The following is a 115343-nucleotide window of genomic DNA, read 5'->3' on the forward strand; positions in this document are numbered from 1 at the left end:
GATCCTAAATCAGTTCTTAACTATATTTGATAAAAGGGTGAGAATATAATTATCAATTTGATTCCCCGGTTTTAAAGTTTACACACTTTGTGAGACAGTCCCTTAAAGATAATTTCTGATCAGATTTTATTCACTAAAAGTATTTTTCACTTTCCCAAATCTCACTTGTTTATGTACTTTACATAGCAGTTCCTACTCTAAAGTAAGGTAGGAACTTGTCTATTCTCTTTAAACTTATTGTAATGGCTTAAAAAATTTATAGCCTGTGTCCAGACGATCTGCGTTTCATAATACGTGGATTTCAGATAAAAAAGAGACTATTTGTGCCAAACAACTCCCATCTGGGGTACTTAAAACCGTCGCAACTATTTGAAAGACAGTAGATTAGCGACGGTTTTTTTATGCCCGGATTTTTGGGTTTTCTCTCCTGATTTACGCGCTGTTTTTTTTAGTTACGCGTTTAACTCCTGTCTGTTTTAAAGATGCTGTCAGCCTTAACTAACCCGGGCAGCAATTTATTTTTTTCAGCATGATTCGATATGAAAGTAGCGGGCAATAGCCTTATATCCGCGATGCAGGATATATGCCGCAACTCTACCATTGATTTTGTACCTTGTTCGCAAACCCTGTGAGTATAAAGCATGCGGCTACCACCCTGTAGCAGGATGCGCGCGAAAGTAACCGTCGATGGTTTAAGAGACAGTTAACACCACGGTACCCGTGTACCGTAATTTTTATATCACCCGTAATAAATGATCATGCAGAAGTACCTCTTACATTTTTCTATCCTCCTGATGCTGTTACCCGCATTGCGTGGAAACGGGCAGGACACCCTGTTAATGAGTGTGGATACCCGCAAAAGTAAAGGGCCGTTAAAACCAATATGGGCCTGGTTTGGCTACGATGAGCCGAACTATACCTATATGAAGGACGGAAAGAAATTACTCACAGAAATTGCCGCTTTAAGCAAAGTGCCGGTATATGTGCGCGTACATAGTTTACTGGTAACCGGTGATGGCACAGCCGCATTGAAATGGGGCTCTACCAACGCCTATACGGAAGATGCCAATGGCAACCCGGTGTATAACTGGACCATCATCGATAAGATATTCGACACGTTTATAGAGCGGGGCATGAAACCCATTGCGCAAATAGGTTTTATGCCGGAAGCATTGTCTGTAAAACCATCGCCTTACCGGCATCATTGGCAGCCGGACAAGTTTAATGATATGTTTACCGGCTGGGCTTATCCGCCGAAGGATTATAAAAAATTTGCCGCGCTGGTATATGAATGGGTGAAGCATTCCGTGGCGCGTTACGGCAAGGCAGAAGTGGAAAACTGGTATTGGGAATTATGGAACGAGCCGAATATCGATTACTGGAAAGGCACTACAGAAGAGTACATTAAGTTGTATGATTACACTGCCGACGCAGTAAAACGGGCATTGCCCACTGCCAGGATCGGCGGACCGGAAGTGACAGGCCCCAACTGGGATGTATCGGCGAAGTTCCTCAAAGCCTTCCTGGATCACGTTGTAAGCGGAAAGAATTACGCCACGGGAAAAACAGGGGCGCCGCTGGATGTGATCACTTTTCACGCCAAAGGCTCGCCCAAGGTGGTTGATGGCCATGTCCAGATGAATATCGCTGCGCAGCTGCGGGATATTGACAAAGGCTTTGAAATAATAGCCGGGTATCCATCGCTGAAAAAGCTGCCCGTGATTATCGGCGAATCGGATCCTGAAGGATGCGCTGCCTGCTCCGAAGCGACTCACCCCTCCAATGCTTACCGCAATGGCACTATGTATTCCAGCTATACAGCAGCTTCTTTTGCGCGGAAGTACGACCTGGCGGCCGCCCGCGGTATCAACCTGGCAGGCGCGGTAACCTGGGCTTTTGAGTTTGAGAACCAGCCCTGGTTTGCGGGCTTCCGTGACCTTGCCACCAATGGCGTGGATAAACCGGTGCTGAATGTGTTCCGCATGTTTGGCCTGATGCAGGGCGAGCGACTGGAAGTAAGCGGGCAAACGAACTACAATTACCGGCAGATACTCGACAGCAGCGTACGGGGAGCCAAACGGGATGTGAATGCATTGGCTTCCGGCGATGCGCATAGCGCCAGCGTAATGGTGTGGAATTATCACGACGACAATATCATTCCTGCACAGGCATCTCCCGTAAAAATAAAAGTAAAAGGGTTGCCTGCCACCCGTGTATTACTGAAACATTACCGGATCGACGCCTCCCATAGCAACGCTTATGAGGTATGGAAAAAGATGGGATCGCCACAGCAACCCGATGCTCAGCAAATTGCCCGGTTGGAACGCGCCGGGCAACTGGAGGCCATCACTTCACCGGAATGGGTGCTTCCCCGTAACGGCGAAATTGTTTTAAATACAGACCTTCCCGGACAGGGAGTATCGTTGCTGCAATTAACGTGGTAATGTATAAATTTACTACCCTGCAGCTATTGCTGCAGGTTTTTTTCTTCAGGTGTTATTCCGGCATCCAACGGGCTGTCAATATTTTCTAATGCGGTTAAGCCCCAGGCCCACCAACTGTAATAGCATGGCCAGGAAAGTTAGTCCCAGCAGCAATCCTTTAAGATTCGTGCAAACAGCAGTTAGTTTCCAAACACCCGTTGAAATTAATTCCTTATTTACAAGCATACCGATAATTCCAATATCTTCAATAAGATCAAAAATGCCGGCGAACACAGGCAACAATAAGCTGTAGCTAAGGACGCTGTTCCATTGATCATTTTTTAGCAGCAACCTGATAATTATCGTTGTAAAAGTGAGGACATATAAGCATATAAAAGGGATGTCGGCAAATAACTCCATTGACAGATAGGCTTTCCTCCCATTGTTTCCTAGTTTATCGAACAACTGATGCACATACGCTGCATCATAGCCGCCAAAACTTGTGTCTAACAGTTGCATGTTTCCAATTAATTTCTGCAAATTTGGAATGAGCACAAATGTTAGTATTGTAAATAAAATGACCATGGGTATGGCGGAAACCCAAACGGGTACTCTTGTTGAAATGTTCCTGATCTTTTGCTTTATAATCATATCCGCAATTTTATATGGATCGCTTTGATTCCGTGGTGGTTGTTTTTATGGAGAAACTGAATTATCAATTACCTTCGCAAAGATATCCTGTACCCGTGCGAACAGAAATAGTAATAAATGACCATTTTTATGAAGAAAGCCACTCCTTCTCTTAATGAAGTTTTCAACCAGGCTTTTGACAGTGAGCTTGACCCTAAGATGTCCCTGGAAAAGTACAAACATGTAGCTTTCATTTTTTCTGTCTTACAAAATTCAACTGCTGTGCTGACAGATTTAAAGACCAGAAAGAGCTATATATATCATGGGGCATTGTCTGCCTACCTTGGCATTGGAGAAAAAATGACCACCGAACTCCAGGATGCTGTATGGGAAGAAAGCATTCTTACCTTCATCCATCCGGATGACCTCAGGGCGAAGCAGGCTATGGAACTGAAGCTCTTTCATTATATTAAAAGTAAGCCTCCGGAGGACCGACTAAATTATTACCTCGTCATGAAAATAAAAGCGAGGGCGAAAAATCAATCCTATATCCCGCTGGAACTGAAAGTTTATTATGCATCATCATCGGATAGCATCCAACTTGCGTTAAACATTTACAGCTTCACTTCATCCAATTACGGCGATGCTGTAATGCCTGGTGTAATTATCAACTCCAGCAACGGTGAAGTGTTGTCCGGTGCGGACCTCCGTTTTAAAAACATACTGACAAAACGGGAAGCTGAAATCCTGAAGGAGATTGCCAAAGGCAGTGCCAGCAAGGAGATTTCTGAAAAGCTGTGCATCAGTAAAAACACGGTGGATCGACACAGGCAGAATATCATTGAGAAGTTGTGTGTCAAGAACTCCGCTGAGGCCTGCCACGCTGCAATGCTAATGGGAATCATTTAAAGAGGGCCGCAATTTTGTTAAACCCGGCCAGCCGGCAACTGAGCTAACCAACAAACCAATTTGAGCCAATCAGCAAACCTGTTGCATCAGTTTATGTACTACTTTTGGGTTGTCAATAAACGCAGCGATGCAATAAATTATGGACAAGCTGACCATCCAACGTTCCCGGATTGCTTATTACTCCTACAGTACTATCAACAAGGAAGGCGAACATTTTATAGCAGAACACGCACTGAGCTATTTACTGGCCGGCTCCCAGGAATTTTATGAAGACGACAACAAGCATTTATTTAAAGCAGGCGATATCAGGCTGTTTGCAAAGGATCAATTAGGCAGGTTCATTAAGATTCCGCCGCCAGGCGGGGAGTTTATTGTAGTCACAGTACGGCTGGACCGCGATACGTTACTGGATATGAGCGCAGCGTTGCAACTGACTGCAAGGGGAATTTATAAGGGATCCCGTGTGCTAAAACTGCCGCGTGTGCCTTTATTACTGAATTATTTTCACTCGCTGCAACCATATTACAATATTGAGCAGCGGCCAAGCGACGCAGTGATTGAAAACATCACCAGCGACCTTGCTTCCTTGACGAAACACCAGGATGAATCCTGGGAATTGTACAAGGCAAAGTCAATCTCCTATGGTCCTTCAAAAACGGCATTAAATGCTTACACGGTTGCATTAGCTTACCAGTATAAAGACAAAGGGTTTAAGATTAATTGCGTTACACCAGGCTGGACCTCTACAGATTTCAATGGTCATAGCGGAGGCAAATCCGCCGCAGAGAATTGCATTAACCTGGCCAAATATGCTATGCTGGATGCAAACGGCCCTACCGGCCAGTATTTTGGCGAAGAGGGACCTATGCCGTGGTAATCCGCTGTATCCGGGCGTTCTGGCAAATGGATAAATATAGGAAAGCGCCTGGCAACCTTCCGGCTGCTTTTCTACAATATCTACCGGTTTGGTACCGCGCATGCATACAGGGCAGAATAGCAACCAGCTATTTATTTGTACTGTTCACACTAAATTGAAACTTGCCGACGCCAAGGTTCCCTACTTCATTCACCCCTTCTACTATCCCCTGAAATACGCCACGTATATCCGAACAATGGAAACTTACCGTTGCTTCTCCGCTTTGATCTGTTACAATTACAGGTTTCCACAGCAGCACGTTACGAATATCCGTTCCGGCATAGTCTACGCTGTCAAATTCAGGCTCATAGAATTTCCTGCTTTGATAGTACCCTTTTGTTACGGTTAACCGGAATTTCTTAAGCAGTTCTTCTTCGGAATATTTCGGGTAGCTGTAAACGACTTTTTGCACATCATTCGGACCGAAGCGGAATGGATGCGGCGGTATTTGCCCCTTTCTTTCCGGCTTTAGCTCTGAGTAGGTTTTACCTTCTACCGGCTTGGTACCGTGCATGCATACAGGGCAGTTAAGCATACCGCAAGCGCCTACGTAATCCGCCACGCCTTCGTACTTTGCAATACTATCTAGCACACCGAGGTATTTGTCACTAAAGCCGGTACCTTTTCCGCTCACAGTTACTTCCCGGAGGCGCTGCCCGTATTGCAGAAAACCGGTATCCATGGCGGGATGCTGCGGGGGAGCGCTTCTTTCCGCTGTCAGATATACAGGATGGTGCGCCAGTTCCGCTTCATTTATAGTTTTGAATGGATTGAAGACCTGAATTTTATGATCTTTCTCTGAAAAGTATTGGATAAAAAAACGGGGGGCTGTTGCCAGGTTTTCCGGGCTTAGGTAATACAAGCCGTTACTGTCGGGCATTACAACAGACATAACCTGGCGGTTGTAATTGAACACCATGAGTGAGGCCGTGTACTTTTCTTTTCCGCTTTTTTTCACGGCGGTTATCTGCAATGGAAGGCTATCACTCAACAGATAAGTTCGGCTGTTCTCCTTTAGCAGGGTTTCATTCCAGGTATATTGCCGCCACCCCTGGGATAATAACAGCAGGTCCAGCGCTTCCAGCCTGTTTGTATGCGTATCATCGAAATAATAGGAAGGATCGTATATCCTGCCCCGTAACTGGGTGGATAAGAGGTAGTAGTTCAGGATATCGCGGCCGTTACGGGGATTGCCGAACAGGCGGTCATGTACCGTCAGGCTCAGTACAGCGGGTACCGGCTTGCCTTCCGCATTGGTAGTTTTTATTTTTAATGTTACTTTTTCCCGGGGGTGGTATTGTTGCTTCATTTCCTGCATGCTGACGTTTAAGCGCTGTTCCGGGCGCAGGAATACCAGGCGTTCCGCCAGCGGGCGCAGTTGATCATCAAAGAGCGTGGCTTCTGCTATACCGGAAGGAACATCCGCCAGGGGTATTTTTACAGTGACGCTATCGGCCAGTATAGCGCTGGCTACTGCCTGGGTCATACCGCGTACCTGCAACCTCAGGTAAACTGTTGTTTTGCCGGGTTGGTTAGACAGTAGTTTAAAAGCGATGCTATCTTTTTCCTGTTTTTCCAGTTGCAGTAATATGCCATTCTCCTGTGCAGGCGGCACGGGGAATGTACTGTCCGGATATTCATCCAGCCGGATATGATAAACGGCCTGCTTCTCCGGCGTAAACAGGAAGCGGCCCATGCCGGCATGGGTAGTTTTAAACCGGCAGATTGGCTTATCAGCTTTGACGAGGGTACCCTTTACCTCCACCGGATCACCGTCAGGGCCTACTGCCTTAAAGGCTACGAGGTTTTGCAGGCCGGCTATTAGCTCTCCGCCTTCGGGGAAAACGCCGAATTGCAGCGGTGCCCCGGACGGCGTTGGTTCGGGTGATTTACGGCGGCGGATGGACTGATATTCCTTTACCACCTGTAGCCCGGCTACTGCATACATCCTGGATTGCCCGCTGAAGAAGGAATGCGCTGAATATGCTTTCAGCAAGTACTCTCCTTCCGCCAATGTTTCCGGCAAGTACACGTGGCCGGAAGCCAGGCCATTGCTGATGGGGTACATTTCATTCCAGACAATACTGTCATTATTCTTTTGCTGCAGTTCTACATACAGGGTTTTATCTGCTTGCGATAAGGTAAAAAATTGCCCGTCCAACGCGAATGCGCTGAACCACAGATCCTCCCCGCTGGCATAAATATCCTTGTCAGTTTTGAGGTATATGGTAGTAATACCTTGCTTTGGCACGCAGGCGTGCAGCTGTGCGGCCAGTTGATCTAAAGTGGCTTTCCCTGCCTGGGCAAGCCCGTTAATGACTGCAGCGCATAAGAAAATAAGGATACCTGCCGCTTTCATAGTGGTAATCAGTTTACCGTATGTGGATGATGTAATTTTTATTTTAGCTCATTACGGAGAAGTTCGAAGTATTCAGGCGGCTGGCCGTCAAAAATATCTTCTCCATCCAGCATGTACGCCCGCATAAAATGTTCTTTGGCCCGGTCTAACTGTTTCCAGGCATAGTACACCTGCCCGATACAGAACCAGATATAAGGATTTCCAATGCCGTCAGGCGCTTTAAGGGCTTGCTGGTAGGCGTCCATGGCAGCGTGGAGATCTTCCAGGTTGAAATGCGCATCGCCTATTGCGGTATAAAGCCAGGTGGCTGCGGACCAATCCAGTTTAGGATTAGGCAACAGGTCCAGTGCCTGCTGGTATTGATCCAGCGCTGCGTTATATTCCCCATTCTCCGCGAAAGTATCCCCTTCGACAGAGAGGGCTACAATACGGTCATAAATATCGTCAGCCAGTTCCATATTATTTACTACCGGTGTATTTGGCCGGATTTTTAAAGAAGGTGATATATTTTTTATCCTGTTCCTCGAAGCAGCTTCCCTTAGTTTTGTCGTGGGCAACCCGGAAGTTTTCCAGGGCTTTTTCCGGGTCACCGGCTTCGTAGTACACCTTACCTTTCAGGAACTCCCAGTCTCCCAGGATATCTTTATTCTTCAGGTAATTTCCCAGGTCTTCCACCCATTTTATTGCATTGGGGTAGTCCCCGATTTTAAGGTAGTTTTCCACCATCCATTCGATCACATTGGAGGCATCGCCGTAATCCTTCTTCGGTTCAGGGATCATGGCCAGGCAGCGTTCATACTTTTCGAAGGAGGATTGATATTTTTTGTTTACAAAGTCTTCGTAGGCTTCATCGCTTAACGCATCAAATTTATCATAAATCTCATCGGGTAAATCAAGGTATTTTTCAATTGCCATATGGATAATGTTTTCGGGTTAATATATGGTTATGTCAAGATTAAAAAGGTACAAACGCGGCCATTCCCTGATACTCAATATTCGCCGGACGCTCCTCCCCCGCCGCCGGTACCGCCGCCAAACTCAATTCCCTCCCGGGGAGCGCCGCCTCTGTTAAACGTCTGCGCTATGATCAGCGATTCCAATTGCAGTGCAGCTTCCTGATCTTCTTCCTGCTCCTCCGATGTAAACCCATTCCGGGGTGTTTTCAGGTAACGGATTAGTCCGTACGCAATGGCAATCATGGCCAGCCCTCCCAGGGTCATCACCACCTCCAGCGGGGCCACGCTGTTGTAATGCCGTATGGTAAATACGGCAGCAGCGACGAGTGCCAGCCCAACGCGAAGCAGCACCCTGTCCTTTTTATAAACGCCCAGGAAAATATAAACCAAAGGCAGAAGCGCCGTAGTAATCCAATATATAGGTTGTACTATCTCCAGATGTTCCCGCACCACATAATAATTGCCTGCAGCATACAGCCCCAGTAAGGACGCAGCCTGCAAGACGAGGGAATTATTTTCGTAGTATTTATTTTTGATGCGGAGGGCCAGCAGGTAACAGCCCAGGGACGCCGCCATCCCCACCCAGGGGCTGTGGGTTACGTTAAGAAGGAAGTACATCAGGGCCAGGTATGCAGCCGCGGTAGCCAGCATACCGGCAAAGCGCAGACTCACATAAATGCCCAATACCAGCGCCACTAAAGACAGGCCACGCTCGTTGTAAGGCTGGTCATAGAATATTACAGCAGCGGAATAAATGCAGATAGCGCTGAAGTAAATCAGCGCATCATCAGCGCCCGACTTATAGTGATGTTTCCCTTTGATTAACAATTCTCCGGCAATATAGCCCGCCACGCCAAAGAAGACCAGCAGCGCTCCGAAAGCTTTTTCCTTATCATTGCTGTCGAGCGTCATCAGCACCAACAGCCCAAGGGAAAATAAACAAATGATACCTGTAAGAATGAAGATACCAATACGCAGGAAGATATTCGGTGTGTATAGTTCCACCGGGTACGCGGCCAGGATGCTATCCTTTTCCTCCACTGTGATGTATTGATGTTTATATGCTTTTTCAGCAGCTGCTACCACCTCCTGGTTATCGAGCTGCGATTTATTATAAGCCAGCATGTTTAATCTTTTTATTGGCCTTTACAAGGAAAGCGATCAGCGCAATGGCGGAAGCGATGAAATACAGTATGCCTGCATAAAAAGCGCCTATATCATCTACCCAAATTAATAAATGTAAAACCGCATAACTTACGCCCAGATAACTGTAGAGGGAAACGATGAGCAGGAAATAAAAGCTGTTGTGCTTAAAAGCATCCTTTAAAAACCACCAGGCGCCCACTACCAGTATGGTAAACCACAAAAAGTACTGGTTGCCTTCCGAGATGGACAATCCGATACCACTACTAAACATACCGGCCAGGCAGGAAATGAAAATTATATGCGTTCCGAAGTTGCGGTAGGTAAATCCGAAGTGCGCTTTTTTATTGAAATGGTGGCTGAGGTAATCGGCCACGCACAGGGCTATTCCCAGGAATGCACCGGTATTGATCAGTCGCCCGTCTTTCAGGAAAATATCCTCCGTAATGCCGTAGGGCGAAACATTCACACCCAGCCATGCCGCCAGGTTAGTAATGGCTAAGCTCAGTATTCCGATATGGTCAAAATAATATGCGCTGAACCAAAGTACTACCAGTGGAATGAAAGCCACTGTGCCATAATGATTGGCGAATACGGCATATGCCCCTTGCAGATAGGTAATAAATGTAATGAAGAGCAGGCAACCCAGCAGCAAAATGTAATCAAAAAAAGGGGTGGGGGCAGCCACTTTTTGCCAGCTGAAAGGATTACGGTGCTTGTAACAATAGTAAAAACATCCTGCACAGCCGGCAGCAATGGCAGCCAGGATTACCTGGTGACCGATGGTGTCAATATTCTTGTACACTAGTATGCCGAGTCCGCCGCTTAGCAGCAATACGCCCAGGTACAGTATGGTCTTCAGTTCCCAATGGAGGCTAAACAACTTAGTTGCAGCGGCATTACGGAGCTTTTCGGCCGATGCCTGGGACAGATGCCCGTCCTGCTGCATTTTTTCGAACAAATGGATATTCATGGCCGGAAAAATAGGATTTTCTGATCAGGATTCCATCATTTCAGGTTTATTAAAATAAGGGTACCTTTTTACTCGATAAGTTTTCCGTCTCCCCCCAACCCATATTTAAATTATTTACCTAACCCGGTAGCAATCAGTAAATTTTGTAAATTAGATCCATCACCTCAACCAAGAATGACCATGTCCAAAACAACCAAACAAAAACTCCAGGAACTGGAACTGGAGGTAAGATTATTAAAGCAACAAAGAGAGCAAATAACGGATCAGAAAGAGAAAAAAGCGGCCATACTCGATATGATGATTGCCATTGCGGAAGAAGAATATAATACGGAGCTGCAGAAAAAAGCCTCCGCTCAAAAGCCGGCTGCGCCGGGCAAGAAGAGAGAAGGCAATAAAAATTCAACAGCTGCTGAAGAATAGACGGGGACTTGATACCTGCCTGCCTGTCATTCCACCATAGTGGATGATCCCATAATCCGGCTATCCGCATACTTCCAAGCTATTTCAAACTCCCCCATCGCTTTTTTAGCAGCGGCCGCCCTACCCTGCTGAGCCAGCGCATGGTGCAGGCCAATCAGCGCCCAGCCATTGCGGCGCCAGACCTTCAGGTCCTGCCGATATACTTCCTCCGCTTCCTTGTACTTACCGGCTTTGAGCAGCACCGCTCCCAGGTGATGGCGTACTGAAAAGAACCAATCCGGCGGTTCGTTATAGTTCAGCTGATCTTCCATAGCCACCGCTGCTTTCAAGGCAACAATTGCGGAATCTAACCGGCTGGCCTGTACGAAAATGCCGGCGGAAAGTACTTTTGAGGCTATTTGTACCAGATCGGCCGTGGTATTGATATTCCATATACTGAGGTGTTGCAGGATGGTATCGGCACTCAGGCGGGTAAGACTATCCATCTCTTTGCGGGCATTGGGGAGGTCCCCCTTTCCAAGACAGGCCATACCCCTGGCGTAATGCCAAATAGCGCGGGGATATACCAGATCCTTTTCCGGCGCAGGGATAGCCATAACGGTATCCCACATGGATAGTTTGGCAGCTATATAATACGGAATGGTGTAATAATGTTGCAGCGTACCCCATCCGGGCATGCGCATTATTTCCGGGGAAATATGCCGTTGCAGCTGCGTAGCCGCCTTCCAGGCCAGCGCAGTATTCCCTTCCAGGGTAGCCGTGGCCGCGAGGAAATGATAATTATGGGGATAGTAGGACAATGGATAAGCGCCCTGCGCGTGGCATGCGGCCGTATATATGCTATCTACTTCCAGGGCATGTACATTTGACAGCGAACCTTCATGGTAATCACCCGTATTGATATAGATATGCGAAGGCATATGGAGCAGGTGGCCGGAGCCTGGCACCAATTTTTCCAGCAGCCTGGCGCTTGTCAGCGCCTTTTCAGGGGTAGAGGAGGCTTCCTGCGCATGTATATAAAAGTGATGCGCTCCCGGGTGAGTGGGATGTTGCTGTATCAAATGTTCCAGGATCTTTATCAATGACGGCGTCCAGGCCCTGGGCGCTTTTGTTTTTTTATCATAGAGATCCCATGGATGCATGTCCATCAGGGCTTCGGCATATAACGCGCCTACGTCGGGATCATCCGGGTATTGTGCATACACTCCTTTCATGGCAGCGGCATAGGCACTGTCCAGCGGAGCGCGGTTATCCGGCGGGTCCTGCACATAGCGGGCGGCCAATGCCCGGATCAACGCCACTTCCTTAGGGGTTGCCTGTGTGGATAATGATTGGGCTTTTAGCACTGCCTCATAAGCGCGCTGGAAATTATCCTCTTCCATACCTGCGTTATAATTGGGGCCCAGTACATAGGCAAAGCCCCAGTAAGCCATGGCGGACGTAGAATCCAACCGGGTAGCTTCAAAAAATGACCTGGCAGCTTCGGCATGGTTAAAGCCATAGGCGAGCATCATGCCCTGGTTAAAATACGTTTGCGCTTCCGGCACACTGGTAGTGATGCGGAAGTCTATACCTTGCAACCCCTGGAACAATGGCGCTTTACGGCCGCTGGTAAACCAGTCTTTATCCGTGGTGCGGGGCACATTGCATTTGATGAAAGAAGCGACCGTGTCAGCTACCTCCTGCTGTTTCACTTCGCGGGAATTATTGCAGGCAATGAGGAATAGAATGAAAATAGCTGAAAAACAAACCTTTTTCATGATGGAGATTTTGGAGTTGACGGAAACAATATCTACTCTCGCAGATCCGTGGTATCGGGGATTGGGGTACTTCCTTGCTGGTATGCCTAAATTAAACAAATTTTGCCATAACCGGAAGAGCTGATTACTCTCTCACCGGAATATAAATATCAAACCGGGCGCCCTTACCCAGTTCGCTCGTTGCTGTTACCACGCCATCATGGTTTTCCACTATCTTTTTTACAATGGCCAGTCCGATTCCGGTACCCTGGTAGGCGGCTTTATCATGCAATCGCTGGAATACCTCAAAGATACGGGCGCTGAACTTTTGCTCGAAGCCTACGCCGTTATCCTGCACTGCAATATGGCATACGGGGGTATGCAGGGGAAATGCCGGCAATAGTTTATCCCTGTTATCCATGGTTTCACAATTCACCTCTATCACCGGCGGCACATCGGGGTGTGAGAACTTGAGCGCATTGCTGAAGAGGTTCTGCATCAGCTGGCGGAATTTAACGGGGATAACGCGGGGACTACAATCCTTTTTTAGAATAATACTGGCTTTCTTTTCTGTTATTACTTCACTCAGGTCCGACTTCACCACTTCTATAATCGCCCCCAGGCTGGTGACTTCGAACTGATTGTCTGCATTTCCACGCAAACGGGTAAACGAAAGCAGGTCGGCAATGAGTTGCTGCATGCGCGCTGCCGCACTGTTCAGGCGGTAGAGGAAATCTTTTCCGCGGTCGCTCAACCGCGTTTCTTCCATATCGATAATGCGGCTGGCAAAGGTTTGGATTTTACGCAAAGGCTCCTGGAGATCATGACTGGCGATGTAGTTAAACGATGCCAGCTCCTGGTTTTGGCGATACAGCTCAATATTTTTAGATTCCAGTTCTTCATTGGCCAGGCGCAGCGCCTCGGTACGTTCGTTTACTTTCTTTTCCAGTTCTGCGGCAAATGACTTCTGCCCGTGAATATTCGTGGTGGTACCGTACCAGCTCACAATATCGCCGGCTTCGCTGAGCTGCGGATAAGCGCGTGTCAGGCACCAGCGGTAAGCGCCATTTTTCAGCAGCACCCGGTGTTCACTTTCGAAAATCGTTTTATCCACCGCTGCAGCAGCCCATTCATGCATGGTAAAAGGAAGATCGTCCGGATGGATGAGCGCAGTGATATCATAACTACCATCTTCCCGCTTTTCCCATCCTGCAAATTCGTTGATCCGGTCATTGAAGTACACCGGTTGTTTTTCTTTATCGGCAATCCATACCAGTTGTGGCACTGCATTGGCGAGCTGGCTAAACTTCTTTTCACTTTCCAGTATTTTTTTGTTGGCCAGCACCTGCTTAGTTACATCCACTGCCAGCACCAGCAGGGCATACATTTCCCCCGTAGGTTTGCGCAGGGGTTCCACAGCGAAATTAAAATAGTGCATTTGCCTTTTTCCTTCCTCCGGAAGGTTAAGGCGCAACGGGAATTCGTTCATGGCCAGCGGCAGTTCGGACTCGTACACCTGCCTTAAGATTTCCAGTACGCCCTGGCCGCCCACCTCCGGGAACACTTCTTCCACGGTATGCCCGATCAGCTCTACCTCTGTACGGTTGACCATTTTCTGATAAGCAGCATTGCCGAGTATAAACCTGAATTCAGGGCCCTCTATTACTGCAATGGCCGCGGGGGCTACTTTAAAAATATTGTGTAGCTGCGATTGCGCGGCCGCCCGGATCTTATGCGTTTTAATCTGACCGGCCACCCGCGAGCGCAGTTCTTTGGCGGAGAAAGGTTTTATGAGGTAATCATCCGCGCCCATGTCGTACCCTTCCATACGGCATTCCTCCCCGGCGCGGGCGGAGAGGATGATTACCGGCAGCGAAGCGGTAGCCGGGCTGCTGCGAATTTCATTGAGCAGCTGGGCGCCATCCATGATAGGCATCATCACATCTGTTAATACCAACGCCGGCTGTTTGCGCCGGATTTTAATCAGGGCTTCCAACCCGTTGGCAGCGCTGATCACATTGTAATCGCTTTCCAGCAGCACTTTTAAATACTGGCGCATGTCTGCATTGTCGTCCACTATCAGAATCGTATCCCTGGTGGTATCCGGGCGCCCGGCAGACGGCAAAACGCGGTCTGTCAGCAGCATGCTGCGCAACATATCCGTCGCCTCCTCCACATACATATCCGTAATGGTATCCGGGAACGCCAGCACGGTGTTCACCTGGGATTGACTGAGATGTTCCTTATCTACGGGGATGGTTACACGAAAAACCGACCCTATTCCTTCTTTACTTTCCACGGTTATCTCCCCTTTATGAAAGAGTACGAGTTCGCGGGTGAGCGATAACCCGATACCGCTTCCTTCATAGCTGCGGCCGGTACTGCCCTGCACGCGGTGAAAGCGGTCAAATATCCGCGGAAGATCTGCTGCCGGGATGCCCACGCCGGTATCCGCTACTTCCAACACCAGGTTAGTGCCTTGTACAGATAGTACTACGGTAACGCCTCCCTTCCAGGTATATTTAAACGCATTAGAGAGGAGATTGAACAATATTTTTTCCCACATGCTAATATCCACACTCACCGCCTGGCCGATATTATTTATGTGAATATGGTATTGCAGGCCAGCCGTTTCCATTAATGTAGTGAAGTTACTGGCCAGCTTTTGGGTGAGTATGCCTATATCCACCTTTGTGAAATTAGCCTGCATTTTTCCACTTTCAATCCGGCTAAAATCCAATAGCGTATTTACCAGCTTTAGCATGCGCAGGGCATTCCGGTGGGAGGCGTCTATGTTTCCCTGTTGCTGGATTGTAAGCGTATTCCCTTTTTCCAGCAATGCTTCCAGGGATCCCAGCATAAGCGTGAGCGGCGTCCGGAACTCGTGGCTGATATTGGAAAAGAATACCGTTTTAGCCCGGTCAATTTCCTCCAGCGCTTCCGCGCGTTTGGTTTCCTGATCCAGTATATGCATTTTATTAAGCTCCAGGGACAAGCGTTCCGCAATTGATACGCAGAACTGGTTGTAAACGTCGTCATACAACCGGTATGGGTTCAATGCTGCGACTATGATCGCATAAGGATAATCATTGCCTCCTATACCGATGGGGATAAACGCGAGCTGCCTGGGCGGAATTTTCCAAAACCCTGTTGGGAGGTCCGGCAGATCCGGCATTAAAGGTGAAACCACGATCCTGTTTTCCCGGATAGCCGTCAGCATATGCGGCCAGACGATATCTGAACCAGCGATGTTGAAATCCGGTGGTAAGACCTGGGCGCCGGCATTAATGCCTACCGCCGCTTTAAGCCGCACGCTGGTATCCGATTGTCTGATCTCATAAATTCCGGCGAAAGGAAAATCCTTGTTGTTGGTCCCGATGGAATTGATAATTTCCTGGTACAGGGTATCCGTCATGCGGCTTTCGTAGTGCACGGCGCCCATCTCTTTCAGGGTAGCCAGCTGCCTGGTGCTGATCACTTTGTCTGACTCATCTTCACAGACACAGAACAACCCTTTTATCACTCCATCTTCTCCCGCAATGGGACTATAGGAAAATTTAATGTAAGTCTCTTCTGCATAGCCTTTGCGATGCATGATAAACATGGCGCCATCATCGTAAGTTCCCTCATTGGCGAAGACTTTATCCACTTTGGGTTGTAATTCTTCCCAGACCTCCGACCATACAGTTTTTCCACTCCTGCCCAATGCTTCCGGGTGTTTGGAGTTGAGAAATACGGCATAGGCATCATTGTATAAATTGATAAGGGCTTCTTTGTCCCACCAGATGAACATAGGTTGAGGGGATGTCAGCATAATCCGCACACATGTTTTCAATGGCAGTTCCCACGATAGCGGCGACCCCAGGATCGTATGCTCCCAGTCAAACCTGCGCATCATCTCTCCCATATTACCCCCACCGGATAAAAAATTACCCGCGCCTGCTGACGCCGGTAATCCTTTGCTTTCCCGTCTATTCACGGACATAGATTGCCCCATATTCAGATGATTGATTTATCAACGTCACCACTTAATACAAATTCCTCCCGCAAAGGGCGTTCCCGTTCGTGTTCCCTGATATAGTTTAATGACCGGTATAATACTTCTTTTATCTGTGTAAAATCTGTAGGTTTTTTGATGTAGAAGCAAGCGCCCAGCTTATAAACCAGGTCGGCGATTTCTTCTTCCAGGGAGGTGGAACAAATCACTACCTGGATTACTTTCAACCTGTCGTCTGACTTTATTTCATGCAGACATTCCACCCCACTTTTACGGGGCATATTGAGGTCCAAATACAGCACATCGGGTAATTCATGATCATGTAACCAATTGATTAAACTTTCTCCATCATGTACTATCAGCAATTGAAAATCCAGGGGCAATTCTGTAAGTGCATCCTCTATCAGCAAACAATCATCCTGGTCATCATCTGCAAGAATTAGTTGGATTTTTGGACTTTGCATAATTAAATATAAGCATAAGGATATACAAAGTGTACAAAGACAACATATTAATTATTGGTATATAGGTATTTACAAATAAGGAAACAAGTTAAATTGATGAGCCTGTTATTATTGGGAAAATGGGGTTGAAGGGCGTAAAAAAAGTGCGGCAGGTAAAAACCTGCCGGCCCTGTTTGCTTATGAGAGTTTAGAAATAATTATTGTTTCAAACCATTCTCGTATGACCTGCCATGCCGCAGGATCGAAATCTCCTTGCAATTGCGGTAATTCCTGGTTGGTGCAGGAATTACATTTCAGGAACAGGTGGTTTAACCCCGGCAAAACTTTCGTTTGTACGTGATAGTTACCTGCTGCATGTAAGGTGTTTTTGATATTGGACAGGTTAGGGCCTGCGGGCACCATGATGTCTTTATCGCCATTTAAAGCCAGTACAGGGACTTTTATTTGCTGCAGGTACTTCTCCGGAGCGTACCTGATATGCCACTGATACCAGCGGCCAGTTGCGTGGGTAATGTAGGACTCCAGAAAGAAGCGCATATGATCCTCCTGCCCTGCTTTATCCGCTGCATAAGCGCTGTCATCCGCATGTTTCCATGCAGCATAGGTACTGCGGAGCCTGGCTTCCAGCTTTTCCGTACAGGCGTAGGCGTAAACGGTATCAAACATCCGGGTGGTAATTGTGCGGTGCCTGTTTTTATCATAGGGAGAGATAGGAGCGGCTTCAATCAACGCGTTATTCTGATATTTCAACGCATCTACCCCGCTTACTGCCAGTCCGGCCAAAGTGACGAGAAAAGCTACGTCCTTTGAGGACGCTGCTGCGATGATGGCAGCAGCGCCGCCTTCGCTGTGCCCCAGGAGCCCGACATTATCAATACGGGGCTGCGCTTTTAAAAACCGTACCGCCGCGAGCGCATCCATTGCAAAATCCTCCGTAGTAGCCGTTTCATAGACCCCGTTGGTTTTGCCAGTCCCCCGGTCGTCCGTTCTCAGCACTGCTACTCCCAGCGCGACGAGTGAATCCGCGAGGGCTTTGAACATCTTATGGCCAGCCATGGTACCATCACGGTCCTGTTTGCCGGTGCCGCTCAGTAAGATCACCGCCGGCACCTTTGCCTTTCCCGCCGGCATAGTTAAGGTACCGGCAAAACGGATACTGTCTTCATTGTTAAAATACACTTCCCGGCTTGCCTGTGCGTTTGCCTTGTTCATACAAAGCCAGGCAAGCAATGCACATACGATCCCTTTTTTCATCCTTCTTTCTTCAGGAGTTCAATAATGAATGCGATTTCGTCCGCCAGGGCGCTGGGACTGCCATTGTAGCCACTTCCCAGCCAGCGGATCATACCATGCCGGTCAATGATAAACTTTGCAGGAATGCCGGAAAAGCCCATTCCTCCTACATAGTTTTTGTAGGTATCATCCAGCTGTTCCGATCCTTTGCTCCTGGCGTCAATCAGGACATTCATGTTGAAATGCTTTTCCTGCAGGAACTTTTTGATCTCTTCCCTGAACCCTGGCTTGGTTTCCTGGGTGGCAATAAAATAAAAGGCAACACTATCATCATTTTTATAATGGTCCACCACCATCTGCATGCCTGGCATTGCCGCTTTACAAGGCGCGCACCAGGTAGCCCAGAAGTCGAGTACGACAATCTTTCCTTTCAGCTTTGCCAGGTCCACCGTACCTCCGCCGAGCTGCTCCAGTTTGAAGGGCGGCGCGGTTTTGCGGATCATGTGCGCCAGGATGGCTTCCCGCTCTTTGTTCAGCACCTCCGTGCTTTTAAGTCCCTGGAACCAGGCGTCAAAACCTTTATCATTTTTATGTTTGGCCACATAATCCTTCTTCAGCAGCGCAATGATCTCCGGGCTGGCGCCGTTGTTGTGCGTCGCATTTTCCGCTATTTGCAAAGCTTCATTTGTGCGGCCGGCGGCATCCAGCAGTACGGCATATTGACTCAGAAAGTCAGGGCGCTGAGCCAGTGGCTGGTCCTTTACCTTCTCCATCCATTGCAATGCTTCCTTAACCTGGCCTTTCTGCTGCAGGAGGCTGGCGTGGCCCATGTACGCAGGTACAGCCAGCGATAATACATACTGCTTCCATTGCAGCGGGCTATAAGCCTGGCTGTATTCCCCGCGTTTGTGATACGCATAGTTTTCGATATAATTCACCAATTGGGTGGAATAAGGAAAAGCTTCTTCCGGCTTCAGCTGGTTGTGGGACAAAGCGCCCATTATCAGCAGCCGGTGAAACTCCGTCAGGCAGACCAGCGGCGCATGGGCCATCATATCATCCAGCGCTTTCAGCGAAGGGTTGAGGCGCATGCGTTCGTACACCACGCTCCTGTAAACCTTTGAATAGTACAGGTCCGTTATATCAGTTTGCAGGTCTTCAAATTTTTCCAGCGGAAATTTCTTCACGAATGCATCCCAGCGTTCCAGCCGGCGTTTACTATCATGGAACATTTCTTTAATGGCTTCATCCCTTGCGGTAATGCCATCCGGATATTTTCCGATAATGAGCCGGTTGACGGAATCCGCTGCGCGCTTGTCGCCCAGCAAGTTCAGGTAAGCTTTGCTGATATTTCGCATATCCGTTTCCGTTATATCCTTTACTCCGCTCAGGGCGGCAATTTCCCGGCGGATTATGGGGGCTGCGCTATCCCCCCGATAGGCTTTCACCAGTTCCATAGCGCCGTAGAAAATATTGCGGCGGCTTTGCGGGAAATACTTTAACTCCGTATTCATCCAGAAAACGCCCACTTCGCTGCTGATCCGGGCGGAATCTTCCACGGCCACACGGGCCACGGGATGCGTGTCCGCCGCGCGCAAGGTAGCCCAGGCGTAATACGAAGCAGGCATTTGGCGGCCGGCACTATCAAACAACATCGTGGAGTAGGTTAGTTTTCCACCTTTATCCGTTTGGCCGTTGGCGGTGAAATCCACTACCATAAACGCAGCTCTTTCAGGCAGGCGGTATTTGCCTATCCAGCCGCTATCTGTCATTTTCATCCGTACATCGTCCGCCATCCACTGATTGCCGGCGTACACCCATACGACGCCATTTACCGGCGCCAGGCCTTTCAGCGCGGTATGCTCCGGGTTATAGTATATCTGTACGGTATCGCCGCCAACGGGCTTTTCGGGCAGAAATTTAACATTGGATTGCGCGAGGCTGCGCCCTGTTGTCAGGACCAGGGGGAGCAGCAGCGCTTTAAAGTACTTGTTCATAATAGCATGGTTTCCGTTTGCCGGGGCCACTACCTTGGATTCTGTTCCAAAGCGGGGTTCAGCTGAATATTGTAAGCAGGAATTGGAAATACGTAGCGGTTGCTGCCCGGCGTCAGCGTGGTGGACTGGCCGGTGGCCAAGTCCGTACGGGTGAGCGATTGGGCAAAAGCTGCTTCGCTTGAAAGGCGTTTCATATCAAACCACCGCAGGCATTTGAAGCAAAGCTCCCGCCTTCTTTCCGCGATCACCTTCCGCAATGCGTCGTCCTTATCTGTAGCAGTTAACGCTATATAGTCCGCAGCGGCAAAGCGCTTCTGGCGCAAGGTATTGATGGTAGCTATTGCAGCCGCCGCATCGCCGGCACGGGCCTGCGTCTCCGCCTTGATCAGCAGCATTTCAGGCACACCGGGGCCGATGTTGCGGGTTTCATAATTGATGCTTTCCACTTTATTGGTGCGGTAAGTAACGCCACCATTTACATAATCCGTTGTAAAGAGGGTATAGCGCAGGTCCTTTTTGTCGTACAGCGCCAGCAGGCTGCTGCTCAGGACCTGCATGGCGCCGTAAGTATGGCTGGCGCCTGCCTTTTTGGAAAGGATAATTTCAGGGTTATCCAGCCGTAACGGCACGGCCGTAATCTTCGCCAGGTCGATCAGCTGATGCTGTAAAGCCAGGGCGCTGTCCGCATACAATCCTGCTTCCGTATATTTCCCCATTTGCAGGTACACGCGTGCAAACAAAGCATAGGCGCCGGCTTTGGAAGGGTAGATATTATGAGTGTTCAACGGTGGCAGGTCCGGGATAGCAGCTTGCAGATCGCTGATAACGAGGTCATACACTGCTTTTACGTTGGTGCGTACCGGTGTGATGCTAACGTCCGCCGCGGTAATTAGCGGTACGCCGGGGTCGGTAGCGCTGGTAGCTTCATTATACTGTTTACCATATTCGTTTACCAGTGTGAAATAGCTATATGCGCGGTGTACGCGGGCTTCCGCTACCAATTGTTTTTTCTGGGAGATGGTACCGCCGCTGCTCTTCATCACATCCTGGATGACCAGGTTAGCGGGGTATAAAGCCGCATAGGACAAACGCCAATCGGGATCCGCTGTATTTACATCAAAGAATTGCTCCGACCACGTGTAGGCGCGCAGGTTAGCTGCGCCCAGGGACTGTTGCAGCTGCAAGGTATTATATTCCGCATCGTCCGAAGTAAAGTCCGGTATGTCTACGGAGCGCTCCAATAGCTCCATGTTGTTCATCAGGTAGCGGTAATTCACATAATCCCCCGGGGTGAGCGCGCCTTCCGTTTTTATATTGGTATAGTTACTACAGCTTTGCAGCAGGGCAGCGGCCAGGAGTAAGCATATTTGAATCTTTTTCATTAATCTGGTTGTTTGCTGGTTAGAAACGAACATTCAGGGAAAAGCTGTAAGAGGCTGATGGCGGCACTTTCAGGTTACGGATGGAAGGTGGAAAATCCGGATCGTACCCAAGGTCATTCTTTGCCCATATCATCGCCAGGTTGCGGCCGGCGGCTGATACGGAAAGCCCTTTCACCGGCAGCCGGCGGAAGGCGCTTACCGGCACATCGTAGGTAAGCGATACTTCCCGGAGGCGGATATGATCACCGGGCAGCACATTGATATCGGCATTGGCGAAGCGGACCAATCCTGTACCGCTGTTGCCGGTTATTCCAGGCACATTGGTGCTGGCTTCGTCGCCGGGCTTGCGCCAGCGGTCCGCCGTAATGTCAATGTAATCCAGCACTGTGAGTCCATACCTGCCGGGATAGTCCGTAGGTACGGGGCGCTGGAACACGTAACCCATTTTGTAAGTAGCCATGATGTAGAGGGACAGCCCTTTGTATTTCAGCGTGGTGGCGAGGCTTCCGTAATATTCAGGCGTGATGCGCCCTGCCAGTTTCAGCGCATCGATGGATGTGACGGACTGGTAGATACTCAGCGTATCCCCTTTCGCACCCAGGATCAGCGGGCTGCCGTTCTTATCCAATCCCGCATAACGGAATACAAACAGGTAATCCGTTGGATATCCTTTGATAGGCCCGCCGCTCATACCGGCAGACTGCAGCAGGCTATTGGTCACATTATAACGGGCATCCGTTACCTTATTGGTATTATAGGAGAAATTGAAGCGCGCGGACCATTCAAAATCTTTCCTGCGCATCATCACGCCGCCAATACCAATGTCAATCCCCTTGCCGCTCAGCGAGGAAGTGTTGCGGGTCAGGTTGTCGAAACCGAGGGTATTATCAATTGGGAAGAGGGCAAAGAGGTCCGTTCCTTTCTTGTAATAATATTCCAGCGTGCCGTTTAAGCGGTTATTAAACAGGGCAAAGTCGATGCCTGCATTGTAAACGCCCGTCTGTTCCCAACGCAGGGTAGGATTAGCCGGCGCCAGGAAACCTGCATACGGATCATACGGCGGCGCATAGGCGCTTGTGATCAGGTATATCTGGTCGTAAGGCAGGGCGGAAGAACTGATATTCCCGTTGATGCCATAGGTTGCCCGCACGGTGAGGCTGCTCAGCCAGGAAACAGATTGCAGGAAATCTTCGCGGGAAGCGGCCCAGGATATACCGGTGGACCAGAAGGGACGCGCCCTGAATTCTTTTGCCAGCCCAAAGTTGTTATAATCATCATATCGCGCACTCCCGGAGAGGGTGTATTTCCCAAGGTAGGTATAGGAGAAATTACCGAGGTACGAGAGGAATCTCTTTCTTTTATTGGAATAGGTAAATGGGTTGTACAGCGTCTGATAAGCGCCATCCACGGTGATGTACGGCGTTACGAAGTCCACCGGTTTACTCATTTGCGTAGCAGGATTAAAACCATAAACGGTATTCCCGTACAAGCCATCGATGGTTTGCCGCGCTTCCATACCTGCCAGCGCATTGACCTGGTGCCGGTTGTTGAAGTTACGGTCGTAATTCAGCTGTCCGCGCAGGCTGTAATTATTCTTTGAATAATCGTTGGTGCGCATGACGCCGCCTAACGGTATCCCATATACGAGTTTTCCGTTTGCGCCAACGGAGGTAGCGCTGTTGATCAGGTTGCGGGTATAATAGGTGCTATCATTGTAATAGATCTTATTATTACTGGAAGCCCGTTCCACCATGTACTGGGCGTTAAAGGAAAGCCCTTTATACAAGGGGATGTTTACACCCAGCGTAGCAGCATAGTTTGCTTCGTTGGTTGTATTATCATTATTGGCGAGCTCGTTGAGGTAGTTGTACCGCCAGGGCAGGTAGCCTTTTGCTTCCAGTTGATCGAGGCGGCCGGAGTAGTAGTTGCGGGAGTAATCCACACTCTTACCGTTGTCATCAACCAGCTGGTCATAAGGCATCAGGGGCGAATAGCCGCGGGCATAAGCGCCGTAGCCTACATTGCCAGTGCTGAAGCGAAACCAGCTTCCCCGGAGGTTGGCGGAAAGGGTAATGTTTTTGAAGAACTTAAAGTCCTGGTTAACGGAAAGGGTCATACGCTCTCCGAAGTTGCCTTTGGTGCTGGTATTTTCCCGGTCGTATGCGCCGGAGATAAAGTAGGTGTGCCGGTCGGTACCGCCTTGTATATTTACATCGTAGTGTTGCGTGGAGGCAGGCTGCAACAGGTAGTCCATCACCTGGCGGCGGGAGTCCCGCCCTTTGAGCACGCTGAAAGCGCTATCCAGCTGGGCCTGTGTCACCTCTCCCCGCTTGAGCCGGAACATCCAGTCTACCGCCTGGCTCATAGGTACCTGGGAACTTCCGGTCAAACTTTTCGAATCCCGGATAAATCCTTTATTAACCAGTTCCTGCTCATAGTCGATCATTTGCGCGGCGTTCATGAGCGGCAGCGCATAGAGCCGTGGTTTCCCATTTGTGCTGGCCCCTGCGGTGAAGGATATTTGCGGCGTTCCGTTTTGGGATTTACCTTTTTTAGTGGTGATTACGATTACCCCGGAGGAGGCCCTTGCGCCCCAGATAGAGGCAGCCGCGGCATCTTTCAGGAATGTGATCTGTTCTACATCGGCGGGGTTGATAGTACGGATATCCATTTCAGAAGGGAAGCCATCTATCACTACCAGCGGCTTGTTGTTAACGCCGTTATTGCTGAGGGTAGATGTCCCCCTGATGTTGATGGAATAGCTATTGTTTCCCTGCACGTCGCCGGCGAGGTTGGAATATACGAAGCTGTTATCTGATTCCGTGAGGTTCAGCTGTACCCCGGGCACCTGCCCTTCCAGGCGATGCAGTACGTTGGGCACGGGTATTTTTTCCAGGTCTTTAGCGGTCACTACGCCGAAGGAGCCGGTAGCGCGTTCTTTAGGCAGGTTGACGTAACCGGTGGAAACTACTTCCACCTGTTTGAGGTTACCTACCCGCTCTTTCAGCTCTACGTCCACCTGGCGGGAGCCGCCCAGCATGACGTTCCTGTTTTCGAAGCCCAGGCTGGAAAAGGACAGCATGGTTTCTGTTTCCGGCAGCTGGATGAAGTATTCGCCATTATCGTTGGTGAAGGCCATCTTTTTAGAATCGATGCCATAGATGGAAGCGCCGGGAATGCCCTGTTTTTCGCGGTTGGTAACCCGCCCGCTGATAGTGCGGACGGCGTTACCGGTTACGATGGTCACTTCTATGCGCTTGTCTGCCGGCTTGGCATCCGTGCGTTTTTTGATCAGGACGTTGTTGCCTTTGATCGTGTATTGCAGCCCGGTATTTTCCAACAGTTTAGAGAGTGCATTGCCGAGCGTTTCATTATCGCAATCGAACTGAATTGCTGGCAATCCTTCCAGCTCTTTGGACTGGTACCCAAAGTATTTGCCTGTTTGCAGCTGCATTTGCCGCAGCACCTCTTTTACGGTGGTTTTGTTCAGGTGCAGCGTCACCCTTGCATCGTTGGTCTGGGCAGGCAAGGCATAGTTCAGGCATAGCAATGCCAGTAGCACTACAACAATTTTTCTTGTCATTTCGTACTTTAGTTGGTTGATGTAAAAGAGTAGTCTAATAAACTACGAAACCATTATTGGTTCTGGCGTACTTAGCATTTGCCAGGTCACATAAAATCTCAAGGGCACTCTCAATAGATGTGTTCTTCTGAAATCCTGTAGTTAAGAGCAGGTTGGCCAACCCGGGATTATTAAGTTTTATTTCAGTTCCATAAAAGACCTGAAGATCTTTCAGGATATCCTGCAATGATTCATCATTAAAGCCGATATCGCCCGACTGCCATGCGGCGATGGTTACTTCAGAGGCGGGGCGGCGGGTAACTACGCCGGTTTCCAGCTGCAGGCGCATTTCCTGGCCTTTTTCCAGGGTGGAGAGTTCCTGCTGCGCCCGGGTCACTTTTACCTTTCCGGATACCACTGATACGATGGCCTGGGAGCGGCCTGGGTATGCCTTGATGTTGAAGGAAGTGCCCAGTACGGTAGTTTTCATGCCGCCGGCGGAGTGGATCACAAAAGGCCATTCCGCGGCATTGGCCACTTCGAAGAAGGCTTCCCCTTCCAGGTACACCTCGCGCTGGCGTTGATCAAAAGTATCCGGGTAACGGATCTCTGTGGCGGCATTGAGGGTGATGCGGGTACTGTCGGACAGGACGATCACCTTTTTTTCGTTGTTGGCGGTATGAATGGTAGTGGTGGCCGCGATGACAGATACTTTGCCGGTATCGGCGTTCAGCGCCAGGGATGGCGCGGACTGCCGGTGTTGCGTCAGCAGCCATGCGGCGGCGGCAACGCCTATGATGGCGGCGGCAGCGGCCGTACGGATCAGGAGCTTACGGACCGGCGTTATTTTTCGTGTACGCGTACCCGGTATTTCCGGAAGGCTGATATCTCCCCTAAAATTAACAAAAGCCCCGGCAGGGGTTTCCGCCTTCACCTGCCGGTACAGCTCATCCAGCAAGGATTGCAGCGCTTCGTCATCCTTATGCTGCGCATAAAGATCAAAAAACTCGTTCCTTTCCTCCTCCGTACATTTGCCGGAGGTATAGCGTTCGAATAGCTGTTTAAATCGTTCCTGGTTCAAGTTGTCCATTTGTTTTTTCTGGGAGATGCAATGGCCGCATCCGGTAGTAAGACGATTGTAAAAAGGGGAAGTCCTATCGGGGGAGAAAAAAAATCAGAAAAATTTTATCTGGCCCGCTACCACCTTCCGGAGATAGCTGAGGGCAGCCGTTAACTGATTTTTTACAGTAGACGGGGATATGTGCAGCTCTTCCGCTATTTCGTTGCGGGAACGGCCTTCCACCTGGCTAAGTTGGTAGATCAGGCGGCGCTGGGGCGGCAATTGGTTAATAGCTTCTGCCAGGGCAATTTCGTACTCTTTGGCAGCAATGGTGTCAAATGCATTGGCATCTTCCCATTCCCTTCCATTGAAATAATCCGCGCGCAGCTTACGGTCGTTCGCCAGCTGCCGCAGTACGTCCAGCACTTTATTGCGCACCATCCGATAGAGGTAATCCTCCATGTTTTTTATTTCATGGAATTGGCCGCGGATGGACCATAGTTTTATAAACACTTCCTGGATAATATCCCGGGCGAGGAGTTCTGACTGAACGGTTTTGAGCGCGAAGTAGTACAGGGAATTTTCGTACAGCCGGAAGTAGCCGGTAAACTGCTGAAGCAGTTCCTTCTCATCCGCTGTATGTATTATTTTTCCCAAAGTCAGCACTTATTAGTCGGATCAAAACTAATTAAAAAATCAGGATTTTTTGAAAAACCTGCAAAAAAGAAGGGATTTAATACTGATTGATATAATATAAATAGGATACAGTAGATTTTCGTTAACGGGGCCGGGAATGTTACCTGTCCCACCCTGCGGGCGGGACAAGTAAGCGCTTACCATTATTGCCTGGATAATTCCACCATTGCTTTCACTTCTGCAACAGCCGCATCGTCCCCACCGGAGAATCCCGTGAAACGGAAACGGATATTACCGTTTTTATCGATCACAAATTTAGTTGGGATTCCTCTTACACCGTAACTATCCACTACTTTGTTGATGCCGGTAGAGGGGTCCTTCAGGTCCATGAGGACCCGGAAGGGGTATTTGTTATCATGAATGAATTTCCCTGCCGCCTCGGTAGGATGGGCTTCTCCGCGCTCCCAGGTATGTACGAACAGGAACACTACATCCGGATCGTTCCTATAAAGACTTTGCGCTTTCGCCATAGCGGGGAAGGATGCCTTGCAGGGGCCGCACCAGGTGGCCCAGAAGTCGAGCACCACTGTTTTTCCCCTGAGTGCGGAGAGCGTAACCTTTTTCCCTTCGAGGTCAGTAAGGGTGAAGTCCGCCGCTTTCTCATTGATCATCTGCGCGGCAAGCTCCTTGCGGGTTTCCGCATCCAACCCGTTTTTCAGGCTATCGATGTATTGTTCAAAACCCTGGTTGCCCCGAACTTTCGTATAGGCGTCCTCCAGCATTTTTTTACTGGCGTTGTTCAGCATACCTTTCGCCGCCACTTCGCTCAGGCCTTTAAAAGCCGACTGGTAGTCGCCTTTGGCCAGCTGCACTTTTGCGAGCGTTTCGAGTGTTGCAGGAGTTGGTTTTCCTTTCTCCTCTTCTATTACACGCCGGAGGTACACCAGCGCGGTGTCATACTCCTGATTTTCGTACAGGGTTTGTACATACATGCGCAGATAGCCGGGGTATCCTGTGCCTGCGAACCTCGCGCCTTCTTCCTCTTTGCGGGTGGTTCTGAATTCCCAGGAGAGGTCAATGGCTTTTTTCAGCAGGGTTTGCGCCTCTTTGTAATGGCCATGTTTGATAAGGTAGCGTGCGGTGCCTGCCCAACCTTCTCCTTTCCAAAAAGGGGACTGAATTTTATCCGCGTATTCCAGCGCTTTAGGCACATTATCTGCATCGGCATAAGCTGTACCTACCGCGTTGGCCGCATAGTCGTAGCCGACCAGCTCCTTCTCCCCTTTTGCCGGCGGGTACTTCTTCAGCCACGCCTTGTACAGCTGCTCTTTTTTAACCGGGTCTTTTTCGTCATAGACTACCTGTACGGCTTTATTACGCGCTATGATTCCTTTGGGAAAGCGTTTTGCGGCGGCCTCCTGGATGGAGTCGGATACATTATTTTTTTTCAGCTGGTAGAAATAGTTGCTGGCGGTGATCCAGTCTTTTTCGTTTTTGCTTTTCAGGAGCGCGTACATTTTAGTAGCCAGCAGGTCCTGCTGTTGCTGGCTGCCTTTCAGCAGCGCATCATATTGCTGGCGGAGGGTATCGGGTTTTTGCTGGGCATGTGTATTACCTGCTGCCAGCACAAAACTGCCGCTGATAAGGAGGAGGAATATTTTTTTCATGGCGATGATTGATGATTTTTAGGAAGCAGGACAGGGCGGGCCTGTCCTGCCTTATTATTACTGATTGTAACCAGGGTTTTGGGTGAGCGCCTTATTGAGCTGGCGTTGCGCATCCGGGATAGGATACAGCACGTCCGTGCTTTGCCATACGGCAGGACGCATGCCTCCAATCACTTCATCCGCGCGGGATTTGGAAGGATCGGTCCGGCCGGGGAGGCGCTTCAGGTCGAACCAGCGGGCGCCCCATTCTCCAAAGAGTTCTGCCTTTCTTTCATTTTCGATGGCGAGGAGCAGGTTGCTCTGGCTGATGGCATTGTTCAGCACCGGCAGGCCGGCACGGACGCGGATGGTATCCACATCCGCAATGGCCCCGCTGAGGTTGCCCAGCTGGGCCCGCGCTTCCGCACGAATGAGGTATTGTTCTGCCAGGCGCAGCACTACATTGTACTCGCTGCCGGTAGACGCGCCGGCAGGCAGTGCGCGTTGCTTGTATTTGCTGACGATCTTATAATTGGTACCGGCGATGACAGTTGGTGTAAACCAGTTGGCTTTACGAAGGTCGCCGGCTTCCAGGCTATTATAGAGTGTATCCGTTGCCGTTATAGCCGGAATTACGCCCGGCGTAGCTGCAAAGCTACCCCCTTTCGAATCCGGGTTGGTGGTGAAAGTGGATAGGCCGTTGAGCGTGGCCAGTTGCCAGATGATCTCGTTGCTGGTATTGGAGAAGGTGGTATTCAGGTCCTTGTTCAGGCTGTATATGCCGGACTTGATTACTGCATCCGCAGTTGTTTCTGCCAGCTGCCACTGTTTGGTAAAGAGGTACACTCTTGCCAGCAGGGCATTTACAGTCTGCCTGTTAACGCGTGCACGCTGGCTTGCCGGATAGACATCAGACAAAAGCGTTTGAGCCTGGGTTAAATCATTTTCGATTTGTTTCCAAACTTCGGCAGCAGGCGTACGTGCAAGTGTAGCGTTGCCGATGGGGTTATCCGTCAGCGGCATTGGAATATCCCCCCAAATATTTACCTGAAAAAAGAGCATAAATGCACGCCAGAATTTCACTTCGCCCAGGAGTTGATTCTTCAGCGCTGCGGATAAGGTATTGCTTTTTGTGATACCATCCAGCATGGCGTTTGCCTGGGCCAGCGTGCTGTAACTATAGCCCCAGAGGTTGGTGTTAAGGGTGCCATTGGTAACGGTGATGCTGTTGTTTTTGAACTCATCCAGGAAAACGTTTGGCACGTTATTCTGCAACTCATTGGCGGACAAGCCAGGGATAGAGGTTATCGGGAACAGGAAATCGCGGGTAAAGGAGGCGTTGTAAATGCCCAGCACTGCGCTGGTTGCAGTGGCGTCAGAAGCAAACGCCTGATCCAACCCCACCTGCGTGGTGGGCGGACCGATTTCTACCAGTTTTTTACAGGAAGAGAACAGGCCGCCTGCCAGCAATAATGCCACCAGTACTTTTTTATTTATAATACGATTATACATGTGACTTCAGATTTTAGAATGAGCAATTGATTCCAAACACAATTGTGCGCAGCGGCGGCATAGCTACCGCGCCGGTTCCGAGGCCTGGCGCTCCGCCAGCCATGCTGGTTTCAGGATCAAAGATGTATTTGTTCTTAGACCAGGTAAACAGGTTCTGACCTTCTACATACAAACGCATATTGCTGATCTTCGTTTTTGACAGCCATTCTTTCGGGAAGGTGTAAGCCAGTGAAGCGTTCCGGAGTTTCGCGAAGCTGGCATCTCCCCAAAGTGCGGTAGAACTTGAGTAGAAGGAATAGCCTGTATAGATAGGCGTACCGGATGTAGAGGTGGCAGCCGGGAACTGCGCGATATCGCCGGGCGCTCTCCACCTGTCCAGCAGGGAGATATTCTGATTGCTGCGACTGCTGCCAATTGGCGTCGTCAGGTTGTTGGTAGACCCTTTGCGGTGGTGGAACTGGATGAAGAAGCTCAGGTCCCAGTTCTTGTAGGTGAAGTTGTTACTCAGGCCTCCGAAGTAAGGCGTTCCTGGTTTAATGACCTGGCGATCGTTATTGTAATCAATGGAGCCGTCCTTGTTTTGATCCTCGTACTTTGGAATACCGGTATTCGGATCATATCCCAGGTAAACATATCTCCTGACTACGTCAATCGGCTGCCCAACGAGGTAACTGCCGGCATAGAAAGAATTTTCAATACCCGGGAAGGAGATCAGTTTGTTTTTATAGAAGGTAATATTCAGCGAAGACGTCCAGCTGAAGTTGCGGTGCTGAATGTTCTTAGTATTGAGTTCCAGCTCCACGCCGTTGTTCTGCACGAGGGCCGGCAGGTTTACCGTATAACTGTTATAACCGGATTGGGAAGCCAGGGCTGCAGACAGCAGCTGGTCATTGGAACGGTTCTGGTAATAGTTGCCGGTAAACATAATCCTGTCTTTCAGGAAGCCCAGTTCCAGCGCAAATTCCAGCTTGCGGGTCGTTTCCCACTTGACGCCAGGGTTAGGCAGCACCGGGCGATACAAGGCGTTTGCGCCCTGGTAGGTACCTGTAGCGTTGAGCAGAGGCAGGTAGGTATAGTTTGTGATCTGGTCGTTACCGGTTGTTCCATAGCTGGCGCGAAGTTTACCGAAGCTAAGCCATGGCAGCGCGTCCGCGGCAAAATCCTCCTGGGTGAACAGCCAGGCGGCGCCCACTGCGCCAAAATCGGCGTATATATTTTCCGGACCAAAACGGGAAGAGGCATCCCGGCGGAAAGTCAGGTTCAGCAGGTATTTCTGTTTGTAGTCGTAATTAACGCGGGCAAACAGGGAAGCGAATTTGTAATCAATATAAGTGGCCGAGCCGGTGATCAAACCCGCGCCGGTAATAGATCCCATTAGGGCTTCGCTGCTGTAGTTATTAGCGCTGATATAATTTCCCTGGCTGAGGCTACGCTGATAGGTGCCGCCCAGCAGGAAGTTAAACTGGTTATCCTTCGCCTGCAGGCTATAGTCGAGCGTAGGCTCTACGATATAGTTCTGGATTTTTGTATTGGAGAAATACGCGTACGACTGCGGATTATTTGCCGGGTTCTGGGTAGAGGCCGGCGTTGGATTCACCTGGTCGAGCGTGGTATTCGTATAGCCGAGGTTCACCTTAAAGTTCAGGTTTTTGATAATGCTGTAACGCAGGTTGGCATTGGCAATCATGTTGCCGGTGTTGTTAGTATATCTGCGTTGCAGGAGCGCTACGGGGTTGCTGAAGCCATTGGACCAGACCAGCTTGCCGGCGTTATCATAGAGCGGCATATTAGGGGGCAGGTTATAGAGCTGCGTTAGATCGCTGCCCGGCAAAACTGTTTTATCGCTGGAATAGTTGGCACTGATAGCCGCGTAAAATTTATTATCTGCGGAAGTGTGGTCTGCTGACAATCGGCCGGTATAGCGGGTGCTGTTGAAATCCCCCGGGAATACGGTGGTTTCTTTATGATAACCGCCGCTGAACATGAAATGCGTTTTGGCATCGCCGCCGGAAATCTGGAATTGACCGTCCGTATTATGCGCCGTGCCTCCGAGGAGGAAATCCTGCCAGTCGGTATAAGCGTTCTGGTCCCACACGGTTAGCTCCGGCGCATTGGCGGCGGTAGGCGTCAGGCCGTCGTTCTTGAACGCTTCCCTTCTGAGGTCCAGGTAATCCTGGGTATTCATCAGGGGGATAAAGTGATTGATCTGCCCAAATCCCGTATATACGTTGGCGTTAAACTTCGTTTTACCTGCTTTTCCTTTTTTGGTGGTGATGAGGATAACGCCGTTAGCGCCGCGGGCGCCGTAGATGGCAGTTGCGTCCGCATCCTTGAGGATATCCATGCGTTCAATATCATCGGGGTTGATCATGCTGAAGGGGCTGATACCACCGTTTGCGCCGCTGACGCCCCAGGAGTTGAGGTTATCGGACGGCGGGTAGGAACCGCTGTAGTTAGTGAAAGGCACTCCATCGATGATATAGAGCGGCACATAGCCGGCATTCATGGAGCCTTGTCCGCGGATTTGTATAATAGCGGAGCTACCCGGCAGGCCGTTGGACTGTGTGATTTGCAGGCCCGGTACGCGGCCAGGCAGGGCGGCCAGCGGGTTGGAGATGGGTTGTTTTTCGATATCTTTAGCGGTAAGGCTGCTGACAGAACCTGTGTTCATGCGTTTGGTAGTAGTACCATAACCGATTACCACTGCTTCATCGAGGGATTTTACATCTTCTTCCAGGGTGACGTTAATAATGGCGCGGCCCCTGATAGCTACCCGTTGCGGCAGAAAAGAGATGTAAGAGAGCACCAATTCCGCATTGGGCGGGGCGTTATTGATCAGGTACTCCCCCTGTTCGTTGGTCATGGCGCCCAGCGGCGTGCCGGGGATCACTACGGATACGGAGGGCAAAGGATTGCCTTTGGTATCGGTTACTTTTCCTTTTACGATAATACCGCTTTGCGCTTGTTGCTGCGGTGTGGCTGGCGCTGTCTTCAGGCGGATGGCAATGAATTTGCCGGAAATGGAATAGGCAAACGGCTGGCTGCTGAAGAGCGTACTGAGGACTTCGTTCAGCTCCTGGTTTTTGACAGAGATGTTTACAGGAGCGGCCAGGCTCAGCTGATTTTTGCCATAAATAAAACTGTACCCTGTTTGTTTTTCGATTTCCTGGAAGGCTTTTTCCAGGGAACCTGATTTCATGGTCATCGTTACCTTCTGCGCAAAAGACTGGGTGGCCAATAGCAGCAATCCCATCATCAGGCAAATGCGGGCATAGCTTCTTTTAGCAGGCGGCAGGCATAGTAGACTTCTTAGCTTTCTTCCTAGCATAGCTTCTGGTTGATTTTTAATTTAGTAATTCCGCCGATGCGGTTAATCAGGACATATCTTTCCTTACCGACAGGCTTGGTGGGACCTGCAGTGTAAATATTGTGCTGGTGTATAATTATTTCATGACTGTTACTTTCCGTCCATCAATGCTGAAATGCACGAGATTGGTCATCTCCAGCAGGTTAAGCAGTTGAGAAACGGGGACATCCCTCGGGATTTTTGCAACAAATGAATCTCTGACATGGGCCTGGTACACTACATCAAGATTGTAGTAGCGTTGTAGCTCCGACATAATGGTATTGATATCGCTGCCATTAAAATAGAATAGTCCGTCTTTCCAGGCGGTGGCCGCTGTCAGGTCGGCGTTCGTTGTAAGCTGTATGTTACCGTTGTCTGTTGCGACGGCCTGCTCTCCAGGCTTCATCAGTTTGGATGCGGTGTTGGTATTGAATTTAACTGCACCGTCTACGAGGGTGAGTTTCATATTGGCCTCGTCCGCATAGACGCGGATGTTAAACGAGGTGCCCAGCACTTGTACCGTATAGCCTTTGTTGGCGGTGCTAACGGTAAAGGGCATATTGCTGTTTTTAGCGACTTCAAAATAGGCCTGCCCGGAGATGTTTACCTGCCGTGCATTACCGGTAAAGGCGGTGGGATAGGAAAAGCTGGAACCAGCATCTATCCATACTCTGGTGCCATCTGCCAGTACGATTTTCAGCGGGCGGCTGCCGGCGGGCAGGGTGATGGTATTGGTGGTAACCGTTGCGGCGTGGCCGGTATAGGCGATTTGCCCATCATCGGTTTTGGCGAGGCTAATTCCTCCCTGGATAGCGATGGTACCGTTGCCTGCGCTGTCGAGCAGGATTTGCCGGCCGTTGCCGAGTGTAAGCACAGCGTGGTTACCTGTAGGCGCGGGAATATCGTTGCGAAAGCGCTCTGCCTGCGGCGCGAGGCGTACTTCGCGCGGGCGGAGTAAAACTACCGATACGCTGATGAGGATCAGCAGCGCTGCCGCGGCGGCGGCCCATTTGTACCAGCGTATTACCGGCCGTGGGGCGGCCTTACGGAGGGCTCCTTCCAGTCGTTGCCGGATGGCGGCTTCGATTTCCTGTTTGTTGCCCATGGCAGGTTCGTCCCAGTGGTCCTGCCCGTTGGCAAAGGCGTTAAACACCTGGTTATATTGCATCAGCTCCGCATCTGTGGCGGCGCCGGACGCAATTTTATCAATTAAAGCTATCAGTTCTTCTCTGGTCATACGCAGGTGTTCCTATAGTATGGCAGTTATAAAAATAAAGACCCCTAAAAGGTTCAAAAAAAAATTTTCAGTTGGGTAGGATATTAACTGTAATGGGTAACAACGGGAAGTAGTAACAATGCCAGCAGATGAGGGTCTACGGTGGATCGGATGCGTTTCAGCGCGATTGTTTTTTGTGCCTCTACTGTTTTGATAGATATATTCAGCAAATCTGCAATTTGTTGATTTGTCAGCTGCCCATCTCTGCTAAGCAAAAAAATTTCCCTGCATTTTTCCGGCAGGTCAGCGATTGCCTGCTGGATGATCATCTTCAGGTCGTTGAGCTCCAGGAAGTCCTGCGGCCCAGGGGTTGCAGGTATGGTGATGCCTGCCAGCTCCTGGTAGAAGTTATCTCTTATTTTACCGGAACGGATATAGTTGATGACTTTAAAGCGGACGGCGCTGCGCAGGTAGGCGGGCACTGTTTGTATGTCCAGCTCGGCACGCTTTTCCCATAACCAGGCGAAAATATCCTGTACAATATCCATACAGGCGTTTTGGTCTCTCAGCAGGTAAAAGGCGGACTGGTACATGGTAGCCCAGTGACGGGAGTATAACAGGTCGAACGCCTGTACATCGCCTCGTTTCAACATGCTTACCAGTTCAAGGTCACTATAAGCGTTATCCCTAGTCAAATTTGCGCGTTTTCTGGCACTAAAATAAACAAAGGAGGGAAGAATGCGGGGATTTTTTCTCGCGGAGGAGCGGGGATTTTTTCTCGCAAAGGGGCGTAAGGGGGAGAGAACGCAAAGGGGGGGAGTTTTTTCTAGCGGAGGGGCGGGGATTTTTTCTCGCAGAGGGGCGTAAGGGGGGAGAGAACGCAAAGGGGCGGATTTTTTTTCTCGCGGAGGGGCGGGGAGTTTTTTCTCGCAAAGGGGCGTAAGGGGGAGAGCGCAAAGGGGGGTGTTTTGGTGTTGGCATTTTTTGAAATAGAACGGCTCCTGTTGGGAGCCGTTTAGAGAATGGTATTGCTGCATGAATATATTAATCACGAGAAGAATTAATATAGCCTGTAGAACAGGGCTTTACCGTTGCCGGTGCCGGTGCTGCCGGTAATGGTGATATGGCCGGTATTGCCGTTGCCATCATAGCCGGCGGCTTTATTGTAACTGGAAACGCAGTTGGTTACGGTATGCGCTACGCTTTGACCGGAACTGCCCAGTTTGAAACCGTTACCGTCGCCATTCCCGCCGTAGCCGTTGTTGGTGGCGGTACAGTTGGTGATGGTTACTGTAGAGGGCTGACCGTAGAGGTCCCAGCCATCATCTGAATTGTGGTTGGCAGTACAGTGGTCAAACTTATTGCCAGCGCCGGCAGAAAGCTTGCAGGCAAAACCATCTGCGTTTTCGCCACCGTTCTGCGTATCATAGTTGTCGTTGGAATTACAGTAGCTGATGTTGTTGTGATGCGCCTGGTTATAAATCTGCAAACCGGAATCATGATTGCCGGAAGTGGTAACATTATACACGTAGTTGTAACCACCGTATTGGAATACCAGTCCGCAATCGGGCGCATTCTTAATGGTCATGTTGGTGATATTCCAGTAACTGCCGTTACATTTTACCCCCCAGCCGGACGCAATACCTGAGCAATCCAGTACGCCGCCGGTGAAGTTTATTTTGGCGCTGGAAGTGCCGCTGTTGAGCAGTTGTAAAGTACTGGTGAGTTTAATAGTACCGCTGACGGTAATGATATCGCCTGGCTTGGCCGCGCTGATGGCGGACTTCAGGGCTGATTCCGTAGTGACGGTAATGCTGCTTTCCACGGCTGCCTTGGGTGCGGACTGTTCGCCTTCGCCGGGGCTGGGTGCAAGGTCATTTTTTTGACAACTGGCTAATGCAATGCATAGCATCATGATCATAGGGGATTTTTTCATAACTGTGAATTTTTATGTGTGGAATTTATAGACCAGGGTTATACTGAAATTCGTAAAATAAATGATCGGATGATGGGCGCGGGATTAATTTATTTACGCAATCGTTATCGGCAACGATTGCGTGAAAAGGCGGGCATGCCTCACTGCGTTTAAACCGCAGGGAAAGCATAAGCGTAGCACTTTTGCCCTGGCATATTGCATTGCCATTCCTATTAAAAGGCCGCCGGGTGGATACCTGGCGGCTCTTCATTTATCAACCTATAATCTGTGTTATATAAATTAGAATTGCTTACGTGTTAATGCATGGTTTCCGTTCACGAAAAGCATATAATTGACTGTACAACAGGCAAAAAGTTTAACCCGCTGAGGGGGATTATTTTCCGATTTTTACTGCCGGCACGGTCACATCGTCCCGCACCTCCTCAGTAGCGTTGGTGATGAGGGTGTCCCCATCGTTCAGCTCACCGAAGATCTCTGTTTTACCATCTTCGCTGCGGCCGGTAGTGACAGGCACCCATTTGGTTTTATGGTCAGCAATCTTAATCACAAATACGCCTTTGGTGGAATTCAACACCGCGGTCGATGGTACCACAAAGTTGGTGGTAGCGCTGTTGAGCGGGATATTCACTTCTGCGACCATACCAGGCAAGAGCGCTTTGTCCTCGTTTGCCACGTCGAGTTCTATATGCTGAGAGCGCAGCCGTTTGTCGAGCGCGCCTGCCATACGCACAATCTTACCGGTGAATTTGCGGTTGTTGAGCGAGCGTACAGTAAAGCTCACTTCATCCTTATCGTTCAGGTAACCGCTGTATGCTTCCGGCACGCTTACGACTAAACGAAGTTTACGTTGCTGTTGCAGGGTAAACATTGGCAGCTCAGAACCTTTGCCGGCAGGGCCTACATAGGCGCCGGTGCTGACGTTACGGGCTGTGATCACGCCGGAGAACGGCGCGCGGATGGTGAGGTAGTTTTTGTTATCTCCAATTTCGCGGAGCGCCGCCCTGGCAGCTTCGAGCTGCGCGAGGTCCGACTTCTGACGCGCAAAGGCGATGTCCAGGTCGTTCTGCGAAACGGTACCAGGCGTTTTACTGGTTTCCAGCAGACGGTCGTAATTGGCTTTACTGGACAGGTAAATAGCCTCCTGTGACTTCAGGCGGGAATCAGCGCCGGAGAGCTGGGAGTTGATTTCAGGCGCTTCCATGGTAGCGAGGAGTTGCCCTTCCTGTACCTGCGTACCCACATCAGCGTACAGCTTTTTTACAAAGCTGCTCACTTTTGCGTACAGGTCCACCTGTTGGAAGGCGATTAATTCCCCCGGGATTTTGATGTTGGAAGACAGGTTGCTTCTTTCCAGTGCGAAAGCCTGGAGGGCAGGCGCCGCTTCCGCAGCAGCAGATTTTTCATCTTTAGCATCGGAGGTACCGCAGCTCTGCAGGCCCGCAGTAAGGGCTATCGCCGATAATAAAGGAAAAAATAAACGCAGACCGCTATTCATATGATATTATTTATTGAATGATTTGTAATGTTATTTGTTAAACTTCCGGAATATAGTGAATGCTTTCTTCATCTCTCGGGTGCAGGGATACGCTCTGTGTGGAAGCGCGTTTTTGTCCCCAGGCAAACGCTAACGGTAGTATGAAAAGCGCCGCGAAGGTAGAGGCGATCAGGCCGCCCACTACTGCCCTACCCAAAGGAGATGATTGGTCGCCCGCTTCTCCGAGGCCGCTGGCCATAGGAATCATACCTACCACCATGGCAAGCGCCGTCATCAGGATCGGCCGCAAACGCAGTGCCGCTGCTTCCCTGGCCGACAGGATAGCATCCCCGTTGGATTTGCGGAGTTGCTCCGCGTTGGTGATGAGGAGTACCGCATTGGAAATAGACACCCCTACGGACATAATCATACCCATGTAAGATTGCAGGTTGAGTGTGGAGCCGCACATGATCAGCAACAGCAGGGAACCCAGCAATACCGCCGGCACGGTGGCCAGTACGATGGCTGATACTTTGAACGACTGGAAGTTGGCCGCCAGCATCAGGAATATTACTACGATTGCCACCAGGAGGCCGCTCTGTAAGCTGTCCAGCGTTTCGGTGAGGGTACTGCTCATACCTATCAGGTCCACGCTTAAACCGCGGGGGAGCTCGCCGAGGTTGGCAATGGCTTTCTTCACTTCCTTACCCGCATAACCCAGGTCTTTCTTATTGACGTTGGCTGTAACGGTAAGCATGGGCATGGCGCCGAGGTTATCGATTTCCCCGTAGGTGGTACCGTCCGTGAGGGTAGCCACATCGCCCAGCACTGGTCTGGCGCTGTTTTTCATCAGCGGGATTTCGCTGATATCCTCTTTGCTGGCCATCTTACTCTCAGGTATCAGCACCTGTACGTTATAGCTGTTGGATATCTTTTCATCCACCCAGATATTCTTTTCCGTGAAACGGGAAGAGGAAGTGGACGCCGTAAGCGAGCGGGAAACATCCGTCATATCCAGGCCCAGCTGGGCAGCGCGGATACGGTCGATGTTTACGTTTACAGCAGGATATTTAATAGATTGGCCGATCTGTACATCGCGGAGGAACCGTATCTTTTTCAGTTCATCCACCATTTTTTGCGCATACAGCTCATTTACTTTTTTATCACGGCCGGAGAACCTTACCTCTATGGGGGTTGGGGATCCCTGGCTGAGAATTTTATCCGTCAGCTCAATTGGTTCAAATGATAATTTCATCTGCGGGTTGAGCTTTGCCATCTTATGGCGGATCTTATCTTTCAGTTCATCGAGGTTGACGTGGTAGTCCTCCTTCAAGGCCACCTGCAGGGCCGATTCATGCGGGCCCGCCATCCAGAGGAAGATCGGGCTGGTGGAGAACTGTTGCGGGTGGGTACCTACGTAGGCGGAGGTGATGGAAACATTCTCCTTACCTACGATGTCGCTGATGGCGTTGGTAAGTTGTATGGTGGCCGCCTCTGTATTTTCGATACGGGTACCGTCCGGCAGGCGCATACGGATCTGGAACTGGCCGGAGTTTACTTTCGGCAACACGTCCCGGCCGATGCCGGAGAACAGCAGCACTACGATAGCGCCGGTGATGAGGAGGTAGGCGGTCACCACTACTTTGCGGTAAGGCATGAGCCGGTCCAGGAAGCGGAGGTACCGGAAACGGAGTTTTTCGAAGCGGGAAACCTTTCCGTCCCGGTTACTGTCTTCCTGCTTCAGCAGTATTTCCTTCTGATCCCAGGTATTCTTTTCGCTACCTGCCGGCAGCCCGGCGGCTGCATATTCTTCCGCATCTGTCATGATATGGCCGTCTTTCGCTTTGTGATGTTTTATTTTCATCACCCAGTTAGCCATTACCGGTACGAAGGTTTGTGCGAGGAAGTAGGATATGATCATACTGAAACCGATAGCCAGCGCCAGCGGCAGGAACAGCGATCCTGGGATGCCGCCCATGGTGAATGCCGGCGCGAATACGGCGAGGATACAGAAGAGGATCAGCAGTTTCGGGAAAGCGATTTCCTGACAGGCATCCCAGATGGCGAGGGCCTTGGGTTTGCCCATATCGAAGTGCTGGTGTATGTTTTCTATGGTTACCGTACTCTCATCCACGAGGATACCGATTGCCAGGGCCAGACCGCTCAGGGTCATGATGTTGATGGTTTGGCCGGTAAGGCTGAGGAACAGTACCGCTGCGATGATGGAAGTGGGGATGGTTAAGATTACGATCATGGCTCCGCGGGCATCGCCGAGGAACAGCAGTACCATCAATCCTGTGAGGATGGCGCCGATCGCGCCTTCGGACAGGAGGCTTTTCACGGAGTTGATCACATAGGTGGACTGGTCAAATTCATAAGTCAGTTTCACATCTTCCGGCAGCTGGGCCTGGATTTTCGGCATGGCCTTTTTCAGGTTCTGCACTACTTCCCAGGTGGAAGCATCTGCCCCTTTGGCCACACTTAAGTACACGGAGCGACGGCCGTTTACCAGCGCATAGCCGGAAGTTACGTCCGCGCCATCCTCTACGGTGGCTACATCTCTCAGATATAAATTTTGTACATCCCCCTTGAACAGTGGAATATCTTCAAAGTCCTTTACGGTTTTGATAGTGGTGTTAGCAGGGGTAATAACGTTTTTATCCCCGATGCGTACGTTACCGGACGGAGAGGTCTGGTTGTTGAGTCGCATAGCTTCTACCAGTTGGTCCGGCGTCAGGTTGTGTTGGCGCAGGAGTTCAGGATCGGCCTTGATCACCACGGTGCGCACGTTTCCACCGAAAGGCGGAGAAGCCACGAGGCCGGGTATGGAGGTAAAAGAGGAACGTACATAGACGTTCGCCAGGTCGAGCAATTCGTTGTTACTGCGCTTGTCGCTGCTCAATACCAGCTGTCCAACCGGCAGCGTGGATGCGTCGAAGCGGATGATGAACGGCGGGTTGGAGCCGGGCGGGAAGATGGCCTGGATCCTGTTGGAAAAGGCGCTTACTTCCGCGGCTGCCTGGGCCATGTTGGTACCCGGGTAGAAGTTAATCTTCATGAGGGTGAGGCCCTGGATATTTTTGGTTTCAATACTTTTTACCCCGTTTACGAACAGGAAGATATTGATGTATTGTTTTGCGAAATAGGTTTCCATCTGGGAGGGGTTATAACCTCCGAAGGGATGGGAAACGTAGATCACCGGGAGATCCAGCTTGGGGAAGATATCTACTTTGATACTCGTCACCGCTTTGATCCCGAAGAAGAACAAACCGGCTACCAGTACCAGTATGGTAATAGGTTTTTTAAGTGCAAAGCTAATCAGGTTCATAATAGTCGTTTCTTAGAAATAATCAGCATGGTTTCCGTTTATCCGTCAGCGTTATTAGTAGCTAAATATGTTGAAGTCGCCGGCGGCTGCTGCTTTCAGCAGCAGGGCCTGCCATACGTTTACATAAGCGATATCCCGGTCTGTTTGTGCGCGGATGAGCGCATAGGCTGCCTGTGTGAGGTCCACCAGGTTGGTCAGCCCGTTTTTATATAGTACGGTCTTTTGCAGGTAAGCGTCCGATGCAGCTTTCACCTGTACCGGTACTTCCCTGAAATTGGACAGTGCGTTCTGCAGCTTGGTTTCGGAGAGTGCGTATTGCGCTTTAATCTGTTGATCGGCGAGTTCGTATTCATACTGCAGGCCTTTGCTGGTTTGTTCCTGGGCCTTCACCTGCCTGGATATACGAAAAGGCTGTGAGAGGTTCCAGGTAACGCCGAGTCCTATGAGGTAGTTGCTGCGTGTGGGTTTGACGCCATCCCAGTAGCCGTGGCTGAAATCTGTCTGGTCTGAAGCGTAGCCGTTGCCGAAGCCGGAGCCGCGGGTTTGCAATACGCCTACCAGTGAAAACGCCGGGTAGTAGAAGGTCTTGGCATATTTCGCCTGTTCGTTGGAGTAGGCGATACGGCTTTTATACCATTGCAGTACCGGGTGTTTGGATTCATCGAGGCTGTCGCCAGGCAGGTTAGGTATCCGTTTTACGAATTCGGTGTCTACCACGAAGTCCTGCGCCGGTATCCCCAGCAGCTGGGCGAGTTGGTTAGCCTGCTCCTGCTCTGCATCCCTGGCTTTGGTGTAGGTGATGCGGGCGCTGGAGTACTCTGCGTTTGCCTGGGATGAGTCCACCCCGGCGATGAGGTGATTGAGTACACGGATACGCACCACTTTGCGGATGGTATCGGCACGGTCCATATTATCCTTATAGGACCGTGTGAGTTGTTTTGCTGCTACGAGGTTTAAATAAGCAGCCGCCACTTTAATCTTGTGCTTAAATATCTCTTGTTGCCAGTCTTTATCGTTCTGAGTAGCGGCTGCGACTGCGGTTTTAATTTTTTCCTTTGCGCGTCCGAAGGCGAAAAAATCCCAGTTTATATTAGTAAGGTATAATGCGCCGAATGCTGCGTTCCAGTTCTGATGGTCGAGCGGGAGGCCTGAGGAGGCGGCTGCGAGGCCACCGAAGCCATAGAGCGGGCCGTTTTGTCCGTTAATGGTTCCATAGTCCTGTTGGGCAGAGATGTTGAAGTTTGGCAGGTAATCACGGCGTGCCTGTCTTACCTGTTCGTTGGAGGCGGCAGTATAGGATTGCTTGGCCTTAATGGTTCCGTAGTTGGCGACAGCAGTGTCGATGGCTTGTTGCAGGGTAAGTACCTGCTGGGCATAGATATTACTACCCGTTATGAAAGAACAGAGCGCCAACAACAATAATTTCTTACTCCACATGATGAGTTTGGTTTTACTAGCGGTGGAAGTTCATCTGAATTTCCAGTTGCAAAGTGACCATCATATTTTGAAGTAATTTTGAAGAATCTTCAGAATTGGAAAAATTGTCCGTTTGGATTAGCTGACTGCCAACTTCGTTTCCGGGGTGGGGCAGATTTTTTCCGCAAGGGGCTTGGGTTCCGGCTGTGCGAACAGGACGCTTACCTGGTGCCAGCCGTTCATGTAATTGTAGGTCACTGAAAAGTCATTTACCGTACAAATTTGTTTGACGATGGCCAGACCGAGGCCGGTGCTTTCGCCGGACTGGTTACCTTTTTTAAAGCGGCGGAACAGCTCAGCAGTGGGCAGTTCGGGCGGATTGCCGGTATTGCTGATGGTGAAATTGTATTTGCTGAGTTCTACCCTGATCTTGCCTCCTTCCACGTTATAGCGGATAGCGTTGCTAAACAGGTTGTTGAGCAGGATTTCGGCGAGTGCCGGGTGGATGTTGAGCACAATATTTTTATCCAGTTGGGAGGAGATGGTGATGTCTTTCATTTTGACCCAGTCCTCGTAGGTGGCCATTACGCGCTTGGTGATAGCACAGAACTTAATGTTCTCTGAAGTGGCATACTCGTGGTTTTCCAGTTTGGTAAGGAGTACCAGGGATCGGTTGATATGGGAGAGGCGTTCGATGGCGGACTGCATATCTCCAATAAGCCGGGCCTGGTTATCGTCGATGGCGGTTTGGCTGAGCAGGTCGAGTTTACTGCGCACTACTGCCAGGGGCGTTTGGAGTTCATGGGAGGCGTTTTCGCTGAATTCCTTGATGGCGGCGTAGTCAGCGCGGGCTTTCCGGGCCATGGACTCGATAAAGGCGTTGAGTTCTTTGAATTCGGTAGTGGTGGTATGAGCGAGTTGTAATTTCTGGTCGCTTTTTTTAACGTCGAAATGTTTGATGATTTTGAGTCCGCGGTAAAAGGGCTCGAGGATGATCCGGGACAGGAGCCGCGCGGTGAGGCCTACACAGAGGATGATCAGCAGCATTTTCCAGACGACGGTGCTGAGCATGCCGGCAAAAATTTCTTCGGAGTTCAGTACATAATTATAGGAGGATACTTTATATATCTGTTTACCTACCTGGTAAAAGGAGGTAACGGTGATGCGGCATTCGTTTTTGGTGTGGTCTTCGTTGGGGGCTACTTCTTTCAGCGTCTGCACGCGTTCTGCCGGCATAGGGCCCTGGTAGAGACTCACTTCGATGGGGCGGCCGTGGGTGTAGTGGTCCAGTTGCACACCGGTGAGGAGTTGCTGGTACACGTGGTCGTTGACGGCGCGCATGCGGGCAATTTCTGCTTTATCGAGGTGCTTTTTGATATTGGTCCGGGATATCACCATGGTGATGGGGGTTACCAGGAAGATAACGCCGATGAACCAGATTGTTATTTTGTTAAGTAACTTCATTGTTTGGACGTATTAAACTTATAACCCAGACCATATACAGTTTCGATATAGTCTGTTCCTTCTGCCACGCTGATCTTTTTCCGCAGGTTTTTTACGTGTTGATATACGAAGTCGAAGTTGGAGAGGTTATCGGTATAATCTCCCCAGAGGTGTGCTGCGATGGCTTGTTTGGACAGCACGCGGTTTTTATTGACGATAAAATACAGCAGGAGGTCAAATTCCTTGCGGGTGACGTCGAGCGGTTGTTTATTGACGGAGGCCTCGATGGTGTCGGTATTGAGTTCAATTTCGTTGAACACTACCTGGCTGCTGGGGCCTTCCAGTTGTTTGCGGCGGTATATGGCGCGGAGGCGTGCGTGCAGTTCTGACATGTGGAAGGGTTTGATGACGTAGTCGTCAGCGCCTTCGTCGAGTCCTTTCACTTTATCGTCCAGGGCATCTTTAGCGGAGATGATGAGGATACCGCTGCGGATATTTTCCCGGCGGATTTGTTTAAGGAGTTCGAGGCCGTTGCCGTCCGGCAGCATGATATCAACGAGGATGCAATCATAGGAGAAGAGGGAGAGCTTTTCGGTGGCGGTTTCAAAGTCGTATGCGGGTTCGCATATATACTTTTCTCCTGTGAGATAGTCGGCTATACCACTGGAGAGTTCCTTATTATCTTCTACGATCAAAACTTTCATATGTACATACTTGCGCGCAAGGTCAGGTGCAAATTTATATCAATTTTGAAGTTTGAGCAATTAGTGCTTAGTATCTTGATATCAAATGAGTTATACTTTATATTTAAAACTATCCCAAAAGTCATATCACAACGACGGATGATGTACCGGCTACCTGTAGCCAGGACGATTACGGGCACAGCAGTTCGGATACCGTTGATAGTGGTATGCATGTTCCGCCTCGTATGCGGTATCTATCGTTGGGAAATGACTTTTGGGAGTAGTCTTTGGGAGTTAACGCAATCTAAAGTTAGGGGAGGCTATTTTGCCAGGTGCGATTCTTTTTTCATCAATACACTTCTCTTAAATTAATAATGGGTTAACACCTTAACGTTGGCCATGCCTTTTGAACGAGTCGCTTTTCAGGACATTCAGATTTACCTTGAATTTACTTTCAATGGAAGCTTCCAATAATTCAAAGTGGCTTATTAATGAATTTTGGGTTTCCATCATTTGATTCAGGTACTTCGAACAATCCTCCATTACTTTCCCTTGATAAGTGATGGTTTGATCCATTTTGTCGACCTTTTTGTTGAGGTCTGTAAATTGTTTGTCGACTCCTTTGAATTTTTGATCGATGCCTTTGAGTTGTTTGTCAACGTCTTTGAGTTGCTTGTCGATGTTGGTGAATTTGTGGTCGATGGTGGTGAATTTTTCGTCAACGAGGTTGAACCTTTCGTCGATTCTGGTGAATTTCTCGTCAACGAGGTTGAATCTTTCGTCGATTTTGGTGAATTTCTCGTCAACAAGGTTGAATCTTTCGTCGATTCTGGTGAATTTTTCGTCAACGAGGTTGAATCTTTCGTCGATTTTGGTGAATTTTTCGTCAACGAGGTTGAATCTTTCATCGATTTTGGTGAATTTTTCGTCAACGAGGTTGAATCTTTCGTCGATTCTGGTGAATTTTTCGTCAACGAGGTTGAATCTCTCATCAACCCCTTTAAATTTTTCATGGACTTCATTAAACTGCTGGTTCATAGTCCCTTCCAGCTTCCTCAACTTCCCGTCCATTGAATCTTCCAGCTTCCTCAACTTCCCATCCATTGAATCTTCCAACTTCCTCAACTTCCCGTCCATCTTCCCTTCGAAAGCCTCAAACTTCTTATCCATTGCATCATTTACAGCGGAGTTAACTACCTCGGTTAACATGACCTTTAATTCAACTTGGTTTCCAAACATATGTCTTGGTTTTTGATTGTGAAATTTATACTGCGAAACTAGGTATTTACAGCAATAAAAAAATCAATCCGGGAGGAAAAATTTTCCTCTCATCAGATTGATTTTCAGTTTCTTATAATGATAATTAGCGTATCACAAATCAGGGCTTCCGCTTCCCTTTAGGGATCAGCTTGGGCTGCCCGTTTTCCCCGAATGGCTCACTCAAAAATACCTTATTTACTTTTAAATCCGTCTTCTCCGTAAGCGCCGCATCATAGGAAATTTTACCCTTTTTGATCTCGTAAAACCGGGAGGCTACGTAATAGGCAGAATCGGTACCATTGTACACGGGCGTTATATCCGCGCCGCCAAATTCCAGGTTGCCATCTCCATCCCAATCCTTCACATCGGAAGCAATCGCATTCACCACCGTATCTGCCAGGGAGTGATCAATGTTGAAAACCTGGAACCGGTTTTTATTGGGAGCATTGTTTATCTCCAGGAAAAGAAAAACAGACTTTCCATCTTCCACCAGTTTATTCCGCTTGCTGGCATAATTGATATTGTCTTGCGGGAATATAAATGCCTTATTGCCATTTACGAAAATAGTGCCTTTATATACCGTAATCATCTGGGCCTGGCTGCTTTTGAAATGCAGCTCATTTTTTTCTTTCTGGGCCTGCGCAGCAAAGCAGCTGCCGAGGCCAAGGCATAGTGTAAGCAGGAGTTTTTTCATAGTATTACTAAGTAAAAGAAAAATGATGGAAGATGGAAATATTAATTACCGCTATTTTTTTTCAGCCATTCCACACGCCGCTGATCAGGCAGATGTTTTACCTTAAAGTATTCAAAGGTAGCTTCAAAGCCATTTCCATCCGGGCTCGCTGCCATCAGTCCTACCATCACGGGCTTGTTATCCTGTAACGGCGCATTGCGGGTCATAATATAATTCTTGTCGTCGAGAGAATAGAAAATCTCCACCGCATCAAGGCGGCGTACCACTTTAATCCAGATAAAAGGTGGCGCCTTGTCGAGCGTAGTCACGCTCCAATCGCTCTTCGTATGCGTCACCACCGTACTCACATTAAACTTCCCGTCTACAAACTCCACCCCTGTTTTGATATAGTTTTCATGATCAGTGCGCAGCATAAGCCCCATCTGGTCAAAACGGGCCTTGTAAGCCCCCGTCAGCTTCACCTTCGCTTCAAATTCACCACCATAGGTCGTATATAAGAACGGCGCATCATCCACGGTGAACCCGTAATGTGAAATCCGCCAGTAGTCTGACTGCGGCGTCACCTGCATTTTCAGGGTGTTATTCTTAATTTCCCATTTCTCGGGTTCATTGAACCACTGCATTTTTTCTAACGTCTGCGCTGATACGAACTTTGCTACCAGTACCAATGCCATTGCGGCAAGGAAGCCATTTATTCTCTTCATATAATATAATTGTGCAGACAAATATATAAAAACAAACCGCATAGCCCCGTTGAACGATGCTATGCGGTAAAAAATACCCCGGTGTCGATTATACGATCACCGGGGCAACAGAAATAAGTGTATCATCTTATCGAAGATTGGCGGCAGGATGGGCAACCAGTGCTGTGCCCGTGCTGGATGCTTCGTCTTTCTTCACGCCATCTACCCAAACCTCTACTTTCAAAGAGGAAGCGGCAGATGTACCGGTGGCTGTTACAACAGCCTGCGCCATCAGAGCGCCGGCAGGCACATTTACTTCAGGACTGGTCCAGGTAGTACCGGATAAGGAGGAAACACTGGTGAGTTCAGTATCATAACCATACACCGCACTGCTTATCTGAACGTCGCTGGAACCAAACGCTTTGAACACCACTTTATGACTGGTACTGGAGGGGCCGTCATTGTCTTTCTTGGAACATGCAGTAAACACCATCATCACTGCCAACAATGGAAACAGGAGCTTCTTAAATAATTTCATAAAAAAAGATATTAGTCGGTACAAAATTATTTACCTCCCCCCGGGGCAACAATCCCCGGTAAACAGTATTTCCATCTACCTGCTTTCAGGTAGATGGGAAACACCGGAAATTGGCCCGCTGCGTATTTGTTATTAATTTCCCGGTATGAAAAAGTTAGCCATCCTTGTTTTCCTATATTCGCTGCCGTTATTCGTGAATGCCCAGGCGCCAGCCAATGAAAACTCTGCGGAAAGCCTTCTACTGCGACTCAATACCGCCGGCACGGACAGTGCCAGGGCCATGCTCTCCTTTGAGCTGGCAGACCTCTGGAAGGAAAAAGACAGCCTGAAGGCCGACCGCTACCTGAAAAACGGCCTGCAGTACAGCAAGCATACCGGGATACCGGCAGCAGTATATTATTACTACGCCGGCAGGATCGCTGAACCTACCGACCTGGATAAAGCCATGTCCTCCTACCTCAAAACCGACACCCTGCTGCAACCCTATACCAGCCAACTAGCCCTCTCCTTCCGGGCAAAAGCCTGGTACCTCTATGGCGCCGGTTTGCAAAAGAAAGATGATCCTAAAGGCTTTGCCAATATCCTCCTGAACAAAGCCATTCCCCTGGCACAACAGGCGGGCGACAATACCATGGCCGGGAAAAACCTCCTGGCCGTAGCCCTGGTATTTAAAAACGCCGGCGAATTTGATAAAGCAGATACCTACTTACAATCAGCTTATACCTCCCTCAAAAAACCCGGCGTACCTACGCATGAACTGATCACCGCCTATACCACCGTCGCAGAAAATTATTCCCTCAGCGGTAAAGCCGCGGAGGCCAGGCAGGCGCTGGACAGCGCCGCAAAACTGCTGCCCGCCTATCCTGAGTCCGACTTCTACCTCGACTACTACGCGGCTGAAGGCCTGAACTATACCGTCATGGGGAAAATCAACGAAGCCCTTGCCAGTCTGGAAAAAGGCATCAAAATGGCCACCAAAATGGGAAAAGCCTACGACACCCAGCGCATGCAGCTGCAACAGTTCTACGCCTATTACAACTCGCGCCAGTTTACAAAAGCGAAAAACGTATTGCTGCCACTCTCCGAAAAACCGGAAATGATGATGCTGGCCACCAACCGGCTGCAGGTGTACTATGGTCTGGCGCTTACCTTCGAAGAACTAAAAGACTTCCAGCCGGGATATGCCTGGATGAAAAAATATGCAGAGCTGAACGACAGCCTCAGTAAAAGTCAACTCGCCAACGATGTACATGCCCTGGAAATCCGCTACCGCAACGCAGAAAAGCAAAAGGAAATCGAAGCCCTCAAAGCCAAAAACATCCAGGAAAGCCTGTCCGCCAGTAATTCGCGGCTGGTGAGCGGACTCTTTGCGTCTATCAGCCTGTTTCTGGTACTGCTCCTTGCCGCCGGGTATATTATCTTCCGTAACCGGCGTAAACTGCACGCGCAAAAAGAGCTCAGCTACCGCCAACATCTCCACGAAATAGAACAGGAACAACAACTCCGCTATAGCCAGGCTATCCTGCAGGGAGAAGAGCAGGAAAGGCGCCGCCTCGCACGCGACCTCCACGATGGCCTCGGAGGCATGATCGCCGGCGCGCGTATTAATTTATCCGCACATATAAAGAGCGGACAAACACCAGAAACAGCCCCACTTGAAAAAATCACTCAGCAACTGGATAAATCTGTGACCGAATTACGCCGCATCGCCCATAACATGATGCCTGCCACCCTGCTGGAACAAAGCCTGGAAGCGGCCATCAATGACCTGTGCGAAAGTATGATGAATGATCATACCCGCATCACTTTCCAGGCCATCCACCTATCCGACCACCCATTACCGGAGGATATCCAACTGCACATCTACCGGATCATCCAGGAACTGCTCACCAACGCCGTGCGCCACGGTAAGGCAAAAAACATTATGTTGCAGTGCAGTATCCATGATGGCAAATGTTTCATCACCGCCGAGGATGACGGCCAGGGATTCGATATTACCAACAACAGCAAAGGCATAGGGCTTAACAACATCCACAACCGCGTAGGCTTTATGAAAGGAAATATTGACATAGATTCGCGTATCAATCAGGGAACCACCGTAAACATCGAACTAAATGTCCAGTAAAGAAATCACCATATCCATCGTAGACGATCATCCGGTTGTGCTGGAAGGTCTGCATAAGCTATTATCCGCCTCCCCAGGCCTGACCGTAACCGCCTGCTATACCACCGCCAGCGAGTGCCTGGAAGCGATGGAACTGCAACCAACAGATATCCTCCTGCTGGATATCAACCTCCCTGATATGAAAGGCGCAGCGCTTTGCAAAGCCATCAAGACTATTGCACCTGCCACCCATATCCTGGCTTTCAGCAATCATTCCGAACGCAGCCTCATCCTGCAACTGCTGCAAAATGGCGCTTCCGGCTACCTGCTCAAAAACGCCAGCGCCGAAGAGTTGATCCATTGCATCCAGGAAGCCCATAACGGACTGATCACCTTCAGCAAAGCAGTGCGGGAAATCATGGCACGCCCTTCCGCGCTCGACCTGCAAGGCACGCCACAACTCACCACCAGGGAAAAAGAAATCCTGCAACTCATCTCCGACGGTAAAACCACTCCCCAAATTGCATCGCAATTGAATTTAAGTCCCATGACGGTAGAAACCCACCGCAAAAATCTTATGCATAAGTTCCAGTCCAAAAATGTGGCGGCACTTATAAAAGCAGCAATTACGCAAGGGTTTATTTAATCGTAAACGGATAAAATATTAAGCGCTTGGTTAGTTCAAGCAATTACGTATATCCGTTTACGTAATTATACAGGTTGCCCACACCTGCGTACATCTATGTAGTACTCTTCACCCGCACCTGCAAACATCCATTACTCTGATAGCGCCCTTCTTCCGACGGAAGTAACCCACATCTGCATACACCCATATAGTAATCTTCACGCCAGTAGGTCCACGCCACACCCCCATACATTCATTACCTGACACTCCCCTTCTTCCCAGCGAAAGCCCCCCACCTGCATACATCCCCCCTCCTTCCCCCCCAAAAACTCCCCATTTACGTAATAAGGAAAATTTCCACCTCCAATCTTTTCCGGATTTCGAAAATAACTTCGCAAACCCCATCCTACATTTGCACCGGAAACAGAACTTATATTCTATACTGCATGCGCACCCGCACACTGCTGCGGGATTTTTTTGCCCATACACGAACGAACTGATCTACAAAAGAATAAATGATGTACCTGAAGAAACTATTGCTATTAAGCCTGCTATTATCCCTGACGTTTACCATATTTGCGCAGTCAGGCAAAGACGCTACCATTAAAGGATTGCTGACAAATGACCAGGGCGAAAGCCTTGCCGGCGCATCGATTTCCCTGCCGGATCATACCGCCAAAACCATCTCGGATACCCGCGGCCAGTTTACCTTGCAAGGCATACGCCCCGGCAAACGCATACTGATCATCTCTTTAATGGGATATAAAAGATTACAGGCAGAGGTCAATGCCGTCGCCGGCGAAACGGCTACAGTAAATCTCCGTTTGCAAGCCGATATGAAACACATCGAAACCGTGTCCGTCATAGGCCGCACACCCTTAAAGGATGTGCAGCGGCAAGCCTACAACCTCACCGCCATCGACGCAAAGAAACTGCATAATACTACGCTCGACCTCGCACACGCACTGGACCGCGTTTCGGGTATCCGTGTCCGTGAGGACGGCGGCCTCGGCTCCCGCATGAACTTCTCCCTCAACGGCTTCTCCGGCCGCCAGGTGAAAATGTTCATCGATGGTATCCCCATGGAAAACTTCGGCTCCTCTTTCCAACTCAATAACATTCCCATTAACCTGGCGGAAAGAGTGGAAGTATATAAAGGCGTAGTCCCCGTATGGCTGGGTGCAGATGCCCTGGGCGGCGCCGTAAACATCGTTACCAGCAACGTTAAACAAAGCTATCTCGATGCATCTTACAGCTATGGCTCCTTTAACACCCACCGCTCCGCCATCAACGCTGCTTACGTGGCCCAGTCAGGATTCACGGCACAGCTCAACGCATTTCAAAACTATTCCGACAACGATTATAAAGTACGCGTACAGGCCACCAACCTGGAAACGAAACAATATTACCCGGCTACCTGGGTGCGAAGATTCAATGACACCTATCATAACGAAACCCTAATCGCCAACGTAGGCGTCGTAGGAAAAAAATATGCGGACAAACTCCTCGTCGGTATCACCCTCGGGCAAAACTATGCGGAGCTGCAAACCGGCGCACGCATGAAAACCGTGTATGGTCAGCTGCACCGCCGCGGCAACATCGTGATGCCCACCTTGAAATACCAGGTGAAAGACCTGTTTGTTAAAGGCCTTAACCTCACCGTAAACGGAAACTACAACCTGGGTACCGAACAGGTAATCGATACCGTAAGCCGCTTATACAACTGGTTTGGCCAATGGGAAGAGAATACGAAAGGCGCAGAACGCGAGCGCTCTATGTATAAATTCAAAAACAATAACGGCATTGGTACAGCTAACCTCAACTACCGTATCAACGAACACCATCTCTTCTCTATCAACAACGTATATACGACGTTCAACCGCAAAGGCAGTGACGAACTGTTCCCGGATAACGCCAGGTACGAGCAGCCGCAAAAGTCCTTTAAAAATGTACTGGGCCTGAGCTACCAATACGATTACAACGAAAAATGGACCACCTCCGTTTTCGCCAAAAACTACAACCAGGTAAATAAATTCTCCGAAAGCTACAACCCCACCGGCGGTTGGGGCGATGTGGCCTACCGGGAGCTTTCCAATAAAATGAATAACTGGGGCTATGGCGCCGCTACCGCCTACTTCATCCTGCCTACCCTCCAGGTAAAAGCTTCCTACGAAAAAAGCTATCGCCTGCCGGAAGGCGAAGAGCTGTTTGGCGACATGCAACTGCTGGAAGGCAATGTTAATCTCCGCCCGGAAAGCAGCAACAACTATAACGTTGGCGCCAGCTGGCAAACGAAGCTCAACGATGATCACCGTTTCAGCGTTGATGCAAACTTCCTTTATCGCAATGCGACCGACTTCATCCGCCCCACTCTCAACCGCAACCAGATCAAGCAGAGCAACGAAAACCTCGGCGGCATCACCAACGTAGGCGTGGACGGCGAAATCCGCTATAGCTTCAAACGCATATTCACCGCCGGGGTCAACATGACTTACCAAAACCTGCGTAACAATACCAAATTCGAATCCGGGGAAAAAACCGTGAGTCCAACCTATCGCGACCGCATCCCCAACATCCCTTATATGTTCGGGAATGCAGATGCCTCCCTCTTCTTCAGAAACGTCCTAAAGAAAGGCAATCACCTCACCGTAGGCTACAACTTCCAATACGTTCACGCTTTCTACCTCAGCTGGCCCGGACAGGGAACCGCCGGCGAAAAGCTGACCATCCCGCGCCAGTTCTGCCAGGATGTGAACCTCGTGTACAGCCTTGCCGACGGCCGCTACAACATAGCCTTCGAATGCAAAAACCTGGTGAATAACCGCAATTACGACAACTTCAGTTTACAGAAGCCCGGGCGCGCTTTCAACGTAAAACTCCGGTACTTCATCAGCAAAAAATAATTCTTAAAATATTTAATACACCGAAATGAAACATTTGAACAGGATATTGATACTCGCATGCGGCATGGCCATGTTGGGTACAGGATGCGATAAAGATGATATGGATGCGATTTACGACTTCGGCGACCGGGAAACTTCCGGTAAATACAAATACGTGATCACCGCCACCCCGGCCGGCACCACCGGCATTGCGGATTACCTCCTGAGTACGGACCAGCTGGATCAGGGCGCCATCACCACTGCCGGCAATGGTATTGAGCAGGATGGTTCCTACCGGTACTATATGACCCATAAAGGCCGGTTCTTTAGTTTGCTCTACGGCCAGGGCAACCCCGGCGCCGTAACTACCTACCGCTTTGATTCCGCAGGCGCCAAACTCCTGAAAACCTCCGAGTTTCAGACAGAAACCGTACAGGCGTTCACGAAAGTTAATGACGAGTTACTACTGATCAAGATACCGCGCAGCGGCGTGGAAACAGCGTCCTTCTACCGCATTGATGCGCTGAAATCCCAACAGATAGGCAGCGCCGCTATCAACATCGTACAACTGGCCGCCAATGGCGAGCGCGCCCACTTTACCTGGGCTACGCAAGTGGGCGATAAGGTATATGCTCCTTACATGAGTATCAAAGGCTGCTGCAATGACGCTTTTGGCACCGTGTACCCGGACAGTACCTGGATTGCCGTACTCTCCTACCCCGATCTGAAAGTGGAAAAAGTAATCCGCGACAACCGCACCAGCTACATCGGCAACTACTTCAACGATGGCTTGGGCGTAACGGAAAATGGCGACATCTACGGTTTTTCCTCCGCCGTAGCCACCAATACCAACAAGGTGATTTCTACAAAACCATCTGCTGTGGTACGCATCCTCAAAGGCACGACGGAGTTTGATAAAAGCTACTTCTTCGACGTAGAGGAAGCTTCCGGCGGTTATAAAATCGCTACGCAAACTTACCTCGGCAACAATAAGTTCCTCCTGATGATGTATGGCGACAAACACGCCAATACCGGCAACCGCAAAATGGCGCTGGTAGACGTAGTGGAAAAATCCTTCGGATGGATCAAAGGCGGCCCTGAAGATATTCAAAGCTCCTCGGCTCCTTATAACAACAATACCGGCACCGGCGACGGAGAGCTGGGATACATCGGGATTAACACCGCTTCCGGCAGCTGGGTATATAAAATCGATGTTAAAACGGCAACGGCTATACGTGGTTTGGAAGTGCAGGGCGGAAAAATTACTGCCATCACTAAAGTGGAATACTAAAAAGCATGCGCATGCAACAAAACAAAAAAGCAAAGCCCGGTTCCCGGTCGCTCTTCTATAGAATCTCCGCCTGGCTACACCTTTGGCTGGGCCTCGTTTCCGGCATTGTAGTGATCATCGTATGCCTCACCGGCTGCATCTGGGTGTTCAACGAAGAGATTACAAGCTTCCTGGAACCGGAAACCAATATCGCCCACCAGGATAAACCGGTGCTGAAACCATCGGCACTCTTAGCCATTGCGGCCAGGGAGTATCCGGGGCAATCTGTCGGGTATATGTTCTATAAAGACGGGAAAGCCGCAGAACTGAATGTAGGCGCACGCCGCGGCGGTTCCACCATCAGGGTAAACCCATATAACGGCGAAGTGGTAAGCAAAATAACCCGTAAACCCGGTGAGGCAAGTTTCTTCAGGTGGGTACTGAACGGGCACCGCTTCCTCTGGATGCCGTATAAGATAGGCCGCCCGATTGTGAATTACAGCACGCTGATTTGCGTGATCACCCTGTTAACCGGCCTCGTACTCTGGTGGCCTAAAAAGTGGAATAGAAGCACCCGTCAGCAAAGCTTCACGATTAAATGGGGCGCCAGTGTTAAACGGGTTAATTATGACCTCCACAATGTATTGGGCTTTTACGCGCTGTTATTACTCTTTGCCATCGGCTGCACCGGCATGGTGTACGGACTGGAATGGTGGAGCAAAGGCACTTATTGGTTAACGACCGGCGGCCGCAGCATCCCTTCCTACAAGGAAGCCGTATCCGATTCATTACAGGCTGGCAAACTGCAGCTTACCATAGGGCAGCGCGTTGACGCAGCCTGGGAAGCCACAGCGGCAAAACACCCCACAGCCAAAGGATTCTACATCGGCATGCCGGATAGCAACAAGGCTGGCTCCAGTATAATGGTGATCGCCTATCCCAGCAAAGGCAAGTTTTACGACCTGCAACGCTATGCGTACGACCAACATACGCTGGCGGAAATTAAAGGGGACCCTGAAACGGCTACTCCTTATGCAGCGGCTGATTTTGGCGGCAAACTACGGCGGATGAACTACGACATACATGTGGGCAGCATCCTTGGCTTGCCGGGGAAAGTACTGGCCTTCTTCGCCAGTTTGATCGGCGCCACTTTACCGGTTACCGGGTTTATCATCTGGTGGGGCAAAGGAAAGAAAAAGAAAAAAACGCCGGTTAAAACAGGCGCGAAGTCAGCAGTTCCGGCTGTGTGATAAATTCTAATCAGCGGCAATAAAGTGCGGCTGATTAGAATTCTTATCGAAATCAGCAGTTCCATCTGTATAATAAATTCTAACCAGCGGCATTAAACTGCGGCTGATCAGAACTCTTATCGAAATCAGCAATTCCATCTCTATAATAAATTCTAATCAGCGGCATTAAACTGCCGCTGATTAAAATTTTAATTATAAACTACCTCAACAACCCCTCCACCACCGGCCCCAGCGCAGCCGCCCACATCCTGTACCCCTTCCCCGTCAAATGAATCCCATCCTTCGCATACGCCTCACTTATCAAATTCCCTTCCCTATCCGTAAAAATATCCGTCAACGGTAAATACGTATATCCGTTATGGTTAGCCGCCGCCAGCACGCGCTGTATCCCATGATACTTCATCCTCCGTGGATCTTCCTTCGTAAAACCCGTTGGCAGCAAGCCGGAAAGTACCAGTTTGGTCGATGGCATATGCCGCTTCACCCAGGCCGCCAGGTCTAAAATCCCCGCTGCAATTTCCTCCGCGCTGTCGTTATCCCCGAAGTTATTCACCCCAATCGTAACCACCATTACTTTAGGCTTCGCCGCTACATATGCGCCGTTTTGAAAGCGCCACAGCAAGTGCTGTACCCGGTCCCCGGAGATGCCGGCGCATTCCCAGTTCCATTTACCGAAGGTAGAATCGAACGCCGCAAAGCCGGCTTTGTTCGTCGTCTTCGTCCGGTGCCCGCCTGTTCCCTGCGTAATGGAATTCCCGGCAAACAGGATGTCCAGCTTACCTTGCCGCGCCAGGAGCAGACTATCAATATCCGCATGCTGCTCCCACCAGCCGCAGTCTTTCTTCCAGCCGGCAGCGGAGCGGTATTCCGCAGCCGGTACAGGCTTGCGGGCGAAGTTGATTTTGTGCCCCGTTGCCGCCAGCATAAATTCCACAATAGGCCGCGGGTTGGCCAGGCTATGCGGATGATGACCCACGCCGGGTTTGTGGATAACGGTGATGGCAGCGCCGGCGGCTTTTAACTGCTGCTCAAATGGCGCCGTATTTTCATTGACCGGTACCACGCTGTCCGCATCGCCCACCACATGCAGCATCGGGAAACCCAGCCTCGCTACTTTACCGGCATTATCTAGCGGCGACTGATGATACTGCACCGCTTCTTCCTCCGTGAGCTGATACTGCTGTTTGAAAATTTCCCAATTTTCCCTGCTGCCAGGGCCGCTGCCGCTGTGCCCCGGCCAGCTGTTAAAATCCAGCACCGGCGCGTCCGCATAAATGGCGGCCACTTTCTCCGGGTTGGCGAGCGCCCAGTTGTACACATAAATACCACCGCGACTCATCCCTTCCAGTATAGCCTTTCTCGCCAGGCCGCTGCGGCGCAGCAACGCGTAAAAATTATTCCAGATAGCCACGCATCGCGGGTTGCCAAACATCTCCGCCACATCGCAATACACCACATGATAGCCCCGTTCCAGCATGGCGATGTCCGTCTGCGATTCATGCCCCCAAAAGCGCGCGCGCCATACCCATGGCCTGTCTTTAGCTGCCAGCCTGGGTTTTACAACCTTACAGGCGCGGCCGTTAAACGTAAAATCAGCGCAGGCATAACCATAAAAAGAACTGGTTTTAACCGGCATATCCAGTCTTTTAAAAATATCAAAACTTTTATCAGGCAGGAAACTAACGGCCTCGTATAAACGCCGCGCAATCAACGCAGCGCCAATGGACGACGGATGAACCAGATCAGGCAGCAAATCCTTCTGCCCGGTGAATGCCGGGTACAGATCAATGATTTCCACACCCGTTTCATAAGCCGCCTGGCGCAGCATAGGCTGTATATCCCTCCTGAGGATACTGTCGTTAACGCCCATACTATCCTCCAAATAAACAGGCGGCGGCATTAGTATTATTATACGGGGGAAATTAAAGCCCTGCGCGGCACGCACTTTCGTTATCAGCTCCCTGAAATCACCGAGAAACTCCGTTGAAAAAGGCCGGTTAATGCCTTTTGTGTCATTAGTACCAAATTCCAAAATGACGATGTCACTCTTCGTTTGCAGCGCTTTTGTAAACATGGACTGCTGCATATAGGGCAGGTTCCCCCGCTGCAGTAAAGTAGCGCCGCTGACGCCGTAATTATGCACCTCGTAATGCGCGCCCAACAGGTATTGCAGCTGCCGCGGGAAATTATTCTTCTCCCGGTTATACATACCTTCCCCATAGGTAATATCCGTACCCAGGCAGGAGACCACTATTTTACCGGCAAACGAAAAAAGAGGCGACAACAGCATACAGGCGATCAGCGCCGCATAAACGAACTTGTTTTTACAATACATGGAATGTACAATTGTGGATAATCAAAAATAGGTATCCCGCGCCCATGTCGTTTAAACAATAATGCTATATAGTAACACTATCTTAGCAAATTTTATATCTTCATTAAAAACCTGAACATGAAAAAAGGGATGCTGCTGGCAGCCATATTATTTTGCGGTATCATTGCCCGGGCACAATCAGTGCTGGTAAAATTCACTACCAACCACGGCAATTTCACCGTCATGCTCTACGACGATACGCCCAAACACCGGGATATGTTCCTGGCCGAAATCAAAAAGGGAACCTACACCAATGCCCTCTTTAACCGCGTTATCAAAGAGTTCGTGATACAGGGAGGCGTATTGGACGATACCACCCTGCTCTATGAAAAACAACATCCGGAACTGGGCGCCCCCCGCTTCCCGGCAGAAATAAAGCCCAACCGCTTTCACAAACGCGGCGCCCTGGGCGCAGGCCGGGATAATAACCCTGAAAAGGCCTCTTTCTTCAACCAGATATACTTCGTAGTAGGAAAAAAATATACCGGTACCCAACTGGCGGAACTGGAACAGAAAAAAGGCATCACCATCCCGGCAGATCATAAGCAGGCGTATAAAACCATCGGCGGCATACCGCGACTGGACGGCGACTACACCGTATTCGGGGAAATCACCCACGGCTATGACGTAGTGGAAAAGATCAGCCAGCTGCGAACGGACAAAAACGATTTGCCCTTGTCCCCGGTTACTTTTACCGCCAGGGTGCTGAAAAAGAAGTAACGCTCCCCACGCACCTGATAAAAAAGGGATTGGCATTGCTGCCACTTCACAAACAATGCACCGCCAGGGTACTGAAAATTCAGTACCCCAATGAATAAGAGCGATCGGCCCCCGCAGCCACTCCTCACCACTCATCCAATAAAATTGCGCATCGGGATGGATTTTCTTACTTTAATCCAAACATCCCGTTATGAAAAAGAAGCGAGAAGCATTCCAGGGGCAGCGGGCCATTGTGCTGCCCCGGCAGCTTTTATCCACACAGTGCTCATTGAATCCGGCCCTGGCGCCGCTGTATATTACCGACATCGGCTTTTACGACAAAGCTAAATTCCATTACAAAAAACGCGCACAAGGCGCCGACCAGCATATACTCATCTACTGCAAGGACGGCGCGGGGCAAATCACGCTCGACGGCCATTCCCACCTGATGAAAGCAGGCAACTGCTTCCTGCTTCCCAGGAACATCCCGCATGAGTACCATGCGGATAATAAAGACCCATGGACCATCTACTGGGCCCATTTTACCGGCGCCAGCAGCGATAGCCTGCTCGATGCTGCAGTGAAGGAATGGCAGGGCCACAAAACCTTCCTCCGCTGGTCCGACCAGCGCATAGAACTGTTCGACAAAAGCTTCCGCCAGCTGGAAAAAGGCTACAGGACGGAAAACCTGTTATATGCCAACATGCACTTCTGGTCCTTCCTGGCCCACTGCATCTACCCGGAAGCCGAGCTGGCAGTGGCTCCCAGCCACAGCGCCACGGACCTTGCCATTGCATTCATGCGCAAAAACCTCCATAAAATGCTCACGCTCCAACAAATGGCCAATGCCGCCAACCTTTCGCAGTCGCACTTCAGCGCCCTCTTCAAGGCCAACACCGGCTTCTCACCCATCGAATATTTCAATCAGCTGAAAGTCCAGGATGCCTGCCAGTACCTGCTTTTCACCACTTTAAGGATTAAGGAGATAGCCGCCCGGCTAGGCATGGACGACCCGTATTATTTCTCCCGCCTATTCACCAAAGTGATGGGCATGTCGCCCAACCAGTACAGGGAAAGGAACCCCTGAACCATAAAATAATCCATCATTTCCAACAGATCATCTAGGAATCATCAGCGCGCGTCTTAGTAATTTTAGGACATGTCAATCTTAATCTAATGCGTTATTCCACTAGGCGTCGGAAACTATCAGTGAACCTCTGCATTGCCCTGGTTGCGGGTAATATCATTGCTGCATGTAATTCCACGCGAAAACCGGACTTCAGCACAGAAGTCAAACCCATATTAAATAAACATTGCATCAGCTGCCACGGCGGCGTTAAGCAAAGCGGCGGCTTCAGTGTGCTGTTCAGGGAAGAAGCCCTCGGTGTCACCAAATCCGGCAAACCCGCTATCATCCCGGGCCACCCGGAGCGGAGCGAATTTATCCGCCGCCTCACCTGTAAGGACCCTAAGGAAAGGATGCCGCAAAAAGGCGAACCCCTTACCCAACAGGAAATACAAATACTTACCGACTGGGTGAAATCCGGCGCTGAATGGGGCGAACACTGGGCATACGTGCCTCCCAAAGCAGCCCCCGTACCGGATCAGGACCATGCGATCGATTATTTCATCAACGAAAAACTCGAAGCCGAAGGCCTCAAAGCCGCTGCCCCGGCAGATAAAATGACCTTGCTGCGCCGCGTCAGCCTCGACCTCACCGGCCTGCCTCCAACGCCCGAAATGGCAAAACAATTTGCAGCGGATAACAGCCCGAAAGCTTACGAACAAATCGTGGATAAACTCCTGCAATCCCCGCAGTTTGGCGAACGCTGGGCCAGCATGTGGCTGGACCTCGCCCGCTATTCCGATTCAAAAGGATACGAACGCGATAACGGCCGCCAGATATGGCGGTATCGCGACTGGGTCATAGACGCCTTTAACCGCGACCTCCCGTACGACAGCTTCGCCATCGAGCAACTCGCCGGCGACCTCCTGCCCAATCCCACCCAGGCGCAACTCATTGCCACCGCGTTTAACCGCAATACCATGAGTAACGACGAAGGCGGTACACAGGACGAAGAGTTTCGCACCGCAGCCGTCATGGACCGGGTAAGCACCACCATGGACGTGTTCCAGGGCGTCACCATCGCATGCGTGCAATGCCATAGCCACCCCTATGATCCGTTCCGCTTTGAGGATTATTATAAACTGCTGGCATTCCTCAATAATACCCGCGATGAGGATACCCACATGGAACATCCGAAATTACGTTTATACGACAGCGTTAGTAACGAACAGGTAAAACACATAACCAATTGGGTGAGTGCCAACGGCAATGCCACACAACAGCAGGACGTAAAGGAATTCCTCACCGTCCTCGAACCCAAACGCCATGCGCACGACTGCGACCAATACATCAACGGCGCCCTCGCCGATACCAAATACCTCGGCATCAGGAGCGGCGGCAGCTGCCGGCTGCCCAAACAGGAACTCACCGGCAAAACCCGCTTCCTGATGAACTACTGGTCCGGCAAGCCCGGCGGAGTTATGGAAATCCGGCTGGACAGCCTTAGCGGCAAAACCCTGGTAACCCACCAGCTCGCCGTCACCAAAGGCCGCCTCGCCATCAACATCCCCATCCCCGCCACCACCGGCGTGCACGACCTGTACTTCATCTTCCGCAATCCCGCCCTGCCAAAAGAAGCTTCCGTTTGCGGCGTGGAATGGTTCGCCTTCCGCGAAGAGCTGCCGGGGAAAGGCGCTCCGGGCTACGACAACATAGCCGCCAAATTTATGGAAGTAGTCAACATGCAGCCGGAAGAAGTCCCGGTAATGGTAGAAAACCCGCCGTCCATGTACCGCCCCACGCATATTTTTGAAAGAGGCAACTGGATGGTAACAGGCGCGGAAGTAAAACCGGACGTACCGCACTCCCTCAATCCATTCCCTGCCAACGCGCCGCGCAACCGCCTCGGACTGGCCCTCTGGCTCACCTCCGATCAAAACCCGCTTACCGCAAGGGTAATGGTCAACCGCCTCTGGGAACAACTCTTCGGCATTGGTATCGTGGAAACGCTGGAAGATTTCGGCACCCAGGGCTTCACGCCATCGCATCCAAAACTGCTGGACTACCTCGCATACAATTTCATGCATCGCTATAAATGGCACATCAAACCATTACTCAGGGAGATGGTATTGTCCGCCGCCTATCAGCGCTCCTCCGTTAACACGCCGGAGCTGCAGGAAAAAGACCCGGCCAACCGCCTCCTCGCCAGGGGCCCGCATTTCAGGCTCACCGCGGAAACCGTGCGCGACCAGGCCCTCAGCGTAAGCGGACTACTGAACGCCAATATGCACGGCCCCAGCATCATGCCTTACCAGCCTGAAAACATCTGGCAGTCCGTATGGAGCGGGGAATACTGGAAAAAAGCCGAAGACGGCAACCAGTACCGCCGCGCCGTGTACGTGTACCAGAAACGCACCAGCCCTTATCCTTCCATGGTCACCTTCGACGGCAGCAGCCGCGAAGTATGCCTCCAGCGCAGGATACGCACCAACACACCGCTACAGGCACTGGTCACGCTCAACGATCCCGTTTATGTGGAAACCGCCGTTGCCCTGGCCAAACAAATGCATACCCAATCCAAAGATCCGGCTGCGTGTATCCGTTGGGGTTACGAACGCGCCATGTTCAAACCAATTCCTGAAACAAAACTGAAAGTATTATTGACCTTATACAACAAGGCCTTGAACACTTACCGGGATAACCCGGCAGCCGCATGCAAGCTGCTGCAATGCAGCGCCGATACACCGGAAGCGCCATCGGCCGCAGCGCTGGCCACCGTGGCCAATGCGCTCATGAACCTGGATGAATTCCTGACCAAATCTTAAACTCATTCGTATGTCCAGATACAAAAAACTGATAGACGAAGCCAATAAAGAACACCTGCGCTCCATCACCCGCCGCCATTTTTTAATGGACTGCGTCACCGGCCTCGGTGCGGCAGCCCTGGGCTCCTTCCTCGCAGGATGCGGCAGTAGCGGCGCCGGCAGCGCTATTCCCAACGCGGTAGCGGCTGACCCCATGGCGCCCAAAGCGCCGCACTTCCCCGGCAAGGCGAAGAGCGTAATATACCTGCATATGGCCGGCGCCCCTTCGCAATTGGAATTATTCGATTATAAGCCCGCCCTCCAGCGGCTCCATAACCAATTATGCCCCCCATCCCTGCTGGAAGGCAAGAAGTTTGCCTTCATCCGCGGCGTCCCCAAAATGCTGGGGCCCCAGGCCGTGTTTAAACAACACGGCGCATCCGGCGCATGGATATCCGACCACCTGCCGCATTTCACTGCCATGGCGGATGAAGTGAGCTTCCTGAAAGCTGTGCAAACGGACCAGTTTAACCACGGCCCGGCGCAACTCCTCATGCAAACGGGCAGCGCGCGGCTCGGCAGGCCAAGCATCGGCTCCTGGGTCACCTACGGCCTCGGCACGGAAAACAGTAACCTCCCCGGCTTCGTAGTGCTGACCTCCGGCGGCAAAACCCCGGATGCAGGTAAAAGCATCTGGGGCAGCGGCTTCCTGCCTTCCGTCTACCAGGGCGTGCAATGCCGCACCAAAGGCGATCCCGTGCTGTTCCTCTCCGATCCGGAAGGGATGGACCGCGACCTCCGCAAAGCTTCCATCGATGCTATCAACCGTATTAACGAGGAAGAATATACGGCCTATGGCGACCCTGAAACACTCGCGCGCATATCTCAGTACGAACTGGCGTATAAAATGCAGATTGCCGTGCCCGAAGTCATGAACATCCAGAACGAACCGGATTATATACACGAAATGTACGGCACCCAGCCCGGTAAGGAATCCTTTGCCAACAACTGCCTCCTGGCCCGCAAGCTGGTGGAAAAAGGCGTGCGCTTTGTGCAGTTGTACGACTGGGGCTGGGATAGCCATGGTACAGACGAAAACCTCGCTATCGACTACGGCTTCCGTAACAAATGCCGGGAAATTGACCGTCCCATCACAGCCCTCCTGCAGGACCTGAAGCAGCGCGGCCTCCTGGACGAAACCCTCGTAGTATGGGGCGGCGAGTTTGGCCGCACTCCCATGCAGGAAAACCGCGACGGCAAGGAAATGCCTTTCCTCGGCCGCGACCACCACGTGGAAGCATTTACCATCTGGATGGCCGGCGCCGGCATCAAAAAAGGATTTACCTGGGGCGAAACGGATGAAATAGGCTACGCCGCGGTAAAAGGCAAAGTAGCCATCAACGATATACACGCCACTATTCTCCAACAGCTGGGCTTTGATCATGAAAAACTCACCTACCAGTTCCAGGGCAGGCCATTCCGCCTGACGGATACAGGAGGCAAGGTTATCACGCCAATACTGGCTTAAACATTCCACGAACGCATGAACAACGATAGAAGAAATTTTCTCAAACAATCCTCGATACTCGGCGGCGCTATAATACTGCCATCCCTGCCCGGATTGTCCGCCCAACCCAAACCCGCCATCAAAGCGGGCTACAAGCTCACCATTATGGCTACGGACTGGGGCTACACCGGCGGCATCCGCGCTTTCTGCGCAGCGGCAAAGCAGGCAGGCTACGACGGTATAGAAGTATGGTGGTCCCCTAACCCTAACGTACAAACGGAGTTATTCAAAGCCCTGCAGGATAACGGCCTCGCCGTAGGCTACCTGGCCGCCGGCAGCAGCAGTAACTTCGACAAACATTATACTGAATTTGAAACCAGCCTGAAAGGCGCTACCGCCAAAGCCGCCATCAGGCCACTGTATGTGAATTGCCATAGCGGCAGGGATTATTTCACCTTCGAACAAAATGCCCGCCTCATTGATATGACCACGCGCATATCCAAAGAAAGCGGCATCCCCGTATATCACGAAACGCACCGCAGCCGCATGCTCTTCGCCGCGCATATCGCCAAACAGTTTATTGACGCCAAACCTGATTTACGCTTAACGCTGGACATCTCGCACTGGTGCAATGTGCACGAATCCTTATTGCAGGATCAGCCGGAAGCCGTAGCAGCAGCGCTTTCCCGCGCGTCGCATTTCCATGCGCGGGTAGGCCACCAGGAAGGCCCACAGGTAAACGATCCCCGAGCGCCGGAGTGGGAAACCGCCGTGAAGCAGCACTTCAGCTGGTGGGATCAGGTTGTGCAACGCCACCAGTCGGAAGGCAAACCGCTAACCGTACTCACCGAGTTCGGACCGCCCAACTACCTGCCCACCCTGCCTTACACCCGGCAGCCACTGGCCAACCAATGGGATATCAACGTGTACATGATGCAGCAACTCCGCGCGCGCTATGGCGTTGTAAAATGATCTGAACGACTCAACTATTTACCGCATGATTTTTTTAGAAAGTACCGGTAGCTGGGGAAGCCTCACAGGGCGCATGCATCCGCTGCTGGTACACCTGCCGATAGGCATACTGATACTCGCATTGCTGTTTGTGTTAATCAGCAGGCTCCCGCGCTGGCAACCCCTCCGGGCAGCCATTCCATTCACTTTATTTTTATCCTTTGCCGCTGCGGCAGCCAGCTGCCTTACCGGCTACCTGCTATCGCAGGATGGCGGCTATGACGAAAAAACGCTGAACACGCACTTCTATCTCGGTATAGGCGTTGCCGTTATCAGCGGCTTGTGGTGGGTCACCTACCGCATGCTGAAAAAAAGTCCGCGCCTGGAACTGCTGCTCGCATTGGGAATGCTCTTACTAATCAGCATTACGGGCCATTACGGCGGCACGCTCACCCATGGCGACAACTACCTGGAAGCAGCCATGCCGGCGGCGCTCAGCTCCTTTTCAAAAAAGGCAGTAGCCGCGGAAACCGGTAAATACAAGGACATTGGGGATGCGTTACTATACGAGGACCTGGTCCAACCCGTGCTCAATAATCGCTGCGGCAGCTGCCACAGTCAGCAAAAGCTGAAAGGCGGCCTGCAGCTGGAAACGCTGGCCCTCCTGCGCAAAGGCGGGGAAAACGGTCCTGTGCTGAAAGATAGCCTGCCCGAAGAAAGCGAATTGTATAAACGCATTATACTCCCAGAAAGCGATGAACATCGTATGCCCCCCAAAGGCAAGCCTTCCCTCACGCCGGCCGAAACGGAACTCCTGCACTGGTGGATCAGCTGTGGCGGCCCCGCCGGCAAAAAAGTAAAGGACCTCCCAAAGAATCCCCGCATCAGCGCCGTGCTGGCGGCTATGCAGCCTTCCAAACCGGTGGACCGGCTGGCTACCGTGCCGGAAAAAACAGTGCCCCCCGCTCCGGCAGACGCTATCGCAGCATTGACGGCCAAAGGGCTCAAAGTATTGCCGGTAGCGGAAAACAGTAACTACCTCTCCGTCAGCGCATTTACCGCGCAAGGCTTCAGCGATGCGGATGCCGCGCTGCTGCTGCCTTTGAAAGAGCAGCTGATATGGCTCGACTTATCCGGCGCCCCTGTCACCGACCAGGTTTTCAGCACCCTCAGCCAGCTGAAAAACCTCACGAAGCTGACGTTGAAAGGCACAGCCATCAAAGGCATTGCGCTGCAATCCTTAAATCAGTGCACGGGCCTTATGTACCTTAACCTGGTCCAAACGGCTACCCAAACGGCCAATATCATCTCCCTAAAAAATAATAAACAACTGGAACAGTTGTATGTAGCGCAAACGGGAATACCTGCAAATGCGCTACAGGAGCTGCACCAGCAGCTGGAACAGCTAAAGATTGACACAGGCGGCTACCGGCTGGCCCGATTGCCGACGGATACCTTGGAATATCATAAAGCTGCACAGCAATAAAAAAAGGGTGTATCAAAAAGTTTGATACACCCTTTTTACATATCAATTATAAAGGTCACTGCCGGCCCGCGGTCAACAACGGGAACACCGGTGATTCCACATGCTCGCGCTGAATTATATCATTCATCTGCGCAGCAATTTTCGGATACTTAGCCGCTAGGTTATTTTTCTCCTGCGGGTCCTTCGCCAGGTCATACAACTCCACTGCTGCGTTCGGATCCTTTTGTACATTGTATTTCACGGCCTTCCAGTTGCCCATGCGCACCGCCTGGCGACCATTATTCTCATGGAACTCCCAGTACAGGAAAGGATGCTGCTGCTGCTTGCCTTTGCCTGTCAGCTCCGGCACGATGGAAATACCGTCAATATTGGCCGGGGCCTGTTGCCCTGCCAGCGCAGCAAAAGTGGGCATCATATCCCAGAAGGCGCCGGCAAAATTGGAAGTCGTGTTAGGCTTTATCCTACCGCTCCACCTGGCAATGAAAGGCACGCGGATACCGCCTTCATAGAGGTCCCGCTTAATGCCGCGGAAGCCCCCGCTGCTGTTGAAAAACACAGGATCTGCCCCACCTTCGGCATGCGGGCCGTTATCGCTCGTGAAAATGACGAGGGTATTATCATCCAGTCCCAATTCCTTCAGCTTCGCCATCACCTGCCCAACGTACATATCCAGCCGTGTAACCATAGCGGCAAAAGAAGCGTGCGGGTACTGCTGGGATACATATCCGTGCTTACCCCCGCCCGTATTATATTCGATGCCCTTGTAAGGCTTCTCCGGGTACATCCCTTTAAAACGCTGGAAAATACTGTCGTCCGGCGTCAGCAGCTCCGCGTGTGGCAGGTTATACGTCAGCCAGAGGAAGAAAGGTTGATTTTTATTCGCTTCCATAAAGCGGAGCGCATGCTGCTGTATGCTGTCCGGCGCATATTGCACCGTGCGTTCCAGGTCGCCGTTCTGCGTAAGTTCCACCCGCGTGCCATTGTTCCACAGGTGCGACGGATAGTAGCGGTGCGCCTCGCTCTGGCAATTGTAGCCATAGAACTGATCGATCCCCTGGTTGTTCGGGTCCCCTTCCGACTGCACAGGGCCCAGGCCCCATTTACCGAAAGTCCCGGTTTTATAACCGCCCTTTTTCAGCACCTCCGCAAGGGTAACCACCGTATCGGCAATAGGCTGCTGGCCTTCCGGCTTCATTTCCTTATTGCCCCTGATATAAGTATGGCCGGTATGTTTCCCGGAAATAAAAGAGCAACGGGAGGGCGCGCACACAGCCGTGCCGGCATAAAACTGGGTAAAGCGCTTGCCTTCCGCAGCCAGCCGGTCTATGTTAGGGGTGCTGAATTTTTGTTGCCCGTAGGCACTGAGGTCGCCATAGCCAAGATCATCAGCCAGGATAAAAATGATGTTGGGCTTTTGCTGCTGCGCCGAAGCAGGCGACAGGGAGAATAGCCCCGCCCCGAGCAGGGCAGTCAATCCGATGTTTTTCATTGTTATCATGCACGCGGTTTTTTCGATCAGCTAAATTAACGTTCAAAATACACTTATCATAACCATTGATGTAGAAAGCGGCGGACTTATACTATTTTTTTTGAGCAGATTATAGTAAAAATGCTCATATTGCAGCCTACCTATAGCAATCAACTTAAAATTTACATGGCTAAATCAGAAGAGCAGCACCTTAAAAGAGGGCTGCAAAACAGGCATATACAGCTTATTGCCCTGGGAGGCGCCATAGGAACGGGTTTGTTCCTCGGCATTGGTCCCGCGGCGGTGCTGGCCGGTCCCTCCGTTATTTTAGGCTATGCCCTGGCAGGCGTCATAGCATTTTTCATTATGCGACAATTAGGCGAAATGGTGGTCGAAGAGCCGGTTTCCGGCAGTTTCAGCCACTTTGCCTATAAATATTGGGGCTCCTTTGCAGGTTTTGCTTCCGGCTGGAACTATTGGATACTGTACATCCTCGTGAGCATGTCGGAGCTGACCGCCATAGGCGTGTACGTTCACTTCTGGTGGCCGGAAATACCGCTATGGGCATCCAGCTGCTTCTTCTTCATAGCGATCAATGCCCTGAACCTCACCTCTGTAAAGGTGTACGGCGAGGCCGAATTCTGGTTTTCCATCGTAAAGGTAGTGGCCATCATTGCCATGATCGTTTTTGGGATATACCTGCTCGTTAGTGGTAGCGGCGGGCCTCAGGCCACCGTTGCCAACCTCTGGAACGATGGCGGCTTTTTCCCCAAAGGCCTCATGCAACCCGATGGCAAAGGCGGTTACCAGGGTTTACTGGCAGCCATATCGCTGATCATGTTCTCCTTCGGAGGACTGGAACTGATAGGCATCACCGCCGCAGAAGCGGATAAGCCGGAGAAAACCATTCCTAAGGCGACTAACCAGGTCATCTACCGCATCCTGATTTTCTACGTGGGCGCGCTCATTATACTCTTCTCCCTTTCCCCGTGGAAAGGCATTACCACCAACAGCAGCCCGTTTGTAATGGTATTCGAAAGCCTGAAAGGATTCCAGTTCACCCTCTTCGGCAAAACCATTTACTTCACCAGCCTCATTGCCAATGTGCTGAACCTCATCGTACTTACTGCCGCTTTGTCGGTATATAACAGTTGCGTGTACAGCAACAGCCGCATGTTGTATGGCCTGGCAAAACAAGGCAACGCGCCAAAATTTCTCTCCCAACTCAATAAAAACAGTGTACCGGTAATGGCAACGATCGTATCAGGTTTGTTTGCCGCCATCTGTATCGTCGTAAATAAACTGATACCGGAAAAAGCCCTGGAAGTGCTGATGTCGCTGGTGGTAAGCACCCTCATCATCAACTGGATCATGATCAGCGTAGTGCACCTGAAGTTTAAAAAACACAAAACAAACACGAAATTCCCGTCATTTATCTACCCGGTATCCAATTACATTTGCCTGGTATTTTTGACCGGAATCCTGGTGCTGATGTGGATTACAGGCATGAAGCTGCCGGTAGCCCTCATGCCGGTATGGGTCGTGTTTTTATATATTTGTTTTTTGGGGGTGAAAAGAAATAAGGCCGCCGCATAAAAATTGTACGCGTTTACCTGCCGGACTATCGGCAGGTAAATGCCATTATTGACAGTGCGTCGGTTTTCACCCCACCCTCCGTTACCCCCGGAAATACAATCTTCCCGTACTAACCCCAAAGGATATACGCTTTTGCCCGCCTCAACTTTCCGGGTTAATTTTTGCAGTGAGATATGGATTATCAACAAAACCCATCCTCCGGCTGTAATACATAAAAAAACAACCCAATGAGCATCAAACTCTTCCTCATCCGCCACGGCCAATCCCTCTGGAACCTGGAAAACCGCTTCACAGGCTGGAAAGATATAGACCTCTCCGAACAAGGCGTCCGGGAAGCTATCGAAGCCGGTAAACAATTACGGGGCGAGCCTATCGACATTGCCTTTACCTCCACCCTCATACGGGCGCAACATACGCTGGACCTCGTGCTGCAAAATTGCGGCGAAGCCGGCATTCCCATTATCATTGATAAAGCATTGAACGAACGCTCCTATGGCGACCTCGAAGGGCTCAACAAAGGCGACACTGCCGCCAGGTACGGGGAAGCGCAGGTGCATATCTGGCGCCGTTCCTTCAGCGTGCGGCCTCCCGGCGGGGAAAGCCTGGAAGATACCTACAACCGCGTTATCCCTTACTTCATGCATACCATCCTGCCCCATATGGAAGCGGCGGAAAATGTACTGATCGTAGCGCACGGCAACAGCCTGCGCGCACTCGTCATGTTCATCGATAACCTTTCGCAGGATGAAATACTGCAACGGGAAATCGCAACGGGCTTCCCGCTGACTTATACTTTTAATCGCCCGATGATAGATGAATTAAGGGAACGGTACGGCAGCAGTACGCCAGCCTGATCATTTGGTGCGGTGGATAAACTCTGTCTTCAAATGTAACCCAAGCTCCTGCTTGGTTTCAGATAATACAAACAGGCTGCGGATCTTCCGGATATTGTTCAGCTTGGAGAGTTTATTGGAATAAAAGCTGTCGTAGGCTTCCATATCCGCAGTGACGATCTTTAAAAGGTAATCAAACTGGCCGCTCATCTTATAACATTCCTGCACCTCCGCAAAACTGCGCATGCTTTCCTCAAAAGCCGATAACCTGTCATGCCCGTGCATCTCCAGGGTAACGCTGGTATAGGCCACCAGCGCGTTTCCCAGCTTGTGCCTGTTCAGCACGGCAATATAGCCGAGGATGTAACCTTCCGCCTCTAACCGCTTCACCCGCTCAAATATAGCAGTGACCGACTTCCCCAGCTTTGCGGCAATCTCCTTGTTGGTGGTGCGCGCATCCTGTTGAAGTATGTCCAAAATACACATATCGAGCATATCGGGGATGAAGGCCATGTCTGATTTTCTTCAAAAATAGGTATCCGGGCACAAATGCTGAAAAAAATTCCGAATCCCTCCCTGAAATCGGATTTGTTTTCGGTACTGGGAATCAATCGTTTCCCGAACCGGCATCGGGAGATACCTTCATGCTATAAACAGCATGTTATGAAGGATCATATAATTCTCCCACTCGAAGCCGTAACGATGGAATCGTTGCCGCTCGTTGGTGGCAAGTCCGCCTCACTCGGCGAAATGATTGGCAACCTCGCACAGGCAGGTGTGAAGATACCCACCGGCTTTGCCATCACCACCAAAGCCTACTACGATTTCCTGCATCAAAGCGGACTGGAAGATTATATCCGCGAGCAGATTGCCAATATCGATTTTGAAGATATCACCAGTCTGCGCCGCGCCGGCATGCGCATACGCCAGGCTATCAGCAGTACCCGCTTTCCGTATGAATTGAGCAGCCAGATAATTGATGCTTATCATGCCTTGTCAAGGGAATACGGCCAGGAGCAAACGGATGTGGCTGTACGCAGTTCCGCCACTGCGGAAGACCTACCGGACGCTTCTTTCGCCGGCCAGCAGGAAACCTTCCTCAACGTACGCGGGCCCGTAGCGCTGATCGATGCCGTGCGGAACTGCTTCGCCAGCCTGTTTACGGACCGCGCCATCAGCTACCGCTCCACCTTTGGCTACGATCATTTTAGTATAGGCTTATCCGTTTGCGTGCAGAAAATGGTGCGCTCGGACCTCGGCGCCTCCGGCGTAGCGTTTTCACTGGATACGGAATCAGGCTTCCGGGATGTAGTGCTGATCAACGGCTCCTGGGGCCTGGGAGAAATGGTCGTACAGGGAGCTGTCAGCCCGGATGAATTCATCGTCTTCAAACCCTTGCTGGATAAAGGCTACACCCCCATCATAGAAAAGAAGCTGGGTAACAAGGATAAAAAAATGGTCTACGGGGAAGGCAGCGACGAGAGAACGAAAATCATCCCGGTAGAAAAGCAGGCCGTGCATAAATTCTGCCTCAGCGATGAACATATTATCCAGCTGGCCTCCTGGGTGAATTGCATCGAAGCCTACTATTCCGAAAAGAAAGGCCACTGGTGCCCCATGGATGTGGAATGGGCGCTGGACGGACTCACCAACGAACTATACATCGTACAGGCAAGGCCGGAAACCATTCATTCCCGTAAGGATCACAGCAAAGTGAAATCCTACGTGATCAACGATAACGGCGCTCCCCGCGAAGAGATCGTCCGCGGCATCGCCGTGGGGGATAAAATAGCCGCAGGCCATGTCAACATCCTCTTCTCGCTGGACAACCGGCTCAACGCTGGCCTGGGCTTCCAGCCGGGAGATGTGCTGGTAACCGATATGACCGATCCGGATTGGGAACCCATCATGAAAATGGCCTCCGCCATCGTCACCAATAAAGGTGGCAGAACCTGCCATGCCGCTATCGTAGCCAGGGAGATGGACATTCCGGCGATTGTAGGCTGCGGCGATGCTACGGAAAAGCTCACCTCCGGGCAAGCCATCACCGTCAATTGCGCGGAAGGAACGGAAGGCGTCGTGTACGATGGCATCCTCCCTGTGGAAGAGCAGGAAATGGACCTTTCACAATTGCCGCAGGTCAACACACAACTCATGCTCAATGTGGGTACTCCTTCCATGGCGTTTCAATATACCCACCTGCCTAACAGGGGCATTGGACTGGCCAGAGAGGAATTTATCATTAACAATTATATCAAAGCGCATCCGCTCGCATTACTGAACCATAGAGAGCTGAAGGATGCCGATCTCTCCAAAAAAATAACCCAGCTCATAAAAGGCCATGAGAGCGAATCCGATTACTTTATCAATCAACTCGCCTATGGCGTGGGTAAGATTGCCGCCTCCTGCTATCCGGAAAAAGTAATTGTGCGTTTCTCCGATTTCAAGAGCAACGAATACTTCAACCTCCTCGGCGGTAAATATTTCGAACCATCGGAAGAAAACCCGATGATAGGCTGGCGGGGCGCTTCCAGGTATTATTCCGAAGCCTACAAACCCGCATTCCGCCTGGAATGTGAGGCCATCCGCAAAGTGCGCGAGCAAATGGGATTAACCAATGTAGTAGTCATGATCCCCTTCTGCCGTACGGTGGAAGAGCTGCAGAAAGTCCTGGGCGTGATGGAGGAATTTGGCCTGAAACGCGGGGAAGAAGGCCTGGAAGTGTACCTGATGGCGGAGCTGCCCAGCAACATCATCATGGCGGAAGAGTTTGCCGCTTATATCGACGGGTTCTCCATCGGCTCCAATGACCTCACCCAGCTGACCCTGGGGCTGGACAGGGATTCCAGCATTGTAGCCTCACTATACAATGAAATGAATCCCGCCGTACAACGCATGATTGCGCGACTAATCAGCGTAGCCAAGGAAAAAGGTGTGAAAGTAGGCATCTGCGGGCAGGGCCCTTCCGACTTCCCGGAATTCACCCGGATGCTGATCAGCATGGGTATTGACAGTATTTCCGTTACGCCGGATGCTGTCACCAAAACCCTGAAAGCTATCCATGAAGCGGAACTGGAAGCAGTAGAAATTTAATGATACATATGGCTGCATGCGGAATTATTTTACTAAATTTATTAGCAAAATAACATCCGTATGCAGCAACGACTAACACTCATCACCTTAGGCGTGAGAGACCTGAATCGCTCCCTGAAGTTTTACGAAGAAGGCCTTGGCTGGAAAAAATCTTCCGACAGCCAGGAAGCCGTTGCCTTCTTTTCCCTTGGAGGTATGGTACTGTCCCTATTCGGCTGGGATGCGCTGGCGGAGGATGCCGGGCAAACGCCGGCAGGAAGCGGCTTCAGGGGCATTTCCCTGGCGTATAATACCCGCAGCCGGGAGGAAGTGGATGCCGTATTACAACTGGCCGAAAAAGCCGGCGGTAAAATTGTAAAACCCGCTGAAGAGGTTTTCTGGGGCGGTTACAGCGGCTACTTCACCGACCCTGACGGGCATTTGTTTGAAGTGGCGCACAATCCTTTCTGGGAAATGAACGAACAGGGCCAGGTATTACTGCCTTAAGATATTTCAATCACAGCTACTCCGGGTATTCACCCGCCCTGGCTTCCGGAGCATGAAAATGCTGATTATCGGATACCCACACATTGACCGATTTACAGCCGGCACAAAAGGTGCCGGCTGTGTGGGATCCAGGCTTTTTCACTCTTCCAGTTCTAAAACATTTACCTGCTATATTCTTATCTACCTCCCCAAAATAATTTTGCAGATTCCCGTAATTTCTCCACATTTACACCGTAATTTTTACAACAATGGAATCTGACAATTCGGACATTATTACGTTCCTTACTGCCTACATCTTATCCAAGTTCAACACTTCTCCCCCACGTCCATAATTAACATCTGGCATACCTTTTGGATATATAGCGCCACAAAAATTAAAGAGGCCTCTTTAATGCATGTCTTCAGCTATGTAACCAACTGATGTAACCTTTTCAACACATACATTCTCAACCATCCCTAACAATGAACAACGTATCTGCAATTACGTGGGTAATAGTTATTGCTGTGCCCATACTACTCCTTATTTTGCATAAGGTATTACTTCGTATATTCTTTGGCGTAGTAATCGTGCCGGAAGACCGTATCGGACTGGTCACCAAAAAATTCGTGCTCTTTGGTAAACAGGAATTACCGGAAGGCCGCATTATTGCTACGGACGGGCAGGCGGGTTTCCAGGCGCAAACCCTCGCTCCCGGCATCTACTTCTGGCGCTGGTTCTGGCAGTACAGCGTATCCTTTCAACCCTTCACCGTCATTCCTACCGGCAAAATCGGACTGGTACTGGCAAAAGATGGTATGGAGCTGGAAACAGGCGCTGTGCTGGCGCGTAAGGTTGCCTGCGACACCTTCCAGGACGCAGAGGCATTCCTGAAAAACGGCGGCCGCAAAGGCCGGCAGACGGCCATTATCACGCCGGGTTCCTACCGCATCAATACTTTCCTGTTCGAAGTGGAGCTGACAGACGCGATTACCGTCCCTGAAAATGCTGTCGGCATCGTGACCACGCTCGAAGGTAAAGCCATTGAGGCCGGCTCCATCGCAGGCCGGCATATCGACCATCACAACAACTTCCAGGATGTGGACACCTTCCTCCAAAACGGCGGCTACAAAGGGCTACAGGAACAGGTGGTACTCGCGGGTTCCTACTTTATCAATCCCTGGTTTGCCCGTATCGAACTGGTGAAAATGACGGAAATCGCTATCGGACATGTGGGCGTAGTGATCTCCTTCGTCGGTAACGACGGCGTGGACCTCAGCGGCGCTGAGTTCAAACATGGCAACATCGTTTCCAAAGGCCAGAAAGGCGTCTGGGCAGAGCCGCTGGGCCCCGGTAAATATCCCATCAACCCCTACATCATGAAGGTGGAACTGGTGCCTACCACCAACCTGGTGCTCAACTGGGCCGCTGCCCGCAGCGAAGCGCACCAGCTGGATAAAAACCTCTCTACCATCACCGTACGCAGTAAAGACGGTTTTACCTTCAACCTGGACGTGGCGCAGATCATCCACATCCCCACCAACGAAGCGCCGAAAGTAATTGCGCGGTTCGGTAACATGAGCAACCTCGTTACGCAGGTACTGGAGCCTACCATCGGTAACTACTTCCGTAACAGCGCGCAGGGATCAGATGTAATCGGCTTCTTAACCAGCCGTAAAGAGCGGCAGGACAGCGCGAAAGAACATATCGGCCACGTGCTGGAACAATATAACGTGCATGGCGTGGATACCCTTATCGGCGACATCGTTCCACCGGAAACACTGATGAAGACCCTCACCGATCGTAAGATCGCAGAGGAGCAGAAAGTGACCTACGATACGGAACGGCTGGCACAGGAAACCCGTCAGAAACTGGAAAAAGAAACTGCGATCGCAGAAATCCAGAAGGAAATCGTAAAAGCGGATCAGGGCGTATGGATTGCCGAACGCAATGCCGACGCCGCGGTGAAAAAAGCCACCGGTGACGCCAACAGCGTACGCTTGCAGGCAACCGCCGAAAGCGACCGCATGAAACTGATTGCCGCCGGCGAGGCCGAAAAAGTACGCCTCCTCGCGAAAGCGGAAGCAGAACGTACGGAATGGACCGCGAAAGCCGATGCGGAAAAAATCTCCCTCATCGGTAAAGCGGAAGCAGAGAAAATCCTCGCTACCGGCCAGGCCAGCGCCGAATCGTATAAGCTGGCCGTGGAAGCCATGGGCGGCGATAACTTCACCCAATTGAAAGTAATGGAAGCCATCGGTACACAAAACATCCGCATCATGCCGGAAGTGCTGATCGGCGGTGGAGGCGATACTGCCAACGGCCCCATGTCCGGACTGCTGGGCTTGAAGCTGCTGGAAGAAGTAGCGAAACGAAAATCCGAAAAAGATCAAGATATACAACAAGGGCAATAACGATTGCCCCTTCCGCCATCTATAGCCACCGAAGCGCTGCGTCTGCAGCGCTTCTCCCATTTAAACAGTGCAGCTGCAAATAAAAAAAGGAGTGTACCGCAGCACACTCCTCCACGTATATACGAAGTAATTACTTCACCAAACTATTCAAATACACTTCTACATTAGTGTATCCCTTATCCAACTGGTGCCCGTTACCATCCGCAACATGGGGATTCAGGCCGTTGGCTTTTTCCCAGTCATCCGGCATCCCGTCATTGTCCCCATCCGGCGGTGCCGGAGCCGATTTCAGCTCCGGGTAGCCGCCTGCTTCGGCAGGGGTATCAATAATACCATTCTGCTTTTTTCCATTTGTGGAGATGCCTGTTTCCACTTCGCGGACGATCCGCGTATCCACTGCATCCCTGCGAAGGCTCGCGCCGGCGGCAGCCAGTACGGCCTTATACGCGTTGAGCGCATCGGTAGTGTTTACAGGGCTTACCTCAAACGGCGTTTTCACCAGGGCCGCAGCAGGGTCATTGCATTGTACGCCTCCATCTGTATTCTTCGCCGTAACCGCAGGGTCCTGGTAAACGAAATTCCCATCTACATAAAACTGCCCGTATGGTTCCGAAGGATTGATAATCCTGTTTCGCACCTTCTTCTGCGTAGCAGGGCCGGCTTTGTAATAGTTATTCACCATATTGTAATGCCCTTTTTCACCGCCGTAGGAGCTGTTGAAACCCCAGTTGTACACTACGTTGTTGCGGTAATCCACCAGCTCATCTTCTGTATTGACCGTTGTGCTGGAACCACTGAAACGGGGATTACGGCTGTTGTTATTCGCAATCAGGTTATGATGGAAGCTCGCCTTCCTCCCACCCCAGATGCCGCCATAACCATGCGCGCCCTTAATATGGTAAGATTCATTCAACGCTTCTGCCACGAGGCACCATTGCAAAGTGAAATTGCTGTTGTAATAGAAGGAAGCGCATTCGTCCATCGCCCAGCTGATGGAACAGTGGTCGATGATCACATTATCCGTATTCCTCCCGCCGAGGGCATCCCCCTCCTTACGGGAATCATCTCCCAAACGGAAACGCATATACCGGATGATCACATTGTTGGCTTCCACATAGGTAGGATAATTACGCACGCAAATGCCATCCCCCGGGGCCGATTGCCCGGCAATCGTCAGGTTGCCTTCCTTAATGCGAATAGGAGATTGTAAAGGAATGGTGCCGGACACACGGAATACAATGATACGCGGCCCTTTGGCTTCTACCGCCTTGCGGAAACTACCCGGGCCGTCATCTTCCAGGTTGGTGACATAAATGACTTTCCCATTCCGGCCGCCACTGGCATACCGGCCAAATCCTTCCGCACCAGGAAAAGCCTGCTGCTGCGCAGTTGCATCCGCAGCAAGCAGGCATCCTCCTATCATCATCTGCCAGAAAAAAAATTTACTGATGAATTTCATATTACATAACGTATTAAATGTAGCGCAAAGCGCTGCAGTAAAGTCTTGCTTACCCTGTATCCCAGGCCGGCTGACCGCCGCGGTCAACAGTGTTGCCGGCCCGGCATATCCGGCCGGCTATCCACCGCTGTAATAAATTATCTCCAACGCGGATCGCCGGCAGTCGCTTTCCCGGGGAATCCGCTGTCCTTAATCCTGAAGTTACCATTGTAGGGATCTTCGAACAACGCCGCTACCGTGGCGGAATAACCTATTACCCCCGGAATCGGGTTGGAGGTAGCCGTATAATCGCCGGTAGTATAGGTAGCGCTGGCGCTGACAGTAGTGCCGCTGCCGGCACGTACGCCCCTCACGGAAATAGCGTTGCTGTTGATCCTGCCATGGCCGAGGATGCAACCGGTAAACTTAATGCCGTTGGAAACATTGTTGGCATTAAAATCTACCAGGTAGGAAGTACTGTTCGCCTGGGGCGCTTCGTTGATCGTCACATTGGTGAACTCAACCGCCTCGGCCTGTTTGCCGCCTACAATTACTTTCTGCATCTTGTACAGCGTACTGTTGGTGATGCGGATATTGCTCAGGGCAGATTGTGCATTCCCATTCACCACGCCATAATCTGCAATACTGTCTATCACACAATTGTTAAACCCAATGGTATTAATGGCAGTTCCTGCCGCATCCGCCGTCTGCACGCGCACCACGCCACGGAACATTTCCAGGTTGCAGGATTCAAAGTTCACCTTGCCAATGCTGCCTGCCTTGTTAATATTCATCACATAAGAGCCGGTATATACTGCGCCTTTCAGGGTCACCTCGCGGAACAGCACTGAGTCAATCGTAGCGCCGGCAGAGAGGTTCATGGCACTGTTGAAAGTAATCACCGGGTAATTCGGATTGAAGCTGATTTCTGCTACAATGCTCAGCGATTTACTCAGCACCACTTCTGAAGTAAAGGCATAGTTTTCGCCACGCTTGAGTATAATGGTACTGCCGGATGGTACTACGGCAATGGTATCCATCAGTACGGACGGGCGGCCGCTGATGGCCGAAAGGTCGATCACCGTACCGTTTGCAGGCACGCCATCTTTCGTTTTGAAAGTGATATAGCCTTTACTTTTTCCTGCCGCATCATAGATTTCCACATTATAAGTAGTTGCCGCTTTGAGGCCATTTACCTGGATATGCCCGGCCTGGCTGGTAGCAGCGTCCAAAGCAACGGTAATCACCGGCTCGCTGGTCGCCTTCAGTTCCAGCTTCACAAAGCCGGGGGCCGGCTTCCAGCTGATGATGGCCGACTTATCGATAATATCCGTCGCAGCGGGATTGATCAGCCATTGCTCGCCGGAGATGGAAAAGCTTTTGCTGGTCAGCCAGTGGGAACTTTTCGTACTGTCGGCATTGTTGGTACGCACCCGCACAAAATATTTGGCACGCGGCGTCAGGTAATTATCGTTGATCCGGATACCGGAAGTATCGGTGGTGAAACGGTGTTCGTAAGTCGCAAAGGTGGAGTCCTTCGAGAGGTCCACTGTATAGGTGGCCTTCGTGGTGTACAGCGCCGCCTTCCAGGTGAGGATGGCCACCGTATCTTCCGAAGAGATGCTGATTTCCCCGGAAGGCATAAACTCACGCGGCATTGCCAGGTCGTCTTCGGTACGTTTGCAGGCTCCCAGGCCGGCGATTGCCAGCAGTATTACTACGAGGTATTTATAATTAAATCTGATAGTCATGATAGGGATTTTTATTTGTAACCAAAGTTCTGCTCGAGTTTGTAATTACTGTTCATCGCATCCAGCGGAATAGGGAACAGCTCTTTCTTATTTGGCTCAAAGTAGCGCACGTACCCTTTCCGGTCGCCGGTGATATAATCCTCCGTTACGGAAGCTCTCCATGCTTTGGAAGTATAGCCTGACCCCGATGGTGCGGACGAAGTGCCCAGCCCCGGTTCAAAGAACACTTTGGAAGGCGCGCCGCCATACAGGTCCATGGTGGCCATCTCCTCAGCGGAAGTTCTCACCTTATACTCCGCCGCCTTGGTGTAGATATATGCCGGCACGTTGGCGTATCTGCCGGTACCGTTCATAAACTCACGCAGCTTGTCTTTGGTTTCAGCAAATTTGGTAGCAATCAGGTTCCATCTGATCAGATCATATTTACGGATACCCTCACCGCCAAACTCCAATAATCTTTCCTGTACAATGGCTTTGAAGAATCCTTCCTTATCCTGCGGGATAGCAGGGATCCTGTCCTCATGGCCCGCATAGGCGCGTTTGCGCACCCGCAGCAGCGCTTCCTGCGCCAGGGCGGAAGGCGCGCCGTTGATCTCGTTGTCCGCCTCCGCATACATCAGCAGGACGTCCGCAAAGCGCAGGATAGGCCAGTTCACCGCCAGGTTTTGCGCGGTACCGATGATACTGGTCCATGACCGCCTGAACTTACCATCTGTCATGGCTGCGCCGGTTGTCGCGATCTTCTTGCTATCCGCGTCAATTTCAAAACAGTTCAGGGTTACATCTCTCCTTACATCCCCGATGGAATCAAATTCATAGAAGTAGGTAGGGATGGCATTGATGCCGCCGCCTCCGCCGCCATATTTGGAGCTGGCATTGTGCCGCATACCGTTGTAATATCCCAGCTTACTGTCGGAGCTGGCGTTACCGCCAAAGGCGCCCACTTCAAAAATCAACTCATGTTCATTATCCATGCGGGCCGCGGAATGCAACGTTTTAAAAAGGTTTTCATACACCGGGTTCAGGGAGTGTTCCGCAGGATGATCCATGATATCCTTACACTCGTCCATCGCTATCTGGTAGTATTTTTTATAGTCGCTGCCACGCTCCATCATTTTAGAGCTGGTGCGCAGCGCGTAACCGCCACGGGCCAGTGCAATCCTGGCGCGTAAGCCTTTTACGGTTGCTTTGGTAATGCGGATGTTTTGGTCGGGCGACTCACTTCTCCACGGCACAAGGTCTTCCGCAGTGGCCAGGTCGGCAAGGATGCGGTCCAGGATAGTGTCCTGGTTGGTGCGCGGCAGGTAAGGGTCCGCCAGGTCCGCAGCCGGTACAAAGTGCGCCGGCAGATCGCCCCAGTTGCGCACCGCCTCGTAATAAAACTGTGCGCGCAATGTCAGCGCTTCGCCCAGCATCTTACGCATCAGCTTTTTATCGTTCTCCGAACCGGAGTTATACGGTTTGGACAGCGGGATGTATTTGATACAGTTATTAGCCCTTTCAATGCCTTTAAACAACTGGTTAAAGCAGTTGGGCAGGTCGGTGTTGGCAGGGCTTGCGCCATAGCAACTGATCCCTCGGCGGTCGTCCGCATTGTAATCGCCGGAGGTCCTGAAATCATCAGCGGATTGCGGGAACAGCGTGGCGATGCGGCTACCGTAGCCGTTATCCCCGATCAACATGGCATAGGTGCCAACAATAGCGCTGTTGGTATTGGAAACGCTGTTGAAAGTATCGTCCAGCAAGACGGTAGAAGGCGAATCTACAGTCAGGTATTTTTTACAGGATGCCACGGTCAGCATACCGGCAGCAGCCAAAATGGTATATAGAGTACGTTTACGCATAATGAGTTACAATTAAATCTTAGAAAGAAGCATTTATACCAGCCAGGATGAAACGGCTACGCGGATACGCAGAGTAATCAACAGACGGCGTCAGCGGATTATTGCGACGGGTATTGGCCTCCGGATCATAACCACTGTACTTCGTGAAAGTATGGAGGTTGTTAACGGTAGCGTACACACGGAAACGGGAGAATACATTGGTGCGTTTCAGCAGTTTCTCCGGGATGGAATAACCCAGGGTGATGTTACTGATGCGCAGGAAGGAACCATCTTCGATCGCGAAGGAATGCAGGAAGTAGTTACCCAGCGGCGCGGACCAGTATTTGGTATCCTTGTTCAGGGCTTTCAGCGCCTCAGGATCGGTTACCTTCTGCCCATTGTCGTCATACCATTTCCATTGGTCTTTCATGAACTCCAGCAGGTTATTGTCCTTATACAGGTACTGCGTGGTAAACTCCATCCTGTTGGCATTATACACTTTATTGCCATAGGAGAAGTTAAGGAAGATGCTCATATCAAACCCGTTCCAGGTAAACTGGTTGTTGATACCGCCAAAGAACTTAGGCTGCGCGTTACCCAGCACAGTTCTGTCGTTGGCGCCGATGGTCATGTTCTTATCATTTGTGAGCTTCTTCAGCTTCAGGTCGCCCGGCTGAGGGTCCCTGTTACCCAGGGCTACAGCGCCGGAGTTAGGCACATCTGCTTTCAGCGTGTATCGTTTGGTGGATGGGTTGTAATCAAAATCATCCACACTGTAGTAACCATCGGTTACATAGCCATAGAACTGGCCGATGGGAGCGCCTACTTCCACGAGGAAGTCATTCAGGCTGTTCACCCATCCGGACTGCGCAAAGTAGGATTTCAGCGGGTTGCCGCTTGGGTCCGTACCCAGGCTCACGATGGTATTTTTATTATGCGCCACGTTGAAACTTACATTCCAGTTGAATTTCTTTTTAGCGAAAATGGAGGCATTAATCTGCAATTCCACGCCGGTATTTTTGGTTTTACCGATGTTCTGCATTTGTGTGGCATAACCGGTCGTCTGTGGAATTTGCGCAGCCAGCAGGAGGTCGCGGGTATTGTTATTATAGAAGTCTACCGTGGCGTTGATGCGGTTATCCAGGAAGCTCACATCCAGCCCCAGGTTGCGGGCAACGGTGGTTTCCCATTTCAGCCTTGGATTGGCGAGGGATACCGGCGCCAGGCCAGGCGTCACCGCTTCCTCAAAGGCATAGCTGGCATTCTTAGCGTCAAACACGGTGCGGAAAAGGTCGTTGGCAATGCGGTTGTTACCGGAGGTACCCAGGCTGGCGCGCACCTTCAGGTCAGACAGCCAGCGGATATCCGCTTCCTTAAACCAGTTCTCTTCTGCCACGCGCCAGGCCACCGCTGCGGATGGGAAGAAGGCGAATCCGTTTTCGTAGTTGAACTTGGAAGAACCATCATACCGGCCTGTTAAAGTGAGCATATAGCGGCTATCGTAAGAGTAGTTTAACCTGCCGAAAAAGGATATCAGCCTTGCCTGTGATTCGCTGGTGGTGGCAGGGTCCTGCACATAACCGGATGGAGGCGTGGCTTTATCGATACCGGCAAAAGCCTGTTCCGGTGAAAGGTCCACCGGGATGAATTTTACGGTGCTGTTGAAAGTAGTAGCCTTCGTCTGGTACAGCTCCTGGCCCAGCAATACATTCACATTATGCTTTTTGGCAAAAGTATGTTTGTAGTTCAGGGTGTTGGAGTTGGTCAGCGTCATAGTTTCACCGGTGTTGATAGACACGACTGCGAGGCCGGCATTGCTGCGCGCCACGCTGGTCACCTCGCCGTTGTAAGTATTCGCCCTGCTGTTGTTGGCAGTGATACCGGCTACGGATTTAAACGTAAGGTCCCTGGTGATATCATAGCTAAAGTAACCGCTGAAGTTACCATCGTTGCGATAATCGTATTTCAGTTCGTTATGCGCCAGTAATACAGGACTGGTGAGGTTGGTGAGATCGGCATAGGCCGGATCGAATATATCCACCACATCTTCCTGGCCTGTACCGATGAACGGTTTGTAGCGAACGGAGTTGCGCAAACGGTTAGTACCCTGGGAACCCGTAGCGGAAGTGCCCACCCCATCTATACGCTGCCGGCCATAACGGGCGGTGAGGCCCACTTTCAGCCGGTCTGACGCCTGGTGGTCAAAGCGGAAAGAGAGCATATTACGGCGGTAACCTGATTCCAGCATGATGCCATCATCTTTCAGGTTATTGAGCGTAAGGTTGAAGCTCGTGGTTTTGGAACCGCCGGATACGGTGACCACGTTCGTCAGGTTCTTTGCATCACGGCCAAACACCTCATCCTGCCAGTCGGTAAATGGCATGTTCCTGTATAATTCCAGGTCTTCCCAGCGGCCATATTTATCGCGGAAGGAGTTGGCCGTAGCCTCATCTGTATTGTAGTTATATACCTTGTACTGGTATTTCACATAGTCGTAAGGTTTCAGCACAGCCAGCTTATTCACAATGCTGCGGGTACCGGCATAGCCGTCGTAGCTCACGCGGGTTTTCATTTCCTTCCCTCCTTTCGTAGTGATGATCACCACGCCGTTTGCGCCGCGGGCGCCGTAGATGGCGGTGGATGCCGCATCTTTCAGTACGTCGATGGATTGGATTTCCTGCGGGGAAAGTAAAGACAGCGCATTCTCTACCTGGATACCGTCCACAATGTAGAGCGGGGAGTTATCCTGTGTGATGGAACCGCCACCGCGTACACGGATCAGGATTTCCGCACCCGGGCGGCCTTCCGTCGTCGTTACCTGCACACCCGCCAGGCGGCCGGCCAGCGCTTCCGCCACGGTATTGGCCGGAATGTCCTTCAACTCTTTGGTGGCGTTAATGCTGGATACAGAACCGGTGAATTCCCCGCGGGGCATGGTGCCGTAACCTACCACCACCACCTCATTCATGTTGGCGTTGGATTGCTCCAGGGTCACATTCAGGGTTTGACCCGCTTTTACAGGTATCACCTTCGCCTGGTAGCCAATGTAGGTAAACTGCAATTGCGCTGCATTATCATTTGGCAAATTGATCGTGAAGCGCCCGTTAACATCTGTATTAACCCCTGTTGAAGTGTTCATCAGGCGAACAGTTACTCCCGGTAAGGGATCGCCTGCTTCTTTGTTGGTGACTGTTCCCTTTACCTGACGGGATTGGGCAAAGCCAGCCATACTGCCACATATGATGGCAACAAGGAGAAGAATTCTTTTCATAAGTGGAAAAAAGATTTAATGTCCGTTGAAGAACTCCTTTTCGAATGAAATTTAGGTTGATAGAATCAGCTTTTCAGCTGTATGACGTGCTATGTTGTTGGTGTCTATAGGTCAGGAAGCATTCTTTTGAATAATTTTCATTAACGTGTCCCATGAAAAGCTGATAGCCTGTTGTTCGTTTCAGATCCATAGCTCTGGTAACAATTTTACTCTCTAATTTTCTAACCGCCAACAGTTTGCTCCTAATTATTTACGCAATCGTTCCCAAAAGGGTCATTTTGACGTGATAACAAAAAAAATCCCTCGCCGGAAAACCAGCGAGGGAATGGGCAAAAATACACCGCATCTACTCAAAACGGTATCTTGTAAGAGGCTATCCTCTTATTTATCAGGTTAATGACAGCGGGACTATGAATCCGGGAAACCCATTGAACCCAGCGGGTTTTCCGGATCCTTTATTATTTTTTCTTCAGCTGATATACTTCCGAACCTGCCAGCAGGAAGCATCCCAGCCCATAATCTTCAAAGTCGGGAATCTTATCATAGCTCACCGGCTGTCCGTCCTTCGGCTCCTTGCCGGTGCTTTGCACCCAGCCCAGCGCGCCGTTGGGATGCACGCAGTCCTTCAGCATCGCATTCCAGGCTTTGGCGAGTACCGGCAGGTACACCTTCCGGTCAATAAGGCCCTTGTTGATGCCCCAGGCCATGCCATACACGAAAAGCGAGGTACCGGTCAGCTCCTTACCTGGATACTCCGTAGGGTCGGCCAGGCTTACATTCCAGTAGCCGTCCGGGCGTTGCAGCGGGAGCAGCGCAGCCAGCATGTCCTTGTAATCCTGCATGTATTCAGCATAGTGCGGATCGGTTTTCGGCAGCTCCTCCAGGGTACGTACCAGTGCCGCTACCACCCATCCATTGCCCCTGCTCCAATAGCACTGTTTTCCGCCAACGGTGGTATAAGGCGGCACGAAGTCCTTATCTCTCCACCACAACTTATCAGCGGGGTTATACAAGCCATTGGTCCCATGCTGATGCTTGGTATAGCTGTACATCCGGTACATGAAGTCGAAATAGCTGTTATCCTTGTTATCTACCCCCAGTTTCACAAACACCGGCATCGCCATCTGCAGCGCGTCAATCCACCACCAATCGTCCACCTTATCGGTGCTCTTCATATTGTCGATAGCGGCCTTTACTTCCTTAATGTACTGCGGGTCCTTATCGATCCTGTACAGGTCAATGTAGGTCTGCCCGGCGCAGATATTATCTGCATTCCGCACGGTAGGGCCGCCCCAGAGGCCCCAGTTGTGGCTCTTGCCCCAGTCCAGCGCATATTGCTTGTAAGCGGGTTTCTTATCAATATTATACAGCGCCATCAACCCCTCGTAATACACAGCCCGGGTCCAGAGGTTGGACGGACGTTCTTTTTTCACGAACGTCGGTTTCCCCGGATCAGCGTACTTTTCCATGAAGTACTTATTCGTCAGCTCCAGCGCTTTCAGTGTTTTCTTCTTATCGGGGAGCTGCTGGGCATTCGCCTGCAAGGCCCCGATCATCGTTAATGCTATCAGTATCTTTTTCATCTCAGGTAACTATTAAGCGTACATCCAGGTATTTGCTTCAGTCCTTCCACCACCGCGCCGGCATTGAGCGCCGCGCCTTCTTTATTGGTATGCGTATGGTCTCCTTTAAACAGCGCGGCTACTTTTTCCTTGCCCAGCGCTTCATATTTTTCAGCAATGATATTATTCAGGTCAATGAAGAAAGCGCCGGTGGTATCGGCCGTCTGCCGGGCCCATAAGCCATAGTCGGCATTGCCGCGCTTTACCTTGTCGCCATTCCAGTTATCCCGTGGCACGGGTGAGCAAATGATGGCAATGGCGCCTTTCGCTTTGGCCTCTGCCACATACTTGCGCATGTACCAGCCATAGGTATGTACCACTTCCTGCTGCTTGCGGATAGGGTTGTAAATTTCCTTAGATTCTTCCCCGGTACCGCGGATGGTGCCTCTTGCGCGGGCGGTATCGTCCAGCGGACCGGCATCGTTGTGGCCAAACTGCATGATCACGTAGTCGCCCGGCTTCAGCTCAGCCAGGATTCTTTCCCAGCGGCCTTCCGTGAGGAAGGTGCGGCTACTCCGCCCGCCGATCGCATGGTTTTGCACCTCGATTTTCGCCGTATCAAAATAACTGTCTATCAGCGTTCCCCAGCCCCATTGGCCGGTACTGCCTTTACCGTCGCCGTTTTTCACGGTACTGTCTCCAATGATATACAGCACGGGCTTTTTCACCTGCGTAAAGGCAGTCATGAGCAGGCAAAGGGCGGCCAGGCCCAGGTATTTTACTTTCTTCATGGTTGAATGATTTTAATGTTGGGCTTTGCAGGGGTTTTCATGCCCTGGCCCAGGTGATAGCCGGTATGCGGCGGCTGGTTGTAGCCCACATTCTGCCATACAATGCTGAGGCGGTATTGCGGGTCCTGCATGAGCGTGTACAGCTTCACGTCCGTCGGGATGGTAGTCGTGAAGATGCGCAGCTCCTTGTTATCGGCAGTGCGGTAGATCACTTCCTCCCGCCAGTCGCCAAACAGGTCGGCAGATAATACCGGGTTGGATTTGGTGCCATTGTTGCTGACGCAGTCGTATTGCCTTGCATCAAACAGGCGGTTGCCCTTACTGTTCAGGTAATCCCATTTATCGATCGTGGTGCCGTTCAGCAATTCGCTCAGCACATCGCCATCCCAATAGATGCCCATGTTGCAGGAGGGAGGCGCCTTTTCGGAGATCACATTCCCTTTCGCATCAAACAGCCCCGTGATGCCTGCGCCGGCCACCCAGCATTCAGAGCCGGGGTAGCGCGGATCGATGTCCAGCGCGAGCCCGCGGCCAGGGCCTTCTCCATCTTCGCCTGCTTTTACAGATGCTTTTTTCCAAAGTATTTCACCGGTGCGGGCGTCGCGGAAGCTGGCGCCGGCATCATCAAAACGTTCCTGTATATCAAAAATTTCCAGGCCGGGATGTTCCGGATCCAGGTCCGTTACATGCAGGGCATCGCCATGACCCAGGCCGGTGGAATACAGTCCCTGGCCGTTATCATCGATGACCATCGCCCCGTACACAATTTCATCCTTACCGTCATTGTCCAGGTCCGTCACCGTGAGGTTATGGTTCCCCTGCCCTCTGTAGGCGCGGTTTCTCCCACCCGGTTCATCACTGTCAAACGTCCAGCGGTGCGTGATCTTACCATCCTTGTAATCCCATGCTGCGAGGACGGTGCGGGTATAGTAACCGCGGGTCATCACAAAGCTGGGATGCTTTCCATCAAGGTAGGCCACACAGGCGAGGAAGCGGTCCATACGGTTGCCGTACCCATCGCCCCAGATGGCTTTCAGCTCTTCCGTCGTCGGCGTCAGGGACGACGGATGGCGGGCGGGAATGTAGTTCGTCGTAGCCATAGCCTTACCGGTCTTACCATCGAATACCGTGAGGTATTCCGGCCCGGCGAGGATATAGCCTTTATCGTTACGCCAGTCTTTGGTACTGTCGCCAATAACATTACCCAGTGCGTCCATAGTACCGTCAGCGGTTTTCATCACCACTTCCACTTTACCGTCCCCGTCCAGGTCATAGACAAGGAACTGCGTGTAATGGGCGCCTTCGCGTATATTTTTACCGAGGTTGATCGTCCACAACAGCGTTCCATCCATTTTATAGGCTTGGAACACCGGTGGATCTGTCAGACCTGCATGAGAGTTATCGTGCGCTCTGCCGGTAGCATGCAAAATGATTTCGTAGGCCCCGTCTCCATCCACATCTCCTACCGACCCATCGTTGGCGGAATAACCCTCCGGGAGCTGCAGGGGAATGGATAAATAGGGCTTGCTGCCGGTCTTTTTGGTAAAGACTTCGCTGCTTTCCTTCTCCTTCCCGTTCACCACCATCCTCACCTGGTAACCTAGCGTGGCGGCGGTATCGGCCGCTTTATCCAACAGCCAGGTAACATTTTTAAGCGGTTGGTTATTGATTTTTACGTTACCGCGATATACGTTGAAAGCGGCATTGTCCGGGTCCGTGACCAGGGAACGCCAGCTGACGAAGTTGCCTCCTTCCGGGGCGGCGATAGCCACCACGCCCCTGTTGAGGTACTCCATATTTCGTTGTGCCATTGCCGTTACAGGGAGCAACAGCAGACTCCATAATACTTTTTTCATTACTCGTTAATTTGAACGTTTTTCGAGTCTGTTACCTGGAAAGGTTTTTTATCGGCAGCGTTGAGTGTACTGTTGGTGATGGTCCAGTCCTGTACCTGTGTGAGCGTGCCCTTGCTTTCAGCCGTGATGTCCAGCTGATCGAAGCGGAAGTTTTCCAGCTGCGAGGTAGGCAGGCCCTGCGCGGTAATGATCCGGCGCACCGCCTTGGCTTTGATATTGCTCACATGCACATTGCGGAAATGCGGCGTGCCCCGTTCAGGCGTTACCTGCATCAGCATCGTTTTCCAGTGTACGGGAATGGAATCCGGGTTGTAACCTTCAGGCAAAGTGGAGTAGCTGTAAGCGGGGTTCCAGTTCATGGTGAAATGGAAAGCCGTGGTTACTTCCTCCATATGAATGTTGTTGAAATAAATATCTTCTACAATGCCGCCCCGCGTAGTGGCCGACTTGATATGAAACCCATTCGTAGTGCCTTTGGCTTGCAGGTCCGTTGCGAGTACGTGGCGGATGCCGCCGGAGGTTTCGCTGCCCAGCGTGAGCAGCCCGCCGCCCCTGCGGGCAATGCATTTGCGGATCACTACATATTCCGTAGGCCTGTTTACCCGCAGCCCGTCATAATCCCGGCCGGCCTTCAGGCAGAAGTCATCGTCGTTGCAATCAATATCGCAGTTTTGAATCAGCACCCAGGTGGAGGAATCCACATCGATGCCGTCCGTACTCGGGCCTGTACCGTCTTCATTGTTGCGGATCACCAGCCCGTCTACCGTGATGCGGGTGGAGTACAGCAGGTGTACCGTCCAGAAGCCGGCGTTCTTGATGGTAACATTTTTCAGCGTCACATCTTCGGACTCCTGCACCAGCAGTGTGCGTACGCGTTTGGAATCGTAATCCACGATCCAGCGCAGCCCTTTCGGCTCGTAGTCTTCCTTGCGCATCTTCCAGTATTTATCCCAGCAGAAGCGGCCCCGCGCGTTGATCACGCCCTCCCCTTCCAGCGATGCATTTTTCACTTTCAGGAGGTTGATCATAGCGGCCGGCCATCTCATTTCAATGCCTGCAATACGGGTATCAATCTCCGGGTAATCTTCAAAACGCTGGGAGCCCAGCAGGGTAACCCCCTTGTCTATACGTAAACGGACATTATTTTTCAGGAATATAGCGCCGGTCACATAGGTACCCGGCTTAAACGCCACAATGCCGCCTCCTTTGGCCGCGCAGGCATCAATCGCCTTTTGAATGGCTTTGGTATTAACGGTCACCGTATCGCTTACCGCGCCATAGGTATTGGCATAATACACCGTTGTGCCTTTGGGCGCCGTGGCGGCCCCCACTTTTTTCACCCAGTCTAACTGTTGCGCATGCACGGACAGGGTAAATAAACAAAGTATCAGTAACGCGGATCTCATCATAACGGTAATTATCGGTGATCAAAATACAAGTTCCATTCTGTCAAACTATCCTGTGCCTACCTGTATTACTACCGGGGCAGGCGGTCAAATATCGCGGCGCTGACCTGGAATACGGACCCATGGCGAATTCCGGCAGGGAGCTGCAATTTTTCTGATTCGTCCGTCACGGTGTTGCCATGCACGCGCACCACGCCGTATTTATGATCCCGGTACTTGTCAAAATACACCAGCCAATCCTCACCGCCGCGCAAGGCCGTAGGCCCTTCCGCCCAATAGTTGCCTGTAACAGGCCCGCCGCTCATCACATAGCCGCCGGTGAGCTTTTTGCTGTACGCAACGCGCAGGTGCTTCTTAGGCGGATTACGGGTTTCGTCTTTGAAGAACATCACCCATCGCTTCCCATCCCGCTGGATGGTGGCGTCTATGCAGTTAAATCCCGGATCATACAGCAGTTTAGCAGGACTGTACGTTTTAAAATCCCGCGTGAGCGTGTAGTACAGGCGGTGGTTATATCCGTCATCCCCGGTGGAATCGCCGGCCTGGAAGCGGCCCGGTATAGTGGTAGCCCAATAGATCATGTACTGCCGCGAAGCCGGGTCGTAGGTGATTTCCGGCGCCCAGCAATTCAGTGCGGCAGGTTCATGCGCCATCACGGGAATGGTCTGCTGTTCGCTCCAATGCACCAGGTCAGGAGAGGAAGCGTACCCGATCGTCCGCTCCTTCCAGCTCACCGTCCATACCAGGTGGAATAACTGGTCCGGCCCCTGGATGATGCAGGGATCCCGCATGAGCTTATCCGTGCCGGCAGTTGGCTTCAGCAGGGAGCTGTCCCCGTTGAGCGCAGTCCATTTATAACCATCACGGCTATACGCCAAATGCAATCCATCCTTCCCGTTATTTTTGAAATAACAGAAGAGGTACACCGGCGGCGTTTTCACCTGCGCCATCGCGCCCATACCTGTCCATACTAACAGGAATAACAACCATCTCTTCATAAAAAAATTTTACCTGCATAATGTGAGGGACATCAGTCCTATTACCACATCGTTGGCCGCTGTGTGTATGCTCAGTGCCGCCAGCGTTTTATCCGGCCGCAACGGCATTGGCAGCACAGTGGCCGCACCGCCGTCTACCGCCCTGGTGGAAAAACCTTTGATAGAGGCATAGCGTTCCAACCCATGGGCAAACCTGCCCTGCTTCAGGTAAAGCCTTTCCGGCACAGGGGCATCGGTGGTGAAGGCTTTGCCGTCGTTGAGGAGGTCCTGCTCAATCGGCCACCAGTTTTGCGGATTACGCAGCAGCAGCGTATCGCTGCTGCCGTCCGTATAGACCACTTTTACAAAACCGTTGGTCATCCGGCTCTGCATGGCGTTGGTAGAGCCGGCCATCAGCAGCCATGCGCCTTTGGCCTTACCGGAAAGCGGAATAGTAACGCTGTCCGGGTAATTATCCCACAGGGACGTATATACGATATTTTTGGCCGACGAATCACCCGGCGTTTGAAACGGTACGCCGGCAGTATTACGCACTTCACTGGCCGCGCCGGCAGCGGCTCTCAGGCCACTGTCGTCAATCACGGCTGTAGCCAGCGGATAACACCAGTTGCCAATACCTTGTACAGGTAATTGCAAGGTGGGCACGGCCGGGCGCGGACTTAAATATTGCTGCTGAAAGATGTCCGTCACCTTGCTGTTAAAATATTTTGCCAGCGGCACCGCCTCGTATTGCGTACCGAATTCGCCGGCATTGCTCACCGCCACCGCCTTGCGGGGCTTGTGATTGGCTACCCACCAGGAGAAGCCATTTTGTTCATATTTCGCAAAGCTCACCAGTTCCATCTCTTTCTTTTCGATTACCGGAAGCTTGTCTGTCAAGCCATTGGGCGGGGTAGTCACCACTACTTCATACGCTGCAGCTATCGGCAAAGCGATCGTAATCGCCGGGCCGCCCATTGCATCCTGCAGGGGTTTATAAGCCGCCGGCTTGCCATTTACCTTCACCACGATACCGTCTGTAGCGCTGACCGGCAGCTGCATGCTCACCTGCAGGCGCTTCCTGAAAGCAGGCTGCACCCGGTAAGTGGCGGTATGTTTATTTCGTTTGTACGTAAACGTTATATCCGGCGTTTGAATGGAAGCATGGTCCCACCCCGCAGGAAACCCGGGCTGCAACAGGAGCTTACCATTCAGCGCATCCGGCTGTATGCCGAAGAGCCCTTCCACCAGGGAGCGGGCGGCCATGGCTACAGGGTCCGCAAAATCACGGTAGAGTTCCCCGCGGATGGCATCTTCCTTTGCCAGCTGTTCAAAGTTGCCGGGGGAAGAGCCCATGAACATACTCTCCACCAGCGCGCTGCGCCAGAGGCGGTACGCCTCTTCAGGATTGCCGCCCTGCCAGTAAGCGAGGGCCGTGTGCAGGTTTTCCGCCAGCGCTACGTTGTTGAGCGACCACGTATAGGGTTGCCAGTTAGTAGTGCTGAGCAGGTACATATCTTTAGCGATGGGGATATGCGGAATGTATTCGTCAATATAACGCAGGCAGGAGTATGCCTGGAAAGGATCCGCCACCTTGGAGTCCAGCGCATGATACACCGTCCACAACGCAGCGTTGGGATGCAGCAGCTGCTTTCCCATTTTATCTTTATACTCCGCAAACCAGCCTTTATCCGCCATCCACAGCTGTTGCTGCATGGCGTTCAGGATATGCGCCGCCTCTTTTTCGTAAGGCCGGGCATCTTCACCAATCAGCTTCGCCAGCCTGGCCGCGGTAGCATTGGAGTAGTAGTTATAAGCAGAGGAATGCGTAACGCCGCCGCCGCTGTATTGCAGGGCGTCGCTGGCCCAGATGCAGGCATAGGCATCATAGAGGCCGTCCCCATCGGCATCGAAATTTCTTTTTTCCCAGGCCAGGTGGCGTTTGATCACCGGCCACATTTCCTTCACATAGGCTGTATCGCCCGTCCAGTTGAAATGCCGCAGCAGCTGGTCAATGAACACGAGGTTCATATCGTAGTGGTGCGCGCGGATATCTCCGTTAGGATTCCTGCATATATACCCATCACTGAACATTGCCGTGCCGATCTTTTCCAGCTGCCGGGCCAGATGCAGCGCCGTATCCGCCACCACTCCCAGCACGGGCGGGGTGGTAACCTGGCTTTTGGCATAGCTGGAAAAATGTTCCCGCGCGCGGTCGTGCCAGCCCAGCACATCGCCGAGGTATGCGCCGCGCCAGGCGTTGAGCCGCATGCGCCAGGCAACAGCGCCATGCAGGAAGGTCGGGCTTTCCCATACCGCGTCCGCGGCGAGCGCCAGCGCGCCGCCCAGGTTATTGATACAGGAATCCGGGGTATTCACCCTGATCCGGTTGGCCATGTTGCCGGCCGCTGCTTTGGTGTCGTCAAACAGGCCGGCTAAGTCCAGGGGGTTTTCTCCTGTTTGGAGAGAAAAATCAGTGACGCCGTTAACGAGCGTAAGTTGACTAACCAGTATAGCGGCGCGGTGTGCCGGTTGTGACAGTGCCGCAGGGATCTGCGCCGCCTCCTGTAAACCCGTTGCTTCACCGATCCCTAAGGTAGCGCCCCGCGGGAATACGCCGGAAATGTACTTCCCATTCGGGAGTTGCAGCCGGAACTGTTCCTTCCCCGTCAGCGCATAGGTATTACCGGCGCAATTGGCTTCATGCAGGTCAAACAGGTTGGGCGAGTCCGCCCCGATGTCCCCATCCCGGCTAAACTTTTTTCCGCTGGCGCCGCCATACACGCAGTACAGCGTGACGCCTCCCGGCAGCTGCTGCGCGTTGAACCGCGCAATCAACCCTTCCGCCCTGTACAGCGCCATAACGGTAAGCGTAAGCCTGCCGTTGCCTAACAGCGGATCCCTGATTTCGTACCGCATAGCGCCCTGCCCGTAGCGGGCAGTAATGTCCTTAGCGTCCTGCAGCCATTTGATGTTGCCGCCGCTTTTGATGGCAAACCGCAGGTTGCCGCCCATGCCGGGCAGGTACAGTGCAAACACGGGCTGGTCCCCCGCTTCCACGCGGAAGCCGGAATTGCCGCCATACAAGGCGCGATTGTACTTCAGTGTGCCGTTATGGATTACAAAATCGCCCTGCTGCGGCAGGTAACGCATTTCGCGCTGCGCCGCCGCAGTGGCCGCCAGCAGGCAGCAGCCCGCCGCTATTAATATTATCTTTCGCATGTCGCTTTCCGTTGTGCAATAACTGCTTCGCGCTGGTTAAAATATCTTCGTGAAGCCTTCGTACTTCACCTTCCATTGTCCATTATCCGGGAATCCGCTCTTCAGCGCAGGATCCGCCGCCGTGCCGGCGCACATCATGGCCACGGCGCTCAGCAGTCCGCCGTTGCCCGGCAGGTAGATAGTCAGGCGCTCGTCCTGGAAATTGTGCCCATTCACCAGGTAGGTGTTGGTCCGGATCGGTTTTAACAACGCCTGCACCGCCAGCTCCGGCTGGTGGAGGCGCGTGGCCGCCATGGCCGTGAGGGGGAAATCCCAGCCCCAGGTATCTTCCCATCTCCACTTATCCCATACCAGCTGCAAAGTACGCAGCATGGTAGCGGTATCCAAGGCCGGACTGCCGGGGATGCTGGCATAGGCGCCCAATACCGCCGGATGATCCCCGAGGTAACGGCTATTCGTATAGCCGTCCGGGTTGCTTTCTGCCGGCAAATACACGCCGTTCAGCACCGGCAAGGGAGCCAGCCCGGCGCAAACGGCATCCCATTTGGCTACCCGCGGCAAGCCGGCTCTTTCCCGCCACTGTTGCGCGGTTTGCAATGCCCAATGCCAATAGGCCAGTTCGTAGGTAGGATTATAAGTTTGTAACGGATCAAAACATTCCTGCGCAGGGATCAGGCCCGGTCCCAGGTTGTAACGGCGCCTGACGGAATCGTAGCTTGCATAATCAGCCATGAACTCCGCGGTTTTAAACACCAGGTCCGCATATTTTTTGATCACCGCAGGGGACTCCTGGCGGCTCCTGTACAACAACTCCGTCATGTATATAAAGTGCGGCTGCTGCCATAACAGGAACGCCCCTACGGAGGAAGGCGATTCATCCCCGCTGTGGTCCACCATCTTCTGCCAGCGCAGGCCGCTGTAATGCTGCCGTTGCGCCAGCTGCTCCGCCTTGGCAGATACCGTACGGTACCAGTCCAGGCTTTTTTCCATCAGCTCCGGCCGGCCCCACAACGCAAAATGCACGGCATGCCACCAGTGCATTTCCAGGTGAGGTTTGCCGTACCAGCTGTTATAGGTAAGCCCCGTTTCCTGCGGCGGAAAATTACCGGCGCATTGCAGCCTGGTCAGGTATTGGGATAACACCACCCTGCGCTCTATTTCCTTCGCACGGGGGTCCGTACTGCCGGCAAAATCAACCGCGGCGCCGCTTTCCCAGAACGCTTTCCAACCGGCGGCACTGCTCTCTTCCACGGCTGCTGCTGATAAGCGTTTAAATGAGGGCTGGGGCATAAAGGATACCACGAATGCAAAGGCAGCAGGCCGCGCGGGTGTTACCGCATAAACGTTGTCCCCTGCCCGGGCGACCTTAGTTTCTCCCCCTATATTTATAAACCATTTATTGGTGTCCGCTGTACAAGCTATCGTGCTACCATTTAACGCGGTAGTTAATTTCGTATAGCCTTTGAAGTTATCATTCACATCTTTCCATCCGCCGGTGGGCGCTGCCACACGCACCAGTACTTTCAGCCTGCCGGCGGCCACCAGGGGCGATTTCACTCGGAACCCAACGGCATCGCCGGATTGGTGGCAACTGGTGATAACCTCCACCGGCGTGCCTTCCACCGTGAAGCGACTCGTAATAATTCCTGTATAGAGGTCCAGCTGCTGACGGATATTTTTGATATCCGCCGCCGTAGCCACCTGCCTGTTTTGCAGCAAGATTTCCAGCCCTACGCTCCCGAGCTGCAGCCGGTGAGGATTTACGCGGAAGTATTCCACCGCCTCCTTACTGCGCTCGGGAGATTTCACCTGTACGGAATACGGCCGGTCCTGGCCCTGCAAATGATAGCTTTTTAAGGTTTCCTCAAATTTGTATTGGTTGGTATTGGGGAAGCTGTGCCAGCCCCATTCCGACTGCGTCCCCAGCGGCACGCCACCGGCGTACAGCGCAGGAAACGTCTGCATGCCGGTAGCATCCACGGTAAACGCAAAGCGGCCGTTGCCTACTGACAGCGACGACAAGCTGTCTATCTGCCGTACCTCCACGTTGTGGCGGCTGACTACTTCGTGGCGATTGATACGCTGCGCCTGGGCGGCGTAAGCCATACCCAGCAAAAGCGCGATCATATAGGTTCTCATAATAACTCGTTTACCTTCGGTCTGTTGAACTGTTGCGCCTTCTCTGTTGATTTAGGCAGTCCGAAATAGAAAAATAAAGTACGTGTATGCATGCCCGTTGGATGGTTCAACTCACTGGCCGGGCCAAGTGCAGCGGTACCGTTCGTAATGTTGAAGGCCAGTTTGGTACCCACCGGCGGAATGGTTTCCAAAAAGGAAATATCGCCGGGAGGCAGTCCAGGATTAGGTTTCACATCCTTCACGCCGTAGAAGTCGAACAAGCGCACATACAACCCGGGGTCGGAAGTGCCGGCATAAAACTTACCCTGCACCGTGTTAAACTCCATCCATACCACATCGGAAAAATACCCCTTAAACTCCGGGAACTGCCAGGGGGCGGAACCTGCGGAAGCGTTGTTATAAGCATTCTCCCAAACGTTGAGCGTCACACCCTGCAGCCTGTTCTTCCACACGCGGTAAGGGCCTTTGCCCAGCCATTTCGCGCTGAGCATGTATTGCTCCGGATAGTTGAAGCTCACGCCCGCAAAAGGCGCGTCGCGCTTCAATTCCCAGTTGTACTCCATGCGCAGCCAGCCGTTATTGTCCATATACCATTTCACTTCCTTCATATCGCCGTTGTAGTGAAACACAACGGTATCGCCCGATAGCTGCATATCTTCCGCAGTGGCTTTGCCGGAAGTAAACACCGGGCCGCCGCTGAACGACAGGGGGTCCGCTGCGGCATTGCGCACGCTTTTGATCATACCGGTTCCCCGGTCGAAAGTAACCGTCACCTGCCCACCGGTGAGGGTGACGCTGCTATCCGTAGTCGTAATAGCGCCTGCGCCTGTGGCAGTACCGGTGAGGTCCTTCACCAACGCAGCGGCGGGCTTCACATGCCATACCCAGGTGTATAACTCATGCCCGGAAGGATCCGTAGCGGTGAGGCTCAGGGCGTCGTAATTTTTCCAATCCGCCGGCAATGCCAGGCGTATGCTGCCTTTGGCCACCGGTGCTACATCCGGCGGAGCAGCCACACCTGTTTTCATAGTCAGGTAGCCGCTCTGCGCGTCAAAGGGCTTGCGGTAATTACGCAGTTCCCATTTGTAGCTGCACTTATTCAGGTTCGTGAAATGATAGCGGTTTTCCACCGGTATCTCCCCTGAAAAATCGGCAGGGAGCTGCTGCATATCTATTTTCACGGGAGAATAAATTTCCCGCGCAGCCCAGAACCCGCCTTCCTTTTCGCGGTGCGGGCCCAGCAGGCCGTCCGGCGCGTTAATGCCGTTTACGTCAATGATATTCTGTTGATCCCTGCGTACCACGCCTTCATCCAGCATCGCCCAGATGAAGCCGCCCGCGCCCAGTTTGGCGTTCCAGTGCAGGTCCCAGAATTCTTTCAGGGCTGCAGCGCCGCCGCCATCGTCCTGCGCATGCAGGAACTCCGTTGGCATGTAAATGCTGGTATCTTCCAGGATCTTTTTTGTGCTGTAATAATCTTCGTAGTGGTTGCAGTCGATGCCGTTAAACTGGTTGCCCGGGCGGTGATGCGCATGTATAACGGGGCGGTTGGAGAGGTCGTATTTTCCGAAGTCGTCATCCAGGTCCTTGTTGTGCCCACCTTCGTTACCGTTGCTCCAAAAAATAATGCTCGGATGGTTGACGTCCCTCTCTACCATTTCCTTCACCAGCGGCTCGCCCGCCTTCGTGCTGTAAGCCTTTTGCCAGCCTGCCAGTTCATCAATCACGTAAATACCCAGGCTATCGCAGTACTCCAGGAAACGCTTATCCGGCGGGTAATGCGAGCAACGCACGGCGTTCATGTTCATCTCCCTGATCAGCAGGGCATCCTGTAACTGGATGCTGTCGTTCAGCGTACGGCCGGTTTCCGGCCAGAAGCAATGGCGGTTGATGCCTTTCATCTTCACCTTCACGCCATTCACGTAGATGCCATCCTGGCGGCGTATTTCGATCGTCCTGAAACCAAATTTTTCTGATACGGTATGCAGGGTTTTGCCGCCACGCAGCAGCTGCAGGGTGTATTTATACAGCGCCGGCGTTTCCGCGCTCCAGGTGGCAGGGTTGCTGATATTCCCTTCCAGTAAGGTTTCGGCGGATGCGGAGCCTTTTATTTCCCCTACCTTCTTTCCTGTTTTATCTGTAACAGTAGTCAGCAACACATCGCCGGGCTTTACACCGGTCAGCTCCACCTTCAAACGCAGGCTGCCATTGGCTTTAGCGTCTACCGCTACCTGCCGGATGTGAGTGGCCGGCAGTACTTCCAGGAATACGGGCCTGAATATGCCGCCAAAGATCCAGTAGTCCGCCAGGCGCTCCGCGTTATTCACGGACGCATCGGCAGACATCTTGCTCACTTTTACTTCCAGCGTATTAGCCCCGCCGTATTTCAATAACGAAGAGATGTTGTAACGGAAGCGGTAAAAGCTGCCCTGGTGGATAGCTCCGGCAGGCGTGCCGTTTATCTTCACTTCCGCATCTGTCATCACGCCATCAAAAACGATATTCACCGTTTGGCCTTTCCAGGCAGCGGGCGCCTGGAAGGTATGTTTATATAAGCCCTGCTCGTCCGCAAAGCGGAAATTTTTTCCGTAGGTTTTATAATCCCTGCCGTAGTTGTAGCTGCCAAAGCCCTGCTGCTCCCAGCAGGAGGGCACGGCTATCTTCGTCCACTCCCCGCTGTTGCGGCCGCCGGTGCAATAGAAATCCCATTGCACCGTGGTATTGTTATCCCTGCCGGAGAGGTATTGGATCAACGTGGATTGCGCATAGGCTTGCCCGCTCAGCAGCATTCCCAGCAGTACTGCCAGTTTACGTGTCATCATTGTTGCGATTTATCGGTCTTAAAATCTACCAGTTTTCGTTGAGGCGTCAGCGTTACTTTACCTAACAACCCGGAAGGGAACGGCTGCCAGCCTTTGGTGGTGAACAGTCCGTCCGCGCCGCGGTTTTCAGCAAGCCTGGCCGGCATATTGATGTTATAAAACTTCTTCCATTGCACACCTTTCTTTTCCAGCGCAATCATGCGGTTGGCCATGCCATTGGTGACGAGGATGCGCAGTTCATTATCCTCCCGGAGCGCGCCGGCAGGGATCATTACGCTGTAATCCGGTCCCAGCAGGGTTGCCAGCCTTTTGCCGTTCAGGAATACTTCCGCGCTCTCGCCTACCTTACCCAGGTCGAGTGCATAGGCATCCGCTTTTTGCTTTGGCTTTTTGATACGGATCGTATAGGCGGCCGTGCCGGAGAATTCGCTGGCATGCGCTACCTGTAAATCAGTCCAGGAGCCGGTTTTGGTAGTGAAAGTGCCCTGCGGAATTTCAGGACCTCCTTGCAGGAACTGCAGCTGCCAGTCGCCTGTAATCTCCTGCGGCTGGCCGGCGGCCACCATGTACGGATATGCCGGCGCTGTAGTTTTTTGAGAAGAAGTTTGCAGGATGCAGCTCTCCCCTGCTTTCAGGTGCATATAGACTTTTCTGCCCATGGTATGCGCTGCGCCGGCTTCCTGCGTCATCGGGCTGTATTGCACTACCGATGCAAACGGCTCGGAAAGAGTGATATAAGTGGAAATTTCTTTCCCGGTAGTGTTGGCGATGAAGTAGGTACGGCCTTTCTCCCAGCGGCGGCGCTCGAAGCTGAGGCCATTCATTTCTTCTTTTTCGATACCGGCGGCGCGCATCAATTCGCTCAGGTGGTTGTTCAGCGCAGAGTTGTGATTGGCGCTGATTTCCGCCAGTGTCTTATGAAATGCGGCGCGGTTTTGTTCCAGGTTATGATAACCGGTTACATCTGCCGGCAGGTTTTCGTAGAAGAGTATTTTCACGCCTGCTTTGGCGAGGTCATTTAGTTTTTGTAAGGTTTCCAGCGGCAGGTATTTCACATCCGCCAGCAGGATGGCTTTGTATTTACCGCCCGGCATCTGCACTTTTCCGTCGGCTGCTTTGCTTTCGAGCAGCTGCCTGTCAGACACCATGTCGAAAGTCCAGCCTTCCTTCAGCATCTCTTCTGCCACGGCTTCAAAGTAAGTACCGGAGAAGCCTTCCATGCCATCGAAGTGGTGCAGCATATCCCTGCCGGGTTGCATGTTGCGGTCGTGAAACGGAAAATACAGCAGCACGTCGTTATCGCTGCGGCCGGCCTGTAAAAAGCTCTGGCACCGCGCTACGTATTCGTTCAGCGCGGGGAAGTCCTTCCAGAAGGAGTTAGCCGGCGTGAAGTGTACGGCGGCGTAGAACAGCCAGCCGGGGTATGGTTCATTTTGCGGGGAGTAGTTGGTGCCATGGTAGAAAATGTGGTTCACACCGCCGAGGAAGTACTTATCCACGGCTTGCTTTACATCGCCCAGGGTGGATTTGAAATGTTCGCCTAACCAGGTAGCTGCTTCCGCGCTCGCAAATGGTTTACCGCTCACGTGTGCGGCAGAGGAGGCAAATTTAAAACGTAAAATTTCCGTGCCTTCCGTTTCCGGGATGTCCACCGTTTCGTACAGGTCAAAAATATTGGAAGGCGAGCCATGGCTTTGGTTGCGGATCAGCTTCCCCTGGGCTTTGGCCCAGTTATGCCAGGGCTGCGTGAATTTTTCCAGCAGCAGGTCGGAGATGGTCATGCGGTAATCGTACAGTACGCGCAGGTGCGCCTCGCTGTTGTCTTTCGCCAGCAGCAAGGGTATTACGGTACGGAGGTCGTAGCCCCGCAGGCGCTGGAACTCCTTGAAAAACTCCGGCGTCCAGTTAGCTTGTCCGCGCGCGTCGTCCACTTCGTAGGAATCGTTGAAGTAACTGCGCAGCGTAGCGGTATTCCGGCCTTTAAACGCTTCGTCAAACCTGGCGAGGTAGTGTTGCAACGCCGGCAGGCTGAAGTGGTCGATAGCCAGCCCTTCGCCGCCCGGCGCGGCCCTTTCCACCATTTTACCATGCCATCCCATAAAGAGCGCATAGAGGGTCACATCTTCGGGCGCCTTCCAGTTCAGGCTGCCGTCAGGAGTAACATAGCGGGTTACGTCCGTCATGTTGCCCTTGCTGTCGTACGCCAGTACGGAAACCAGCGGCAGCGGCTTTTTAAACCTCACCTGGTCGATGGCCAGCTCCTGCAGGTTCTTGTTGGCGCTAATGGGTTCCAGCACTTTGGTATCCGGCGGCAGCGGTTTGGGATTGGCGCTGCGCAGGATAGGCTCCTGTATGAATTCCAGTTTATCCGTGAGGGTAGTTCCTTTCTTTAATTCGATTTTTTTGTAAGCGATGTATTTGCTGGCATCCTCATTGGTCACCCAGGGGCCGCCGAAGGGCCATCCCGTACCGGTAGCCATATCGATTCCCAGCTTCAGCCGCGTAGCCTCGCTGAGCGTGTATTCCAGCATCGTCATCCAGGAAGGGGTAAGGAAAGGTCTGAATTTCGCTTCCGTTCCTTTTACCCCGTAGATGGGTGTGATTTCCAGTCCGCCTAATCCTGCTTTTGCATATTGCTCCATCGCTGCGGTCAGCCCCGCGGAGTCTACCGCGCTTCCTTCCCACCACCAGCGGGTCCATGGTTTCGCCGTTTGCGTAATGGCAGGCCATTGTACCTGGGCTTGCGCCGCGTAGCTACAAACCAGTAACGCAGCCACCTGTAATACTTTTTTCTTCATCTCAACAAAATATAAAAACATGAGCATAATTTCCCCTTGATAAAAGCAGCAAAAGCAGCAAATTACTCTGCTGCTTGTTTGCTGTGGGAATCGATAAAAATCAGAATTTGAATGGCAGGTACCAGCCTGACTTATCCATCAGCTTAGCCCTTGCTGCTTCTGCCCCGGGAACGTTGTCCTTCTTCAGTTTCCGGTAAATTTTATCCGCCAGGAACGATGGATCATTCCTGCGCAGGGCGATGCGTAACAGATCCGGCCAGCGGGTGCCTTCATAGGCGTCTTCCAGCGCCGTTTCGTTGATCAGCCCGTTTTCGATCGACAAGGTACTGTCCGCACCCGCCGCCACCGCATAGTTTTGCAGGTTGGCCCTTCTGCGGATACCGATGTTGCGGTACCATGGCGCGCGATAGTAAGGAATACCGGAGTTGCCGCTGTTCCTTGCATCAAAATTGAAAGGATATGGTTCAAATAAAGTGTTATGATAATTGGTTACATCGGAAGTAGGCGCAGGGTAAGCGCCGGCGATACCGTTGTTGAACAGCCCCCATGCCAGTAAGTGCTTACCGGCGCGGTTGGCGGCTTCCGCAAAGCGCATATGCAGGTGCGTTTGCTTAAAGAGGAACCAGGTGCTGGTTCTCTTCAGCACATCCACCGGCAACATGGTAGACCAGTTGAGATAGTTGTACAAATATTTCATGACTACCGGCTGGCCGTTGATGTTCTGGCAGGTCAGGATACCGCGGGCGTCGTAAGGCAGGCCTGGCATGGCCGGCGCGGAGCTGTTAGGCAGCTGCTGCTGGCTGTTCCAGTTGTCGAACGCCTCCTGGCTTGGCTTCACCAGGTATTGCCCGCCAATAGGGCTGAAGAGCTTCACGAAAGGATTCTCCGGCTTGAACCTGGAATCAAACGGGATAGCCCATACCCATTCCCTTTCATAACCTTTGGTATTGGCGGCCTGTTCATACATGATGCGCCATTGGGTGTTCCATACCAGCGAAGTGGCATCGCCACCGCGGCTGTAACTGATGTAATGGTCTACATCCCCGTTGGAGTCCCAGCCTACTTTGTACATCGTGAGCATGGTAGCGTCGTTGGAGTTGTTGGCAGCCGTTTCCATCACCTGGCGGTACCACGTTGCCGCCTGTACGTAGTTGCCTTTCCAGAGGTTCAGGTCGCCCAGCAAAACTTTTTTATTAATGAACCACTTGCCCGTAGGATAGCCGTCTACCGTGATATTCGGCGAAGCGCCTGCAGGATATTCATCTTTATAGGTCAGCGCTTCCGTGGTGCGGATCAGCGTATCCAGCAGCGCATCGAAGCTAAGCTTCGGAAATCTTTTCGCGTCTTTCACTTCTTCTACGGATTCCAGCGCGCCGGTCACATAGGGAATTTCCCCGTAGTGGATGCCGAGCTGCAGGTATAGGAAGCTGCGCAGGCAGGTGATGTCCGCGTAGCGCACCGCGTATTCCGACTCCTTCATCTTCTTGTCTTTCAGCATCACGTCGAAATTTTTCAACACGTCATTACAGTTCAGGATCACTTCGTAAAAAGGCCGCGGACTGGCATAAGGGTTATCCGCCGTTACGGTGTGGTTACTGAGCTGGCGCAGATATTCATCTGCATGGTCGGTATAATTCAGCATATCCGCACGCAGTTCATTCAGCAGTACATACCTTTCGGCCAGGCCCTGGAACTTGCCATAGATGCCGATTACAGCTGCATCCGCATCATATACGTTGCGGTACATCTGCGACTGGTCCAGTTCGTCCCCCGGCATTACATCCAGCATTTTCTTGCAGGAAGAAAGGACGGTACAGAAAGCGGCTGCAGATAAGAATAATATGGTGAGCTTTTTCATGCTAATCGTTTCAAAATTGTTAATAACCTAGAGGCCTATACGAATTCCCAGTGTCACATTGCGGCTGATCGGGTCCAGCCCGGTATCGATGCCTTGCGCCAGCGGACTGTTGCTGCTGCTGAACTCGGGATCGTATCCCTGGTATTTGGTGAGGGTAACGAGGTTGTTACCGATCAGGTAGATAGCCGCATTTTTAATCACTTTACGGTTCACCGGGAAGTAGTATTGCAGGGATACGGAGCGCAGGCGGAGGTAGGAACCGTCTTCGATCCAGCGGTCGCTGAAGCGGCTGTTGCCCACCGGATCGCCCCAGGTAGCTCTCGGCATTTTCGTTTGCTGCCCTTCATACTGCCAGCGGTTGTTCACGCTTTCCAGCTGGTTGCTCGCGTCAGACATAGACTCCAGCCGGTAGCGGGTATAGTTGAACACATCGTTGCCCTGGGAGAAGGTGATGAGCGCATTCAGTTCAAAACGTTTCCAGCTCACGCGGTTGCTGATACCGCCTACGTAATCCGGGTTCGGATCGCCGATGACGGTGCGGTCGTCCGCGCTGATGAGGTTATCCCCGTTCATATTTACAAAGTGGATATCCCCGGCCTGGAACGCGCGCAGGCTACCATCGGTCTGTTTGGCGTACAGCTGCTCTTTGGCGGCGTCGGCGCTGGTCGCATAAACGCCCTGCGTTTTATAACCATAGAACAGGTTTGCCGGCTGGCCGTTGGCAGTCAGGATAGTGGCGCCTGCATAATCGGTCGTGAAGGAGCCGCCAGGTACGGAGATCACTGTGTTTTTATACTTGCTCACATTCACGCCCAGGTCCCATTTCAGATTCGCTTTATCCACGATGCGGGCATTCAGGGAGAGGTCCACCCCTGTGTTTTTCATACGGCCGGCGTTGGTCAGCATTTGCTCGAAACCGCCCGCTGCCTGTACTTCTTCATACACCAGCATATTTTTGGTTTCGGATTTATAGGCGTCCACACTGAGGGAGAGGCGCTCGTTGAAGATGGCCACATCGATACCGCCATTCAGCTTCACGGATGTTTCCCATTGCAGTTCCGGGTTGGCGATGCCTTTGCGCACCAGCCCCTGCAGGCCAAGGAGGTTTTGGGTAACATACGTCTGCCGGGCGGTGTAGTTGCCGATATCATCGTTGCCGGTAACGCTGTAGGATGCACGCAGTTTCAGCAGATCGATGCCGGAACTAGCCATGAAATTTTCAGAGGACACCAGCCAGGCCCCGCCAATGGAAGGCATTACGGGGAACTTGCTGCCGTTGAAGGTCAGCCCTTCCTTCGCTTGCTTGCCAAAGCGGCTGGAGCCGTCCATGGCTACGTTGAGCGAGAGGAACAGTTTTTCGCGGAAGCCGTAGTCAGAACTCAGGTAGGTATTGATCCAGTTCCACCTGCCCATGCCGCCGCCGATCTGGCGCAGGGCAGGCACGCCGTTCTGCACACTGGTGAGGTCGTCCGTAGCGGAGTTAAAGCCCAGGGCATAATCCTGTTCGGCCTTGTTGGTTTGCGTGCGCACGCCGCCGCGTACATAGATTTTATGATCTGCGTTGAAGCGCTTGCTGTATTCGGCCCAGGTATCGTTAAAGAAAGTGAACATCCGCTTCACCTGTGTGCCCATGCGGTTTTCGGCAATGGCGTTGGATAAAGTATCCTTTACGATGCCTATGCCCGGCACGAACATATTCTCTCTCACCTTATCCAACACGATACCCACATTGGTATTCAGGTTCCAGTTCTTGCCCAGTTCATATTTAAACCCGAAGCTACCCTGGAAGCGGTAGTAAATATTGGCCCCTATCATTTTCTCAATCACCGCGGTAGGGTTGCCTACGCCCAGGATATCCACATCCGCCAGGTTCGGACTTTGTACGCCGGCGTCATTCACTTCGTGGTCCTGCAGGAAAGGGGATTTAATACGGGCGAGGAACAGTGGGGAAGTTCTGTCCGCAATGCCCTGATCCTTCAGTTGTTGCTGGTTATATGCAAAAGAGAGGTTGGCGTAACCGGTAAACCGCTGGGTAAAGTTAAAGTTAGCGTTGAAGCGGGTATTATACCTGCTCAGGTCCGTACCCTTAATGATACCCTGGTTTTTCATATAACCCATACTGAGGCCGTAGGTGGCAATGTTATCCCCACCGGTCACCTTCAGGAAGAAGTTATTGGCGAAACCATTGTCCAGCACTTTATCCTGCCAGTCGGTACTGTTATGATAGCGCGCATAACCCGGCGCGAAACGGTCATCATTCATAAAAGGCTGCGCCGCCAGTTGTTCCGGGGTCAGTCCTTTGGATTGCAGGATACCGCTCAGGTAATTGCGGTAGTCGGATGCGCCCATCACCGGCAGCCCTTTAGGCGCCATTACAAAACCGCCATACGCGCCAAAATCGATATGCGTCGCTTTATCGGCCGCACGGGAGGTAGTGATGATGATGGCGCCGTTAGCGCCTTTGGTACCGTAGACAGACGATGCGTCTTTCAGTACGGTGATGTTGTCGATATCCTTTACATCAATCAGTGATAAGGGATTGGTATAGTAGTTGGCAATAACGCTTTCGCCATAGTCGTTCGTATCAAATATCATGTTATCTACTACTACCAGCGGTTTATTTGTGGCATAGAGAGAGTTAATGCCGCGGAGGAACAGGGTAGCGCCAGCGCCGGGAGTGCCCGAGCGCCTTATGCCGTTGAGACCAGCGATCCGGCCCTGCAGTAGTTCATCTGGTAACGCGGCGTTTTGTTGCCAGCCGTCCACGTTGTATTGCTGCGCGGCGGAAGTGATATCCCGCTGCGGAATAATATTTACCGGCATGACCATACTTTCCTGGTAGCCGCTGTGAGAGGCATCCATCAATCGTACATCCACCTTCTTCCTGCCTTTCAGGGCAATCATCCGGGGCGCGTAACCTTCTCCATCCACGAGGATGGTAGCATCGTAGGAAGGAACCTCCACTTTATACTTACCGGCGGTATCGGTAATCGCGGCAGAAAAATCCTGCACGGATACGTGCACGCCTATCGCGGGTTTGCCGGTGGCGGCATCGAGTATCCTGCCGGAAACCGTCTGGTTATGCTTACCGGTAGCTTGTTGTTTTTTGGCGGTGTTATCCGCGGCCGACTGTGCAGCCGCAGTGACAGTGATCAGCAGCAAAGCCGCGCCACATAATAGTTTTATGCCGTTGTATTTATATTTCTGCTGCATAATTAATTGAATGAAGGTTCAATCCTGATATAATCACATACCACCGGATTAGTGGTGGCGGTGGTATTCGCGGCCGCTGTAAGGAAGATGCTCATGGCGGCTTTATAGCGGTCCACCGTAAACTCGCCGAGGTACACTTCCGAATAATTATTAGGCGTTACGGTAATGTACGGCAGCACGGTACTGGTAGCGCTGTCTATCCCCAGCTTCTGGGTAAAGTTGGTCGTCATCCAGTCGTTTACCGCCACCCAGTAGGCTTTGTATTTCATGCTGGGCACATTGGTAATACGGTAGCCAAGATTGAAACCACTGATGCCATGGTTATATACCAGCACATCTTTAAAAGGCACGCCGGCCGGCGTCAGCCTGTCGCGGAAGTAAGTATTGCCGGTCTTGTTGTTGCTGGCGAAGCTGTAGTTTTCCGCTTCTATATACCACTGTTTGAATTTATTTTTCGGGGAGATATCCACTTTGCCCATTATGAAAATGGTACCGTTACTGGCAGCAATCGTCTTCTTAATCTGCGCGCCTTCTACGGGTATCTTCACTTTAAATTTGGACAGCACGGTATCGGGAATGTTATCCGCCGTATAGACGCCTTCCGCCGCCAGGTCCTTCAGCACTTCCCATTTGGCCAGCGAAGCGGTGGTATCCATACCGCCGGTGACGAAGTAAGGGTAGTAGGATTGCGTGGCCGCCTGCCAGGCCGCATCTTCGAGGATGAATACGGCAAAGCGTTTGGACTCATCCCGCAGGTCGTACACGCGCTGCCAGAAGAGGTTGGTATTGATAGAATCCGTACCGGGCTTGTAAATAGGCTTGCCGGTATTAGGGTCCACCCCTATCTGCACGGCATTGGTAGGATCAAATACATTCCTGAAAAGGGACAGCATGTAGGCTTTCTGTTCCGCCGGGATGCTGCTGTTGCCGGCGATGGTTTCCCAGCAGTTATCCGCCACGGGCAGCAGGCTGCTGATTACGTGGTACACGCCGTTTTTAGCCGGTTTGTTGGCGCTGGTGATGGCAGCGTTACCCATTACCGCGGCATGCAGCAGGTGATATTTTCCATTCAGCATTTGCAGGTAGGTGGAAGCGGTATCTTCCGCCTTGCTGTTCCAGGCCTGCAAGGTGATGTAGTTGGAAACAAATTGTTTCAGCTTTGCGGGATCATTTGCCACGCCGGCATCCAGTTTGGCAACGGCGTCGTTATCCGGCGCAAACACTGTGTACACTTTGGAAGAAGTAAGTACTGTGTCCAGCCCTGATTTTTTCACCAGCTCGGCAAACTTACTGGTGGAAGGCTCCGCAGCGATGCGCTCCATCAGGGTTTGTTTCAGCGCAGGGTCGTTGACCGTGATGCTGTCTTCCCATTTTTTACAGCTTTGCAGCAGTACTGCACAGCATAGTAAAGGGAGTAAGGTATATGCGATCGTCTTATATGACATCATAATTTCTTTTTTATTGGAATATTTGGGTACCGTCTGGCTTGAACCTTGGGAATATCTGGTTTTCATCCACCGGGATAAAGTGGATCATATCCAGGTAGTTATCGTTTTGCGTACCGTTGATCGGATTGATGCGGATGACCTGGCGGTCGGTGGTGGTGAACTCATAGGTTCCTACCAGCCTGCCCACCATCTGCGATGCGCTGTTTTCAGTGTACTGTTTGTAACCGATCGCTTCCAGCTCGGCAGCGGTGCCTGTCGGGCGTTTTACAACGAAGTTGAACGTGCGCGGCATGAGCGTGCCGTTCACATATACTTCGCAGAGCTGTTGGGAGCTGGTAGACTGGTTACGCGCGGAGTAGCAAATCCAGATCTTATACTTTCCTTTTACGATCGGCGGCGTGCGCAGCTCCAGGTAGGTAGGGCGGTTCGGTAATCCCAGCGGCATTTTGATCGCATCCTGGTAATTGCAGTACTGCCCGATGCTCACGGTAGGCCCGTAGTAGTAGGTCAGCACATTGGTGCCGGCCAGTGCGCCCCAGCCCCAGGTGATATCTTTCAACGGCTGATCGGCCTCGCTTTGTCTGACAAAATCCTTGGATGATTTCCGGTAGATGGCAGGGAGTTTCAATATCTCTTCAAAAGTGGCCACATCCCAATACACTGCCGTTGGCTTGCGGTATTTCACCTGGTAGTGCGCCTGGATGGAATGCCATACGCCGTTGGTGGCGGCATTGTCGCTGCCGGCGCGGTCGATGGTCATGCCTTTTTCGAGCACGCCGTTGAAGACGTTTTCATTTACGACTACATTCTGATTTATAAGTTGAGTGCTGATCACTTCCTGCGGTTGCAGGGTCTGGTGGGATGGGGAGGTAATAATATCTCCCAAAAACTTAATCCCGCTCAGGATATGATAAGCCATATACATGTGCAGGCTATCATTGGCGCCCGCCGGGTTGCCGGTATGGCTGTAGCGTGCTTTCAGGTCCGCGAAGGAGAAAATGCCGCTGTCCGCCAGGGCCTTGTTGCTTTCCGCAATCACGGTCATCCAGCGTTTGGAGGTATCCGGATTCACGGTATTGAGCAGGTCATAATAACCGGTGGCTTTCATCGCTTCCACGAAAATGCTGTATTCGGGTTTGGCGGCCAGCTCTTCTGCAATGCTTTGCTTAGCCGGCTCCAACACCTGGTCTATCACGTGGATCATGCCATTGCCCACCCGCACGTTGGAGCGGGTAACGGCGCCCTGCCGGTTGATCAGGTAGCTCGAACCTCTTTCCCCCGCGGCCACGCCTGTTACCAGGAACTGGCCATACATGGTCGGAACGGGCAGCTTGCCGTCTTTAAACGAAGCGGTGGTCAGGGTATCGTTGAGGAGATGGAATTTCACCATATCCTGCAGGGTACTGATGTCGGCGGCTTCTACATTGCTGGCCTTGATCTTGCTCAGCCATAATTGCACAGCGCTGTTGGTTGGTACAAAACAGGTATAGGCGCCATAGGCGTTCAGGAAATCGCTGTAGCCTGCGCGCACCAGCACTTTTTCGAACAGGGAGAAGGAATCCGGATGCTGACGCAGGTATCCAACTATATTCACATCCTCCGTAGTACTCTGTTTGAGCGTAGTTTTGGTGCAGGCGGCAAATACACCGCAAATAAGCGCCATCGTGTAAAACAGTTTCTTGGTCATAACGTGCGGTTGAATTATTTATAGAATGGATTCTGCACGAGCAGCTTGTTCGTCTGTAATTCGTATAGGTAAATCGGCATAAAAAGGCTGTTCCTGTCTCTTAACTTACCAAAGGCCGACTGCTGCATATCCGGTGGAATACTCTTGGATGCGGCATTGATCAGGTAGCGCAACCCGGCGAAGTTGTTACGTTTCGCGTTTCTAACGAGGTCGTACCAGCGTTTGCCTTCAAAGGCAAACTCCCTGGCGCGTTCCTGCAGGATGAAGTCCTCCATGCTGGATTTGCTGGTGCTGTCCATCGCATCGCCGAAGTCGAGCGCGGTAGCCCGCTCCCGGATGGTTTTCACAATACGGGAAGCTTCCAGCGGCTGATCCAGCTGGTTGATGGCTTCGGCTTTCATCAGCAGGATGTCCGCATAGCGGTAAAATATCCAGTGCGCGAATGATTGGTCGGCCGTACGCATCGCCGTACCTGCATCATTTGCGCCGATGTATTTCCAGATGGTGCCATCTTCCGCACGCAGCGCCATGCCATCTCCGCGCTTATCCTTCTGCGGGATGGTATTGACCAGGTCCACGCCGTACACTTCCTCCATGAGGTGCGAGGCAGCGCCCCAGCGGCGGGAGTTGGAAGCAAAGATGTTAAAGAAGGGATTCAGTTTTTGTGCATCGTACTGCAATTCAAATATGCTCTCCACGGAATTGCCTGTCCAGAACAAGGCATTGAACAGCGAGTTTTCCTGGCTGACCAGTCCGTACCGGCCGGAGGCAATTACTTTATCGCATTCGGCGGCGCACTCGGCATATTTCTCCATCCACAGGTAAGTATCCGCAAGGATGGCGCAGGCAGTGTATTTCGTAGCGCGGCCACGATCCACAGCGCTGTTGCCATAGCTATCCGGCAGCAGGTTCTCCGCCGCTTTCAGGTCGGAAACGATCTGGTTCAGGATGTCTTCCGATGGGCTCTTCGCCATGGACGACAGGTCGTTGTCGCTCAGCGTAGGTTCCAGTTTCAGGGGCACCTGGTCAAAGGTGCGCACCAGGTAAAAGTACATCAGTCCGCGGATCGTAAGCGCCTCTCCCACTGCGCGGTTGAGCATATCCTGGGTAAAGGTGTTATCCTCATTCAGCACATTGGGCGCCAGCTTGATAACGGTATTGCAATAGTTGATGGTTTCGTAAAATGTTCTCCAATTGGCGAAAGTATTTGTAGGCAGGATATTCATGTTGACCATATCCGTTTCATTGGCGGATATCCTGAATCCCGGCGTTACCATATCCGCCCGGGCTTCGCCCCATACGAAGAGGTACTCCGGCATGGCGAGCGTTTTGCCGGAAGTATTATCCAGCATACTGGCGTAGATGCCGGTAACGGCGGCGGCCACCTGTTCTTTCGTTTTCCAGAAATCTTCCCGCACCAGGCCGTCCTGTGGTTTCAGTTCCAGCCATTTATTACAGGATGCGGTACCTGCCAGTACAACGATGGTGGAAATATATATCAGCAACTGCTTCATATCGCATATCTTTTTTAGGATCAAAAGTTGGCCATCAAACCGAGCACATAGTTCTTGGATGGCGGCGTCATGGAGTTGTCGGTAGCGACGCGGAATGGATCAGATCCGATAGGCGACACTTCCGGGTCCTGGCCGGTGTATTTCGTAAGGGTGAAGAGGTTCTCCGCGGTAAAGTACACGTTGAGTGACTTCATCTTCAATTTCTTCAGCTGTTTGCTGTCAAACGTATAGCGCACGGTAAACTGCCTGAAACGCAGGTACGATGCATCTTCCACATACCTGTCGCTACCCAGCCAGTTGTAGGCGCCACCGATCACCGCGCGCGGCATATCGGTCACATCGCCTTCTTTGCGCCACCTGCGCAGTACGGCCGTACTCTGGTTGTCGAACCGGTACATGTTGGTCGTATTCATCTTCGTGGCGTTCACGATATCGTAATTCAAACGGAAGTTGAAAAAGGTGGAGATGTTGATTTTGCCTTTCCAGTTTACAGATGGTCCGAAACCACCGTTGAGCTTAGGGTTGCTGTTACCCAGGTACACCACGTCCATATAGTTGATGTTGCCATCATGGTTGATGTCCTCATAGATCGCGTCGCCCGGCTGGAACACGTAATCCACCGTTGGGTAGTTGAACCGCATCCGCACCACTTCCCCGTTGGGCCCGATGATAGGCTTTCCGGATTCGCCCCGGGCAACAGTCGCTTCCTTATCTGCATAAACGCCTTTGTAACGATAGCCGTAGAAGGAGCCGAAAGGATTATCCACCTGCAGCAGGCTCATATAGCTGCCGAGCGCTGTTACATCCCCTTTGCTGCTGGGATAGAACTCGGAGATACTGCGGATGATATTTTCGTTTTTAGCCAGGTTCAGGTCAAATCTGACCGTCCAGTCTTTAGACTTGTAAGGGGTGGTGAAGACGGCAATTTCCCAACCCTGGTTATCCATCGTACCCACGTTCATATTCACAGCGGTATAGCCATTTTGGGAAGCTACCTGCAGGTTAGGCATGTACATATCTTTCGTGCGCTTGCGGTACACCTCCGCATCCAGGCGGAAGCGGCCTTTGAGGAAGGAGGCGTTTACCCCCAGGTTACCGATGCTAACTGTTTGCCAGCGCAGGTTCTGTAATTCCATGGAAGAGGGATAAATAGCGCTTTCCCCCATATAACTCCATCCCACGGTGGAATAGCGGTTGTAGAAACCGTAGTCCATAGAGGGCGACTGCCCTGCCAGACCATAGGAAGCACGGAAGCTCAGGTCATCCAGTTTCTTGTTATAGCGTTGCATGAATTTCTCTCCGGATAAACGCCAGCGGGCGCCCACTGAAGGAAAGTAGCCGTAGCGGTATTGCGGGCCAAAACGGGAGCTGCCATCCATGCGAATGGTACCCATGAGCATGTAGCGGTCGTCCCAGCCGTATTGCGCAGTGAGCGCCGCGCCGATGCTGCGGGTCTGGGAAGTGGTGTTCACCGCTTTCAACTCCTCGTTTTGCGTACGGCCGCCGGCGGAAGGATCTACCAGCAGCGAAGAAGCCGTATTGGAGATCATTACTTCCTGGTTGACGTTCCTGCCGTCATCGGTGATGATATTCAGGAAGCCGGAGAATTCATGTTTTTCATTTTTAAAGCGGGGCGTGTACTCCATGGTGAGTTTGGAGGTGACGCCAAAGAGATCGATGTCCCCGTCGTAGGCGCGGTTAACCACCGTTTCCGTATAGGGGCGGCCGGTAGCGATCTGCGGCAGGAAGCTGGTATTTTTGGTATTGTAAATATCGAACTGTACATCCACGATAGCGCGCAGGACATCCTGCAGGATATTGTACTGCATCTGGAAGCGCGGCACCACGCGCTCGCCGAGTACGCCGTATTTTGCCTCCTTCGCCATGGCAACGGGGTTGTATATACGGGAATACTGGCCCTGCACGTTGGATGCGGGGGAGAAATAGTTAGGCGTGATATTACCCTGCTCATCATATTCAAACACGCTCATGTTCGGCATCTTCAGGTAGGCAACGCCCCTGATGGCGCCATCGGAGCTGCTCATATAGTTGCGGCTCTGGTCCGTATGCGTGTAGGCAATGCTGGTGAAGATTTTTATTTTTTCAGAGATGTAATAGTCCAGGTTGATACGCGTGTTCAGGCGCTGCAGGCTGGTACCAATGGTCGTACCGGTTTGGTTAAAGAAGCCTACGGAGGCATAGTACCGGGCCTTTTCACCTCCGCCGTTCATGCTGATGGTATGATCCTGAATATATCCCGTCCTGGAAATCGCATCGATCCAGTTGGTGTTGTTGCTATAGTTCTTATACCAGTAAGGATCGTTTACATCGTAGTTAAATTCCCTTACGGAGGTAGTATTCAGCGCGGTACCCTGCAGGTTGATGTAAGCTTCGGGGATCAGGGTGGAGTACTGATCACCGTTGAGCATAGGGATGGGGTCCGGCAGTTTGGACATGGTGCCTTTGAACGAGTAGGTAATGGAAGGCTTGCCGATGCCGCCGCGTTTGGTGGTGATCACCAGTACCCCGTTTGCTGCGCGGGCGCCCCAGATGGCGGTGGCCGCGGCATCTTTCAGTACGGAGATGTCCTTGATGTCCGCCGGCGCAATGTTCAGTAACTGTGCGTAGCCCTGTTCATCCGCGCTGCCGAAGTTGAAATCGCTCGGTATTTCCGTTTGATAAGGCATACCATCCACGATGATCAGCGGGTTGCTGTTGCCGCTGAGGGACGATACCCCACGGATACGGATACTCATGGCAGCGCCGGGATCGCCGCTGCTGGCCGTGATGTCCACCCCGCTCAAACGGCCCTGCAGGGCCTGATCGATACTGGATGCCGGCATTTCTTCCAGCTCCTTCGCATCGATTTTGGAAATAGCCATGGTAGATTTCCTGTCCGGAATGCTCA

72 protein-coding genes (1 of these 72 running past the window's edge) are annotated in these 115343 nt (G+C 51.6%); 20 read left to right on the plus strand and 52 right to left on the minus strand.

What is annotated here, in order from left to right; genetic code table 11:
• Positions 1–758 precede the first annotated feature (758 nt).
• Entirely contained in the window at positions 759–2444 is a 1686-nt protein-coding gene (locus BOC67_RS22260; protein ID WP_291913803.1) for a beta-xylosidase, read from the plus strand.
• Between the two features lie 75 nt (positions 2445–2519).
• Here the strand turns inward: BOC67_RS22260 and BOC67_RS22265 are convergent, their stop codons facing one another.
• Complete coding sequence (locus BOC67_RS22265) at positions 2520–3074, minus strand: hypothetical protein (RefSeq protein ID WP_291913805.1); 555 nt, start codon at positions 3072–3074, stop codon at positions 2520–2522.
• A 129-nt stretch (positions 3075–3203) separates the two neighbouring features.
• Between BOC67_RS22265 and BOC67_RS22270 the strand changes: the two genes are divergently transcribed.
• Positions 3204–3962, plus strand: coding sequence for a LuxR C-terminal-related transcriptional regulator (locus BOC67_RS22270; RefSeq protein ID WP_291913807.1), 759 nt, complete (start codon positions 3204–3206; stop codon positions 3960–3962).
• Positions 3963–4101: 139 nt separating this feature from the next.
• Positions 4102–4839: an SDR family oxidoreductase gene (locus tag BOC67_RS22275; RefSeq protein WP_291913809.1), complete on the plus strand. Its 738-nt coding sequence runs from the start codon at positions 4102–4104 to the stop codon at positions 4837–4839.
• 127 nt (positions 4840–4966) lie between these two features.
• On the opposite strand, the gene BOC67_RS22280 is transcribed toward BOC67_RS22275, so the two are convergent.
• From BOC67_RS22280 to BOC67_RS22300, 5 genes are all read right to left on the minus strand, one after another.
• Positions 4967–7237 carry a hypothetical protein gene (locus tag BOC67_RS22280; RefSeq protein WP_291913811.1) on the minus strand — a complete coding sequence of 757 codons (2271 nt, stop codon included), beginning with the start codon at positions 7235–7237 and terminating at the stop codon, positions 4967–4969.
• A gap of 38 nt (positions 7238–7275) precedes the next feature.
• Entirely contained in the window at positions 7276–7695 is a 420-nt protein-coding gene (locus BOC67_RS22285) for a hypothetical protein (protein ID WP_291913813.1), read from the minus strand.
• Between the two features lies 1 nt (position 7696).
• Positions 7697–8152 carry a hypothetical protein gene (locus BOC67_RS22290; protein ID WP_291913816.1) on the minus strand — a complete coding sequence of 152 codons (456 nt, stop codon included), beginning with the start codon at positions 8150–8152 and terminating at the stop codon, positions 7697–7699.
• 74 nt (positions 8153–8226) lie between these two features.
• Positions 8227–9318 carry a hypothetical protein gene (locus tag BOC67_RS22295; RefSeq protein WP_291913818.1) on the minus strand — a complete coding sequence of 364 codons (1092 nt, stop codon included), beginning with the start codon at positions 9316–9318 and terminating at the stop codon, positions 8227–8229.
• On the minus strand, positions 9305–10309 hold the full coding sequence (locus BOC67_RS22300; protein ID WP_291913820.1) for a DUF2157 domain-containing protein: 1005 nt from the start codon (positions 10307–10309) through the stop codon (positions 9305–9307). Before BOC67_RS22300 ends, BOC67_RS22295 begins: the two co-directional genes overlap by 14 nt.
• 180 nt (positions 10310–10489) lie before the next feature.
• On the opposite strand from BOC67_RS22300, the gene BOC67_RS22305 reads away from it, so the two are divergent.
• The gene (locus tag BOC67_RS22305; protein ID WP_291913822.1) at positions 10490–10729 is read left to right on the plus strand and encodes a hypothetical protein; all 240 of its coding nucleotides are present in this window, start codon (positions 10490–10492) and stop codon (positions 10727–10729) included.
• 26 nt (positions 10730–10755) lie between these two features.
• Here BOC67_RS22305 and BOC67_RS22310 read toward each other — a convergent pair whose 3' ends face one another.
• The 24 genes from BOC67_RS22310 to BOC67_RS22425 form a co-directional block, all read right to left on the minus strand.
• On the minus strand, positions 10756–12489 hold the full coding sequence (locus BOC67_RS22310; RefSeq protein WP_291913824.1) for a hypothetical protein: 1734 nt from the start codon (positions 12487–12489) through the stop codon (positions 10756–10758).
• Positions 12490–12613: 124 nt separating this feature from the next.
• On the minus strand, positions 12614–16453 hold the full coding sequence (locus tag BOC67_RS22315; RefSeq protein WP_291913826.1) for an ATP-binding protein: 3840 nt from the start codon (positions 16451–16453) through the stop codon (positions 12614–12616).
• Between the two features lie 14 nt (positions 16454–16467).
• Positions 16468–16929 carry a response regulator gene (locus BOC67_RS22320; protein ID WP_291913828.1) on the minus strand — a complete coding sequence of 154 codons (462 nt, stop codon included), beginning with the start codon at positions 16927–16929 and terminating at the stop codon, positions 16468–16470.
• A 177-nt stretch (positions 16930–17106) separates the two neighbouring features.
• Positions 17107–18183, minus strand: coding sequence for an alpha/beta fold hydrolase (locus BOC67_RS22325; RefSeq protein ID WP_291913830.1), 1077 nt, complete (start codon positions 18181–18183; stop codon positions 17107–17109).
• Complete coding sequence (locus tag BOC67_RS22330; protein ID WP_291913832.1) at positions 18180–20159, minus strand: TlpA disulfide reductase family protein; 1980 nt, start codon at positions 20157–20159, stop codon at positions 18180–18182. Before BOC67_RS22330 ends, BOC67_RS22325 begins: the two co-directional genes overlap by 4 nt.
• 29 nt (positions 20160–20188) lie before the next feature.
• Positions 20189–21541, minus strand: coding sequence for a RagB/SusD family nutrient uptake outer membrane protein (locus BOC67_RS22335; RefSeq protein ID WP_291913834.1), 1353 nt, complete (start codon positions 21539–21541; stop codon positions 20189–20191).
• Between the two features lie 19 nt (positions 21542–21560).
• Positions 21561–25124, minus strand: coding sequence for a SusC/RagA family TonB-linked outer membrane protein (locus tag BOC67_RS22340; RefSeq protein WP_291913836.1), 3564 nt, complete (start codon positions 25122–25124; stop codon positions 21561–21563).
• 34 nt (positions 25125–25158) lie between these two features.
• Positions 25159–26193, minus strand: coding sequence for a FecR family protein (locus BOC67_RS22345; RefSeq protein ID WP_291913839.1), 1035 nt, complete (start codon positions 26191–26193; stop codon positions 25159–25161).
• An 84-nt stretch (positions 26194–26277) separates the two neighbouring features.
• Positions 26278–26820, minus strand: coding sequence for an RNA polymerase sigma-70 factor (locus BOC67_RS22350; protein WP_291913840.1), 543 nt, complete (start codon positions 26818–26820; stop codon positions 26278–26280).
• A 182-nt stretch (positions 26821–27002) separates the two neighbouring features.
• Complete coding sequence (locus BOC67_RS22355; RefSeq protein ID WP_291913843.1) at positions 27003–28466, minus strand: TlpA disulfide reductase family protein; 1464 nt, start codon at positions 28464–28466, stop codon at positions 27003–27005.
• Between the two features lie 57 nt (positions 28467–28523).
• On the minus strand, positions 28524–29957 hold the full coding sequence (locus BOC67_RS22360) for a RagB/SusD family nutrient uptake outer membrane protein (protein ID WP_291913845.1): 1434 nt from the start codon (positions 29955–29957) through the stop codon (positions 28524–28526).
• A gap of 13 nt (positions 29958–29970) precedes the next feature.
• Positions 29971–33285, minus strand: coding sequence for a TonB-dependent receptor (locus BOC67_RS22365; protein WP_291913847.1), 3315 nt, complete (start codon positions 33283–33285; stop codon positions 29971–29973).
• 115 nt (positions 33286–33400) lie between these two features.
• A complete protein-coding gene (locus BOC67_RS22370; protein WP_291913849.1) occupies positions 33401–34540 on the minus strand; it encodes a FecR family protein in 1140 nt (379 codons plus the stop codon).
• 83 nt (positions 34541–34623) lie between these two features.
• Positions 34624–35172 (minus strand): RNA polymerase sigma-70 factor, encoded by a 549-nt coding sequence (locus BOC67_RS22375; protein ID WP_291913851.1) that lies wholly within the window; start codon positions 35170–35172, stop codon positions 34624–34626.
• Positions 35173–35579: 407 nt separating this feature from the next.
• Positions 35580–36455: a right-handed parallel beta-helix repeat-containing protein gene (locus tag BOC67_RS22380; RefSeq protein ID WP_291913853.1), complete on the minus strand. Its 876-nt coding sequence runs from the start codon at positions 36453–36455 to the stop codon at positions 35580–35582.
• A gap of 373 nt (positions 36456–36828) precedes the next feature.
• Positions 36829–37950, minus strand: a complete 1122-nt coding sequence (locus BOC67_RS22385; protein ID WP_291913856.1) for an efflux RND transporter periplasmic adaptor subunit — start codon at positions 37948–37950, stop codon at positions 36829–36831.
• 37 nt (positions 37951–37987) lie between these two features.
• Positions 37988–41257 (minus strand): efflux RND transporter permease subunit, encoded by a 3270-nt coding sequence (locus BOC67_RS22390; protein ID WP_291913859.1) that lies wholly within the window; start codon positions 41255–41257, stop codon positions 37988–37990.
• A gap of 54 nt (positions 41258–41311) precedes the next feature.
• Positions 41312–42694: a TolC family protein gene (locus BOC67_RS22395; RefSeq protein WP_291913861.1), complete on the minus strand. Its 1383-nt coding sequence runs from the start codon at positions 42692–42694 to the stop codon at positions 41312–41314.
• 117 nt (positions 42695–42811) lie between these two features.
• The gene (locus tag BOC67_RS22400; RefSeq protein ID WP_291913863.1) at positions 42812–44137 is read right to left on the minus strand and encodes a HAMP domain-containing sensor histidine kinase; all 1326 of its coding nucleotides are present in this window, start codon (positions 44135–44137) and stop codon (positions 42812–42814) included.
• Complete coding sequence (locus BOC67_RS22405) at positions 44134–44820, minus strand: response regulator transcription factor (RefSeq protein ID WP_291913865.1); 687 nt, start codon at positions 44818–44820, stop codon at positions 44134–44136. The genes BOC67_RS22400 and BOC67_RS22405 overlap by 4 nt, the downstream gene beginning before the upstream one ends.
• A gap of 366 nt (positions 44821–45186) precedes the next feature.
• Entirely contained in the window at positions 45187–45915 is a 729-nt protein-coding gene (locus tag BOC67_RS22410; RefSeq protein ID WP_291913868.1) for a hypothetical protein, read from the minus strand.
• A 262-nt stretch (positions 45916–46177) separates the two neighbouring features.
• The gene (locus tag BOC67_RS22415; RefSeq protein WP_291913870.1) at positions 46178–46753 is read right to left on the minus strand and encodes a hypothetical protein; all 576 of its coding nucleotides are present in this window, start codon (positions 46751–46753) and stop codon (positions 46178–46180) included.
• Between the two features lie 41 nt (positions 46754–46794).
• Positions 46795–47457: a DUF1349 domain-containing protein gene (locus BOC67_RS22420; RefSeq protein ID WP_291913872.1), complete on the minus strand. Its 663-nt coding sequence runs from the start codon at positions 47455–47457 to the stop codon at positions 46795–46797.
• A 127-nt stretch (positions 47458–47584) separates the two neighbouring features.
• Complete coding sequence (locus BOC67_RS22425) at positions 47585–47974, minus strand: hypothetical protein (RefSeq protein ID WP_291913874.1); 390 nt, start codon at positions 47972–47974, stop codon at positions 47585–47587.
• Positions 47975–48119: 145 nt separating this feature from the next.
• Between BOC67_RS22425 and BOC67_RS22430 the strand changes: the two genes are divergently transcribed.
• The 5 genes from BOC67_RS22430 (at position 48120) to BOC67_RS22450 (ending at position 56105) form a co-directional block, all read left to right on the plus strand.
• Positions 48120–50099, plus strand: coding sequence for a sensor histidine kinase (locus tag BOC67_RS22430; protein ID WP_291913876.1), 1980 nt, complete (start codon positions 48120–48122; stop codon positions 50097–50099).
• Positions 50089–50724, plus strand: coding sequence for a response regulator transcription factor (locus BOC67_RS22435; RefSeq protein ID WP_291913878.1), 636 nt, complete (start codon positions 50089–50091; stop codon positions 50722–50724). Before BOC67_RS22430 ends, BOC67_RS22435 begins: the two co-directional genes overlap by 11 nt.
• A 494-nt stretch (positions 50725–51218) precedes the next feature.
• A complete protein-coding gene (locus tag BOC67_RS22440; RefSeq protein WP_291913879.1) occupies positions 51219–53606 on the plus strand; it encodes a TonB-dependent receptor in 2388 nt (795 codons plus the stop codon).
• 25 nt (positions 53607–53631) lie between these two features.
• A complete protein-coding gene (locus BOC67_RS22445; protein WP_291913881.1) occupies positions 53632–54876 on the plus strand; it encodes a DUF4374 domain-containing protein in 1245 nt (414 codons plus the stop codon).
• Positions 54877–54887: 11 nt separating this feature from the next.
• Complete coding sequence (locus BOC67_RS22450) at positions 54888–56105, plus strand: PepSY domain-containing protein (protein WP_291913882.1); 1218 nt, start codon at positions 54888–54890, stop codon at positions 56103–56105.
• Between the two features lie 199 nt (positions 56106–56304).
• Here the strand turns inward: BOC67_RS22450 and BOC67_RS22455 are convergent, their stop codons facing one another.
• Positions 56305–58440: a GDSL-type esterase/lipase family protein gene (locus BOC67_RS22455; RefSeq protein WP_291913884.1), complete on the minus strand. Its 2136-nt coding sequence runs from the start codon at positions 58438–58440 to the stop codon at positions 56305–56307.
• Between the two features lie 117 nt (positions 58441–58557).
• Between BOC67_RS22455 and BOC67_RS22460 the strand changes: the two genes are divergently transcribed.
• The 6 genes from BOC67_RS22460 (at position 58558) to BOC67_RS22485 (ending at position 66992) form a co-directional block, all read left to right on the plus strand.
• Complete coding sequence (locus BOC67_RS22460) at positions 58558–59199, plus strand: peptidylprolyl isomerase (protein WP_291913886.1); 642 nt, start codon at positions 58558–58560, stop codon at positions 59197–59199.
• A 190-nt stretch (positions 59200–59389) separates the two neighbouring features.
• Positions 59390–60265, plus strand: coding sequence for an AraC family transcriptional regulator (locus tag BOC67_RS22465; RefSeq protein ID WP_291913888.1), 876 nt, complete (start codon positions 59390–59392; stop codon positions 60263–60265).
• A gap of 89 nt (positions 60266–60354) precedes the next feature.
• Positions 60355–63069, plus strand: a complete 2715-nt coding sequence (locus tag BOC67_RS22470) for a DUF1553 domain-containing protein (RefSeq protein ID WP_291913891.1) — start codon at positions 60355–60357, stop codon at positions 63067–63069.
• 10 nt (positions 63070–63079) lie between these two features.
• A complete protein-coding gene (locus tag BOC67_RS22475; protein WP_291913892.1) occupies positions 63080–64576 on the plus strand; it encodes a DUF1501 domain-containing protein in 1497 nt (498 codons plus the stop codon).
• A 15-nt stretch (positions 64577–64591) separates the two neighbouring features.
• A complete protein-coding gene (locus BOC67_RS22480; RefSeq protein ID WP_291913894.1) occupies positions 64592–65527 on the plus strand; it encodes a sugar phosphate isomerase/epimerase in 936 nt (311 codons plus the stop codon).
• 25 nt (positions 65528–65552) lie between these two features.
• Positions 65553–66992, plus strand: coding sequence for a DUF2231 domain-containing protein (locus BOC67_RS22485; protein WP_291913896.1), 1440 nt, complete (start codon positions 65553–65555; stop codon positions 66990–66992).
• A gap of 55 nt (positions 66993–67047) precedes the next feature.
• Here BOC67_RS22485 and BOC67_RS22490 read toward each other — a convergent pair whose 3' ends face one another.
• A complete protein-coding gene (locus tag BOC67_RS22490) occupies positions 67048–68490 on the minus strand; it encodes an arylsulfatase (RefSeq protein WP_291913898.1) in 1443 nt (480 codons plus the stop codon).
• A gap of 156 nt (positions 68491–68646) precedes the next feature.
• Here BOC67_RS22490 and BOC67_RS22495 point away from each other — a divergent pair, with 156 nt between their 5' ends.
• Together BOC67_RS22495 and BOC67_RS22500 are read left to right on the plus strand one after the other, a co-directional pair.
• Positions 68647–70056 carry an amino acid permease gene (locus BOC67_RS22495; protein ID WP_291913900.1) on the plus strand — a complete coding sequence of 470 codons (1410 nt, stop codon included), beginning with the start codon at positions 68647–68649 and terminating at the stop codon, positions 70054–70056.
• 227 nt (positions 70057–70283) lie between these two features.
• Positions 70284–70910: a 2,3-bisphosphoglycerate-dependent phosphoglycerate mutase gene (locus BOC67_RS22500; protein ID WP_291913902.1), complete on the plus strand. Its 627-nt coding sequence runs from the start codon at positions 70284–70286 to the stop codon at positions 70908–70910.
• Here the strand turns inward: BOC67_RS22500 and BOC67_RS22505 are convergent, their stop codons facing one another.
• Positions 70911–71402 (minus strand): Lrp/AsnC family transcriptional regulator, encoded by a 492-nt coding sequence (locus BOC67_RS22505; protein WP_291913905.1) that lies wholly within the window; start codon positions 71400–71402, stop codon positions 70911–70913.
• 150 nt (positions 71403–71552) lie between these two features.
• Here BOC67_RS22505 and ppsA point away from each other — a divergent pair, with 150 nt between their 5' ends.
• The 3 genes from ppsA to BOC67_RS22520 all read left to right on the plus strand — a co-directional run bounded on the left by ppsA (position 71553) and on the right by BOC67_RS22520 (position 76859).
• On the plus strand, positions 71553–73982 hold the full coding sequence (gene ppsA / locus BOC67_RS22510; RefSeq protein ID WP_291913908.1) for a phosphoenolpyruvate synthase: 2430 nt from the start codon (positions 71553–71555) through the stop codon (positions 73980–73982).
• 60 nt (positions 73983–74042) lie between these two features.
• On the plus strand, positions 74043–74468 hold the full coding sequence (locus BOC67_RS22515) for a VOC family protein (protein WP_291913910.1): 426 nt from the start codon (positions 74043–74045) through the stop codon (positions 74466–74468).
• Between the two features lie 525 nt (positions 74469–74993).
• Positions 74994–76859: an SPFH domain-containing protein gene (locus BOC67_RS22520; protein WP_291913911.1), complete on the plus strand. Its 1866-nt coding sequence runs from the start codon at positions 74994–74996 to the stop codon at positions 76857–76859.
• A 130-nt stretch (positions 76860–76989) separates the two neighbouring features.
• Here the strand turns inward: BOC67_RS22520 and BOC67_RS22525 are convergent, their stop codons facing one another.
• From BOC67_RS22525 to BOC67_RS22615, 19 genes are all read right to left on the minus strand, one after another.
• Positions 76990–78318 carry a pectate lyase gene (locus tag BOC67_RS22525; protein WP_291913913.1) on the minus strand — a complete coding sequence of 443 codons (1329 nt, stop codon included), beginning with the start codon at positions 78316–78318 and terminating at the stop codon, positions 76990–76992.
• A 137-nt stretch (positions 78319–78455) separates the two neighbouring features.
• On the minus strand, positions 78456–80048 hold the full coding sequence (locus BOC67_RS22530) for a DUF5123 domain-containing protein (RefSeq protein ID WP_291913914.1): 1593 nt from the start codon (positions 80046–80048) through the stop codon (positions 78456–78458).
• An 11-nt stretch (positions 80049–80059) separates the two neighbouring features.
• On the minus strand, positions 80060–81892 hold the full coding sequence (locus BOC67_RS22535) for a RagB/SusD family nutrient uptake outer membrane protein (RefSeq protein WP_291913916.1): 1833 nt from the start codon (positions 81890–81892) through the stop codon (positions 80060–80062).
• Between the two features lie 19 nt (positions 81893–81911).
• Positions 81912–85142, minus strand: coding sequence for a TonB-dependent receptor (locus BOC67_RS22540; protein WP_291913918.1), 3231 nt, complete (start codon positions 85140–85142; stop codon positions 81912–81914).
• 458 nt (positions 85143–85600) lie between these two features.
• Positions 85601–86725 carry a glycoside hydrolase family 88 protein gene (locus BOC67_RS22545; protein WP_291913920.1) on the minus strand — a complete coding sequence of 375 codons (1125 nt, stop codon included), beginning with the start codon at positions 86723–86725 and terminating at the stop codon, positions 85601–85603.
• A complete protein-coding gene (locus BOC67_RS22550) occupies positions 86722–87495 on the minus strand; it encodes a rhamnogalacturonan acetylesterase (RefSeq protein WP_291913922.1) in 774 nt (257 codons plus the stop codon). The genes BOC67_RS22545 and BOC67_RS22550 overlap by 4 nt, the downstream gene beginning before the upstream one ends.
• Positions 87492–89351, minus strand: coding sequence for a rhamnogalacturonan lyase (locus tag BOC67_RS22555; RefSeq protein WP_291913924.1), 1860 nt, complete (start codon positions 89349–89351; stop codon positions 87492–87494). The genes BOC67_RS22550 and BOC67_RS22555 overlap by 4 nt, the downstream gene beginning before the upstream one ends.
• Positions 89351–90760, minus strand: coding sequence for a glycosyl hydrolase family 28 protein (locus BOC67_RS22560; protein ID WP_291913926.1), 1410 nt, complete (start codon positions 90758–90760; stop codon positions 89351–89353). The genes BOC67_RS22555 and BOC67_RS22560 overlap by 1 nt, the downstream gene beginning before the upstream one ends.
• 68 nt (positions 90761–90828) lie before the next feature.
• Positions 90829–91755 carry a glycoside hydrolase family 43 protein gene (locus BOC67_RS22565; protein ID WP_291913928.1) on the minus strand — a complete coding sequence of 309 codons (927 nt, stop codon included), beginning with the start codon at positions 91753–91755 and terminating at the stop codon, positions 90829–90831.
• Between the two features lie 9 nt (positions 91756–91764).
• Positions 91765–94956 carry a DUF4450 domain-containing protein gene (locus BOC67_RS22570; protein WP_291913930.1) on the minus strand — a complete coding sequence of 1064 codons (3192 nt, stop codon included), beginning with the start codon at positions 94954–94956 and terminating at the stop codon, positions 91765–91767.
• Positions 94957–94992: 36 nt separating this feature from the next.
• Positions 94993–97095: a hypothetical protein gene (locus BOC67_RS22575; protein ID WP_291913931.1), complete on the minus strand. Its 2103-nt coding sequence runs from the start codon at positions 97093–97095 to the stop codon at positions 94993–94995.
• Positions 97092–99917: a glycoside hydrolase family 2 TIM barrel-domain containing protein gene (locus BOC67_RS22580; protein ID WP_291913933.1), complete on the minus strand. Its 2826-nt coding sequence runs from the start codon at positions 99915–99917 to the stop codon at positions 97092–97094. The genes BOC67_RS22575 and BOC67_RS22580 overlap by 4 nt, the downstream gene beginning before the upstream one ends.
• Positions 99914–102715 carry a glycosyl hydrolase gene (locus BOC67_RS22585; protein ID WP_291913935.1) on the minus strand — a complete coding sequence of 934 codons (2802 nt, stop codon included), beginning with the start codon at positions 102713–102715 and terminating at the stop codon, positions 99914–99916. The genes BOC67_RS22580 and BOC67_RS22585 overlap by 4 nt, the downstream gene beginning before the upstream one ends.
• A gap of 100 nt (positions 102716–102815) precedes the next feature.
• A complete protein-coding gene (locus tag BOC67_RS22590) occupies positions 102816–104573 on the minus strand; it encodes a RagB/SusD family protein (RefSeq protein WP_291913938.1) in 1758 nt (585 codons plus the stop codon).
• 27 nt (positions 104574–104600) lie between these two features.
• Positions 104601–107786: a SusC/RagA family TonB-linked outer membrane protein gene (locus BOC67_RS22595; RefSeq protein WP_291913940.1), complete on the minus strand. Its 3186-nt coding sequence runs from the start codon at positions 107784–107786 to the stop codon at positions 104601–104603.
• 2 nt (positions 107787–107788) lie between these two features.
• Positions 107789–109234, minus strand: coding sequence for a fasciclin domain-containing protein (locus BOC67_RS22600; RefSeq protein WP_291913942.1), 1446 nt, complete (start codon positions 109232–109234; stop codon positions 107789–107791).
• 10 nt (positions 109235–109244) lie between these two features.
• Positions 109245–110921 (minus strand): fasciclin domain-containing protein, encoded by a 1677-nt coding sequence (locus tag BOC67_RS22605; protein WP_291913944.1) that lies wholly within the window; start codon positions 110919–110921, stop codon positions 109245–109247.
• Positions 110922–110935: 14 nt separating this feature from the next.
• Positions 110936–112435, minus strand: a complete 1500-nt coding sequence (locus tag BOC67_RS22610) for a RagB/SusD family nutrient uptake outer membrane protein (protein WP_291913947.1) — start codon at positions 112433–112435, stop codon at positions 110936–110938.
• A gap of 20 nt (positions 112436–112455) precedes the next feature.
• On the minus strand, positions 112456–115343 hold the 3' portion of the coding sequence (locus BOC67_RS22615) for a SusC/RagA family TonB-linked outer membrane protein (protein ID WP_291913949.1). The gene runs 394 nt beyond the window's last position; 2888 of the gene's 3282 nt are visible here — the last part of the coding sequence; its start codon lies off the right edge, out of view; its stop codon occupies positions 112456–112458.

It is taken from the genome of Chitinophaga sp. CB10 (assembly GCA_001870995.2).
Taxonomy (GTDB): Bacteria; Bacteroidota; Bacteroidia; order Chitinophagales; family Chitinophagaceae; genus Chitinophaga.

Coding starts and splice junctions, on each gene's coding strand:
- BOC67_RS22610 (WP_291913947.1), bottom strand. CDS start 112,435: ATGAAGCAGTTGCTGATATATATTTCCACCATCGTTGTACTGGCAGGT.
- BOC67_RS22535 (WP_291913916.1), bottom strand. CDS start 81,892: ATGCGTAAACGTACTCTATATACCATTTTGGCTGCTGCCGGTATGCTG.
- BOC67_RS22385 (WP_291913856.1), bottom strand. CDS start 37,950: ATGAATAGCGGTCTGCGTTTATTTTTTCCTTTATTATCGGCGATAGCC.
- BOC67_RS22280 (WP_291913811.1), bottom strand. CDS start 7,237: ATGAAAGCGGCAGGTATCCTTATTTTCTTATGCGCTGCAGTCATTAAC.
- BOC67_RS22595 (WP_291913940.1), bottom strand. CDS start 107,786: ATGCAGCAGAAATATAAATACAACGGCATAAAACTATTATGTGGCGCG.
- BOC67_RS22380 (WP_291913853.1), bottom strand. CDS start 36,455: ATGAAAAAATCCCCTATGATCATGATGCTATGCATTGCATTAGCCAGT.
- BOC67_RS22320 (WP_291913828.1), bottom strand. CDS start 16,929: ATGCAAAGTCCAAAAATCCAACTAATTCTTGCAGATGATGACCAGGAT.
- BOC67_RS22270 (WP_291913807.1), top strand. CDS start 3,204: ATGAAGAAAGCCACTCCTTCTCTTAATGAAGTTTTCAACCAGGCTTTT.
- BOC67_RS22480 (WP_291913894.1), top strand. CDS start 64,592: ATGAACAACGATAGAAGAAATTTTCTCAAACAATCCTCGATACTCGGC.
- BOC67_RS22315 (WP_291913826.1), bottom strand. CDS start 16,453: ATGTCCGTGAATAGACGGGAAAGCAAAGGATTACCGGCGTCAGCAGGC.
- BOC67_RS22555 (WP_291913924.1), bottom strand. CDS start 89,351: ATGAAAAAAGTATTATGGAGTCTGCTGTTGCTCCCTGTAACGGCAATG.
- BOC67_RS22290 (WP_291913816.1), bottom strand. CDS start 8,152: ATGGCAATTGAAAAATACCTTGATTTACCCGATGAGATTTATGATAAA.
- BOC67_RS22345 (WP_291913839.1), bottom strand. CDS start 26,193: ATGGACAACTTGAACCAGGAACGATTTAAACAGCTATTCGAACGCTAT.
- ppsA (WP_291913908.1), top strand. CDS start 71,553: ATGAAGGATCATATAATTCTCCCACTCGAAGCCGTAACGATGGAATCG.
- BOC67_RS22285 (WP_291913813.1), bottom strand. CDS start 7,695: ATGGAACTGGCTGACGATATTTATGACCGTATTGTAGCCCTCTCTGTC.
- BOC67_RS22605 (WP_291913944.1), bottom strand. CDS start 110,921: ATGACCAAGAAACTGTTTTACACGATGGCGCTTATTTGCGGTGTATTT.
- BOC67_RS22415 (WP_291913870.1), bottom strand. CDS start 46,753: ATGAAAAAACTCCTGCTTACACTATGCCTTGGCCTCGGCAGCTGCTTT.
- BOC67_RS22425 (WP_291913874.1), bottom strand. CDS start 47,974: ATGAAATTATTTAAGAAGCTCCTGTTTCCATTGTTGGCAGTGATGATG.
- BOC67_RS22400 (WP_291913863.1), bottom strand. CDS start 44,137: ATGAAGTTACTTAACAAAATAACAATCTGGTTCATCGGCGTTATCTTC.
- BOC67_RS22455 (WP_291913884.1), bottom strand. CDS start 58,440: ATGTATTGTAAAAACAAGTTCGTTTATGCGGCGCTGATCGCCTGTATG.
- BOC67_RS22440 (WP_291913879.1), top strand. CDS start 51,219: ATGATGTACCTGAAGAAACTATTGCTATTAAGCCTGCTATTATCCCTG.
- BOC67_RS22505 (WP_291913905.1), bottom strand. CDS start 71,402: ATGGCCTTCATCCCCGATATGCTCGATATGTGTATTTTGGACATACTT.
- BOC67_RS22530 (WP_291913914.1), bottom strand. CDS start 80,048: ATGACTATCAGATTTAATTATAAATACCTCGTAGTAATACTGCTGGCA.
- BOC67_RS22360 (WP_291913845.1), bottom strand. CDS start 29,957: ATGTATAATCGTATTATAAATAAAAAAGTACTGGTGGCATTATTGCTG.
- BOC67_RS22435 (WP_291913878.1), top strand. CDS start 50,089: ATGTCCAGTAAAGAAATCACCATATCCATCGTAGACGATCATCCGGTT.
- BOC67_RS22365 (WP_291913847.1), bottom strand. CDS start 33,285: ATGCTAGGAAGAAAGCTAAGAAGTCTACTATGCCTGCCGCCTGCTAAA.
- BOC67_RS22405 (WP_291913865.1), bottom strand. CDS start 44,820: ATGAAAGTTTTGATCGTAGAAGATAATAAGGAACTCTCCAGTGGTATA.
- BOC67_RS22445 (WP_291913881.1), top strand. CDS start 53,632: ATGAAACATTTGAACAGGATATTGATACTCGCATGCGGCATGGCCATG.
- BOC67_RS22275 (WP_291913809.1), top strand. CDS start 4,102: ATGGACAAGCTGACCATCCAACGTTCCCGGATTGCTTATTACTCCTAC.
- BOC67_RS22570 (WP_291913930.1), bottom strand. CDS start 94,956: ATGCGAAAGATAATATTAATAGCGGCGGGCTGCTGCCTGCTGGCGGCC.
- BOC67_RS22540 (WP_291913918.1), bottom strand. CDS start 85,142: ATGAAAAGAATTCTTCTCCTTGTTGCCATCATATGTGGCAGTATGGCT.
- BOC67_RS22490 (WP_291913898.1), bottom strand. CDS start 68,490: ATGATAACAATGAAAAACATCGGATTGACTGCCCTGCTCGGGGCGGGG.
- BOC67_RS22450 (WP_291913882.1), top strand. CDS start 54,888: ATGCAACAAAACAAAAAAGCAAAGCCCGGTTCCCGGTCGCTCTTCTAT.
- BOC67_RS22295 (WP_291913818.1), bottom strand. CDS start 9,318: ATGCTGGCTTATAATAAATCGCAGCTCGATAACCAGGAGGTGGTAGCA.
- BOC67_RS22300 (WP_291913820.1), bottom strand. CDS start 10,309: ATGAATATCCATTTGTTCGAAAAAATGCAGCAGGACGGGCATCTGTCC.
- BOC67_RS22580 (WP_291913933.1), bottom strand. CDS start 99,917: ATGATGACACGTAAACTGGCAGTACTGCTGGGAATGCTGCTGAGCGGG.
- BOC67_RS22465 (WP_291913888.1), top strand. CDS start 59,390: ATGAAAAAGAAGCGAGAAGCATTCCAGGGGCAGCGGGCCATTGTGCTG.
- BOC67_RS22420 (WP_291913872.1), bottom strand. CDS start 47,457: ATGAAGAGAATAAATGGCTTCCTTGCCGCAATGGCATTGGTACTGGTA.
- BOC67_RS22305 (WP_291913822.1), top strand. CDS start 10,490: ATGTCCAAAACAACCAAACAAAAACTCCAGGAACTGGAACTGGAGGTA.
- BOC67_RS22565 (WP_291913928.1), bottom strand. CDS start 91,755: ATGAAGAGATGGTTGTTATTCCTGTTAGTATGGACAGGTATGGGCGCG.
- BOC67_RS22495 (WP_291913900.1), top strand. CDS start 68,647: ATGGCTAAATCAGAAGAGCAGCACCTTAAAAGAGGGCTGCAAAACAGG.
- BOC67_RS22575 (WP_291913931.1), bottom strand. CDS start 97,095: ATGAGAACCTATATGATCGCGCTTTTGCTGGGTATGGCTTACGCCGCC.
- BOC67_RS22545 (WP_291913920.1), bottom strand. CDS start 86,725: ATGAAAAAGATACTGATAGCATTAACGATGATCGGGGCCTTGCAGGCG.
- BOC67_RS22475 (WP_291913892.1), top strand. CDS start 63,080: ATGTCCAGATACAAAAAACTGATAGACGAAGCCAATAAAGAACACCTG.
- BOC67_RS22485 (WP_291913896.1), top strand. CDS start 65,553: ATGATTTTTTTAGAAAGTACCGGTAGCTGGGGAAGCCTCACAGGGCGC.
- BOC67_RS22460 (WP_291913886.1), top strand. CDS start 58,558: ATGAAAAAAGGGATGCTGCTGGCAGCCATATTATTTTGCGGTATCATT.
- BOC67_RS22600 (WP_291913942.1), bottom strand. CDS start 109,234: ATGATGTCATATAAGACGATCGCATATACCTTACTCCCTTTACTATGC.
- BOC67_RS22430 (WP_291913876.1), top strand. CDS start 48,120: ATGAAAAAGTTAGCCATCCTTGTTTTCCTATATTCGCTGCCGTTATTC.
- BOC67_RS22525 (WP_291913913.1), bottom strand. CDS start 78,318: ATGAAATTCATCAGTAAATTTTTTTTCTGGCAGATGATGATAGGAGGA.
- BOC67_RS22370 (WP_291913849.1), bottom strand. CDS start 34,540: ATGACCAGAGAAGAACTGATAGCTTTAATTGATAAAATTGCGTCCGGC.
- BOC67_RS22260 (WP_291913803.1), top strand. CDS start 759: ATGCAGAAGTACCTCTTACATTTTTCTATCCTCCTGATGCTGTTACCC.
- BOC67_RS22375 (WP_291913851.1), bottom strand. CDS start 35,172: ATGTTGAAACGAGGCGATGTACAGGCGTTCGACCTGTTATACTCCCGT.
- BOC67_RS22515 (WP_291913910.1), top strand. CDS start 74,043: ATGCAGCAACGACTAACACTCATCACCTTAGGCGTGAGAGACCTGAAT.
- BOC67_RS22560 (WP_291913926.1), bottom strand. CDS start 90,760: ATGATGAGATCCGCGTTACTGATACTTTGTTTATTTACCCTGTCCGTG.
- BOC67_RS22390 (WP_291913859.1), bottom strand. CDS start 41,257: ATGAACCTGATTAGCTTTGCACTTAAAAAACCTATTACCATACTGGTA.
- BOC67_RS22335 (WP_291913834.1), bottom strand. CDS start 21,541: ATGAAAAAGATTCAAATATGCTTACTCCTGGCCGCTGCCCTGCTGCAA.
- BOC67_RS22325 (WP_291913830.1), bottom strand. CDS start 18,183: ATGAAAAAAGGGATCGTATGTGCATTGCTTGCCTGGCTTTGTATGAAC.
- BOC67_RS22310 (WP_291913824.1), bottom strand. CDS start 12,489: ATGAAAAAGGTTTGTTTTTCAGCTATTTTCATTCTATTCCTCATTGCC.
- BOC67_RS22585 (WP_291913935.1), bottom strand. CDS start 102,715: ATGAAGAAAAAAGTATTACAGGTGGCTGCGTTACTGGTTTGTAGCTAC.
- BOC67_RS22550 (WP_291913922.1), bottom strand. CDS start 87,495: ATGAAGAAAGTAAAATACCTGGGCCTGGCCGCCCTTTGCCTGCTCATG.
- BOC67_RS22355 (WP_291913843.1), bottom strand. CDS start 28,466: ATGAAAAAAATATTCCTCCTCCTTATCAGCGGCAGTTTTGTGCTGGCA.
- BOC67_RS22470 (WP_291913891.1), top strand. CDS start 60,355: ATGCGTTATTCCACTAGGCGTCGGAAACTATCAGTGAACCTCTGCATT.
- BOC67_RS22265 (WP_291913805.1), bottom strand. CDS start 3,074: ATGATTATAAAGCAAAAGATCAGGAACATTTCAACAAGAGTACCCGTT.
- BOC67_RS22395 (WP_291913861.1), bottom strand. CDS start 42,694: ATGTGGAGTAAGAAATTATTGTTGTTGGCGCTCTGTTCTTTCATAACG.
- BOC67_RS22500 (WP_291913902.1), top strand. CDS start 70,284: ATGAGCATCAAACTCTTCCTCATCCGCCACGGCCAATCCCTCTGGAAC.
- BOC67_RS22330 (WP_291913832.1), bottom strand. CDS start 20,159: ATGAACAAGTACTTTAAAGCGCTGCTGCTCCCCCTGGTCCTGACAACA.
- BOC67_RS22590 (WP_291913938.1), bottom strand. CDS start 104,573: ATGAAAAAGCTCACCATATTATTCTTATCTGCAGCCGCTTTCTGTACC.
- BOC67_RS22340 (WP_291913836.1), bottom strand. CDS start 25,124: ATGACAAGAAAAATTGTTGTAGTGCTACTGGCATTGCTATGCCTGAAC.